Origin of the sequence: Mesorhizobium sp. C372A, assembly GCF_030323245.1 — a bacterium.
Taxonomy (GTDB): Bacteria; Pseudomonadota; Alphaproteobacteria; order Rhizobiales; family Rhizobiaceae; genus Mesorhizobium.
In genome coordinates, this window is sequence record NZ_CP100475.1 from 57,672 (window position 1) to 173,014 (window position 115,343).

Consider the following 115,343-nt stretch of genomic DNA (forward strand, 5'->3'; position numbering starts at 1 on the left):
GGCGCGAGGAAGCCGCCGCAGGCGGCGGGGAAAAAAGCTGCCGGCGAGGGTTTCGGGCGGGCCTGATCCGCCCATAGGTCGACAAGCCAGCCGCAGGGAATGGTCCCCGAGACACAATGGAGACAGGTGGCGCGATCGGTGACACAAGAAGCCGGCCGCAATGCAGAGCGCCGGCTGCGCGGGCTCTGTCGGCAACCGGATCGGACAATTGGCCCCATGGGCCTTTGGCGCCTCAGCAAGCAACCCGGCGAGGTGCGGGGCTGCCGAAATGGGGCGAACTGGCGTCGGAATTTCTCGCGCGCGGCACTGGCTCGACAAGACGCCCAATCGGCAGCCGGCGTGGCCCGTAGCGGCGCGCGCGACCTGAGCGGCGGTAATCGAGAGAACCGCCGCTCGGGCCCTGATCGACTATTCGCGCACGAACAGCGGCTGCACTTGTGTCCACTGATCGGGGTGCGGAGCCGCTGCGGCTGGTGTAGCTTTCGGCCGGGAATTTCATCCAGCGCGGCAGCCAGGTCTCGACCCAGGGGCGGCCATTCTCGCCCGCCAGGAAGTCGCGGATGATGTTCTTTTGCGTCTTGACCTTCTCGGCGACATTGCCGTCCGCGACCAGCTTGCCGCCGACGTCGGCCAGCATCGAATTGGCGATTTCCTTGTCGCGCAAGAGGTCGAAGAAGGCATCGTCCGGTTGCCACCATATGCCCATGTCGACGTTCAGGTGGTTGCCGAGCGCCTCGACGACGGCGCTGCCGGCTGCAAGCGTCTCGGCCACGACAAGGGTGAGAACGCGCATGACATCGTCGTCGCAGAGCGCCAAGAGGCGCGCGAACACGCCGGCGATAGCAACGGCGTCGCCATTGCCGCCGGCGACCAAGCTATCCTCATCCGGTGATCCGAGCAGGGCCAATACCTCGCGCCGCTTTTTGCCGAATGCGGCTTCAGCCTTGCAGCCGGCAAGGCTGGCAGTCACCGTCTCGTTGGCTGCGCGCTGCGGCTCAGGCCGCACCTGCCACAGGCCCGAACCGGTGATGGCGTGCGCCACCACGAGGCGCAGCGCCACGGCGGGATGGTCGAGCATGGCTGCGCGCACGGCGGCATGGCGATGCAGATCGATATAGTTGTGCATCGGGCCGGTGACTTCGGGGCGCGGCAGCTTGGCGGCTGTTTCTTCTTGCTCGCCGCCCTCGCGGGCGCGGCGGGCTTCCTTGCGTGACAGCCAGCCCTCGTGACACTCGACCTCGCCGCGATGCGAGACAGTGATGACGATCTTGCCGCCCTTCTTCTTCGGGGTCTTCTCGTGGTCCATGCGTGGAAATACTGGCCCGGTTCCAGCGCACAACCTCGCTCCAGCCCTCGTTGAGATAGGTGTCGCGTTTGGTGGCAATCGCTTCGTTCTGCTTTTGCCAGAACAGGTCGGCATCGGCGAAATAGCTGTCGTCGCCGAACAGGTCCGAGGTGATCAGGCCGGGATACTCCTCGATAGCAAACAGTGCCACCTTGGTGGAAATCGACTGGCCGCCGAACAGCCATTGCTTCAATTGATAGCCACGCGGCGCGTATTGATCGGGATCGGCACAGAGTGCCAGCCAGTCCTTCTGCTGCGCCTTGGAAGACATGGTGAGATGGCGCACCGGCTCGGTGTCGATCTCCTCGCGCCGATAGGCTTCGCGGATTTTGGGCAAGAGGTTGCCAAGCGCCAGAATGCGTTTGACCTTGAGATCAGTGATGCCGAAGGTCACAGCGATGTCGAGAACGGTGCGGCCTTGCCTGACAAGCCGCGAAACGTCTCCCATTGCCATACTTCGTCAGGATCGAGGCGGGCGAGGTTTTCGATCAGGAAGCTTCGAGCGCATCGGCGTCGTCACCGTCCTCCATGATGGCGCAGGGCAAGGGATCGCCTTCACCGCGCTCGTCGGCAAGCGATTTCGCGGCGAAATAGCACCGCCTGCCGGGTTGTCCCCGCCGCGGAGGCCGAAGGCCGACGCGGCGGGACGGTTTTTGCGCCTATCGGCGCTGCTGTTCCGCCGTGTCGGGCGGAAGCTCGGAATGGGGCTTTGATAGGGCGTCTGCTGCCTGCCGCAGCAGTCGCTCGGCCTCGGTGACGTGGCTGCAAAATGCGGGCGGCTTCGGCATGGACGGAGATCGGAAAGCGCGCCTGGAAATGCAGGTCGCGCTCTATGCCGAGGCCAAGCGGCCCTTTTACGGATGCAAGCTCGGCCAGACTGACGCTGCCAAGTTCGGGGAAGCCGAAGCCGAGATCGCAAAGACCGAACAGCGTGTCGCCATCGGCGTCGAGTTCGCTCAGAAGCGAGGTCGCGGCACCTGTCGGATCCAACAGTTTCACAACGGGAAAATGGTCGATGTCGGCGCCGGCGGCGCCATGGGCGAGCAGTCGTGCGCGCAGTGGATTGGTGATCAGTATCATGGAAAGACTCCTTGTCAGAACGGGTCGCGTTGACTTCTTGCGTCCGGCGGGAGAAAGGTTCACCGGACCTTCCTCTGATCCGCCTCCCCATTAGAGACCGACCTCGAGCAGCTTTGCGCCGCGCGCGGACACATCGGCGCGTCCATCAGGAGGGTTTGCCCGCGTGGTGATCGGCTGGACGCCGGGAATGAGCGTCTGCTCCTTTGCGGCGTCGGCTCGGTCGCGGTCAGTTGAGGTCGCGCATCGTCATGCCGCAATGCCTTCTTGCGCCTCGCCTTCCGCATCGGCCGGAAGGCCAAACAGGAAATCAGCGGCCTTCGAAGCTAGGCTGGCGGCACGGAATATAGCGCGGTTGTCCTCGCGCAGCACCTTCAGCCATGAGCCGATGTAATCGGCGTGACGCACGGTCGGCTCGATGCCGAGATTGCTGCAGACGAAGGCGGCAGTGATTTCGGCGACCAATTCTTCACGCGCGTAGGCCTTGGAGCCGAACGAGCCGGAGAGGTCGCGAGCAAGCCGCGTCGGGTGGCCGGTCCAGTGGCCTAGCTCGTGAAAGCAGGTCCGGTAATAGTCGATCTGCTGATGGAACGCTGGCTGCGGCGGCACCTGAATGTGGTCGCTGCACGGCATGTAGAAAGCGCGATCGCCGCCGACCCTGAAATCCGCACCGCTGGCGAGAATGAGCGTCTCGGCCTGCGGCACGATCTCGCACTGTGGCAGCGGCTCGGCAGGGGCATGGAGGTGTTCCGGAAGATTGTCGCATTGCGCGACATTGAAGACGGTAAAGCGCTTCAGAAAAGGCACGGCCTGTGGTGCATCGCCCTCGTGGCGTGCGCGCTCCTTCTCGTTCTTTGGGACAAAGCGGTCGGCATGCACGATCGTCGTGCCGCGCTCGCCCTTCCTGACATTGCCGCCCAGGGCAAGCGCCTGCCGGAAGGTCAGCCATTTCTGGCTGGGATAGCTGCGCTCGATGACGGCGCCCCACAGGATGAGGATATTGATGCCGGAATAGGTGCGCCCCGTGGACGCATTCCTCGGCAGGCCGAGGCCTGCTTTTGCGCTGCCCCATGGTTTGACCCATGGCACGGTGCCGCGCTCCAGCTCGGCAATGATGCGGTCGGTGATCTCCTGATAGAGGCTTGCGCCTGGGCGCCTGCCCTTGCCTGCGCCAGCCTCTCCGCTGGTGGTACGCTTGCTGTTTGCACGCATGTGTTATCCTCCGCTCGCCAATCGCCGCGCCTTTCCCCGGAAGCGGGGTGGGCGGCGAGTCGCGACCGGAAAGGCCCGCCGTGGTAGGCGGACCGCATCCGAAGGACCGGAACGAAGAGGAGGACCCTGAGCGGCACGCGAAGGGTTGCGGGCTGCCGCGGCGGGTCTAGAAGGGAGTGCCGCCCGCCCCGCGCCACCGGGAAAGGCCAACAGACAAACCGCGCCGCCCGCAAGGGCGGCGGCCGTCACAGCCCGAAGGGCTGCCCACGCCAAGGGGCGAAGCCGAATGGCCGAGACCGCCTGAGCTTGCCGAAGAAAAGCGGGCTCGGTTCACGAGCACCTGGTGCGCGTCGTCAGGCGCGCGGGCGCCCGCCAAGTTTTTTCGCACATGGTCAGGCGCCGCAGTTACGTCGAGAACCAAAAGGCATCGGCGCCGTGCGCGCGGCTTCCTCCGAAAACCAGCGCTCGCCTTTCAACAAATTGAGGCGTTGTCCCACTCAATATTCCTGTCCGTGATCATGATAGATGCGGCGCGCCCGCTAGGACCGGAGGCTGGAGAGAATCTCGCACGGATCAGCGTCAAGGGCCGCAGTTATGTCGAGAAACTCGATGACATCGAGACGCCGCTCTGCGCCCTCGTACTTGGCCACGAAGGATTGGGGACGACCAAGCTTGTCAGCCAGCTGCTTCTGGGTCAGGCCTTTGGCCTTGCGCAGCAAAACCAGCCGGGCCAGGAACCGCTGGTGGCGGGGCGATCGAAGGGATTTGGGCATGGAGGCGAACCGGTCGGGTAAAGACCGGATCAGCGACTAATCCCGGTTTCGGATTATCCCATTTTGGGATATACTGCCTGCGCTCACAGGCGAGGTTCGCAGGCATGAATGGACCAATGGGAACAGATGAGACTCGAAGCTCAAGTTTGAGCGATGAAGTCCCCTGGTCGGAGAACCTCACGAGCTACGACAGGGAGCATTTCACGATCTACCTGCGGATCCTGGATGCCTGCGCCGAGAATGCCAGCGAAAAGGAGATGGCCGAGCGCATCCTCGGCATCGACCCGTCCATTGACCCGGTCCGCGCCCGCAAAGCTCTTCGCAGCCATATCGACCGTGCGAACTGGATGGTGACGACCGGCTACAAGGAACTGTTCGCCGGCTGATGCACAACGCCCAATGCCACGTGTTTCGATCAGGCAAGTCTCTGTAGCCAAATTCGGCAGCGCACGGCCGCGACAGCGGGCGCTGCGGGAGCGGTCACAACTGGTTCGCGTACTGTTTGACTGCCATTTCCAGTGCTTGCATCAAAGGCACAGCCTTGGAGAAGAGGAAGCCTTGGGCGGTTCGGCAACCAAGCTTGTGCAGGGTTTGCCGATCCGCCTCTGTTTCGACGCCCTCGGCCATGACCTCGATCCCGAGCATGTCACCGAGTTCGATGACGGATTTGACAAGCAGTCGGTCCTCTCGGGACTTGGCCAAGCCGCGAATGAAGCCTTGGTCTATTTTCACCTTGCGTATCCGACGGTTCTTGAGAGATGCCAAGGTAGAAAAGCCGGTGCCGAAGTCGTCGAGCGCGATGGAAATACCGGCATGCGAAAGCCGTCCGAGCTTTTCATCCACTCTGTCCGGATCCACCGGCGATTCTTCGGTAATCTCGATTTCGAACATCGTCGCAGGCAGGCCTCTTGCGGCCAGACCATCCAGAACCATGTCGTCGATATCGCCGGCTTCCAGTTCGCGCGGGGAAACATTCATCGCCACACGAATGTTACGACAGTCAGCTTTCACCAAGCCGTCGATAAAAGCACAACAGTCGGCGAATACGGTTTGCGTCAGCAGCTGAAGCATTCCGGTTTCGCGTGCGGCTGTGATGATTTCGGGTGGAGAGATGGCACCATGTGTCGGATGGGACCATCTCAGCAAGGCTTCAAAACCGACCACGGCCTCGGTGTCGAGTTTCACGATCGGCTGGAACCAAGGTTGCAATCTTCCCGTCTTTATCGCCGAATGAAGGTCCCGTTCGATGGACTGGCGGCGTTGGAGTTCCCGGTCGAGTTCGGCATCGAACAGGCAAAATTCGTTCCTGCCATGGCGCTTGGCCGTATAAAGGGCGATATCGGCCCGCAACAGCATTTCAGTCAGGCTCGACGTCTGCGCCAAGTATATCCCTATCGATGCCCCGACGCGCACGGACGCGACCCCGACATAGGGGCGAGCAATTTTGGCTATGATATTGGAGGCGAGATCACTGGCAGAAAGCGAAGCTCTCGTTGAGGGAAAAACCAGCACGAATTCATCGCCGCCGATACGAGCTAGCGTTGAGCCTTCCGGTGCTTCCTGCTCTATGCGGCGGGCGATCATGACAAGCAGTTCATCACCGGTCCTGTGACCGTAGGTGTCGTTGACAGATTTAAAGCCGTCCAGATCAATCAGCATTGCCACGAAGGGGCCATCCGCGGTCTTGAACCGACCGATGGCGTGTTCAAGGCCCCGCCTGTTGAGAAGGGCGGTCAAATGGTCCTCCCTGGAGTTGCGCTCCATTTCCGACGCAAGTCGCTCTGCCTCATGTCTCAGGCGGCTTGCTTCGCGGAAGCGCGCCTGCCCAACAAACGAAGCTCGGACCAAGCCGCCCATGAAGAGCAGAACGGTGAAAGCCAGAATGTAGCGTTCAAAATTGCCTTTCGCCAAAAGGCACGCCACCGTGATGAGGAGTGGAGGTGTGATGAAGCTGGTCGCCGCCGCGGCATACGAACTGCCATATGTAACCGCACCAGCTGAAATGCCCGCCAGTATGACCAGATGCATCGGTGCTTGAGGTGTTGTGTATCCAACAGTCAGCACGGCCGGGAAGGACCAGGCAAACCCTGCCAGAAGGGCAAGGACGCCAAACATGCGAAGGCGCGGCAAAACGCCAAGCAAATCCTGATGGCGCCCCGTTTCCTTTAGCTGAAAACGGGCGAGTGCAAGCCGGGCGGCATTTAGCGCATTGACGACCAGGAACCAGCTTGCAGCGGCAAAGCCGCCGCCAGAAAGGGCCTGCACCCCGCAAATCAGGCCTGACAGGATCGCGCTTATCGGCATCGACACGAAGAGCCCGGCCCTCAGGTCAGCAAGCTGATCCTGACGGATTTTGGCCTCCAGCGATTCTTCTTTCTTTAGGGGTGCCATGAATGGACCAGCTTGCTTCCGTCATTGTTCGCGAGGACCAAACCTATGCAAGCCCACTGAAGGACGGGTTAACTACCCAGCGAGGGTAACCAGTGCGCTCACCATGCTTCGGGTCACACCTTTGGCTTAGCATTGCCGAATCATCAAGGTTTCGCCCGCGCGCGTGCCTTGATCCGAATCATGCCATGATCGGCAACGTCACCAGGAAGCAGCCTTGCCCGCGACGCTGCGAGCCAGCAAGACAAAGAAGCCGCGCCGAGACAGCGCTCCAGAGCGGTAGCGCTCTGTGCGATTCACCGCCTGAGCATGGCCGAAATGCCATGGCGGACAAAGGGAAGATGTTGGGCAAAGCGGAGCCCAGCATGTCTTGCAAGCCGTGCCGCCGGGTGCTCGCTTGAGTAAAGACCGACAAGCATGTTGGTGGCATGATAGAGCGGCGCCGCCGACAGCCGCAGCCGGCTTTCGTATCTGCCGAGCATGTCGGGATCGGCAATGTCGCGGCGGGCGCGACATGCTGTCAGTATTTTATGAGCGAGTTGCTTCTGGCCGCTGAGGCCGATGTTGAAGCCATGCGCGGTCACCGGGTGCATGCCGATGGCAGCGTCTCCTATAAGTGCCGCACTCGGTGCCGAGAACTTGTGCGCCCAGGTCGTGACCAGCGGATAGGCATGGCGGGTGCTTGCCAGGGTCATCTGCCCGAGGCGTCCTCGACACCGGTTCATCAATTCCATGAGGAACAATTCGTCATCGAGAACAGACAGTCTATCGGCCTCGATTGAGCGCAAAGTCAGAAGCAGCGACGACACGCCTTCCATGAGCGGCAACATCGCTATGGTCTGATGGTGGTCGAACCATTCGACCGCGATCTGGTGATGGAAGCGCTCGTGCCTCACTCGGCAAATCAGCATGGAGTGGCCAAGCGGATGGATGTTGGCGCCAATGCCGAGCAGGTCGCGCATCGCGGACAAACGCGAATCCGCTGCTACGAGCAGCCGAGCGGCCAATTGCCTGCCATCAGAAAGCGTTATGACCGCCTCGTCGTCGCTGGTTGTTGCATTCACGACCGAGTTGCCGCACAGCAGCCGGGCATGATCCTGGAAGTAGACAATTTTGAACAGGGCATCGCGGATCCGACAATTTGGGACCAGAAATCCGAGTGGTTCCCCAGATCCGCTGCGAGTATCGAAGCACAGGGCGAAAGGGCTCGATCCGTTGAGCACGCGCGCGCCATGAAGCGGTGATTTGTCAGATGCGGGCATGGCGTCCCAGGCGCCGAGCTCGCGAAGGATTCTCACCGATGCGTGCGTCAGCGCGATCTCGCGACCGTCGAAAGCCGGATTCGCCAGGCTGTCGATCGACTGCCGTTCAACCACTGCCACCTTGAGTCGGCTCAGGGCGAGCGATGCTGCGAAGGCAAGTCCGACCGGCCCAGCTCCGACGACAATGATGTCGAATGTGTCGACAGAGCCGGCCATCAGCGTGCCGCCATAGCGGCTATCTGCGATACGAAGCGCTCTTGAAGCATCGCAATCACCCACGGTTTGCCGCTCATCTCCCCATCGTCGATAGACATGCGTTCTCCGTTGGAAGCCTGGTCAATGAAACCACGCCGACGAAGAGATAACGCTGATCTGGATCAACCAGGCTCGATAACCCGGCAACGGCGGGTTCACGGTCGAGTGGTCGATTGCCGTGAAAACGTTTGCATGTCTAGGCATTCTGAATGGTCGGCTTCCCAATCGCGGGCCCCTACTGGCCAAAGGTTCGGCAACGTATTGTGGCTGATCCGTTCTTCGCACGCGCGCCGATATCATCATGACGAGGCAATCCAGCAAAGACTCGGTCGACTGACGACCAGCATCCGCACGGTCGTTGGGCGCCGCCAACCGGTTCAGCCTCGCGGCTCTTCCCGATCGATAAGGATCCGCTGGGCGGAGCCGTCGAGATCTTCGTATTGGCCGCTCTTCATATCCACAGGAAGCGCCGGTCCAAGCCCCACCAAAACAGGCAGCGGCCATCGCATTCCGTCAGGACGGGCATCTTGCTGCCGATAGCGTGCTCTCCGCCCATGACGGGCGCTAGACGCCGAAGGAACTCGCCGACAGCCTCATGTCCAAGTGATGTGGGAAGGGAGCAGAACCAAAGGGACTCTGCTCCGCGTCCCCGCCTTTTCCGCAGCTATGAAACCTTCACCGAACGGATCCGTACTGAGGAGGAGGCCGTCCTTGACTTGCCCGACGCCGGCAACCTTCTCAGCCGCAACGATCGCTGCCTTCCGCTGACGCTCGTCGACAATCGCCCCCTTCAGTTCGACAAGGCCGTCGCTGACCCTCACATCGATCAAGTCACCACCGCTCCAGGTTTGTGACTGCAGTTCGGCAAGGATAGCCTTGCGGATCAGGTCGTCATCGGGTGGCGTGGTTCCCTGTTTCGGCATGGCGCGGATCAGGACAAGCAGCAAATCAGTTCGCGTGATGATGCCGATGACCCTGTCCCGATCGACAATTGGAAGATTGTTGATGCGATGTTGCATCATCAGGTCGACAATATCTGCAATCGAGGCGCTAGGAGGCGCCGAGATGACGGGTGTGGTCATCACCTGATGGATGATCCGTCCGTTCGAGCGCGCATAGTCATTGGCGACTGTGCCCGGGCCAAGATCAAACTCCAGCCAGCGCGGACGCACACGCTGGGTCCCAAGTTCTTCTCGGCGCAAGAAGTCGCTTTTGCTTACAATACCAATCAGGGTGCCGTCGCTGTCTGCTACCGGCAGGCAGCTGACCTTGTTTGAAAGCATGAGCTCGACCGCTTGCGCGATCGTCGCGTTCGCATCCGTCGTGATGACTGGCTTTGTCATTATGGATTCGGCTTGCATCCTCACCCTCCTGATCTTTCGTCGGACGACGATAGGACATCCCGACCCGCGGCGCGTTGATCTGAGTCACTTGGAACGAGGAGGATTCTCCGCGCCGTCGTCGCGGTCGATTAGAATGCGCTCCGCAGCGCCATCGAGATCATCGTACTGGCCGCTTCTCAACGCCCACAGGAAGCCGGACAGGCCGAGTGCGCCAAGGAACAACGCCACCGGAATGAGATAGGCGAGCGTCGTCATGAAGATCGGGCCAAGGCGCCGGCCCGCGCGGGCCTGCCCTGCCGCGCTGTTTCGGACGACACACCCGTTGCGAAGCCTTGCAGACGCATTGCGTTTCCAATCACAAGCAATGACGAGGCAGACATCGCGACCGCCGCGATGAGAGGCGTAACGTGGCCCAGAATGGCGATCGGCACGGCCACAGCATTGTAAACGATCGCAATTGTTATGTTCTGTCGGATCAGGCTTCCCGCCTTGCGCGACACGTCCAGCGCCAGCGGGATCGCCAAAAGGCTTTCGCGCAGAAAAACGAAGTCGGCTGCATTGCGGCCAATGTCGGCCGCCGTGGCGGGTGCGATCGAGACATGCGCGGCGCTCAGCGCCGGTGCGTCGTTGAGCCCGTCGCCAACCATCAGAACCTTGTGCCCGTCTCTCGCCAGACTCTCGATGCGTTCAACCTTGCCGGACGGGAGCAGGCAGGGAACGAAGTCATCGACACCGAGCACGTCCGCAATCTCGGCGCAGGCTTTCGCGGTATCGCCCGACAGCATTTCCACGCACATACCAGCGTTGCGCAGTTGATCGATCGCTGCCCTGGTGTCGAGGCGTAGCGCATCTTCGAAAACGAAGGATGCGACAATCATGCCGTTTTTCGTCAGCACTGTTCCGCCGTAGCCATGTTTGCCTTCGCCGCCGGTTCGCGCCTTCCAACCAGCCCATCCGCGTCGACCCAGCCGCCAGGTGATACCGGCGGCGGTGGCTTCGATCCCGAAACCCGGGTGCTCGGTCACCGCGTCGAATTTGTGCTGGCTGCTGCTGACGGCAAAGCCGGCAATGGCCTTTGAATATGGATGACGCGAATGCGCGGCCAGGTCGGCAGCGATTGCCAGCATGGCGGGATCGATCGACGACGTGTTGACGAGCCTGGGCTGGCCAAGCGTGAGCGTGCCGGTCTTGTCGAACACGGCTGTATCGATCGCTGCCAGGCGCTCCATGGCCGAGCCGTCCTTGACCATGATGCCATTCTCAAACAGGCGCCGCGCGGCGACCACCTGAACGATTGGGACGGCGAGGCCAAGCGCGCAGGGGCATGTGATGATGAGAACAGCGATGGCAATCGTCATCGCCCGATGCCAGTCGCCGGTCGCCGCCATCCAGCCCGTGAATGTTACCAATGCGGTGAGATGAACCACGGGCGCGTAGAGTGCCGACACGCGGTCGGCGATACGGCGATAGCGGGCGCGACCACCTTCGGCGGCCTCCATCAGCCGAACCATTTCCGCCAAGAACGAATCCTTCGCGGCGGCTGTGGCCTCTACCGTCAGCGGACCGGTAAGGTTGAGGACGCCGGCCTGCACGGTGTCTTCCGGCGCCACGCTACTGGGCGTGCTCTCGCCGGAGACCAGGGAGCAGTCGACGTCCGATGTCCCGCGCACAATTTTGCCATCGACAGGGATTCTTTCGCCGGCGGCGATCAACAACAGCATGCCCGGTTCGATCTCGGCCACCGGCAGATAGCCCCGAGCGCCATCGCCGCGCAGCACCATGGCGCCGCGCGCGGCCAATTGTGACAGGCTCTTCACAGCGGTGCGGGCGCGTTCCCGCATCACGTGATCGAGCGTGCGACCGATCAGGAGGAAGAACAGCAGCGATACCGACGCGTCGAAATAGGCGTGGTCGCCGTGGGTGATCGTCTCATAGAGGCTCATGGCGTAGGCCAGCGACACGCCGACGGCGATCGGCACGTCCATGTTCATGCGGCCGTGGCGCAACGCATTCCACGCCGACTTGAAGAAGATGCCGCCGGCGAAGGCCAGCGCAGGAATGGCGATCAGGGCCGAGACCCAGTGGAACAGGTCGCGGGTGGCGCCCTCGGCGCCGGACCAGACCGACACCGAGAGCAGCATGATGTTGCCCGCAGCAAAGCCGGCAACAGCGACGGCGCGGATAAGCTCCGAAAGCATCTTGTCCTTTGCATCAATCTCGGCTTCGAACAAATGCGCCTGATAGCCGAGCCGGCCGAGCACAGCGACCAATGGTGGAGCCTCGTCGCCGCGCCAGCGGACTGAGACCCGCTTTGTCGACAGGTTCACGCGAGCTGCCTCGACGTGATCGAGTTTTCCCAACGCCGTCTCGATCGTCTGGATGCAGGCGCCGCAATGAACGGTCGGCACCGAAAGGTCGGTCTGATGAAGGTCGTCGCCAAGCGATCGGCTCGCCAGCCTGATTTCCTGGCTGGAGGGCAGGACCGAGGTGCCGCTGACCAGATCCAGCGCTATTTCAGCACCGGGTGCACAACAGCTCATTGCAGCGCTCCATGGGAGATCATGATCCTGCGTACATCGCGATAAGGTCTGGCCAGGCCGGCTTCGGCGTCGATTTCGACAATCCACACACCATCCCTTGGCATGTGCTGCGCTGCAAATTCCTGGCCCGAGGCGGGGGCGAGCGTGACGGACTCATCCTCTTTCTCGTAAGCGGGATGGCGAAACAGCGCCTTCACGCCATGCAGGGAAACCGGTTTGCCCGCGGCGTCGATGATGCAATAGCGGACTTCGCCCCATGCGATGGTCAACTGGCCGGTCCAGCCAAGCGCTGCCTGCGCACGGCCTTCCTCGGCCTTCTTGTTGAATTGTTGGCTCGCCACATAGGTATTTTCGACGACAAGGCCGGTCCAGCTTGTGTTGGCAAGCGTCGCCATCGTCACATTGACCGCGATGACCACGCCGAAAAAGGCAAGGATCGTGGCCAACATGTGCCTGCCGGTGAACTCGCGGGGGTTTCGCGTGGTGGCGTTCATCTGGCGATCTCCGGCGAGTTGAAGGTGGCGGTGTATTCGTTGGACTCGAAGCTGACCTTGTCTTCGACCCGGAATGTGAAGGTCTGCGCCTGGCCATGAATCTGATCAGCAGGCAGGCGCACGAAAACCTTCAACATCTTCAGCCGGTCGGGTTCGACCTGGACTGCAAAGGAGCGATCGGCGGGGAGATCGACGCCAACGATGCTCATCTCTGCGCCTGGCAAACCCCCGAGGGTGACGATAATCGTTCTCGGTTCGGGGATCATGTTCAAGAGCTTGACGGTATAGCCATTGCGGATCGAGCCGTCCGAGAGCGTCACGAATTGCGGGTTGCGGTCGTGCAGGACATTGATTTCGAGCCGGTCGCGCGTCAGCAGCGAAAAGAGCAGGCCCAGCCCGATCAGCGACCACATGGCCATGTAGACATAGGTTCGTGGCCGAAAGATCTTGCGGATATGGAAATGCGCCACCCTGTCCGAAAACAGGCCGTCATCCGTCCTGACCAGTGATGGATCGACCGAGCTGGCGCCGCCGGCGGTGGCCAGGATCATGTTGGCGTTGTAGTCGGAGAGCGTCGCGTAGGAGATCAGTCCTCGCGCTTTGCCGAGCTTGTCCATGACGCCGTCACAGGCATCGATGCAGAGCGCGCAGGTGATGCATTCGAGTTGCTGACCGTCGCGTATGTCGATCCCCATCGGACAGACGGCGACACAGGCATTGCAGTCGACGCAATCGCCGACGGGATGCCCTGCGGCAAGAACCTTCTTGGCGTGACGCGTGCGCGGTTCGCCGCGCCAGTCATTGTAGGTGACGGTGAGCGTGCTCTCGTCGAGCATGGCTGCCTGGATGCGCGGCCATGGGCACATATAGGTGCAGACCTGTTCGCGCATCAGCCCGCCAAACGTGTAGGTCGTCGCCGTCAGGACCGCGACGGTGATGTAGGCGACAGGCGCTGCCGTGCCGGTGAAGAGTTCGCCGAGCAGCGTCGGCGCATCGGCGAAATAGAAGATCCATGCGCCACCAGTCGCTGCGGCTATGACCAGCCAGATGACGTGTTTCGATGCCCGCAGCACAAGCTTACGAGTGGTCCAAGGACCGGCATCGAGCTTGATGCGTGCGTTGCGGTCGCCCTCGATCGCGCGCTCGACGACCAGGAACAGATCGACCCATACGGTCTGTGGGCATGTGTAGCCACACCAGGCACGGCCAACAGTCGATGTGATCAGGAAAAGACCGACGCCGGCCATGACCAGAAGGCCGGCGACATAGTAGAATTCCTGGGGCCATATCTCGATGAAGAAGAAATAGAAGCGCCGGTTGGCGACATCGAGCAGCACGGCCTGGTCCGGGCTAAACGAGCCCCGATCCCAGCGCAGCCACGGCGTCAGATAGTAGATGCCGAGCGTGATCGCCATCACGATCCATTTGAATCGGCGAAAGCTGCCCGAGGCCCGCTTCGGGAAGATCTTCCTGCGCGCGGCATACATTGGCTGGCGCACCTTGGCGGAGTTGAACGTCGTGGGTTCGATCCGTTCTATTTGCGTGTTATCGAGCACGAGAAGCTCCAGTCACCAGCGACGATTTCGCCGGAAGCCGACTCATCGGTTCTGGATGATGCCGAGGCCCGGCTTGCGCCGGGCCTCGTCGCTTGGCGGGAGGGGGAGGACGAGAATAGGCTGCTTTCCTATTCTCCGCCGCCAAGCGAATGGATGTAGACCGCCAGTTCCTTGACCTTGATCTCGCCGAGGCGCGCGCCCCAGGCCGGCATCACGCCGTGTTTCGGTGCGGTTACCTGGGCGGCGATGGCCGCTTCGCCTGACCCGTAGAGCCAGATGGCGTCGGTCAGATCTGGAGCGCCGAGTTCCTTGTTGCCTTTTGCATTGTCGCCATGACAGGCCACGCAGTTTTCGGCAAAGACCTTTGCGCCCGGCGCGACCAATGCTTGATTGACGACGGCCCCCGACAGACTGGCGACGTAGGCGCTGACCTGTTTGATCTGGTCGGCGGTGATGATGTCGGCAAAGGCGGGCATTTCCGACAGGCGCGTATCCGGATCGGAGGCGAAGCGAATGCCATGGGTGATCGTCTGCTGAATCTGGTCCGCCTTGCCGCCCCACAGCCAGTCGTCGTCGTTAAGGTTGGGGAAGCCCTTGGAGCCCTGGGCGCCGGAACCATGGCACTGCACGCAATTGAGCTTGAACGCGGCACCGCCGGCGGCGACGGCGAATTCGCGCAGCGTGTCGTCCGCCGCGATCTCCGAAACACTTTTCGCTTCTATCGCGGCGACATATTTGCCCTTGGCTGCTTCAGCCTTGGATAACTCGTTCCCGACATCGTTGCGACTGGAATAGCCGAGCACACCCTTGGTTGTCGTGTGTAGCAGAGGCCATGCCGGATAGGCGATCGTGTACCCGATCGCCCAGACTATGGTGATGTAGAACGTCCAGACCCACCAGCGCGGAAGCGGGTTGTTGAGCTCCCGGATGCCGTCCCACTCATGACCGGTGGTTGAGATGCCGGAAACCTCGTCGATGTGATCGCTGCTCATGATCAGTCCTCCTTCAGAGGAATTTGAGCTGCTTCGCCGGCTTGCCTGCGGCTTCCGGGACGAACTGCAAAGGCAACAGATCCGATGAAGAAAAGAGCCATGGCAAGTAGGCCCCAGCTGTCGGCAATTTCCCGCATGAAATTGTACGTCATGGCCATTGTCCTCAGCGGTAGCCGGCGGTCTCATCGTAGTTCTTGAAATCGACCAGCGTGCCCAGCATCTGGAGATAAGAAACCAGCGCGTCCATTTCGGTGACTTGCTGCGGGTTGCCGTCGAAGTCGCCGATCTTGGCCTTGGGGTAGCGGGCCTCGAGGCCGGATGTGTCGGCGTTGGGATCAGCCTGCGCCATCAAATCGGCATTGGCGTTGGCGATCATGTCGTCGGAATAAGGGACGCCGACGCGCCTGTTGGCGACCAGATGCGTCGAGAAGTCCTTCACCGCGATCGGCTTGTCCTTCAGGAAGGCATAGCTCGGCATGATCGATTCCGGCACCACGGACCGTGGATCTGTCAGGTGATCCACGTGCCACAGGTTGGAATACCGGTCGCCAACGCGGGCGAGATCCGGTCCGGTGCGCTTCGATCCCCACTGGAAGGGGTGGTCGTATATCGACTCGGCCGCCAGGCTGTAGTGGCCGTAGCGCTCGACCTCGTCACGGAACGGCCTGATCATCTGGCTGTGGCAGAGGTAGCAGCCCTCGCGGACATAGATGTTTCGCCCGGCAAGTTCGAGCGGCGAGTAGGGGCGCATGCCTTCCACCTTCTCGATCGTATTATCGAGATAGAAGAGCGGCGCGATCTCGACGATGCCGCCGATTGTCACGACCAGCAGCGACCCGAGGAGGAGAAGTGTAGCGTTCTTCTCGATGACCGCGTGTCTGTTCATCAACCTCATTTTCCGTCTCATCATCGCGCAAGCTGGAGGGCGGGGGTGGAGCGCGGCATCGGATCCTGCTCGCGCCGGTAGCCGAGGATGGTCATGGCGATGTTCCAGGCCATGATCAGGGTGCCGGAGAGGTACATGGCCCCACCGATGGCGCGCATGATGTAATAAGGGTGCATAGCGGCCACGGTTTCGGCGAAGGAGTAGACCAGGAAGCCCTGCTCGTCGTATTCGCGCCACATCAGGCCCTGCATGATGCCGGACACCCACATCACCGCGGCGTAGACAACGATGCCGAGCGTCGCCAGCCAGAAATGCCAGGTGACGAGCCTGAGCGAATAGAGGCGTTCACGGTTCCAGAGCTTCGGCACCATGAAGTAGATCGCGCCGAACGAGATCATGCCGACCCAGCCGAGTGCGCCGGAATGGACGTGGCCAATGGTCCAGTCGGTATAATGCGACAGCGAGTTGACCGTCTTGATCGACATCATCGGGCCTTCGAAGGTCGACATGCCGTAGAAGGCGATGGCCATCACCATCATGCGGATGATGGGATCGGTGCGCAGCTTGTCCCAGGCGCCCGACAGCGTCATCAGGCCGTTGATCATGCCGCCCCATGACGGCATCCACAGCATGATCGAGAACACCATGCCAAGCGTCTGCGCCCAATCGGGCAGGGCGGTGTAGTGCAGGTGATGCGGCCCGGCCCAGATGTAGAGGAAGATGATTGCCCAGAAATGGACGATCGACAGGCGGTAGGAATAGACCGGCCGGTTGGCCTGCTTGGGCACGAAATAGTACATCATGCCGAGGAAGCCGGCGGTGAGGAAGAACCCGACGGCATTGTGGCCGTACCACCACTGCGTCAGGGCGTCCTGGACTCCGGAAAATGCGGAATAGCTCTTGGAGCCGAGAAAGGAGGCCGGCATCGACAGGTTGTTGATCACATGCAGCATCGCGATGGTCACGATGAAGGAAAGATAGAACCAGTTGGCGACGTAGATGTGCGGTTCCTTGCGCTTCAGGATGGTGCCCAGAAACAGGATCAGGTAGCCGACCCAGACGATGGTCAGCCAGATGTCGACATACCATTCGGGTTCCGCATATTCGCGGCTCTCGGTGATGCCGAGCAGATAACCTGTCGCGGCCATGACGATGAAGAGCTGGTAGCCCCAGAACACGAACCAGGCGAGATCGCCACCGAACAGCCGAGCGCGGCATGTGCGTTGGACGACATAGAGAGACGTGCAAAGCAACGCATTGCCGCCGAAGGCGAAGACGACGCCCGAGGTGTGCAGAGGCCGCAAGCGGCCGAAGTTGAACCAGGGCTGGATGTTGAGATCGGGATAGGCAAGCTGCAGCGCGATGACCACCCCGACCACCATGCCAACCACACCCCAGAACATGGTGGCGATGGCGCCGTAGCGGATTGGCCCGTCCATGTAAGCGGACGGGTCGATCGGAGCGGCAGGCTTGAACTCAGTGTTACGCAGTAGGATCGCAGTGAAGCCAGCCAAGGCGAAGAACAAGACCCACATATGCTGGCGAAAGGGTTCATCCACCCCAGCGCCAGCCGCCACCAAAGCCGCGAATGCGAACAGGCTTAGAAGCACGATTTCTTTGCCGAATTTCATCGCAAGCCCCGATTTCCAATTCCGGCGGATGCCAAACCGCGGTGCCTTATTGCGCAGCCGTCGCCTGCTCGCCCTGATCCATGTCAGAGCCGCACCATTTTGCTCGAGCAGCATCGAGTTCGGTGCGATCAGACTGCGACGATCGAATGTGGAAGCGCACCACCGGCCGCCCGTTTATGGAAGGGGCCTGGCGTCCCCGGTCGGGCCCCGGGTGCGGAGGCGACCGCGGGCGTGTGGGGGAGCGCACCTTCTGCGACGCTGGAAAGCAGGTCGACGCCTTACCGAACCCCGCGTTCAATGCCTTGGAACAGCCAGCGCCAGCGTTACGCTGCCGTCGTGACATTCATGGCTTGGGGAGACGGCGATTTTCCCCTGCGGATGAGGCGTATTGACTTCGCCAAGTGTGGATGCTTCGCCGACGAGCCGAAAGGCAACTGGCGCATACGATCGGATGGAGAACGGGCTGTCGCTACGCGACTTCTTCTGAGCCCAACGCGAGCATGCCCTGCCCCGAATGAAGTAAGTGACGGGGGCCATGCAGCTTCTGCGTCATTCAAACGGCTGTAGCGCCTCGGCCGCCGCAGCGCCGTTCCAGCCGGCTCATGCTGTCCACGGTGACGCGGCGGTTGTTCTCGATCCGAATCACGCCGTCCATTCTCAGGCTGGTCAGCTGACGGCTCACGGTCTCGTTTGTGATTCCAAGGAAATCAGAAATGTCGGCACGCGTCATCGGCAGCTCGAAGCACGTCGAGCTAGCCGTCGGGTCAACATTGGAGTCGATGTTCCGGGCAATCATGAGGAGAAAGCTCGCCACCTTCTCTGGTGCGGTCTTGCGCCCCAGAGTCACCATCCATTCGCGTGCCTCGTCAAGTTCGTTCAGCGCCTGCTTGAGCAGGCGATGCACAAATTCGGGTGACTGCTTCATCATCCGTTCGATGGCCGCTCTGGGAAACGAGCATAGCGAGACAGCTGTTGCCGCTTCCGCATTGATCGCACTTTTCATCTTGAAGGGCCGACCCAGAAAATCCGGGGCGAACTGCAGGCCGACAATCTGTTGGCGTCCATCTGACAGGCTCTTCGTGAGCTTCACCACGCCTGAAAGCACGTTCGAATAACAGTCGACCGCCTCGGCGTCGCCGATCAGTTCGACCCCCGGCTCGATATTGTGCCGCGACGACGTCTTGGCGAGCTGAGCCAAATGGTCTGGCTCTAGCGCGCCACAGACACCGCGGCGCCGTGCCTCGCAAGACAGGCAAAGAACGGGGATGCCGGAACTGTGAATATCCTGCCGTAATGTCATTCGATCGCTCTACCGGTCCGTGCGGGCAGGATAGCATCCACGGTAGAAAAATCCTTGCGGCAGTTTGTCCGTGCTGAAGGTTGATCGAAATCAGGGCTTAGGCTCATCCAAGCATCCACAGTTCGGGCGACGCAAACACGGTGGACCACGACATGCGACAAAAGCTAGTTGCCAGATTTGGCGAGAACGTCCCGCGCTACACGAGCTACCCGACCGCGCCGCATTTCAATGCAAGCGTTGACGCTACCGTTTGTCGTGGCTGGCTACAGGGGCTCGACGAGGGCGACGAAATCTCGCTCTATCTGCACATCCCATACTGCGACAAGCTTTGCTGGTTCTGTGCCTGCCATACCAAGCAGACACGCCATTACGAACCGGTGACCACATATCTGCGCTCACTGCATGCCGAGATCGCCACCGTCGCCAGTCTTGTTGGAGGCAAAGGTCGTGTGCGTGCCCTCCATTTCGGCGGTGGTTCGCCGACGATGCTCAAGCCCGAAGATATGGTGGCGCTGGGAACCGCCCTGCGCAACAGCTTCGGCTTTCTTCCCGGCGCCACGATCAGCGTTGAAATCGAACCCAACGATATGGACGATGCCCGCCTCGATGCGCTTGCCGAAATCGGCATGACCCGTGCGAGCCTCGGCGTCCAGGATTTCGATCCGAAGGTGCAAAAGGCAATCAACCGCGAGCAGAGCTTCCTGCAGACCAAGACGGTCGTCGACGGCGTTCGTTCGCGCGGCGTCGAATCCGTCAATCTGGACCTGCTCTACGGTCTGCCGCACCAGACCAGGGAAAGCGTCGCTTCTACGGTCACGCAGGCACTGACCCTGGAACCGGATCGGATCGCACTGTTTGGCTACGCGCATGTACCGTGGTTCAAGAAACATCAGACGATGATCGACGAGGCCTGGTTGCCGGGTCCCGCGGAGCGCTTTGCCCAGTCGCAACTGGCTGCACAGGCGATTGTAGACAATGGATACGAGGCAATCGGGCTCGACCATTTCGCCAAACCGGGCGATGCGCTGGTGATTGCGGCACACACCGGGACTTTGCACCGGAACTTTCAGGGCTACACGGACGATTGCTGCGAAATCTTGATCGGGCTCGGCCCGTCATCCATTAGCCAGTTTCGGCAAGGCTATGCGCAGAACATGCCTTCAACCAGCGAATATAGACGCACGGTTGATGACGGCGGGCTGGCCGCCGTTCGGGGTATCGCACTTTCCAACGACGACCGCGTTCGCGGCTGGATCATCGAACGTTTGATGTGCGACTTCGCCTTCTCGGCCATCGATCTGGTGGAACGCTTCGGCGAGGCCGGCCAGACGCTCCTCCTTCAGTCAAGTTCCATGGCCCTCCACGATCCGGTTCGATTGCTTGAACTTGATGGCGACAGATTCGTTGTGCCGGCTGAAAGTCGCCCTTTCGTCCGAAGCATCGCGGCCAGGTTCGACAAATATTTCGAAGCTGGAACGGCCAGGCACTCGGCGGCAGTCTGAGCACTCAGAGGAACGGTCATGCCTCTCAGTCGATCATGGACCGCGGTACGTTTGTTGATCGGCGACCGTCTATCGAGACAAGATTCTGAGCGGACCAGACGCGTCTTGGCGCAGCGACGATATCGTCCGCTCGAGCCCTGCCTGTCGGATCATGGTTGTCGGCGACAGCTCCCTTCGACCTGAACCACCCGTTCACCCGAATTCTGCCGGCGCAGTTCCAGTGGAAAGGGCCTGGGCTAGACGGCTCTCTTGTTACCCCAGAGCACAACGTGCAGCTGCGGCAGCACGCGGGCCTCGAACCATCTGTCGCGGGTCACGCTGTCAACCAGCCACTCCATGCGCTTCAATATTCCGTCAAGGTCGACAGGCGCGTCATCATTTGTGGGGTGTGGCGGCGTGTGATTGCCGGGCTGCAGATAGATCGGAAGTTGCGGAAATTGCGCAGCGGCGTCTTTCGCGTAAGTGTAGTCCCTTTCGTCGAAAACAATGAGCTTGAGCACGACTTGGGGCTTGCCTTGTGCCGCCTGGAGGCACGCCTCGACAGCGGCCCAATCTGTCGTCATTCGGCTTGACGGCGGCTTTGGGCTGAGGATCAGCACGTCAAGCTGCGCAAACCAGTCCCTGGCAAGCGACCCTTGGGTTTCCAGCGCAAAACGGTAACCGTCACCATGGCCCCGGTCGATGAGCGCGCCGAGCGGCTGGATGGCCGGATTGCCGCCTGATAGCGACACCATCAGCGGGCGGCCACCGGAAAGGGCAAGCACATTTTTCCACACCGCCCCAACGGACATCATCTCCCATTCATGGCGGAATTGATTGTCCACAGCATGGAGGCTGTCGCACCAGGAACAGCGATAGTCACACCCGCCGGTTCTGACGAAGATCGTCGGCAAACCTATGAGCACGCCCTCGCCCTGGATCGTCGGCCCGAAAATCTCGCTAACGCGGATTGCGGGATGAGTATTCGTCATGGCCGGTATTCCGCCCAGGTTTTCGGCGTTTCGCTCACCCGCACGGCCGCGGTTTCGCTCAGGCGTGCCTTGCACCAGTCGTAGAAATGTCTGGCCAGATATTCCGCCGTGACTTGCTCGTGTCCCAGCACGTCGTTGAGATGCCGGTGGTCGAAGCTCTCGTCGATGTAGCGTTTGAATGGCGCCAAGTCGTGGTAGTCGCGCACGAAGCCGTGATCGTCCAGTCCATCCGCTGAAAGCTCCACTTCGACGATGTAGTTATGTCCGTGCAGGCGCGCGCATTGGTGATCGGGTGGCAATGAGGTGAGCTGATGCGAGGCTGAGAAGTGGAATTCCTTGGTGATGCGGAACATTACGCGGTGGTCCTTCGCAGCGCTCCGAGCCAGAAGTCGGAGTCCTCATACTCGGTTGGGTCCGGGTGCCCAGCGATGTGAAACGCCTCACGCCGCTCGACGCAGGTCCCGCACCTCCCGCAATGACGCTCGGCGCCCTTGTAACAGGACCAGGTCTGCGCAAACGGCGTGCCGTATGTGGCTCCATCCGTAACAATGTCCGCCTTCGTCAGGTTCACATAGGGTGCATAAAGGCGAATCTGCGCGTAGCCGTCGAGCGCGTGGTCCTGCATCATCTGGAAAGCGTCGATGAAGGCCGGACGGCAATCGGGATAGACAACGTGATCCCCACCATGCACGGCCGTCGCCACTGCGTCAGCGTCTTGCGCTGCGGCGAGGCCGAAGGCAATGGCCAACATGATGGCGTTCCGGTTGGGCACCACCGTTATCTTCATCGTGTCTTCGGCATAGTGCCCGTCGGGCACGTCCACATTGTCGGTCAGCGCGGAGCCGGAAAGGTCGCCGCCGATCTCGTGGATATCGATGATTCGCTGCGGGACACTCAGGCGCTCCGCGCAAAGGGTGGCGAAGCCCAATTCCTTCCTATGCCGTTGGCCGTAATCGAACGATAGCAGGCCGGTCAGCTGGTGCTCCGCTGCCACCTTGTGGGCAAGAGTAACGGAATCCAATCCGCCGGAGCAGACGACGAGAGTCTTCATCGTTGGGTCCTTGTTTTAACCGGGTAGGCTGCGACCGGAGATTTCTCTGCGCTCCAGTACTTCAGGAAAACCATTTTGTGAAGTGAACGGAGACGAATTCGTGCGCTTGCGTGCGATGCGCAAAAAGCCTTCGCGGTGAGCTGCAAGGACACGGACTGACGAGACGTCACCCTTCAGCGGAATGCTCAAAGTCGAACGCTTCTCGGGGACAAAGTTCTCGACGAGCAGAGCCTGTCGGTCCCGAGCGCCGAGCGAGCCCATTGCAACGGTTTCGGAGTACAAAGCCGAGATGGGCTTGCCGCAAACAGCTCACTTACCAGGGATGTTCAGCGATGCCGAAATCCAGATATCGGGGTGGATTATGAGATCAATTGTCGCGACAGCTTTGGCTGGCCTGCTCGTCGCGCTTCGTAGATGCAGCGCATTCCACGTCAGGATCATTTTGATGAGCACGCCCTCAATGGATAACCGGCGAACCCTGAATAACCGGTCGTGAGCCGACATCTGTGAACAAGCGGTGTGGTCGATTGCAATCACCCATGTCTTGCGCACAGGTACCTTTATGGCAGTGGATGAACTGAACTTGATGGTTTTACAGATGGCAGTCGAAAGCGTCCGCTCGCTCTCGTTGAGCTTCGCTGAAAAAGCCGCCGAGATAGCCACCAGGAGCCGCGGCAGCCTGCTTTTCAACGTGCGGATCGACGGTGACCCGCAGGTCCAGCGGGTCGCAGCCATCCGATATCACGGCGGCCAATTCGGCGTGCTGGCGTTAGACGGACACGGCCTAGTTACCCACTATTGCATCGTTAACGGTATGTTCTCACATTACATTGCGGCCTTGGAGAGCTGGCACAGGATGCCCCTGTCGATGCAGGCCAAGATGGATGCCAACGGCAATGCCCGTCTCTTCGTAGCGGCGTTGCGGGATGCCGGACATATGCTGGGCACCTAGCATTTGGCCAGAGTGCATCTCTGAATTTGCAAGTGCATCACTGCGATGGCGCCGGCATGATCGTCATGCTCGAAAAGGGCTGCGGCGGCCGCGGCAAAGCGGTCGCCGCGATGATGGTGTCAACGGCGTTGCATCGATGCGAGCGTTTAGAACAGAGGTCTCCTCCTGGCATCGAGCGCATGCAAGGAGCTACGCAAGCGCAAATGTATCAAGTATTTTGAAGGGACGACCCCTCATGCATACTTAGCTGCGATGCTCGGGCGGCATAAGCCTCGTTGCCATCTAGCCGCCTTGATGCACGGCGATAAGCTTTTGACGGCCTGAAGCGACGCTGTGGTCGCCGTTGCGGTGCTTTTCCACGCGCCTCGTCAGGCGCCGGGATTGCTCCGGCGTGATGGCAGGCGGGGGACGAAGCGGATATCGCCACCGTGGGCGCCGACCTCGACCCGCGCGATGATGCGCTCGACGCGGCTCCAACTAGCGGCGCCGTCAACGAACTTCTTGAACCTGCGGACCTTGCCTCTCTTGGCCGACGCTTCGAAGCGTGCTGTCGTGCTGGCCTCCAGATCCGCCACATGCTTGCGCAGGGTCGTGGTGGGCGCGAGGCCAAAGATGAAGTCGACGCGCAGCACCAGTCGATGACCTGGGTTGCAATAATGGCTATCCCCGCGGAGCAGGATTCGAATGTTCGGCCAGTTGATCCGGATCGCCCGCACCAGACGGCGCAGGTGGGGGCGGATCTCAGCCCCACTCGGCCGCTTGGCCGGTCGCAGGATCGCGCTGACGAACCGTCCCGCACCATCGAACACGACGATCGGCTGGAAGCCGTACTCGTATGGTGGGCATTGAACAGGCGAAGCTGTTGGCCTCCGTGCACAGCGTCGAAGGTGTCGTCAATGTCGAGTACGATCCGCTTCGGCACTTGCCGGAACGAGGCGCAATAGAGATCGACCATCGCCCGTCCCATCGCGACCAGCTCCCGCACCTCGGGTAGGTTCTCCAGCCGGCACAGCGTCGATTGCGACGCCAGATCCCGACCCGACGGCAGCGCATCCTGGGCCATCTTGAAGACCGGATCGCGGCGCAGCCGGTTGGCGTCGTTGCCGTCCTCGTAGCCGGCGCCGATCATCTTCATGCGAAAGTCGATCATGTCCGCCAGGCTGTGGACGACCTGGTCCGGGCAGCGCGGACCGTCGATGCAACGCGCCAGACGCTCGGCCACCCGCAACCGCTTTTCCACCTCGGCCAAGGCCAGAACGCCGCTGTTGGACGACAGCATGCCGCCGTCGAAACGGGCGACGACGGACTAGCCGCCGACTGATGACAAACCGCTCAGCGGCAGCGCAAGATCGTTCATGGTGGGTGTGGTCTCCGGGAAATTTCGGATCGGCTTAAGCAACCAAATCCTACGTCATTTCAACGGGCTTGCGCCACATCCACCAACCCACATGAATTTGGTTAGGTTGATGCTGCGTGCCGCCGCCGTGAGGCCGCGCTCGCTAAGCAGCGCGTCGAGAACGACGAGAAGATTCAGATCGAGCCCTTTGAAACGCATGTCTTAGCTATCCATAGCGTGGATGAATTTGATTGAAACAAACGATTTTACCAATTTTCCGGAATGTCGCATGGACCTGGCAGGACCTCACGTGCGCCGATGACTGCCTCTATCGCGTGGCGAGTCCCTTGAGAAGAGCCCGAAAGAGGAAATCTGTCGCGTGCGGTGGAGATTGTACTGGGAATGAGAGGCAGCGCTCCAAATCATGTCGAACTCTCCGACGAATGGCGACCGGTACATAGTTGATCGCAACTGGTCCGGAGCTATGAAACATCTCGATTACATATGAGGTGCCGAGTGAATACGCTGACAGCACCCACCGTCGCAGCGTTTAGCTGACGTTTGACGACGGTTCCTATCCATTTACACGCAGATTCTTGATGTGCTGGCGCAAAAGCGGGAGGCCGGCGACTTTTCTTCGTCATCGGGCTGACGCCGCAGAAGCCGGAACTCGTCCGGTTGCTATGGGCATTGGGCTTGGTCGGCGCACAGGCTCTATGAGGGGCAATTTTGGCAACGCGACGCGACTCGGGTTTTGAACGACGCCGAAAACGCAAGCTGGAAAGGAACAAGATGGCAGATCAACTCGCCAACGAAATAATCGCAATGATCAAGAAGCGCGCCGCGTCGGAGGGCGGCATAGCGCCTGCCACGGGCGGCGAAATAACGGCTGCCACGGGACTGACTTCGCTCGGTATCGATTCACTGGGATTGGCGGACGTTCTCTGGGACCTGGAGCAGGCCTACGGCATCGAGATCGAGATGAATACGGCCGAGGCATGGTCGGATCTCCAGAATGTTGGGGGCATGGTGGAAGCCGTGCGCAGCTTGCTCCCTACGGGGGTGTGAATGGACAGGCGCGTCGTGATTACTGGGATTGGCGGGATTTGCGGGCTTGGAACCAACGCCGCCGCCATTTGGACAGAGATGCGAGAAGGCCGCTCCGCCATCGGCCCAATCGTCAACTCCGAGTTCCATGAGTTGAGGGTCAGGATCGGTGCCGAGATCAAGGCCCTGCCGGAGCATGACATCGACAGCAAGCAACTCATCTCCATGGACCGCTTCAGCCTGCTCGCTGTGCTTGCGGCGCGCGAAGCCATGCGTCAGGCCGGACTTTCCTCCAAAGAGGGAAATAGCTATCGCTTCGGTGCGGCGGTGGGCGTTGGCGGCTGCGGGTGGGATGCGATCGAGCAAACCTACCGCGCCATCCTTCTGGGCGGTAAGCGTGCCGCTCTCTTGACTGTACCCAAGGCGATGCCGGGTGCCGCTGCCGGCCAGGTCAGCATGAGTCTCGGCCTGCGCGGGCCGGTCTTCGGCGTCACGTCCGCCTGTTCCTCGGCAAACCATGCGATTGCCTGCGCGGTGGACCAGATCAGGCTCGGCCGGGCCGACGTGATGCTTGCCGGCGGCAGCGAAGCGCCGCTCATATGGGGTGTGCTGAAGGCATGGGAAGCGATCCGCGTGCTTTCGCCCGATACTTGCCGGCCATTCTCGGCCGATCGCCAGGGCCTGTCGCTTGGTGAAGGCGCCGGCATGGCGGTGCTGGAAAGCTACGAGCATGCCTTGGCTCGGGGCGCCACCATCCTTGCCGAAATTGCCGGTGTCGGCCTTTCCGCCGATGCGTCCGGCATCGTCGCGCCGACTGTCGAGGGGCCGGAGGCAGCAATGCGGGCCTGCCTTGCCGATGCCAGGCTGGACGCCGAGGATGTCGACTATCTCAACGCGCACGGCACCGGCACCAAGGCCAACGACCAGATCGAGACGGCGGCGATCAAGCGCGTCTTCGGTCAGCACGCCTTCTCAATGTCCATTTCTTCTACCAAGTCCATGCACGCGCATTGCCTCGGCGCGTCCGGCGCGCTCGAGTTGATCGCCTGCGTGATGGCTATCCGCGAGAGCGTCGTCCCGCCGACTGCCAATTATCGTGAGCTGGACCCCGATTGCGATCTCGACGTCACGCCCAATGTGGCACGCGAGCGCAAGGTGCGCGTGGCACTGAGCAACTCCTTCGCCTTTGGCGGCACGAACGCGGTTCTGGCGTTCAGGCAGGTGTAGAAGCCATGAAAGATGCTTCCGGCAACATTATCTCTCGCATCCAGATGCTTGCCGGGATAACCTTGTGAAGGGCGGGTCATTGACCGCCTCGGCGAATGCGGGAAGTGGCAGCGGAAGCTCGAGGATCCGGGGGTATCGTCTTTGCGAAATTCTTAACTGTTGAACCGGCTTGGACGTACCGCCGCCCCGTAAAAGGTAAGCGAGGCCATGCGGGCTCGGCTTGAGGGTCTGAAGCTGTACACGACAATGTCTGGAAGCCGCAGGGTCGGCTCTGCGCCCGTTATAGTCGCCTGAGTGCTGCCGGCCCGGCCGCGCCGCGGGCGCCGTCAATGAGCTCCTTGAACATGCGGACCTTGCCTCTCTTGGCCGACGCTTCCAGGCGTGCTGTCGTGCTGGCCTCCAGATCCGCCACATGCTTGCGCAGGGTCGTGGTGGGCGCGAGGCCAAAGATGAAGTCGACGCGCAGCACCAGTCGATGACCTGGGTTGCAATAATGGCTATCCCCGCGGAGCAGGATTCGAATGTTCGGCCAGTTGATCCGGATCGCCCGCACCAGACGGCGCAGGTGGGGGCGGATCTCAGCCCCACTCGGCCGCTTGGCCGGTCGCAGGATCGCGCTGACGAACCGTCCCGCACCATCGAACACGACGATCGGCTGGAAGCCGTACTCGTATGGTGGGCATTGAACAGGCGAAGCTGTTGGCCTCCGTGCACAGCGTCGAAGGTGTCGTCAATGTCGAGTACGATCCGCTTCGGCACTTGCCGGAACGAGGCGCAATAGAGATCGACCATCGCCCGTCCCATCGCGACCAGCTCCCGCACCTCGGGTAGGTTCTCCAGCCGGCACAGCGTCGATTGCGACGCCAGATCCCGACCCGACGGCAGCGCATCCTGGGCCATCTTGAAGACCGGATCGCGGCGCAGCCGGTTGGCGTCGTTGCCGTCCTCGTAGCCGGCGCCGATCATCTTCATGCGAAAGTCGATCATGTCCGCCAGGCTGTGGACGACCTGGTCCGGGCAGCGCGGATCGTCGATGCAACGCGCCAGACGCTCGGCCACCCGCAACCGCTTTTCCACCTCGGCCAAGGCCAGAACGCCGCTGTTGGACGACAGCATGCCGCCGTCGAAACGGGCGACGACGGACTAGCCGCCGACTGATGACAAACCGCTCAGCGGCAGCGCAAGATCGTTCATGGCGGGTGTGGTCTCCGGGAAATTTCGGATCGGCTTAAGCAACCAAATCCTACGTCATTTCAACGGGCTTGCGCCACATCCACCAACCCACATGAATTTTTCAGGCTGGCAGAGAGGGTGCTTGCGGTGCACTCACTGACACGAGATCGCAAATGGAGGCGCGTGACCACCAGAACTGGCGACACCCAAGGTGGTCCGCTGGACCCGCAGGAGGAACCACAAGGTGTCAGCGGGCAGAGCGCAAGCGAGTCCCTACTTCGATCTTTCTAGAAGCGCGCCGGCAGCCTGGGCGGGGGGCTTGGGGGTCAGACTGCCGGCGCACGCCACTCACGAAGAGCGGCCCCTTTTCCTGGTTCGAACGCCCATAGTCAACCCGGAAACGTCAGGATGCCCGCCATGTTACTTTCAGAGCGGCGCGACTTCGCCATGGTGGACGATTCAGCCTAGGAGTAGCCACTCTCGTAGGCCGAGTTGATGCTCAAGCCAGCATCGCCTTGCCGAACTAGGAAGAGTTCGCCGTTAGTCCTTCGTCGCGAGCCGATGCCGTCGTGCACGTTTCGTAGCACTCCGGGCGGCTATATCGCTTTGTTGTTCGGCGAGCTGCGCCAGAAGGCATCGCATCAATCGAATCAAGCGTCGACATCAGCCGCAAGCTTCACATCACAACAGCTAGTCCACCCATTGCAGATCATCCGACTGTTCAGGCGGCGTCCGAAATGTCCAACTCCGACTCAAGAATTCCCACAGGTATGGAAAGCGATTTCGCTATCCGATCCCGATAGCCCTTGCTGTACCTCAGACCTCGCTCGATGTTTTGGATTTCCTCAGCGGCCAGCCCGCACGCGACGGCCAGGTCGTCGATCGAATATCCAAGGTGCTCGCGATAAGCGCGGACGATGTGGGTTCCCTGGGACATAGCCGTCAAGACTGGTTCGGGAATGCGCGAATCCTTCATAAACATCTCCAAGAACTGGGAGCTCCCTCAGAGATTCCTCCCGAGGCGCACACCTAGCAAATAAAAAAAATGGTCGTCCATTCGGCCGAACCGGCCTCATGCATGGATGGGCCGCTGAATTGGCCGGGCCGGAATATGGCGGCTCACCTGCTTCTGATCAAGTATCAAGACTGCCCGTGCTGAGAGCCTGGTCGGCGTAGCGCATGCGACCTGCGATCCTTCGTGGACCATTCTCGCCGATGGCTTTCTTGAACAGCAACTCGAACTTTCGGCACGGACACTGCTTCCTTCGGCAATCTCCACCGGCGAGGCAGCGAAGGACCCGCTCGTAACCGCTACCGAGTTTCACAATTGCAGCAAACAATGGTCATCTGGTTTCATCCGGGCTTCGGATCCAGACAAGGGGTACCGCTTTCCTGGAGGCGCATCGCCACCTGTACAGGTTCACAATCATTCGACCGTGACCGATTTTGCGAGATTGCGCGGCTGGTCTACATCCGTCCCCATGAAGAGCGCCGTGTGGTAGGCTAGAAGCTGTATCGGGAGCGAGAAGATCATTGGCGCGATAATCTCGTCGACAACCGGCAGCACGAGCGTGTGCATGGTTTCGAGTTTCGATACGGCTGCCCCTTTTTCATCGGTGATGAGGATAATCCGCCCTCCACGGGCAGCCACTTCCTGCATGTTGGAAACGGTCTTGTCGAAAAGACGGTCATGGGGCGCGATGACGATCACTGGCATGTTCTCGTCTATCAAGGCGATCGGCCCGTGCTTCAATTCACCCGCTGCATAGCCCTCGGCATGGATGTAGGAAATCTCCTTGAGCTTCAGCGCACCTTCCATCGCTAGCGGGAAGCTGGTGCCACGGCCGAGATACAGGACGTCACGACACTTTGCCAGTTCGCGCGACAAGAACTCGATTTCCGGCTGGATGCACTCGAGTACGTGGCCCATCACGCGCGGCAATTCGGCGAGGCTCCTGACGAGCGCCTGCAGCTCGTCTTCGGGGACGGTCCCGCGGGCTCTGGCCGCGCCGATGGCGAGTGCTGCTAGAACGGCAAGCTGGCAGGTAAAAGCCTTGGTAGAGGCGACGCCGATCTCCGGTCCGGCAAGGATCGGGAAAACCGTATCGGCCTCCCGAGCGATGGTCGATTCGCAGGCATTGACGATAGCGCCAATTTTCAGCCCACGCTCCTTGCAGTACCTCAATGACGCAAGCGTATCGGCGGTTTCGCCGGACTGCGAGATGAAAAGAGCCGCCGACTGCGGCGGCAACGGGATCTCGCGGTAACGGAATTCGGACGCAACGTCGATTTCAACCGTCAGGCGCGCATAGCGCTCGAACCAGTATTTTCCGATCAGTCCGGCGAAATAGGCGGTCCCGCAGGCAGAGATCGCCAAGCTCGGGACCTTGGCGAAATCAATGCCAGGAACCATGTCGCGACTGTCTATGATGTTAATGTAATGACGGAGAGCATGGGCGATGACCTCGGGCTGCTCGTAAATCTCCTTCTCCATGAAGTGGCGATGGTTGCCCTTGTTGGCCAGATCGGCCGCGGCCGTGGAGATATGGCGCGGACGCTCGACGGGACGGCCGTCGACATCGAAGATATGGGCGCCCGAATTGCCGACAACGGCCCAGTCGCCGTCGATGAGATAGGTAATTTCATTGGTGAAGGGAGCAAGGGCGATCGCGTCGGAGCCCAGGAACATCTCGCCGTCGCCGTGACCGATCGCGAGCGGTGGTCCGTTGCGCGCCGCCGTGATGGTCGACGGTTCATCTTCGAAGAGGATGGCAAGCGCATAAGCGCCCTTGACGCGTTTCAGCATGGCACGCGTGGCCTCTTGCGGCCTCATGCCCTCTCGGCGGTATCTTGCCAAGAGATGCCCAACGACCTCGGTGTCGGTGTCGGTCTGGAACTCGGCGCCATCCGCCGCCAATTCGTCCTTCAGCTCGGTGAAATTCTCGATGATGCCGTTATGGACTACGGCGACACCGTCGCTAAAGTGCGGGTGCGCATTGCGTTCGGTCGAGGCCCCGTGGGTTGCCCAACGCGTGTGGCCGATGCCGACGTTGCCGCTCAGCGGCTCTTCCTTCAGTCGCGCCTGGAGATTGACGAGCTTGCCCTCGGCGCGCCGGCGGTGCAAGGCACCCTCGATGATCGTCGCAACGCCGGCGGAATCATAGCCGCGATATTCCAAACCCTTCAACGCGCCGATCAACCGATCCGACACCGGCTGTTGCCCAACGATGCCAACAATCCCGCACATGTTCGTCTCCGCATCTTTGCGGGCAGCACCAGCCCACGCGAGACGGATACCCGTCCGGCCGCTTTAAGTGGCGGCCTTGTAGTAGAATTCCATAATATTGGTAAAATTGATTGTTGTGATAACTACCATCCACCCGATGGATAGGTCGGCCGCTGTGGAGCCACGACCCAAACTTCTATTCGCGCCTGACGCTCTTATGAGGATCGCAAACTCACACCCGCGGCAGGATCACGGCCTCGGAAAGGCCAGGAGGCCTTAGACGGTGGACGGACGACGGGCCTGCGACCCCTTGTCAGGCAGTCGGCATCTAGGAGCATGGTGCCGCCGACTTGGGCATCGGCGATGGTCTGTCTTGGCGACAGCCTGAGTTCGCTTCAGGACCGTCGTCGTCTCGCGCGGCTGCCGGTGTCAGTTGACGATAACAAATGTCCGCCGGGGGCGAGCGCCTCGCGCACGGCACGTGCCAGCCGCGGTCGGTCCGGGACGCCGTCGAGGCGTTGGCCGTGAAGACTCGACGGGGCGTGACACCAGAGTAGCGAGTTCGTAGCGCGTAGCCGGCGACGAATTCGCAATTGGTCGCGCCGGCGCCGGTCAGCCGGCGCTGCGCGGCCTCCAGTTGGTCGGCGTAGTGCGACGACATGGCGGGCGATCGTGGCGATCGGCACAGCCGCCCCGCAACAGAGGTCGACCACCTCCATGCCCGGCTTCAGCCCGGTTGTCGCAAGCGCCATCTTCGCTGCGGTCGCGCTTGTCATGCTGCTCTTTCCTGGCCTTTGCAAGAACACGAACCTCGGCTTCGGTCGGAATGGCAATGTGGCGAAGGGCGACCCGATCTGCGTCAAGCTCATCGCCAAGGAAGAGGCGAATGATGGGCAGCCCCACTACCGCCTGATCACCACCGGCGGCCGCCGATGTTCCCAGCATTCGCGTTCCAAGGTCGGTATGTCGTGCTCCTCGCTGGCATAGCCGAGGCAGAAATAGCCGATCAGCGTCCATTCGGGCGGCGTGTCGAGAATTTCGGCCATCTCGGTCGCATCGAGGATCGACACCCAGCCCATGCCGATGCCCTCCGCCCGCGCCGCCACCCACAGTGTGTGCACTGCCATGACGGCCGAATAGTCGATGGTCGCCGCCATGGTCATGCGACCGAGCCCATGGCCTTGCCGGGTCGTGCGGTCGGCGAAGACCGCGAACTGACAGGGCGCCTCGTCGAGCCCGGCAAGCTTCAGCCGGGCATAGAGTGCGGCGCGCTCTCCCGAAAAGCGCGTGAGCGCCTCGGCATTGCAGCGCTCGAAGCAGTCTCTCACGGCAGTGCGCCGCTTGAGGCTGTCGACGACTACGAAGCGCCAGGGCTGGCTGAGGCCAACGGAGGGCGCAGTGCTGGCGAGCTCGAGCAGGCGTTCCAGCGTACCCTCCGGCAGAGCCGTCGGCTCGAAGCGCCGCACATCCCTGCGCCAGCGCAGCAGCGTGATCAGCCCGGAGCGAAAATCGTCGGTGAAATCTGGAGGTGACGGCATGGCGGTCTCGTTAGGTATGTATTGGACACTAGGGAGTACAGTGTGGACAGCCTACTGCCCATTGCCAAGCTGGCTTGTTGCGTCCGACAATCGCGTCATGCGGCCCCAACCGCAAACGATAGAAAAATGTTTCCTGGTGGGCGGCGCTATTACGATGCAATCGACCAAGCCCGTTTCGATCAGCTCGCACGGCGGTGAATCGCGTACCAGGCCGTTGATAGATGCGCCATTGACACTCAGGCGCACCCGTATCGCTCACCAGGCCTCGGAATGCGGAGAACGTCGGCCTGGAACGCGGAGACTGCGACAGGCGTCTCAGCTTGCATATACTCGTCCTGCCGCACCGCCTGCAACTCAGTTTGCTTCCGACCACGTCGGCCTCGACGTCCCCGAAGATTCCCCAGGTCATTCGGCCGATACCATCGTCTGACATCATAGCGCCGCAGCGGACAGCACCAGCTGCCCAGTTTCATTTGGGGCATCGCTGAGCTTCCAGTCGCCACCGCAATTTCGTCTTCCACCAGCGTCAGGCCTGACCCAAATTGCAGCTCATCCCTCTCACAGTCAATTCGCGCTTGAATTATCTGTTCTACTTTCGTTCACTGTTCGGACGACACATTAGAAAGAGCTGGAATGGAATCTATCATCAGCCCCTCGATAGCCGCCAAAGGTGGCCGCTGTTCAAGCCCGCCGAAAAGATTGGATGCCGTTCACAAGGAGAGAGCATCAGTGGGACCATGCCGGCACCATGGATGGGCTGGTGCCGTCATGAAGTTGGAGGGCGACTTGCCTCCTCTAGCCGTTTTCGCAACCTATTCCGTCGCCGTCTCGGTCAAGATCATAGATATCGGTGCCTACGACAGAGACCGGCCCGTGTACGTATGCGGGACCATTGCCCTTTCCGGAGGAACAGTCGACATCGCTGGCGATTGGAACACAGGCGCCTGTGTAGTTAGGGTCGCAGGATTCTTGGCCATGAGCGCTGCTGATGAAGGACGCCAGACCCAGAGCGACCGCGCCTAGACGATGAAACCGCATCAAACACCCGCCAGCTAACACCCAAGAAATCTTAGCGGGCGTTTTAGCTCCATGCAATATTAGCGCTGGCTTGGGCGCCTATATATCACCACCAAGCTCCAAAGAGATAAGTTATTGCCCCACTGCAATGATCAAGATCGCGTTGAGGGCGCACGATGGCGGGCTACTTGATTTCGGTTTGGCAGATGCGTGGCCAAAGACCGACGCGTGCTGCCAGGCATATGCATCTTCGGCGGGGTTTGACTTTTGATATTGCTAGGCAGGAAGGTCGCTAGCCGTACAGACCAGCTTATTACCGAGGTCGAGAATCCTAGTACCGATCGCTGGTAGTGCATCCACAGCAGTCTGATTTGACAGCCGTCGTCGAGCCGGAGTTCGCATCGCCCTCTGCGGTGAGGCCTCCGTAAGCGTCTGCGACGACCGACAGAGTCGACAAGCACGCGCTTCGTTCAGCGCCCCGAGGTGATCATGGCTGAAAGCGGCCCTACAAGGGCGGCCGATAGTAGCCTTCAAGGCCTACAAGAGGCAAACGCTGTGGAATCGTGTGCAGGGCGAGGTCGGCGGCCCGGTCCCGAAGGAGCATAAGAAGAACAAGGCCGAATGGCTGAAGCCGGGACTGGTCCGCCGGTCACGAGGTCGGAGGGCGAAGAGAAGCTGCGCCTCGCGAGGCTACGGATTTCTGGGAGGATAACCAAAGAGCGCGGCCAGTCTTAGGTATATTGTACGATTGTTACCCAAGCGGCGGCCGCATGGACTCTCATCATCTTGGAACTACATTGCCAGAATGGCACAGCTCTTTGAATCCGCCCCAATGAGCGCTTCATTTCAGATGATCGTGGACCACTATGAGACAGCGGTTTCACTCCAGGAGCGCATTGTAACTCGCGCTCGACAAGTCGGCTTGGCGACCAAAAGCGATGACGAATTTCTGGAGCATCTGAATGCCGCGTTAGAGCGGGTGCGCCAAAGCTTGGCTCGGGCCGATTAACGTAATTGATTAAAAAATGGGACAACCGCGGTCGGCAGGCATACAGTGTGCCATCGACGGCAACTCTAAGGGCGTCCGTCGGCTGTGAGCGATCAACATGCTTCCGCCCCAATAGGGAGAGGGAGCTATGACAGACTCCAGTTCACGAACTCACACTGCCGCGCAATGCGACACCCGCCAAAATTCCATCTATCGCAATTCGCTGCTGCTTCGAATGTGCTCGGCAGATTTGGCCTTGCTGCAACCTCATTTGGAAAGCGTCTCCCTTGGACTGAAGACGCATCTCGAAGTGGCGGGGTCTCCAATCAGAACCGTGTACTTCTTCGAGAGCGGTCTCGGGTCAGTGGTGGGCGAACTGCGGCCTGGTATTGAAGCTGAGATCGGAATCATAGGTTGTGAGGGTATGACCGGCTCAGCGCTTATCATGGGCGATGACCGGTCAACGCACGATTGTTACGTCCAATTAGAGGCCCGAGCCTTTGTTATCGATGCGGGCCTCTTCACCAAGGCGCTTTTGACAAGCCCAACCCTGCGAAGTTTTCTGCTCCGCTACGTTCACTACTTTCACCTCCAGGCAAGCTTCACCGCGCTCAGCAATGCCCGGATGAACATAGTCGACAGGCTCTCAAGATGGCTGGTGATGTGTGATGATCGCGTCGACGGGAACAGCTTTGCGATTACGCACGAGTTCTTATCAGTTATGCTCGGTGTCAGGCGGCCCGGCGTCACCATAGCGCTGCAAACCTTGGAGGGCCAAGGTCTGATACGATCAATGCGAGGAGAGGTAGTCATTCTTGATCGCGCGCGTCTAATTGCGCTGGCAGATGGGTCATATGGCAGGGCTGAAGCCGAATACGCTCGGCTAGTCGGCAAACTGCATTGATCGCAGGCGCCGCGGCGTCCGTAGCGCCGCGACGGTGATCGCCAACGAATGTGCTCGAACAGGAGATGGTCGATCTCCTGCATTGGAGTCACGTAAGCCGCCTAGACAGAGCCTTCACCGCCGACGTTGCCGAGCATCGGGATCCACGACGAAGCTGTCATGCCGGCACCGCTGCATGCGCCGCGCGAGGAACAAACCGCCCCTCGCCTTCGTTCAGGATCCCGAAGCACGATACGGCTGTGCACCACCTTCCGGCCACTCAAAGGAGACCCGAGACGACTCGGTCCGTAAAGGAGGTTTTCGAAGAGCATCTGAGGCTTCGCGCGGCAGGCGATATCGAGGAGGATCTCTTGGGCGCACTGCCATCTAACCTCGATTAAACAGGCACTGATGCGCTGGCTGGAGCAATGGCGAGACTCATTGCACCAGCCAAGTTCAGGGCATATGCAGACAACCGCTTTTGGCCCGGAACAGATCGATTGGCGGCATAGCCTTATCTTCCCTCACAACGGGAAGGCTGTTTCGGGACTTTTCGAAATCAGCGGATCACAGGCTCGCCATGGAAGCGGCGGCGCGATGGAGGAGAAACGCCGAAGCCAACTTCCATCATCAGCCGTGGCCTGTGCGACGGCACGGTGCCCATATGGAACCCGAACGGATCCTCGACGAAACCGAAACCGGCCTTGCCGGTCAGCGTGACCGGACTCTGCTTGCCGTAGACGTCCAGAATCTCTTGCGCTGGATGGCCGACGACAAGCGTAAATTGGTGCTTGAGGGCGCGGCGATCATGGCTGCCGCGAACATAGATATGCGGGCCGGTCCCCTCGTCGACGGGCACCAGATAGAAAAAGAACTTCAGCATCCGCCAGTCGTCCAGGTCGAAGTGGTATTTGCCGAGCGAAGCCAGGTTCTTGTCCGCGTCCGACGCCTGGCCGGTCGGGAAGCTCCACCAGACGCGCGTCGTGATCAGCGTCGCCTGGCCGCCGAGATAGTGCGCCGCGATATCCATGAGCAGCGGATCATTTTGGATGGCAACGGCCGACTTACAGCCCAGAATGCGCTCGAAATAATGGCCGCTGAGCAACGGACGGCCAAATCGCGCCTCAGCCTCCGCATGCTCCGCCGGCATGAACTCGAGTCGGCGATCGAAATTGCCGAAACAAGGTGTGCACCTGGCGAATGCGGCTACATCTTCAGCCACCATTGCAGGCAGGACAAGGCCGGGAAAAAGCCCATCCATCCGCAGCGCGTCGACAACGTCGTGGCAATTGACACCGGCAAACATCGTGTCCTGGGCTCTTTGCGGCCTTCGGACCGGCTTTGCACCACGCCAGTGCATTCTCCGTGCCGGCATGGTGCGCGCCAACATGAACATGGGCAGCCACGCCGGGTTCTCGCGAATATCCGACAGGTAGGTCGGAATGCGTACGGCTATGCGACGCAGCATGCTGCCGTTTCGCGCGATTGTCTCAAGGCTTGCAGCGCCGGCTTTGTCGGAGTTCATAACGGTCATCGGGGTCCTCAGGTCATGAATGCACTTATCGACGAAGTTGGGTCCCGGTGTTTCGCCGAAACCCGATTCGCCGCGGAAGAACTAGGCGCTTGCCACGTTTTGTGCAACGCACCATTGCAGTGAGAAAATGGAGGTTGCGCGTTCGTATAAGACAATCGCAACCACTCCAATTACCTCAGGAACTGTCTGTAGCCGCCGCCCATCAGGTAGCGGCCGCGTTGGATGGCGCGACGTACCTGATCGCGAAGATGGCCGCCTGGATGACGCCAATCTTCTTCGACACGGCGTCTCCCGAACAAGGCAATGGCGACCTCCTGATGAGATGCTCCCGCCAGCGAGCCATCCAAAGCCTGCAGTACAATACGCAGACGCGCTCCGCGGTGTTCCGGCGGAAAGCAAGCAGCTGACACGCGGCGGCAATCATTGATGTCGTTCAGGAACTGAAGGGCAGCGACATGGAACTTGAGGTGCTGCGGCTGAAGGATCGCGTCGACATATAGCCGCAACGGGCGGAGTACGGACGCACCGGAAACGGCGATCTGCAGACTCCGGCAGTTCTCCCTCAGCAGCACGTGCTGCATGCCCGCAGCTGTCAGCAGGATGTCCTTGCAGCATGAGAGCGAAGAAAGGTGAAGCGGTTCAAAATCGTGGTCGAGCCCCAGCGGCTCCGCGGCCGCTCGTAGAATACAGGCGCAATCGCGCGGATCCCAAAAGACCCTCGCCGATGTAGCGTCCGACTGTGGCGCGTCCGCGAAAAAGGAGGCTCCATTGTCTTAGGAAAGCTGATTCTGTCGTCAACTCGATTATCTTCATGTCGGCCTGGGTTCCGACAAAGCAGGCGGACGGTGCCATTTTGGCGTGGTCGCGCTGGAATTGTGGATTGCGCCGAAGAAACTCCCAGGCCCAGCCAGTGCGTGGCAATCGTCTGGCGTAGTGGTAAGCGTCCTGGCGACGCCAGTCCGGCCAGCATACAAGGCCGACCGTCGCTTCCTTGGACAAACCAGCATCCTTCATGGCACAGGTGTCCACAATGGCGCTATGCTGACGGGCCTAGAACCGGTTGCCACAGTACCGGTCCGCTCAGACGTCCCCTGCTGCGGATGCGCAAAAGGCTCGCGTGGGAAATCTCGAGAAACCCAGCCACCGCCTCCGTTTTGCCGACGCACTTGGGTTCTCCGATGCGCGACAATGGCCACGTAGCAAGGCGGAGGATCCGCTCCATGCGCGTGTCCGTCACCGTTACGATCCGGGTCAGATCCTTGGCCAAGCCGAACTCGATCATGCCCGCGAAGAGCTCGTAGGTCGCCTGAGCCAGCCCGCCCGCTGCCTTGGGCGCCGACGGAGGAAGATCGAGCGCGAAACGACTGCTCTCCCATATGTCGGTGGTCGAGGGCACGACGTCAGCACCCAGCAGCACCGGGAAGGTGTCGCGCAACATTGTGGGTCCGGTGCTGGGCAAAAGACGCACGCAACCGCGAATTCGCCAGTCGGATCCTTTGAGGAGCAGATAGACAGGCTTGAGAGCATCAAACGGATCGGATTCCATCTGGTCTTCGGTATCAACTTCCCAATCGAGCCTTTCCTTGAACACCCGAAACCTGAGCCCGTGCATCTCTTTGAGCTCGCCTGCAAAATCACTGTAAAAGTCTGGTGCTATCAGTTGCATCATGGTCGCCTCCATGTGGGATGTGTTCCCGCCATCGAAGGGCAAAGCTGACAGCGATGCAGCCTGTAGAGGTTTACAGGTATCGTGGCTGAGAATCAGGATCTCGTCAGGCCGGAGGCAGCCATTCGTGCAACGGCTTGGTTGATCGTTCGAACGCCAAACTTTGCCTTGGCGTTTTCCAGATGAAAGGTCACGGTGCGCTTTGAGACGCCGAGAAGCTGGCTAGTATCCCAAGCCGACTTGCCGCGCGCCGCCCATTTCAGGCACTCGAACTCCCGCGGGGTGAGCGTTACACCATCCACCACGCGATGATCGGCGAGCCTTCGCCGGACATGGATATGAAAGTTGATGGCCACCAGCTGCAATGCTTTTTCGTAACGTGCCAGTGACCGCAACAGAGGCGGACGGGACTCGTCGGAAGCAAAGGTCAGGGCAGCAAACCGGCCGAGATGATCATGCATGGACATCGTCAGGCCGCCGCAGATGCCAAACTCAGCCGCACTCTCTAGAATTTGTTGCTGCGAATTCGGCAGACCGTGCCGAGCGCGATCCACACCCCAATCGAATGTATCCCAGCCTTGCAGCCCGCGCAGGATGACCGGATCGAGACTGTGGTACCGCTGTTGCAGATAACGTGACGTCCAGGATGAAGGATAGTTTGAAATCAATTGGGGGGCGTCGCCGGAGGCTGACGGGTAGGTGAAATAGGCGAATAGCGGGAAGTCGAAGCCGGCTGCAGCGGAGGCCATTGCCTCACCGAGATCGGCAGCATCAACACTTGCAGACAGTTGCTCGACGAAGTTCTCAAACACGCGATGCATGTGTCCTGTGCGTAACCTCCGTAACGCTCAATGCCAGGCAGAGACCTTGTTTTAGATGATCCCGGACGAATACGGCGCGTGCCGAGAACGTGGCTAATCTGTTGAACCAATCCGAAATAGTCTGACGTTGTCTATGAGCCGTGTGCCGCCGAGCCAGGCGGCGGCAAGCAACCGTGCCGGTCGATCGAGGCTTGTTATCGGGTGCAGATCTGCCTCATCGCGAAGTTCCAGGTATTCGACCTCGCGATAGCCTGCAGCCAGAATTGCTGCGCGAGATTCTGCAAGCGTTGGCAGGATGGGTGAGCCGCGCTCAAGCCGCTCAGCCGTCTTGAGCAGGACCGATGATAGCTTGGGAGCAACAGCGCGTTCCGCTGGCGAGAGCCGCACATTGCGCGATGATAGCGCAAGACCGTCGGCTTCACGGACTGTCGGACAGGCAACAATGGTGATTGGAATATCCAGATCCCGGGCCATGCGCCTGACCAGGTGAATTTGCTGAAAGTCCTTTTCGCCAAAGAAGCCGAAGTCAGCGCTGGTCTGCAGGAAGAGCTTGGCGACGACGGTCGCCACGCCGTCGAAATGCCCCGGCCGGAATGTACCGCACAGGCCTTCGCTGACACCGCAAACCGAAACGGTGGTGGCGAAGCCCGCCGGATACATCTCCTCTGCATCTGGCGCATAAAGCAGGTGCGCGCCAACCGGTGCCAGTTTGGCGGCATCCTCGTCCTCGGTGCGGGGATACGCGGCAAGATCGGCCTGGCTGTTGAATTGCTTCGGGTTGACGAAGAGCGTCACTATCACACGGTCTGCCTTCTCGAGTGCAGCGCGCACCAGGCTGAGATGGCCCTCATGCAGGACGCCCATCGTTGGCACCAGGGCTATCCTCACACCTTCGCAGCGCCATGCGGCGACGCTTTCGCGAAGCTGGTCAACGCTCCTGACGATCGGCACGCTCACGCTGCTTCTCCGCTCTTGGTGGCGTCCGTGTCGGCGGGCTTGGGCGCATCGGCAAACACGTGCTCTGCGGCGGGAAACTGGCGCTCCTTCACCTCGCGCGCATAGGAAGCGATCGCAGCCGCAGCCGCCTCCCGGAGTTCAGCATAGCGCTTGACGAACTTGGGCCGGAAGTCGCCGAAGAGGCCCAGCATGTCGTCGACGACGGGAATCTGGCCGTCACAGGCTGCCGAGGCACCGATGCCAATGGTCGGGGTCGCCACCTCCTTGGTGATCCGGCGGGCGAGCGCCTCAGGAACCTTCTCCAGGACGACCGCAAAGGCGCCCGCTTCGCCCACCGCAATTGCGTCGCGCCTGATGCGCTCGGCATCCCCGCCCCTGCCCTGTACGCGGTAGCCACCGATGGTGTTGATGGCCTGCGGCGTCAATCCGACATGGGCCATGACGGGCACGCCGCGTGCGGCGAGGAAGCCGATCGTCTCTGCCATCGCTTCGCCGCCTTCGAGCTTGACGGCCGTGCAGCCGGTCTCGGCCATGACGCGCGCGGCATTGCGGAAAGCCTGCTCTGGGCTTTCCTCGTAGGAACCGAACGGCAGGTCGACCACCATCAGCGCCTGCTTGATGCCACGGCGCACCGCCTGGCCGTGCGTGATCATCATCTCCAGCGTGACGCCGAGCGTCGAGGGCAGGCCGTGGAGAACCATGCCGACGCTGTCGCCGACGAGCACCACATCACAATGGGGATCGACAAGCCGGGCGACTGGGGTGGTGTAGGCGGTAAGGCAGACGAGCGGCGTCCCACCTTTGCGCGAACGAATATCCGGCGGTGTGATCGCCCTGGTGTCACCATAAGCGCTCATGGGACCCTCCTTCCCCTACGTTACCAGCTGCGGCTGTCGCCTTTGGCACATTTTTGTGCAGGTGCGAAGAGCAAAAAAATGGCCATGCAGCTGCGGGGTGTTGACGTGCCAATTGGCACGCTTACACTAAATCGATTAAGGTGCCCCCGAGTTGGCCAAATAATGGACGATCAGGCAATAGGACTCAGGAAAGACAGAGCCGCCGGCAAGGCCGACAACGTCAAAGTGGACTTGATCGCCTTTGTGGTCGCCGTAAACGGCAGTCAACCCTGTGTCCTCACCATCGGCCAGGCGGACACCTTGCCCTCCGGTCCCTTTGCGCTTGAGCACCGATCGCTGCAATCCGGCTTGAGGGGGTGGGTCGAGCAGCAAACCGGCCATCGGCTGGGGTACATTGAGCAACTCTACACGTTCGCGGATCGGGATCGCATCGGCGCCGAGCGCCAGCAGCGCGTCATCTCCATCAGCTATCTCGCATTGACGCGCAAGGAACAGGCAGCGGGCTCGCCCAAGTGCGGATGGCAGAGTTGGTATGAATATTTTCCATGGGAGGACCACCGCTCCGGCACGCCTGCGGTCGTGCTGGACGTTCTGCGGCCGCGCCTGATCGAATGGGCAAACGGGGTTGGCGATTCGGCCACGCGACGTGAACGCTGGCAGCGGGCGACGATAGCCTTTGGCTTCGACGACCGCCTTTGGAACGAGGAACTCACGCTTCAACGCTATGAGTTAGTCTACGAAGCAGGCCTGGTCCAAGAGGCCGTAAGAGGGCGGGACGCAGGACCCCCGCCGCTGGTGCCCAGCAAGTCCATGGTCGCCGATCATCGCCGCATCGTGGCGACCGGCATTGCGCGGCTGCGCTCCAAGATCAAATACCGCCCAGTCGTCTTTGAGCTGATGCCGCCGGTCTTCACGCTTTTGCAGCTGCAGCGAACCGTGGAGGCGCTCGCCGGCAGGCTCATCCACAAGCCGAACTTTCGCCGACTGATCGAACAGCAGGAGCTGGTCGAGGAGACCGGAGAGGCCACCACTGAGACCGGCGGCCGGCCAGCGAAGCTTTTCCGTTTCCGCCACGCCGTTCTGGACGATAGACTCATCGCCGGGACAAAATTGCCGCTGGCGCGGGGTTGACATCCCTTATACTCACAGCAAGTATATGCTGGTTATTTTCAGTTAGAGTATAAGCGGGAGGGGGTCGATGGGCGCCATGCTGCCTACGGCCGCGTTGCTCTACGAGCGCGTCCGACGAGTGATCCCGCCGATTGAATGGCCGGCTTTCGCCGAGGATATCGAGGCGATCCTTGCGCTGAAGCGCGAGCGCAACGCGATCATCCTGGCGCACAATTATCAGACGCCCGAGATCTTCCACTGCGTGGCCGACATCGTCGGCGACAGCTTGGCACTAGCCCGCACGGCTGCGACGGTCGAGGCGCAAGTCATCGTGCTGGCCGGCGTCCATTTCATGGCCGAAACGGCCAAGCTCCTCAATCCGGGCAAGACCGTGCTCATTCCGGATCTCAGCGCCGGTTGCTCGTTGGCGGACTCAATCACGGCAGAAGACGTGCGCTTGATGCGCCAGCGTTATCCCGGCGTTCCGATCATCACTTATGTAAATACGTCCGCCGAAGTGAAGGCCGAGTCGGATATCTGCTGTACATCCGGCAACGCCAAGGCGGTCGTCGAATCCCTTGGGGTTCTCCGGGTGATCATGTTGCCGGACGAATATCTGGCCCAGAATATCGCCGCTCAGACAGATGTGCAGATCATCGCCTGGAAAGGGCGTTGCGAGGTGCATGAGCGCTTTACACCGGCCGACATCCGCGAGTTGCGCGAAAGCCATCCCGGCGTGGTCGTGCTCGCCCATCCCGAATGCCCGCCCGACGTCGTGGCTGAAGCCGATTTTTCCGGCTCGACGGCTGCCATGTCCGACTATGTCGAAAGGCAAAGGCCGCCACGTGTCGTGCTGATGACGGAATGCTCAATGAGCGACAACGTCGCGTTAGCCCACCCAGAGGTCGAGTTCATCCGGCCCTGCAATTTGTGCCCGCATATGAAGCGGATCACGCTTGCCAACATCCGCACGGCGCTCGAGCAGAACCACCATGTCGTAACCGTCGAACCCGGGATCGCCGGGCGCGCGCGGCTAGCGGTCGAACGGATGCTGGCAGTTTGAGCGCCGACCCCCGCAGCTTCTTCGGGCGGCCCATCATCATCGGCGGCGGCATCGCCGGACTGATGACCGCGCTTCAACTGTCGCCGGAGCCGGTGCTTCTTCTGTCAAGGTCGCTGCTGGGAGCTGACAACTCGAGCACCTGGGCCCAGGGGGGCCTGGCTGCAAGTTTCGGCGAAGACGACGATCCGGCAATGCACCTGGCCGATACGGTTGCCGCCGGGGATGGTCTCTGCGACAGAGACGTGGCGAGCCGCATCCTCCAAGCCGCGCCTAAGGCCATAGAGGGGCTTGCGGGCTTTGGGGTTCGCTTTGACCGCACGCCGGAAGGATCACTGTGCCTCGGATTGGAGGCCGCACACAGCCGACGTCGCATCGTTCATGCGCATGGGGACGGCACCGGGCGTGAGATCATGCGTGCGCTGATCGCGGCTGTGCGTTCCACTCCGTCGATAGTTGTCGTGGAGGGCGTGGAAGCGCGCCGGCTCGCCGTGCGAGAGAATGCGATCCGAGGCGTCTGGGCGAGCTGTTCGATCGCACCTTTCTTCTTCGGCTCACGGCGGGTCGTCCTCGCCACCGGTGGCATCGGGGGACTGTTTCTCGACACCACGAACCCTTGGGGCAGTTGCGGACAAGGCCTTGCGCTTGCGGCCCGCGCTGGAGCTGTCCTAGCCGACCTCGAATTCATTCAGTTCCACCCGACCGCGCTTGACGGCCCAGAACGCCCTATGGCGCTGGTCAGCGAGGCTGTGCGAGGCGAAGGTGCTGCCCTGATCGATGAAACCGGCCAGGCTTTTCTCCAGAGCGTGCCCGGGGCGGAACTTGCGCCTCGCGATGTCTTGGCCCGCGCCGTGTGGAACCACCTTGCGGACGGCCACCATGTTTTTCTCGATGCCCGACAACGGCCAGGCCCGGCATTCGCTCGACATTTCCCGACAATCGCATCAGCCTGCCTTGGAGCGGGCATCAATCCCGCGCGCGATCTCATCCCCATTCGTCCGGCCCAACACTACCACATGGGTGGCGTTGCCGTGGACAGCTCGGGCAGGACCTCCGTCAAGGGGCTGTGGGCCTGCGGCGAAGTCGCTTCGACAGGACTGCATGGCGCCAACAGGCTCGCCAGCAATTCCTTGACCGAGGCAATCGTGTGCGCCCGCTGGGTCGCTGAAAGCGTCGCCGGAACGCCTGCGCGCAGAACAAGGCCTGCGTTTGCGAACGTTTACCCACCGCCCGCTCCGATAGCCGTGCGCGTTTTTCTGTCGCGCGCACTCGGCATCGTCCGGGATGGTCAAGCGTTGAAAGCAGCCGCGCGTGCCTTATTGCCGCTCGCCGAAAGCAAGGATGCGGTCTCGGATCCGGCGGCTGTCGGGCTAATGATTGCTGTTGCCGCCTTGTTGCGCGAAGAAAGCCGCGGCGCTCATTACCGGACAGATTTTCCTCATCATGCGACTGCCGCCCGACGGTCCGAAATCACGCTCGAAGCCGCCTTGGCGGCTGCGCGGGAACTCGGACACTCGCCAAGCTCCGAAGGTGCAAAGGGATGATGCTCTCACCGCTCCCCACGGTCCTGCTTGAGCCGCTTGTACGGGCATCTCTTCTTGAAGACCTTGGCAGAGCCGGCGACTTGACCACGGACGCCATCGTCCCGAAGGAATACCAAGCGGGAACCGTGTTGGTGGCGCGACAGTCCGGAGTTGTCGCCGGCATCGATCTGGCGATGCTCGCTTTCGGCTTGATTGATCCTGGTGTCGAAATCTCCGTGGAGCGGGCAGACGGCTGCAATGTCGTGGATGGAGAGGTCATTGCATCAGTGGTTGGCCCGGCCCGGGCCATTCTCACAGCCGAAAGGACGGCACTCAATTTTTTGTGCCATCTGAGCGGCATCGCCACAGCAACGGCATCGATCGTCGCTGCGGTTCGTGGATATGGCGCGAAGATCGTCTGCACCCGCAAGACGACGCCCGGATTGCGGGCAGTCGAAAAGTATGCCGTGCGCGCAGGTGGCGGGTCCAATCACCGCTTCGGCCTGGACGATGCAATTTTGATCAAGGACAACCACATCGCCATCGCAGGCGGCGTCCGGCCAGCGCTCGAGCGAGCACGAAGAGCGGCCGGTCATCTCGTCAAGATCGAAGTCGAGGTCGATACTCTGGCCCAGTTGGAGGAGGTACTTGGCTTCGCTCCCGATGCGGTTCTGCTCGACAACATGTCCCTCCCCGATCTTCGCCGCGCCGTCGCAATGGTCGGTGGCCGCGCTATCACCGAGGCTTCTGGCGGGATCACGTCGCATACAGCGCGAGCGTTTGCCGCGACCGGCGTTGATCTGATTTCGGTCGGCCGACTCATCCACAGCGCGCCGATCCTGGATATCGGCCTCGACCATCGGGGCTCATGATTGTCTGAGTAACGAACAGGATTGGGTCAACTGTCCTTTCCGATCACTAGTCAGATAGCAAAGACCCGCAAGTCATACCGGAGGAACAGCATGGAGATGCAAACGGCAAGTTCAACGCAGACATCGCCACAGGCTCAATCCCCTGACCCCCCTGACCTTGGGGCGTGGACCTTGGAGAAGGCTCAGGCGCTTTACCATGCCCCCTTCAACAATCTCCTCTTCCTGGCGCAAACGGTGCACCGCCAGAATTTCGATCCAAACAAGGTCCAGCTCAGCCGGCTGCTCAGCATCAAGACCGGAGGATGCCCGGAGGATTGTGGCTATTGCAGCCAGTCGGCGCGTCACGAAACCGGGTTGGAGGCGTCCAAGCTGATGGATGTCAGGCGCGTCATCGCCGAAGCGACCAAGGCGCGTCATGCCGGCGCCACCCGTTATTGCATGGGCGCGGCCTGGCGAAACCCCAAGGCGCGCGACATGGATGCGGTGGTGGCGATGGTCGAAGGCGTCAAGGCGCTGGGCCTGGAGACCTGCATGACACTCGGCATGCTCGATCTTGAGCAAGCCGCTCGACTGAAGCAGGCGGGCCTCGACTACTACAACCACAACATCGATACGTCAGAACGCTACTATAGCGAGATCATCGGTACGCGGAGCTTTGCCGAGCGGCTCGAGACGCTTGACCACGTTCGCAAATCCGGCATCAAGGTCTGCTGTGGAGGCATTGTCGGCATGGGCGAGGAGCCGGTGGACCGGATCGACATGCTGGTGACGCTGGCCAATCTGCCGGAACATCCGCAAAGCGTTCCGATCAACATGCTGATCCCGATCGCCGGTACGCCGCTTGCAGACGCCAAGCCCATTGAGCCGATCGAATTCGTGCGCGTGATCGCGCTGGCGCGCATCATGATGCCGAAATCGCATGTCCGTCTGTCCGCCGGCCGCACCGCGATGACTGACGAGATGCAGGCGCTGTGCTTTTTTGCCGGCGCCAACTCGATCTTCTTCGGCGACACGCTGCTGACGGCGGACAATCCCGGTGAGGACAAGGATACCCTGCTGTTCCGGCGCCTTGGCATCGATCCGATGGAACTCGAGGCGCAATGAACGGGGCGCCGCTTGCCCGTTATGATGCGACCTTGCAGGGGCTAGCGCGCAAGGACCGGCTGCGGACGCTTTCGCCCCGCGCCGGGCTGGACTTCTCGTCGAACGACTATCTCGGGCTGGCCGCGTCCAGAAGACTTGGCGATGCGGTTGTGGCGGCGATTGCGCGGGGCACGCCGGTTGGCGCCACCGGGTCGCGGCTGTTGCGCGGCAATGCACCGGAACACGAGCAGCTCGAGGCAGACGCGGCGGCATTCTTTGGAGCCGACCGCGCGCTGTTCTTCGGCAGCGGCTACATCGCCAACTTCGCTCTGCTGAGCGCCCTGCCGCAGAAGGGCGATCTTTTGGTTGTCGATGAGCTCGCCCATGCCAGCATGCATGAGGGTGCGCAGGCCGGGCGCGCACAGTTCGTGCTGGCCGCGCACAACGACGCCACCGCTGTCGAGGATGCGATTACACGTTGGCGCGTCGCAGGCGGCATGGGATGCGTCTGGATCGCGGTGGAAAGCCTTTACAGCATGGATGGCGACTGCGCGCCTTTGGAGAGCCTGGTCGCACTTGCCGATCGGCACGGCGCATTCATCGTCATTGATGAGGCGCATGCCACCGGCGTCTGGGGACCGGATGGCCGGGGGCTTGCCGCCGCTTTCGAGGGCCGCGACAACATCATAGCGCTCCACACCTGCGGCAAGGCGCTCGGCGCATCTGGTGGGCTCGTCACCGGGCCGAGGGCACTGTGCGAATATCTGATCAACCGTTGCCGGCCATTCATCTACGCAACCGCGCCATCGCCACTGATGGCGGTCGTGGCGCGCGAGGCACTCGCAATGCTCACCGACGAGCCTATGCGGCGTGTTCAGCTGCATGAACGCGTCGCCAGCGCCGGCCGGTTGGTCAATCGCTGGGGTGTGACACCAAGTGGCTCTCAGATCCAGCCCTTAGTAATCGGCGATGTCAGGCGCACCATGGCAGTGGCGGCGCGCCTGCAGGCCCGCGGCTTCGACATACGCGGCGTTCGTCCTCCGACCGTGCCCGAGGGCACGTCGCGGCTGCGCATCTCACTGACGCTCAATATTGGCGAAGCCGACATTTCCGCCATGGTAGAGGCGCTGGTCGAGGTGTTGGCCCAAACATCACCGGAGGCGATATGACCCAACGCATCGTCATCACCGGAACGGATACCGGAGTTGGCAAGACCGTGTTTGCGGCTGGGCTCGCCGGTTTGCTGGACGGCTTTTACTGGAAACCGGTGCAATCGGGCCTCGACGGCGAGACCGACAGCGAGGTTGTCGCGCGGCTTGCCGGCTTGCCCTCAGAGCGCGTGCTGCCGGAAGCCTACCGCTTGCGGAGCCCGCTGTCGCCGCATCGTTCGGCCGAGATCGACGGCGTGGCGATCAAGGCTGCCGATCTTGCTTTTCCCGTCCTACCGACGCCGCTCGTCATCGAAGGCTCCGGCGGCCTAATGGTGCCGCTCAACCGGCGCACAAGGTTAATCGACATCTTCGCTGAATGGCGGCTGCCCGTTATTCTGTGCGCCCGCACCACACTCGGCACCATCAACCACACCTTGCTATCGGTCGAGGCGCTCCGCGCCCGCTCCATCCCGTTGGCGGGCATCGCTTTCATCGGCGATGAGATGGCCGATACGCAACGGACCATCGTGGAATTCAGCGGTGCCCCGCAGCTCGGCAGGCTGCCGCACCTCGATGTGCTGACGGGCAAAACACTGAGGGACGCAATGGTTGCCGGCTTCGCCTTCGCCTCGATTAATGGAGGTGACTGATGTCGCAGTCTCATGTGTGGCATCCCTTCACCCAGCACGCACTCGAGCCTGCGATCCCAGAAATCGTCCTGACTGAGGGCGCCTATCTCCACAGGGCCGACGGCGCCCGCATCCTGGACGCCATCTCCTCCTGGTGGGTCGTCACACATGGCCACCGCCATCCCCGCATCATGAAGGCAATCGAGACAACCGCGTCGAGCCTCGACCAGATTATCTTTGCGGGCTTCACGCACGAGCCGGCAGAGCGCTTGGCCAAGGCGCTTGTCGGCCTCGCTCCCGCTGGACTCGACTGGGTGTTCTATTCCGACAGTGGCTCGACCTCAGTCGAAGTCGCGCTGAAGATGGCGCTCGGTTATTTCCGCAACATCGGCGCGCCGCGCTCGCGCATCGTCGTCATGGAGCACAGCTATCATGGTGACACGATTGGAACGATGAGCGTCGGTGCGCGTGGCGTGTTCAACGCCGCCTATGAACCCTTGCTGTTCGAGGTCGACATCATCCCCTTTCCGGCCGCGGGGCACGAGCAGGAGACGCTGGATCGTTTCGAGGCTGTGACCCGCGATCGACGAGCCGCAGCCTTGATCGTCGAGCCGCTGGTGCTGGGCGCCGGCGGCATGCTGATGTATCCAGCATCGGTTCTGGCCGAATTGAAGAAGATCACTGAGGCCTCCGGCTCGCTGCTGATCGCCGACGAGGTGATGACCGGCTGGGGACGCACCGGAACCATGTTCGCCTGCGAGCAGGCATCGATTTCTCCAGATATCCTGTGCACCTCCAAAGGCTTGACCGGCGGCACCATCCCGCTGGCCGTAACGCTTGTCACCGATGCCATCTTCCGGGCGCACTATTCCGAGGACCGGAAGAAGACGTTTTTCCATTCGAGCTCTTACACCGCCAATCCGATTGCCTGTGCGGCAGCACTCGCCAATGTCGAGATCTGGCGCGACGAGCCAGTGGCCGGGCGGATCACGGCCTTGAGCGTGATGCAGGCCGTCGGGCTGCAACGCTTTCGGGACAATCCATATTTTGCCGACTGTCGAGCCACGGGAACGATCGCGGCGCTCGACCTGCGAACCGGTTCAGCAGGTTATCTCGCCGAGATTGGTCCGAAGCTGCGCGCTTTCTTCCTCGAGCGCGGCCTACTTGTGCGCCCGCTCGGCAATGTCCTCTACCTTCTGCCACCCTATTGCATCGCAGGCGACGAGCTCGAACGACTCTATGACGCCATCGAGGAGGCCGGGGAACGCTTCGGGTCAAGGCCATGAGCAAGTCGTCGCGCATTCTCGGACTTGGCCATCACGTGCCTGGGCGCAAGGTGGCCAATGCCGAGATCGAGAGCAATCTCGGCCTCGAGCCGGGCTGGATCGAAAGGCGTACCGGAATCCGTTCGCGCTTCTGGGCAACGGACGAAGACACGCTGTCGGGTCTTGCCACCCGGGCTGGCGACATGGCGCTGGTGAACGCCGGTATTGCGCGCCACGACATCGGTCTGCTGTTGCTTGCCACCTCGACGCCCGACCATCTTCTGCCGCCAAGCGCGCCGCTGGTCGCACACAAGCTTGGCCTTGGCCGCGCAGGCGCGGTCGATCTGACCGGCGCCTGCGCCGGCTTCATCTATGCGCTCATGTTTGCGGACGGGTTCACCCGCCTGCATGGCAAACCAGCGCTGGTCATCGCCGCCAACATCCTCAGCCGCCGCATCAATCCAGCCGAGCGCGCGAGCTCAGTCTTGTTCGCCGATGCCGCCGGCGCCCTGGTGATCGGTCAGTGCGATGATGCTGATCGGGGCATTCTCGGTGCCTCGGTGGCTTCGGACGGCTCGCGCTACGGGCTGATCCAGATTCCCGCAGGAGGAAGCAACACGCCGTTCCATGGCGACCTCGACCTCGGGCAGACCCGGATGACGATGACCGACGGGCCCGAAGTGTTCGCAAAGGCCGTCGAGATGATGACCGATTGCTCGACAGCCGCGCTAGCCACTGCGGGAGTGCGGCCACACAATGTCGGCCGGTTTGTGCCGCATCAGGCCAATACTCGGATTTTCGGCGCGGTCGGAAGAAACCTCGGCATTGCGGACCAAGCAATTGTCAAGACGATTGCCGAATACGGCAACTCTTCGGCCGCGACGGTCCCGCTGTCGCTCTCGCTCGCCAACCAGATGAAGCCATTCCAGCCAGGAGAGAAAATCCTTCTGGCGGCGGCGGGTGCGGGTCTCAGCGGCGGCGCTCTCGTGGTTGGAATCTAGCCGGCCGGCTCACGCGCGCAGGATTGGTCATGAATGGCAATAGGAGCAACAGAACCAATGCCAAAAAATGGCCTTCTGAAGCTCGACATGACCAAGCTGACGCAGCACGACCCGTGCGAGCCTCTGGATGAGTTCAAATGCAACACCCGTTGCACCAATCGTACCATCTGAATAAAGCTCAATTACAAAGGGTGAGCCGCCCCATATATGTCGGATACCCGACATTGTTCACATAAAAGGCTCGATGCTTACACGCTCTTTGCTGGCTGCTCTTTGCTGTCTTCTCTTTTCTCTTTGCTCTTTGCTCTTCCGTCTTGACTACCAGGAGCCTGCGGCTTATCTATTGCCGCGTTAGCACTCGCTTCGGCTGAGTGCTAGGCATGCTCCGGCAACGGAGCACCGTTCAACATCCGCACCAAGGAAATCCAAAAATGGCAAAGTCGAATTTCCGGCCGCTGCATGACCGCGTGGTCGTACGCCGGGTCGAATCCGAATCCAAGACCGCCGGCGGGATCATCATCCCGGATACGGCGAAGGAAAAGCCGCAGGAAGGCGAGATCATCGCCGTCGGCTCCGGCGCTCGCGACGAAGCCGGCAAGCTGGTCCCGCTGGACGTCAAGGCCGGCGACCGCATCCTGTTCGGCAAGTGGTCGGGCACCGAAGTCAAGCTCAATGGCGAAGACCTTCTGATCATGAAGGAATCCGACATTATGGGCATCATCGGCTGATTATCGGCCTCACCGTCAACTGAATTTCGGGCTTGATCGCAAGCCCCTGCCAGGAGCTAAAAAATGGCTGCCAAAGACGTTAAATTCTCCCGCGACGCCCGCGAGCGCATGCTTCACGGCATCAACATCCTCGCCGACGCGGTGAAGGTGACCCTCGGTCCCAAGGGCCGCAACGTCGTCATCGACAAGTCGTTCGGCGCACCGCGCATCACCAAGGACGGCGTCACCGTCGCCAAGGAAATCGAACTTTCCGACAAGTTCGAAAACATGGGCGCGCAGATGATCCGCGAAGTTGCTTCGAAGACCAACGACATCGCCGGTGATGGCACCACGACCGCGACCGTCCTGGCGCAGTCGATCGTCCAGGAAGGTAACAAGGCCGTTGCCGCCGGCATGAACCCGATGGACCTGAAGCGCGGCATCGACCTGGCCGTGACCGAAGTGGTCGCGGCTCTCGGCAACGCTGCCAAGAAGATCAAGACCTCCGAGGAAGTTGCCCAGGTCGGCACGATCGCCGGCAATGGCGACGAGTCGGTCGGCAAGATGATCGCCGAAGCGATGCAGAAGGTCGGCAATGAAGGCGTCATCACGGTTGAAGAAGCCAAGACCGCCGAGACCGAGCTGGAAGTCGTCGAAGGCATGCAGTTCGACCGCGGCTATCTCTCGCCCTACTTCGTCACCAACGCCGACAAGATGGTTGCCGAGCTCGAGGACGTCTACATCCTCCTGCACGAGAAGAAGCTGTCCAACCTCCAGGCCATGCTGCCGGTTCTCGAAGCCGTCGTGCAGACCTCCAAGCCGCTGCTCATCATCTCGGAAGACGTCGAAGGCGAGGCTCTGGCCACGCTGGTCGTCAACAAGCTGCGCGGTGGCCTGAAGATCGCCGCCGTCAAGGCGCCGGGCTTCGGTGATCGCCGCAAGGCCATGCTGGAAGACATCGCCATCCTCACCGGTGGCCAGGTCATTTCGGAAGACCTCGGCATCAAGCTCGAGAATGTCGGCCTCAACATGCTCGGCCGCGCCAAGAAGGTGTCGATCTCCAAGGAGAACACCACCATCGTCGACGGCGCCGGCAAGAAGGACGAGATTCAGGGCCGCGTTGCCCAGATCAAGCAGCAGATCGAAGAGACCACGTCGGATTACGACAAGGAGAAGCTGCAGGAACGTCTGGCGAAGCTCGCGGGCGGCGTCGCGGTGATCCGCGTCGGCGGCGCGACGGAAGTCGAAGTCAAGGAAAAGAAGGACCGCGTCGACGACGCCCTCAACGCGACCCGCGCGGCCGTGGAAGAAGGCATCGTTGCAGGCGGCGGCGTCGCACTGCTGCGCGCTTCGGCCAACATCAAGGTCACCGGCGTCAATGCCGACCAGGCTGCCGGAATCAACATCGTTCGCCGTGCACTGCAGGCTCCGGCCCGTCAGATCGCTTCGAACGCAGGTGCTGAAGCTTCGATCGTTGCCGGCAAGATCCTCGACAACAAGGGCGCGACCTACGGCTACAACGCCCAGACCGGCGAGTATGGCGACATGATCGCCATGGGCATCGTCGACCCGGTCAAGGTCGTTCGCACCGCTCTCCAGGACGCGGCCTCGGTCGCCGGCCTGCTCGTCACCACCGAAGCCATGATCGCGGAGGCTCCCAAGAAGGAGTCGGCCGGCGGCGGCATGCCTGGCGGCATGGGCGGCGGCGGCATGGGCGGCATGGGCGGCATGGGCGGCATGGATTTTTAATCCAGCCCCTATCAACTTACAGCGGACAGGGCGGCAGCAATGCCGCCCTTTCCTTGTGTGCCGAACATGATCGAAACCTTGGAGTGCGTCCCGAGGATCTCGTTCGAGCCTCACCGCATGGTCGAGAATTAGGATCTTGTCCGATCGAGCAATTCGCGGGCTCAACCTGGTCAAACCGGCGCCCCCTACGAACTGCCCGATCCTTGAGGATTCCGCTGCGCGACAATCACGATGATTCATTCAGTTGGTAGCTATAGGCGGTGAATCATGAGGGGCATTGAGGAGCGTGGCAAGGCGCCCATCTCGGCATTTAACTCCATCGAGCGTGATATCAGGGACAATTCTCTCATCGGAACCGGCGGCTGGCGTTGAAGGACCCGGTGAATCATCCTGATCTATAGTGGAGCAGACGCGCTCTGAGCCTCAAGAGCGTTTCCTCCTCTGAGTATCCTTGATCTGCCGCTGGACATTCTCGTTGATATTGCTGAGCGGCTCAGCCCGATGGATCTGCTGAGGATTTCGCACACAAATCAAGAGCTGCGTGTCGCCGTGATGATAGTCGCAACGCCTCAAGAAAGGCGGATTCAGGTTCAGGCCATCTGTGGCAGCCCTTGCACCGGGCGCCAGCAACGTCTCGTCGTCGTGGCCGAGGGGCCTCGTGACCCCGACGACTGCGCTACGGCCTTGTGGGGCCTCGGAGCGGGCGTGGCAGCGCTTGCACCCGAGCTCCAGCGGCGTCTCATCCTCCTCGCCGAAGGGCTTGAGCCCAGGTCTCAGACCATTGCCCTGGAGGGCCTCGGAGCAGGCGTGGGTGGCGGACATAGCAGCCTGTCCCATACCTATGAATACGTTTGGCTGAAGCAGACCGATGGCTACGCGTCGAAGCCGAAGCCGTCGAGTTCGCGGACAAACGGGAACTGCGCGATCTTGCTCGACATGAGCGTGTCGAGCTGGTCGCGGATCGCGTCAACTTCAGCCGATCCAGGATTGCGATCAGCAGGTCATGATCTAGGGTCGTCATCACCAGCTCCCTCCGGCCACCGCTCCGTACTCGGCGAGTGGCCGCAGCAAGGTGGCCGGGGGTGATCTTGATCCGCTCGGCGCGCACCGGCCCTTCGAAGCCGGCAACGCCGACAAAAGGCTCTGTCGCAAACCTGGAAATGGGGTTGTGAACGGCCATTTCGGCCTGTCCGTCAGGCAGCGAGGAGATCGAAACAGCGATCGACAGACTTGTAGGCATACCTCGCCTGTCGCTTGCCCATCATGTGGATCATCTCGATGCCGGAGAGGATAACCACGTCGTTCGCATGCGACTTGAAGCCGAGCATGGATCGAATGCGGCTTGATACGCCGGTGATCCTGTTCGATCCGATTGTTGAGATGCCGGCTATTGCGGAGCGGATCGGCTTCAGCGGTCGCCGCGATCGCTGCCGCAGCCGGCTTTCAGCGTCGCAGGAAAGGATTGCTTCGTAATTGGTCTGGCTGCCGTCGATGACGATGCGCTCCGGCCGGCCATGGCGCGTCAGCGCCTTGCGGAGGAAGCGTTGGGCCGCCACCTGGTTACGGTTTTCGCTAAAGAAGAACTCGACCGTATCGCGGAGGATGTCGATAGCGCGGTAGAGATACCGCCCGCGGACCTTGATGTACGTCTCGTTTGCTGCCGACCACACGCTTGCGCCGGTTGAAGCGCTCCAGCAGCTGCGGCGAGAAGTGGGCGACCCAGCGATGCACAGTGGAGTGGTCGACCTCCAACGCGTTCGGCCATCATCTCTTCCAGATCGCGCAGGCTCAGAGTGTAGGCCAGGTACCAGCGCACGCACAGCAGGATCACCGACTGGTCGAAATGGCGGCCCTTGAACATCACGTGCTCCTCCACAGCTGAGGCGTTTTTCTTGCCATGCTCGCTTACAAAAAGGTTTGCGACAGAGCCGTTCGAACCGCATGCCGACACCATCGTCAAGGGCGGCCGCGGTGTCCATTATGGCCACAAGCTCAACCTGACGACGGCAGGCAGTCTGTTCTTTCAATTTAGACCAACTATGCGGATGCCGCCTCAGTCAATTCAAGAATGTAACCAATGCCGCGCATGGTCGTGATACGTGGCGTTGCACCTGACCTACTCAGGTGTCCACGTAAGCGATAGATTCCGACTTCAAGCGCGTTGGCAGATACCTCGTCGTTGAACGAATAGAGGTGATCTTCCAACTGCGCACGAGGCACGATGCGGCCTGCACGGATAAGCAGATGCTCTAAAATACATAGTTCGCGGCGTGCGATCTTCAGAGGATGACCCGAGACGGAAACCTGTCGGCCGATCGGATCGAAATTGAGATTGCCAAATACAACGATGGGGTCGGTCACCTGTGTCGACCGGCGCAGAATGGCTCTCATTCTGGCGATGAGCTCATCGAAAGAGACGGGCTTGAGCAGAAAGTCGTCCGCGCCACCGTTGAAAATTGCAATCCGCTTCTCGAGATCGTTGATGCTACTCATAATGAGGGTTGGAACTGAATGCCCGTTGCTCCTTAGCTGTCTCAGCCAGCCCAAGCCATCGCCATCTGGCAGAGCCAACTCCAGCAGGAGAATTTCATAGGTTGCGCAACAAAATGCCCTCGACGCCTGTTCCAGGTTGCCAACTACATCAACGGCAAAACCGCTATCCCCGAGCGCAACTCGCACAGCGCGCGTAAGATCCACATGATGATCAATGAGCAGCGTTCGCATTTCACGTCCTATCAAGGTCGGACAGGTCACCGTCCGCTGTAAGACCGGGGCGACAGCGGAAGTCGCGCAACTCTTCGTAGTGTTCGTAACGCTCTTTCCCATGGGTGATCGCGGGAGCATGCAAGCCGCACGCCTGCAATAGTCGGGGATGGAACACGTGAAGACCTGTTGACGGGCTGAAACCGTCGGTCGGCCAGCCCACAATGCCACCGACTCTGCCTGCGATTTCTCTGCGCATCGATCCTCCTATGGGTTGCGTCGCAAACTCCAGCTGAGGTCGCAAGGGCAGGTTGCGGCTTTGTTCATTGAGAGGACCCCCTGGAGGCAATACCAGGAAGATTCCCTATATGGCACTTCCCGATTTACCACCGGTCATTCCGAACCACGTTCGGCGGCTTTGAAGACATTCATTGAGCGCGGCTAGGTAAATCAAGGGTACGACCTGCCGGGTGTCGATGCCGCTTTTGAAGCAGGCATCGGCACCAGCTCGGTGAGCGTCGCCCGCGCAATTCAGCGGACGCGCTCGATACACCCAGTCGAATCGTGCCGCGACTTGCCGCGCCGACAGGGCGCCCGAAGACTTCAGACTTGTGACCGAAGGTCTACGCCCAGTCCTCCTCCCATTATCCACCTCCCTCAAATCAAAATGGACGTTCAATCTGAACAAATTACGCCATCGTATCACAAACGACTTACCGTTCCCCGACGTGCTCTAGCCTTAGTGCTTGTTAAGAAGGTCGGCTACTGTCTCTCCGCGTCGCCGGGCATCGGCGGCGAGCCACACCTCCCCCACCTCATACACGTCGCCGTGGGTACTGAACGGCACAATGACGTCAATGGCAGCCGACAGCAGGTCAAGAAGCGTGTGGTCTTCCACAGCAGCTCCTTGCGGGCTGCTCTTGACGAGTGAAAAGAGCTTTTTAAAGCCTTGGACCGGATCCGCCCCATGAATCGTTGATATTGATCCCGCATGGCCGGAGACGACTTCGCTAAGGTAGGCCCAAGCAGCATCATCGCGCATCTCGCCAAGCAATATTCGATCAGGGCGCATGCGCAAGCTGGCTTGCAACAGTTGCTCGGCTGTCACCGCACCTACGCTTGCTCGGTCCTTCGGATAGAGTAATCGGACATGGTTCTCGTGCGGGATTGCAAGTTCGAGCGTGTCCTCGATACTTATCAGCCTCTCTTGCGGGGGTATAGCGTTGATCAAAGTCTTGCTCATTGTCGTTTTGCCGCTTCCAGTAGGCCCGCAAAGCAGCATCGTGAGCCGCCCGCAAACGCATGCTCGCAAAAATTGCTCCAAGTCACCATGGTCGTAGTGCTGAAGAATCGTTTCGTCCTGCCGCTCTTGGCGCTCCTTTCGTGACCGCCATTGATTCCAACGCGAGTATTCGTAGCGAGAAGAAACTTCCTTGAGTTCGGTCACACGACTTGAGGGACGCCGTATCGTCAGGCTTATTGTTCCTGAGGGAACAGCGGGCGGCAAACAGATCTGCAGCCGCTCTCCGTTCGGCAGCTCAGTCGCACAGAGGGGGCTTTGCGGTCCGACATCTTGCTTGCGCAGCGCTCCAGCGAGGATCGCGATGTCCTCCAGATCGTCATAAGATAGCGGTAGCGGATGTTTCGTGAAAACGCCGGCCTGTCGGACAAAGGCTTCCCCAGGCCGGTTGATAGCGACCTCTTCGGTCCTTGGCTCCTCAAGCCATTTCAAAACAGGGTTGAGAAGCAAACGCAATTGAGGGTCAGCCTCCGGTCGCATTGTTGTCTCTCCGGCGTTGGCGATGTTGGGGGCTGGCGCCACGGCGATCGGTCTAAGATCGTATACATCTGAGAAATCGAGGTCCCGAGCCACAAAGATCGATACAGCATCTCCCTGGTTTTTCTTCAGAGTTGGCGGAACGTTGATCGTTGCTCTAAGGGTCGTGTCAACGGCTTGTCCGGCGTTGCTCTGGAAGCTGTTGATGCCGCTTCCTCCACCTGAGCTGCCAGCGTATTGACCGGCGGCCTGAAACGCGCCTTGAATGACGCTCATGAGCATTGCTCCGCCAAAGCGCTGCCAGAAGTGATTATCCACCGTGCCAGGCATTCCGGAGCGGCCGAGCTCGTCAGCGCCCGGCGACGCTAGCGAAACGAGGGCATGGTCAGGCGTTTCGATGCGCGTCCACAGCACGAAGACACGCGCATCCCCCTGTTGGAGACCACGCTGGATCTCGCCAATCACGGTCGTCCCGCGATCCAAAAGCACCACGTTGTTGGTGGCGCCGCGGACGTCTTTAGGTAAGACGCACTTCACATAACCCGGTAAATTTGTGTCGACTGCCGTTTGCAAAATGCAGGGTATTATCGTTCCTTGGGTAATCACGAGATCAGGGTGCGGCAAAAGTGTGGCCCGGCTTGGCTCCTGTATATCTGGCTTCAATCGCCTCGTCAGATCGCCAGCCTCTGAAATCTCATGCGAGGTCGCGGGAGCATCCCTATGGTTGTCTTCGCTCCGCTGACCGTCGTTGGGCATTTGACCGCTGCCACTGTAGGCGAAAATTGGTGTTTCCTCCGGCGGCGGATCAGCTGGCGCCGGAGGCGGCATGGATGGCGCAGGATCTCCTGCCTGCGCCGCCTGTACGGGTGCTGGAGCTTCGGGAGCAATCTCAATCGGCACGGGGCGGAATGGCTCGGCGTCGGCGACAATTGCAGGTTTTGGCTGAGTTGGCTCGTCTTGTGTGCTGGGACGACCGCCGAGCCAGATGAGCGATAGAGATGAGATGAGAACAAGTGCAGCGATGGCCAACTTCTGCAATCCCGAAACATGCCGGCGGGCCGGCTCCGAGACCATCGATCCTGAGGCATGGACATCATGTCCCGACTGTGGGCCGGTTTCATTCATCGGCCGGGCCTTTCAAAACGCGCCACACGTCGGGTGTCACTGTACCGGTCCCTGGCGCTCGTCCCACAGGGTCATAAGCCCTGTTGAAAATGGACAAGACCGTATTGCCATCTCTCAGACGCCATTCCCGGGCGACTGCGGATACTTCAACATAGTCTCCTTTGACCGTGTAATTGGCAGCGGCTTCCTTGCCGTCGGGATTGATAATGTAGAGGGAGGGTATGCGGGAATTGCTTGCGAAGCCAAATACGGTGGTAAAGCCATTATCGAAAACTTCCAGCGGCGCCAGCGATCGATCGCCCTTTGCGACGTAGTGAAAATTGCTTTCGTCCGGACTGGTAGTTGCGGCGGGCCGATTCAACAAATCCTGAACTCTCTCGTCGCGCAGCACTTTCGCCCGGGCCTGACCAAGAATCGAGCGCCTTTCTGCGTCCTTTCTCTGAGCAGCAGCGTCATCAGCAGGATAGGTGAACTGCACACTGTAGTATAGGTCGGGTTGCTTCTCATCGAGTTTTGGCATCGCTCTCGTTGAAATACTGAAGACGTATCTCCGTGTACCGGACTCACTCTCGGCCAGCACAATGACGGGCTGCGGCGGGAGCATCCGGCTAGCCTTAAAAAAGAGATAGTTGGCGCGCGGGAGCGCAGCCAAGTCTTTGCTATTGGAAACGGCCACGGCTGCGACTGTCTCGTTGGCCGCGAATGTGACAACCAGCGTTGCCCCCACTGCGGTAGACAGGCGCACCACTTCGTCAGGACGGTAAGCCAGGTAGCGCATGCGCGCATCATGCTTGCCGGCAAGTGGTGTGTCTTCCGCGGACGCTTCCATCGTTAAGAAGAGTGAACAGACCAGCGCGAGAAACGCTCTTTTTGTCATGGCTGCACATAGCCCAGGTTCGATACGCTATCTTCCGAGCTTTGATAGGAAGCGACGAGTAGACCTCCCGGATTGGTGAGCCTCGATTGCCCAGGCAGACCCGTCAAGCGCTCGTAGCGGATGGTAGCTGTCCAGGTGGTCACTATCGGCATCTGCCCATCGACAACAAGCGTACGTTTGTAACGGATCTGTTGAACGTCCGGACTGATGTCGTTTGAAGAAATATGCCCGACCTCGAGCTTGCCGCGTTTGCCGACCGTGACTTGCGGCGAGGTGGGATTCGGATAGTTGAAGAAATCTTGATATTGCTGTCGCACAGCCGGCGCGCTGAAACTGGATACGAGGTCATAGGCGTATTGGGCTGTATCTGCTGTGTACCCCTCGCGCAGGCGTACATATTCCCACAGCGAAGCATTTATGACGGCTCGGTCTTGGGTTGCCGGCAGTCGAGAGACTGACACTTCGCTGTCGACGGTCCCATCCGGCCGGACCCAGAGGAACACAGGTACGAGCTTGGCCAACGGGACCATGGCAGCAATGGTAAATGCCTGTGCAACATTTCCTAGGACCGCCGCTGCGGCAAAGGCTATCAGGGCCTTTGACAGGCGCCGCGCAGACTTCGCTCGTGAAGTTTGAAACGCTTCCACCTTCTTATAGTGGGCGGCTAGCGTTTCTCTCTCCACCAGAAGGGCATGTTCAGGAACTTTCACTTTGGCTCTTCCGCGCATTCGACCCGAAGATCCTCAGGGGTGGTTTCCCATTGTCCCACGTTCAGTTGGAATGGGGCACCCGCGCATGTCGCAAGCCCATGGCTCGTCTTGCAGGCGGCCAAAGCGAGGATTGACAGAAGTAGGCAATATTTCATGTTTTTGGCACCGAGCTTGTCGATTGATTAAGCACCCGCCGTTTTGGCAAAGTGGCGATTGAGGCTGTTAAGAGGTCGGTTCGCACCTCCCCAAGAGCCGCCGGCGATGCTGCTGGCGATCGTCGGAAGCGCGACGATCAGAGCGTCACCAGCTAGGAAAAGCATGTCGAGCTCGTAAAGCCCGATGATCTTGGCTGCTGTCGTGCCCGAGAATTTGATCATCAAAAGCATGGCTGCCAGCGAGACTGCTTCGGCAGCGATTACTATCGTTGCAACGATGTTGAGGAGGAGAAGCAGCAGCCCGTACGAGAGCAGTTGGCCGATCCATCTGGTGGCTATGTCTCGAGTGTGATCAAAAAGGTAGCCTACAAGGACCAGGGGGCCGATCGTCAAGAGCACCTTCGTCAGAATTCCAACGGCATCGTAGATCTCGAACGCTGTCCACAGCGCGCCGTAGAAAATCCATTGCGCTCCCTCGAAAGCAAGTATGTCCTGGCCGTTCATAGGCCCAATTTCGGAAGCAATCAGCTGAAAGACATACTGGCTTGAAGCAAACATGAGATCGAGCTTCTGGGGGATTCCGATGAAGGGCAAGTCGCTGCCACTGATGTCGTGAGCCAACCTCGGAATCGTGTCGTCGAAGAGCGCTTCAATGTACTGCTGATAGTTGGCCTGCCCTAAGATAAGGGCGACGACAATCGACACCATGATTACGCGCGAGATACCCCCGCGCGCATCGACTTGACCACGCATGACCAGACAGCCTTGGATTATTATCCAGAGCGTGACACACGCAACCAGAGGCGCACTGACCGCCGCTTGGACGTTTTCAAGCACTTTGTGCAGCCCGGACGTGAAGGCCCCATGAAAGATCGTGTGTATAGTCGTGAATGGCGCGGGAATTTTGAAATTCATGGCGTGAGCCTGATGTGTCCCTGATCAGCGCAGCTGAGCCTGATGAACTCTGTGTGGTTTACGGGAGGATGCTAAACATATTAGCGGTGTCCTGATGTTCGCGACGCTGCGTGGCGGCCTCCTCCACGGCGTGAAGGCTCCCTTGTGCAGTGGCCATTGTCAGCAGACTCGTGGCCTGGACATTTTGGATCATCGCATCGTGAATCTGCTTGAGGACCAGACCGTTGGTCACGGTGGCCTGCATAATATTTCCCGAGCGGGAAAGCTGACCAAGCGTGCCGGCGTTATCCTTAAGGCGCTTGTCCATCATGCCCAAAGTGTCGGCTGCAATAGCTGCGGCATTGGCGGCCCCGGCGATTTGTCCCTGTAACAGTTTCGCTTCTGAATCGGTGCCGTTGACTATCCGATTTGGGTCCTTCGCAATGTTACGGGCCATAATCGAAGCTGGCGCCCGAGCATCAAACATCTGCTCCTCCAGCTTATTGCTCGACGGGTAGTGATTTCCTTGGTTAAGTGAGCTTAGCAGTCCCGTGACAGCGAATGACGACGTTAGAATTGTCACCATTTCAATCGTGGTAGCGAGCGTCTCGATTGACCTCTCAAGGATCGCCGCATTGGAAAGCGCTGTTAAGGTCGCTTGTGTTTCTGTTACAGGGTCGCTGACGATAAATTGCGAACGGGCCTGTCCGTGAAGCAGAAGGGAAGCAGCAAGGGTCGTTACTGCAAGTTTGGCAAATTTCATGAATATTCCTCCGTCAGTCTTGAACTTCGTGGTACCGGGCCATGAACTTGTCGAGCCACCCACTTGGGGCGTCTCCGTGCTGGTTACGAAGCTGGTCGGCAAAGCGCACTGTGTTGGCCCGCCCCGAGAGTACGGCTACGTACTCGCGCATCTGCCCAAGATCGAATTCGCAAACAATACTCCCGCTATCGCGCTTGAGCAAAAACTTGCGGCTGCCGATTGCCATTCCCTGGCGGATTGCCTCGAACTCCTGCGCAGTGCACTTCAAGCCATCGAGATACGCAGAGCGGTCCGCCGTCGGTGATGGGTAGAAAATTTTCGTCATACATTGCGCAACGAGACTAGCTCCGAGAGGCGATTCCAGAACGTGTTCAGGCTGCTGCGTTGCGAGTATCAACATGCCGTTGTTTTTGCGGACCGTGAGCAAGAACTTGTCGATAACGGCCGAGAATTGGGGGTTGAGTAGATAGAATCGAAATTCGTCGCAGCTCATGACGAACCGACGACCATCGACGATAGCGCCCACTCGATGCAGAAGGTATGCGGCGGCCGGTGCACAGACCTCCTCATATTCCAGGAGCTGCGTCATGTCGAAGCCCGTAATGGAGGCATCCAGCCTTACTTCGTCCACGTCGCCGTCAAAGGCCCATCCAAGCGCCCCCCCTCTACACCACCGCTGCAGCCGTGCTCCTGCGCCCTCGGAGGGGCTGTGCAATAGGAACTCGCGCAGGCCCGCAAGTGAGCGCATAGGAGGTTCGAACGAAAGCTGACGAACAATGCCGCGTTCCAGCCGACGGCTTTCCTCCGGCGAGATCGGACCACGGCCGTCACTCTCGATCAGGGCCATCAACCACTCGCGCAGAAAGTCCCGGGAGGCGGAGGTGTTGTCCAGTCCACGCAGAGGGGCCAAGCCGCTCGGAGCGCCTCTGCGCAACGCAAGATATGTCCCTCCCGTGGCTCGCACCAGCAGTTCACCACCCCGATCCTTGTCGAAGAAGACGATCGCACCATTGCGATCGACCAAGCTTTGCTCAAGCATCGCGAGGACAAAGGTCATCAGCGTCGTCTTGCCTTTGCCAACGGGCCCGAATATTGCCGTCATGCCGACGTCATTCTCATGGGGGATGTAGTCGAAAGAAGTTCCACCGTTTGTGCGAAAGCGCGCAACAGCATTGCCCCAGTGGCCGGAACTGGAACCGCTTGGGAAGTTCTCAAATGAGACGAGCCCGGCAAAATTGTGTGAGGTGATCGCCCCCGGGCGCGTGCGCCACCTGTTGTTCCCCGGAAGTTGGGACCAATATGCGGCCTCCATGCCGATGCCCTCTTGGACGATAACGGCGCCCGCGTCGGCCAGCCGTGCGCGGGCACTTGCTGCGCGATCTGCAAGGCTATTGAGGCTGTCGGCATAGACGCACAGGCTCAGATGATGCGAACCCATCACGAATTCGTTGCTTGCCAGTGCGTCCTCTGCCTCGGCAAGTTCATTGATCTGGGTGAGAGCCTTGTCGCCGGCACTCGTCATCTGGCTGGACTTAAGGCTTAGTTTGGCATGAGCTTGTGGGCGAGTGAGGAAGGAAAAGCTCTGGCTCAGGACAAGCGGGAAGTTGGCGGACAGCAAGGAATTTAGCATGCCCGGCCGCGTCGTCGCCGGATATTCACGGAACGAAAACAATGATCCGACGGAGCTATCCCCGGGCCTTCGAATCTCAAGCGCCCGCTTCCCGCAGATGACCTGGTCAGTGTAGATCGAGGCGCCAAGTGAGCCGGTAACCATCGGAACCGGAAGAAACCGGCAAGTCATCATGAGCCGAAGCGCCTCGCCGATTTCCGTGAAGAGCACGTTGCCTTTCTCACGAATGCCCAACCGGCGCAGACCGTAACCGCCGAGTGCGCCAGCAGTGATGTGCCACAGGTCTTCCAGGCTCCGCATTTGGGTGGCTAGATCGTGCTCATTCCGTCTGCGGGACTTGGCAATCCGCAAGCCGATCTTGCCGATTGCGGTGCGGGGGGACACGATCAAAGTGAGGAAGTGATCGTTGCGAAAGAGCTTTCCCGACAGCACACGACGCTCGTAGGCCTCGCTCAGACTGCCAGCGAATGCACTTTGAAACTGGCGCGGCGCCGGCGCCGGCACATCGTTGTGTCTCACAAGATGAGCGTATATCGAGACATTGTCATCGGCGATGTTGCGCAAGAGAGTGTTGAACGCGCGGCAGCGCGAGTTGCGCATCTCAGCGTCTTCCAAATCAAAGGGCACACCGTTCACATGTGCCATGGCCATGATCGATCCGTCTTCCAGAAGGACAACCTGATCGCTTACGTGACCAACATACGGAAGGTAGATCTCGCCAGACCTCTCGGTCCGGCCGCTGGCGCCGAACATTACACCATTCCTCTTCCGCGTTTCGGCACTCTGATCGGATTGGCGCTGACGCTTGCGCCTCCCCAGACCGGCCCGTCCACGCTTCTGCCGGCCGTCTGCAAATAGAGCAGCACGACGCTTGCCGCGTTATAGTCACGCTCAACAACCAGCCGTGCTCCGAACCAGAGTGGCACGAGAACGATTTCGTAGAGCGGGTTCTGAAGGATAATGATAACAAGCCCAGCCAACATCATGAGCAATCCGGCCAGCGTCAGCGGCACCCCCAGAAACAGTGCGGGGCGCGTCGCCGCCACATAGAGGGTGCTCACTTCCAACCGGTCGCTCATCAGCCGCCGCCTATGAGCGCCTTGCCCAGGAAGCTGGCCCCGAACATGATGACGATCCCTCCAACGACACCCGCAACCAGGCCAAGTGAAGCACGACCGAACATCCAAGAGATACCGATGGCTACGAGCCCGAGCACGGCCAGTGATTGTCCAAAGGGGCCAAGTATGAACGTGCAGATATTCTGGACCATCTTGGCAGGATCCGTCCCTCCGGTCACCTGAGCCGCGGCTGGCCCGCTGTAGAAGACCGTCCACGCCGCGCCTGCAGCAGCGGCCGGTACATATTCAGCCGCCATGCGCAGCATGGAAAAAGGCGAAGGAACACGCGTTTTAAGCGCACGAAGTATCTTGAGTGGCGTCATCATTGCATCTCCATGTTTCAATCGAATACGAGTTTGTTCGGGTTCGAGGGTTCCCGTGCTTTCGCAGCCTGGCTGCCTGTCGGATCGGAGGGATCGGCCCCGGATCGGTCTGGCTGATACGAGCCCCAGATGTCCCAAGAATCTTGGTTGGGCTGCTTCTTTCTATTGGCCTGTTGGCTCTGCTGGAGCAGAGGCGGCACGGCTTTCCGACCGGGTGCCTCAAGGTGCGGCACATCTCGAGCAGTCGGCTCCAGCGTTCTCTCAAGGAGACTTGAGATGTCCTTTGCGGCCGACTCGACCTTGCGTACATAACCGTTGGCGAAGCCATGCGTGACGTCGCCCGTGTTATAGGCCGAGATGGCACGGCGAAGCGCCAGTTGCTGTGCCACAGCAGTGGTGCCGCCGGCATACCGGCTTTCAAGCAGGTGGGCGGCAGCCGAAAGCGAGGCGCAGGGCTCGAAAGCCCTTTCCGGCGTGAGATTGAGCATGGCAAAGTTCTTGCTGTTTATCTGCATCAATCCAACATCGACAGAATGTTGTGCTTCGAGGCGTTCCTTGATGCCCCGCGTGGCTTCCAGGTGGTCTATCCAGCGAAGCTGCTCACCTGTGGTGTTGTCATGAGCCACCAGCGTTTCAAAGCCACTTTCAATCTTGGCAATCGCGGCCAGGGTGGACGGCGCAACCCAGGGGGCGCATTTGCGCGACAGGCTGCGGAACTCACGCGGAGAAAGTGGCGCGGGCTCGGCTGGGAGTGACATGGATGTCATCAGGACGATGGCCAGCGGCCAAGCTGCAATAAACATTCCCTATCACCTACCTTTCTAAGCCGCCGGACGGGTTCTGGCCCTGTCCGGCACGCGCTTATCGGGGAGGTTTGTTACTGTGTGATGTTCAAGTTCAGCTTTTCGGTTTCAATTGAAGCAAAGACCGTGTTCGTATCAGCGTGGGTGAGCATCTTGCGCATGCGTGGGTGGCGCGGGCCCGATCAGCCAGCGACATCCGGAGCATCTTGGTACAATGACTCCTTTACAGGATTGCTCGTCCCGGCCGTCCGTTGCTCCTGGAGTGTGGGCCGCGACTTTGGCGTCATGGACGGTACTTCTGTCAGCGCCAAGCCAAGGACAAAATGGGGAGCTTGGCGGGCTTGTTCAGGCTCGGGATCACCGTGGGGAATCGACTAAGGCGATAAAGCGGCCCAACTTTGCCGGTATGCTGCCGGTCCTTAAAGAGCAGCCATGCGCGGCCCTGCATACTCAGATCATTGCTTGAGACGCGAGCTCGTCCGCGAAGCTGGCTCGAAGGCGCAAATCCGCGGCGGCGAGGGTCAACTGGGAAGACGTGGCGGCGCAGCCCATCCTGGTGCGAGCCTCGTTCAGCTGTTCGGCCGCCGCCAAAGGGTGGATCATGCACAGTCCCATCGGCAGATAACCGCACGTCATTGACGCAGTCCGACGGCGCAATGGACAAGCATAGTGACACGCTCAAGATGGAGGAGTTGCAGTAACTGAGAAATGTTAGCCCGGACGTTCACCGCAACCGGCGACCTGCCGGTCGCCGAACAGCATTTGAGGCCGCCGGCCACCTTGGACGAAGCCGGCTTGGCAGGAGACACACTATTTTGCACAAGGCCGCTGCAGCGAATCACGGTCTTCTTCCGCCGACCGCCTCTCCGATCAAGCCAAACGCCGCGCTGCTCAACCATGTCCGAGCTGGATCCACGAGCCGGATGATATCGAGATGATCCAGGTCCGCAAACTCCAGGATGACCAGGATGCAAGGGCATAGCAGGAAACTTGGCATCCATGAGGTCGAACTTGAGTGATATTGGCAGGCCTGCACCAACGGGGGAGCTCGAAGCGAAAAAGCGAAGGACCACACGGCAGGGTCATGTCGGCGCTGGGACCTGTCTGGTGGCCACGGGCTGCCTTGGTGCGGTCAATTCGCTGGGGATGAAAAGAACAGGACGAGCACGGCCTCACATTGGCCGCACGCAACGGCGAGTGGTATCAAGGAGCAGCTGTTCTGGGTCGGTGCCCCAGGGTTGCTCGGCAACAGGTTTAGACAAGGGGATTCAAGATTGAAGGTGTGCCGTTGAAACATGTTCTTGTCATTGACGATGATGCCGCAATGCGGCGCCTCATCGCCGAGTATCTCACGATGCATGCCCTGAAGGTGACCGCAGTCCACGATAGCAAGCAGTTTGACTATGTTCTTTCACGTGAGCCAGTCGATCTCGTGGTTGTTGACCTTAACCTAGGCCGGGAGGATGGACTTGCGATCGTCCGCAATCTGGCGACAAAATCGGATGTTCCTATCATAGTGATCAGCGGCGACCGGCTTGATGAGGCGGAAAAAGTGGTTGCACTGGAGCTCGGCGCAACCGATTTCATTCCCAAGCCTTTCGGGATGCGCGAATTCTTGGCCCGCATTCGAGTAGCGCTACGCCAGCGCATTTCTAGTCCGCGAACCAGAGAGCAGCGCTCATTTCGCTTTGGGGCCTGGAAGCTCAGCGTGAAGCAGCGGCGACTGATCTGTGCGGAGCGTGGCGAGGTCAAGCTTACCGCATGTGAGTTCAATCTCTTGATCGCATTTCTGGAGAACCCCCGCAACGTGCTATCCAGAGAACGGCTTTTGCTCGCGAGCCGTGTGCGTGGAGAAGAGGTGTACGATCGAAGTATCGATGTCCTAATCATGCGCTTGCGCCGAAAGCTGGAGGCTGATGCGGCCAACCCTCGCCTGGTCAAAACATCCCGTGGCGCAGGGTACTTCTTCAACGCTGACGTAGATGTTAGCTACGGAGGCACGTTGGCCGCGTGACAGTGAGCTATGCTGGAGATTGGGGTGACGAGGCTGATCAAGCCTTCCAACAGTACCAGCCTGATCAATTACGGCGAGAGCTACCGGTCTGGAGATCGCATCAGCCCCTCTCTGCATATGCACGCGGCCGCCTGAATTGCCGATTTCGCTCAGCTGCTGCTGAATGGCGACGGCTTGCGGCGCATTCAGGGCCCTCTGCGTCTGCGCTGGCCACAACAGCGCTGGTGAATGTTCATTGTTGGCACGACTCACTCGGGTGGCAGGTGGTTGCCCTGGCCAAGCTCATCCGGCGAAGGGCGGATCTGCTGTTGGCTGGCAGCCAAGACTGGGGGCGGCGGCCCGAACTCCGGCGTCCCAGAGCTTGCGAAAGCCTCCGACACGCTTCTGTTGAGGTCATCCCGTCCATCGGGCATCCCTGGGTTGCTGAAAAAAGACGAAGCGGCTTGATGATCCTGCCCTCGCTGAAGCACCTCGCGAAACCCCCTGTTCCAGTCGCAGAAGCTCCTCTGGATTGGTTGGCGGCTCGTCAGCTCGACCATCGAACAGCGGCCGGAGCGCCTCGGACACGTGCTGCTCAAAGCCCACTTGCCGGGCTTGGCCCGCTTGCCCCTCTTCCAAGCCGGCGTCCTGCACCTGCGACAAAGCTGTTACACGGGATGGATTTTTTCGCGGGTCCACACCAGCCTCACATCAAACTGTATCGTCAAAGTCCTGCGCCAATTCACACAGCGGGTCATCGAGTTGAGATTCGGCGGGGAGCGCCTCCTCTGCTCCCGTCAAGGGCGCCGGCTCCGGGAGGGCGCCTGTCTGGCGTTCAAAGATGCGTTTCAGAATGCGATCCGAGAAATAACGCACCTTCCTCAATTTTAATGGTGGCAGACCTTTGATGAGAACAATCTCGTAGTCGTCATCGAGCAGCCGAACCTGTTCGGGACGCAATAGCGGTGCACCTTGATGTGAATTCTGAATGGTCCAGTCGAACGTTCGCGCCTGGCTGTGGGAAATCGATTTGGCTTCAAACGTGTATTCACCGATGGCCTTGGAAATGTAGTTCGGAGTCTCGTCATCAGCCGTGGCCATGAACACTTGCAGTCCGGTATTGCTGAGAAAATTCTGCTTGCCAGCCTCTCCATAAGCCCCCGTCAGTGCCGAAAGGCTTTGGATGATGAGCATGAAACGCCCCTTGTAGCCCGCGATAGTCGTGATTGCGGTCTCGATCGCCTCCAGCTTACCCAAGTGCTTGAACTCGTCGAGCAGGAAGAGAACCTCGTGCTTTTCATCCCGGCGGGCCAGCGACCGCTGCAGAATCGAAACGATTTGCTGAAAAAACAAGCGTATCAAAGGCGCGATCACCTCAAGGTCGTTCGGACCAACGCAAAGATAGATGCACGTTCTGCGACGGCGAAGATCATAGACCGAAAAGTCCGAGCGACTTGTGGCCGCCTTTACAGCGGGATCCGCCCACAGGTTGAGCCCGCCATCGCCGAGCACGGAAGTGTAGGAGGTTAGGATTTTCGTATCGTTCCCCGCCATGTCGTCGAAGATGCGTTGTGCCTCTTTGTTCTGAGTCTCCATGGCGAGTCGCGCGAAGAGCTTAAACTTCTCCCCCGGCTGGGCGAAGAGGTCGTAGACGGCGCCGATTGTTGGCGTGCCCCGCTCGATGCAGGCAAGGATTCCCGCGACAAAGATATCTCGCGCGCCGCTGACGAAACCTTCCGCGCCCTCCCCCTTGGCCGTAATCAGGTTTGCGGCCAAGCGGCGGGCCTCGGTGAATTGCTGCTGTGGAGGCAGCGCTATAAGATCCAACAGCGGATTATAGCAGTTTGTGCGCCGCTCCGAATCCAGCGGCGCGAATTTAAACACGTCGTCACCTGCGGCTTTGCGCGCCCTCGAGGTGAGCTCAAAGAGCTCCCCCTTGACGTCCAGAGCTATCACCGAGCCTTTGAATGTAAGTAGCGTTGGAATGACTATGCCGACGCCCTTGCCAGCGCGGGTCGGTGCAACGATGAGGCTGTGAGGCTGCTCGCCATTGGTCAGGTAGTAGCCAGGCCAGAAAGGGCCACTTGTCTTCCCAAACACCGGCCCTGTCACGCCACGGTATCGTCGCAGATATCCCGTGCGTCGCATTTCATCCACTCGAGCCCAACGAGCCGTCCCGTGGTGTTCGAGCTTGCGGCGCAATACGATCTGCTGAATCAGCAAGACGACCGCGGACGTCGAGAGCACGATAGCCGCGCCCCGATAGAAAACGGGGGTTGCGAAACCCAAATAGAAGGGCGTCTCAAACCAAAAGGCACGGACATCAAACGCCATCAGAGCCTCGCCGCTGCCGCCGTGGCGGAAGGTTGCGTAAAGACTTGCCGCACAGAAGCCCACGGCGAGTGAGCACGCGATGCTAATGGCTATGTTGGGGGGCGTCGTTTTTGTTGAAAGCATTGTTCCATTGCCGGATTAGCCGTAGCTAATGCTGCGCGTGCTTCAGAGACCGAACCGGCGTCGCGCGATGTCGCCGCTCGCGATGCCGCAGTGGGTGGTGCGATGCTTGCAGCGCATCACCCGGCAGACGTGGTTTTTGAAAGTTACACTAAGCAGGTACGTCAACGGCCAGCGAATTGGAAACGGCAAGGCCGTAGACGGAATTCGGGAGAGAAAGCGTCACTGTACCATGGCCGAGACATCAACGGCCGGAGCGATCTCTGCTTCTGGTGGCCTCCATTAGGTCCTCTCGGGCGTGATTGTAGGCTTGGCTTATGGACCGCCCGACTTGAGCACCCCGCTGCAGCTGTTCATAGGAGGTTTGCGGGCCTACTGTATCACGGACTGCAGCCTCAATACCTGCTATGTGGCCGTCCAGATTCGCACTCCGTTCCTCTGCTGCATGCTGCGGCGGCGGCATGTGCGGCAAGATGTCTTGCATGCCGGGAAAAACTGAGTGAGCTTGGGCCTGTTGATTTGCGTCGAACTGGTGATACATGTTGAGAATAGCATTGGATGCCATGTTTCTGACATTGCCATCCGGATCAGAAGAAGCCAATCCAATGGCCTGATCAAGAATGCGAGATTTGTTTTCCTCAGTAAACTTACTGAAGTGTGGCGCAACGTAATAAGTTCCGAGAGCTTGCGACGGCGGATCCATGTTGCCAATGCGATTAACAATAGCATCTTGCAGCCCTGGCGTTAGGTAATCGCCTAGATTACTGGCCGCTCCGACTTTCTGCAATGCTATGTCATCCGTGCTGTACCCCAATTCGGCTGTTAATGTCGCGGCCAGATTGATGGCTGATCGTCCAAGCCGATTGGTCCGCCTTTCAAATCTCGCGAGGTCAGTTTCTGGCCCGGGTTGAGTGCCCCGAACGGCTGTTCGCTCGTGCGTCCCGAGGCCTTTGAAGCCCCCAAGATTTCGCGCTGTATCGCGCGGGTTAGCGGTTACGAGCCGTTCTGCAACATCGCTCAATGGCCCCTCTGGAACGTCACGGAGGCTACTGCTCCCCACGCCTTGAGATGATCTTGCAGCTGCGCGTGCCCGTTTGTTATCGCGATCCATTGCTCGCCTCCAAAGTAGTTATTCTACCCAATGAGGTTACCACCGAAGCTTGACCTGCTAAACCGATATGATGTTACAGTTGTAGTATGGCAAAGGGTTCCCAGCTCTGTGGGTCTGCCAAGTGCCCGTCCAAGCCGAAGAAAATGCGATGAAGCTGGCATCAAATGCGATGTGAACTGCCCCGGGCTTTCCGGAGGCCGTTTCGTTTGAGTTACGCGGCTATGGCTGGTTCATCCAACATGGCGTAGTAGCGTTCCTCGGCTTCGGCCGGCGGGATGTTGCCGCTGGGCTCCAGCAGCCGGCGATTGTTGAAGCAGTCCACCCATTCGAGCGTGGCGAACTCGACGGCCTCGAATGAGCGCCAGGGTCCGCGGTGATGGATCACCTCGGCCTTGTAAAGACCGTTGATCGTTTCGGCGAGAGCATTATCGAAAGAGTCGCCGCACTGCCCACCGAGGGTTCGACGCCGGCCTCCGCCAAGCGCTCGGTGTATCGAATGCTGACGTATTGGGCGGATTCAACCGGTCGTCGCGACACCAAGGGATTGGAGGTGGCAATGACGGATCACCAACGCGCTTCAGATCGGTGCACTCGAAAGAAGCTAGATTCGCCCGGGCGTCCGCCTGCCTGGCAGCGTGAGAATCGCTTCCGGTTCTGGCAAGCTATTGCCTTGGGACGTTCGAGCGAGGAGGCCGCACTGGATGCCTGTATATCAACGCCTCTTGGTCCGCGCTGGTTCGGAGTGCAGGAGGGATGCCGCCAACGCATTTGGCGCCGTGGGCGAAGCCGCCTTCGGGGCGATATCTTTCTTTCGGGAGCGCGAGGATATTGCGCTTGAGCTTGACTACATCGTCAGCCGCAATGACGCCGAGGCCGAGAAGGACAAGGCCGACCGCCAGGCGATCATCGCCGGCCTCGGGGCACAGCTCAAGAAGGGCGACAAGGCACTGGTCGGCAACTCGGCCTACCGCCGTTACCTCAAGGCCAGCGGCAAGAACTTCAAGATCGATGTCGGCAAGCTTGCCGAGGAAGCCCGCTACGACGGTATCACCGTGGTGCGGACCAACGCGAAGGTGACCCCGCTCCAGGCCGTCCTGCGGTATCGCGATTTGCTCGAGGTCGAGAGCCTGCGTGCCGCGCACTACGGATTCCCGGCACAGCTGGCGGGTGCCGTCTTCCAGCCGAGCGCTTTTCGAGGTCTCGCGTTGAGCGTCGCTGCGACGGCAGCGATCGTTGCGGCGCTATGCGCGCTCAGGTCCGTGCCTTTCGGAAAATACTGGCGCAGCAGCCCATTGGTGTTCTCGTTGGTGCCGCGCTGCCAAGGACTCTGGGGATCGCAGAAGTAGACCTGGATCCCTGAGTCGATTTTGAGGGCAGCGTGTTGGGCCATCTCGGCGCCCTGATCCCATGTCAACGAGCGACGAAGTTCCGTGGGCAGGGTTGCGATGGTGCGCGTGATGGCGTCACGGACAGCCTCCGCACCATGCCCGGCGAGGGCCGGTCCATTCCTGGAGCGTGGTGCTTCGCCGTGGCCGTCCAGTCGCGGTAGGTGCAGCAGCATCGTGAACCGTGTCGTGCGCTCCACGAGCGTACCGATCGCCGAACTGCCAAGCCCGAGGATAAGATCGCCTTCCCAATGTCCGGGGACTGCACGGTCATCCGCTTCAGCCGGGCGCTGACTGATCATGATCTCGGATGACACGAAGCCCTTGCCACGCAGGCCGACGCGCGCCCGTGGCGTCCGCAGGGCTCGCCCAGTCCGCAGGCATGCCGTCAACTCTCGCCGCAGCGCTCCTCGACCTTGGACGAAGAGGGCTTGATAGATGGCTTCGTGGCTGATCCGCATCGTCTCGTCATCCGGGAAATCTATCGCCAGACGCTGGGCGATCTGCTCTGGGCTCCATGCCTTGCCCCATCTTCTATCCTTTCGTTGCCCATGCCGGCGTCCGATCCAGGGGACCGTAGGACCAGGAGCGACTATTCCGTCAGGTGCCGCGACTGTTCCGGCAAGCCTTTCCTCGACATAGAGGCGCAGGGCCTGGTTCAGCGCAAGCTTGGCAATCTTCGGGCGCCGGCCTGATCGCGCGGCGTGCCATTGGGCAGTCGACGCACGATACTCCAGGCCACCGCTGCGCGTGGCAGCATTGCGGCGCAACTCGCGGGAAATCGTTGAGGCGGATCGACCAAGGCGGCGACCGATGTTGCGCATCGAAAGGCCCTGGACGCGAAGAATTGCGATCTCTTCACGTTCCGCGAAAGAGAGATACCGGCCGCAGGGCAGCTTGGCCGAAGATCTGAACATCGATGGGGGCATACCGCCTGCCTTTCGGAACAATCTTGCTCCGACAGGCTGCGATATGCCGGCCTCCAACGCAGCATTCTCGCTGGGCATCCCTCGGGCAATCCCCAACCAAAATCGCCGAAGTTCGGATCGCCCCGCTTCTGGCGGCCGTCCAGGTGATGGCAACGGCGCTCGTCCAGATTGGTGTGATCGCCGCTTTTGAATAGTCATCGCAACCTCCAATGTCAGAGTGTTGCGACGACCGTTTGAATCCGCCCAATACGCTTGCACCAGCTATTCTGATGTCCTCCATGGGCATGGGATCCAGCCGAGCATGAGCCGGGTGGGAACCCTTATGATAACGCACGCGCGGAAAGCTTCATGAAAACCTTGAGCAGGAAGAAGTCGCAGGATTGGCCTATCGCGATGCACCAGATGCGCGGCGACGTATCGCGAGCTTCATTGAAGATGTCTACAATCGGCAACGGCTGCATTCAGCACTCGACTATCTCACCCCGGAAGAATACGCAAAGACGTTATCGACACCATCGGACAATGCCGCATTTGAACTCACGAGCATGAAATTGTCTCGCAATTTCTCTGTCTCACAATAGGGGTGCACTCCATCACTGTCCGGTTTCATTGGAATACGCACTTCTCATTCGAAAAGCTCAAAGGAACTAAACAGATGGAGATTATCACAATTGATCAACGGAACATCCTCGTCGGCATCCGTCCAATAGAACCGGGCGACGACTCCACCTTATACGCTTCCGAAGTTACCTCGTTGGGACGCGCTGTTACCAAAGTTCGCCGCCAAAGCGGTGCTGCAAGAGTAGTCGCCAGAACACTCCTTGGGCAACTGGGATTCCCACAACTGCCGATCCTAAAGACGCGCTCTGGTGTTCCGATCTGGCCACCCGGCGTCGTCGGATCTTTGGCGCACCACGATACCGTAGCAGCCGCCGCCATTGCAGGGACGAAAAGGATTGCGGCTCTCGGCATCGACATTGAGCCTAATGAACCTCTGCCGGAGAAACTGATCGAATTGATTGCTACCCCTAACGAGCAACGCATGTACGATCTACGCCTGCTTCAACGGCGGTACCTCTTCGTTTTGAAGGAGGCTGTATATAAAGCCTATTTTCCACTGTACAATGATTTTCTTGAATTCGAGGACGTGGAAATTGATCTCCCTGCGCGATTAGGATACGTCCCAAAGAACGATTGCACATTTTCGCTCGAGTTACTTGTTTCCAACAATGTAATTGGGTTGGCGTATTCATGGCCGACATGCGGTGACCTTGCCCCGCTGATCTAATCCGGTTGACGTTCGTTCTGGCCCATCGAGAGGACCAGGACATGAAACGTAGCCGCTTTTCTGAAGAGCAGATCATCGGAATTTTGAAGGAACATGAGGCCGGGATAGCGGTTGCCGATCTGTGCTGTCAGGCGAAGTGAGAGACCTCTCTGATTGGGGTGGTTGAGGTCAAGGTGCTCCTGTACTTTTTTCCTGGCCGTTCCGCAGGTCACTCGCTTCTCTTCGCGGTCGGCGCCTTGGCCGCCGCATGATGGGGTCAGGAGAGCGAGGTGTCTCAATCTGTTTCACGACCTTGCCGGGTTTAGCGGCAGGTTCGGGTCTCTCAACGAGATCGCCTCGCCCATCGTCCCCACGGAACGATCTGGACATCGCCCGTTCGGGCGAAAGCTCCTTTCCTAACTCCTTCGATGTTTGCGGCGGGTTCACGCCGCCGGGGTAGCAATTTCCTTTCCAACGCGGAATTCGGTGGCGTCGGCCCACATCCGGTGCAGGATGACCGCCAACTTACGGGCCACCGCCACACGCGCCCGCGCCATGCCACGGCGCTTGGCGACATTCATGCCCCATGCCCTCAGGCTCGACCATTTCTTCGAGCGTACGAGCAGCGAATGCGCTGCCTCGTAGAGGGCCGTGCGGGCGAGTTCGTCGCCGCAGCGACTGATCCTGCCCTGGATGTCGGTCTCACCCGATTGGTAGCGCGCGGGCGTCAGCCCCAGATGCGCCCCAACCGCTTGGCTGGAGCCGAACCGCTCCGGCCGGTCGATGGTGGCGCGGAAGGTGAGCGACGTGATCGGGCCGACGCCGGGCGCCGACATCAGCCGCCGGCAGACCTCCTCCTTGCGCACGATGTCGAGAACCTGCCTGGTCAGCCGGGCGAACTCCTTGAGCATGGCGCCGAGGATCGCAAGCAGCGGCTCGACCATCGCCATCACTTCGGCGTCGGCGCCGACCAGCTCGCGCACCCGCCCGGCAAAGGCGGACCGCGACGGCAGGCCCAGCTTGACGCCGGCTTCGCGCAGCATGGCACGCACCACGTTCTCGATCGTGCGCATTTCGTTGAGAACCGTCCGGCGGGCGACCAGCAACGAGCGCCACAGCCGGCATTGTCTGCTCTTCACATGCACCTGCCGGTACCAGCCGGTGCGCATGATCTGCGCCAGCGCGCGGGCATCGTTCCTGTCGGTCTTGTTCGGCATCGTCTTCATGGCCGCATTGGCAGCCCGCGTCTCGATGCAGATCGCCGGCAGCCCTTCGGCGCGCAATCCGTCGTGAAGCCATGCCGTCAGTGAACAGGCTTCCAGCCCGACCCGCTCCAGCACCAGGTCGACTTTACGCAATGCCTCGGCCAAAGCCTGCGGCTCGCTCGCCGCTCGCGCCTCCTTCATGATGCGACCGCTCTCATCGACGCGCAGATCGCGGTCTCTTCCAAAGACACGTCCAGTCCGGCAAAGTACTTCATGGCTGCTCCTTCCCGATGTTTGTGGCGATTCCACATCGACCACGTTCTCACATCACGACAGGAGCAGCCGCCCTCTTCCGGCGTCGGCCGAGACCCCAATCACCCCATCTGACCCCCTAACGAAACGAAGAACTGACCCCTCATTTTTGAGAGGATCAGTGGATGCAAGAAGAATTTCCATCGAAGCTCGCCTTGTCGACAACAATGCGGGTTGAGGAGATGCGGTCGGGGGAAGAAGTTTCAGCGATGGTTCGGCTGCATGAGGTCGGCTGGGGTGCGAAGCGCATTGCGCAAGAGTTCGGTTGCGCGCGCAATACGGTTTGCCGCTATCTGCGTGAAGGTGGTGTCGTGGCGTATCGCCAGCCTGCTCGTCGAACTGCATTCGACGGTCTGCACGATTGGCTTAGAGAGCGTTTCTTTCGTCATGATGGAAACGCGGATGTCATTCGCCAGGAATTGACGAGCGAACATGGTATCGTGATCGGGCTTCGCTCGGTGGAGCTGAGAGTGAAGCGCTGGCGGCGGGAATTGAAGGCGCAGAAGCGCGCGACGGTTCGCTTTGAGACGGCGCCAGGTCATCAGATGCAGATCGACTTTGGCGATACGCGCGCGTGGATCGGCGGCGAGCGGTTGCGCGTTCACCTGTTCGTGGGGACGCTGGGCTATTCGCGACGGGTGCATATCCGCCCCTCTTTACGGGAGCGCCAGGCGGACTGGTTTGATGGGATGGAAGGAGCCTTCCTGCGCTTCAGCGGGGTTCCAGCGGAGGTTCTGCTGGATAATGCGAAGGCTCTGGTCGAGCACCATGACGCGGTGACGCGCGAGGTGAGGTTCAATGCCCGACTGCATGCCTTTGCCCGCTACTGGGGCTTTACGCCACGAGCTTGCGCGCCATATCGGGCCCGCACGAAGGGCAAGGACGAGCGTGGGGTAGCCTACGTCAAGAAGAACGCGATCGCCGGCCGCCGTTTCGAGAGCTGGGCGGCGTTCGAGGCGCATCTGGATCGGTGGACGCGCGAGATTGCCGACCAGCGTGAGCATGGCACGACCGGCGTCGCGCCTGCGGAACGTTTTGCCGCTGAGGCCGATGCGCTTCGACCGCTTGCAGGCCGGGCGCCGTTCGGACGACTACGTGATCTGGTGCGCAAGGTTCAGGCGGACTGCGCGATCGACCTCGATACGAACAGCTACTCAGTGCCCTGGCGCCTGATCGGAGAGAGCGTTCAGGTAGTGGTTCTGGCCGGTCGCGTCATCATCCGTCATGCGGGCCGGGTGGTGGCTGATCATTCCCAATGCCAAGGCCGCCGACAACGGATCGTGGACCGGGCGCATTTACGCCGCTTCCTCAACGATGCGCTGATCTTTCACCAGGCTGGTCTGCTGGGCGCGACGGTCCTGACCGGCAATGTTCGGGATTTCGATTACCTCAACCAGCTTGTTCCGTCGGTGCCTGTGATCTTCTACCGGCCGGTGACAGACTTGCGCCCGCAGGGTTGAAAGGCGTCTGTGGCAGACATGCCCGTGCACCGTGATCGTCCAACCTTCCTTTAATGACCAGCAGTCTTCAAAAAGGTCGCTGACACTCTCCTGCGACCGACAAGGCAAGATTATCGTTCGTTTTGTTGCTCCGACAGGCTGTGCGTTTTGGCGCGAAACCGATGGCGTAAAGCGCACGGCCGCTTTACCCCCCAAATCATGATTCGCCTTGATACCTCGACCGCCAGCTCTTCTGCGCCGCCCTCCGTTCCGGCCTGGGCGATCATAAGCGCCGGCGCGCCGAGCGACGGCGCCGCCGCCTTCCGGGCCGGCGCCGCCCTGGGCGCGCTCGACAAGCTTGCCCGCGGACAGCCTGCCTGGGCCGGGGCCTGGCGCCAGCGGCTGGCGCTTCGCTGCGCCGCCGCCAGCATGCTTCTCGCCGGCCGCTCAGAGGACGAATTCGCCCTGCGCGACGCCTGGTACCTGCGCCCGGCCGGCGTTGATCCCGGCCCCGCCGGCGCCATCCTTGGCGCCTGGCGACAACTGGCCCAGCAGCCGTCCGCCAACAGCGCCGCCGGGCTCGAAAAGATACTCAACCAGCTGGGCCTCCATCGGGATGTCGAGGCGCTGGCCGCGCTTTGTGAACACATCGACGACCTGGCGCGCTCGGAGCAGCCGGCGCATTCGCCGCGGCGGCGATCGCCGCCCGCGTCGTCGCCATGCGTCCCAATGCGGAACTGTTGGCCTGGTGGCTCGCCGACCTGGTGCTGGCGCAAAGCCTGCCCTGGCCGCTGCCGCTGCTGATGGCGGAAGCCTAACGATCAGCCGGCGCTGTTCGACACCGAGCTCGATCATCTGCCGCCGGAACTGCGCTGGCGCGAATGGATGGGCCGGGTCGAAGCGGTGATCTTTGCCGCCAGCGAACCGGTGACACGTAGTGTCCTCGCGCGGGTGGTGGGGAAAAATTGCAATATCGAGCTGATCATCGACGACATTCGCGCCGAGCTAGCCGGCCGGCCCTATGAGCTGGTCGCGGTCGCCGGCGGCTGGCAGCACCGGACCAAAAAGGTTTTTTGGGACGCCATCCATGCCGCCTTCGGCACGGCAGCGGGCGAGGGGGCAAAAGAACTGTCGCAGGCGGAGGCGCTGGTTTTGATGTGCATTGCCTACTTCCAGCCGATCACCCGTGGCGAGCTGTCGAGCTTTTTCGGCAAGGAGGTATCGCGCGATTTGATCGGCGTGCTGCGCGCGCAGGAGCTGATCGCCTCGGGGCCGCGCAGCCCGCAGCCGGGGGCGCCCTATACCAAAAATTTTCTGTCGCAGTTCGGGCTCGAAACGCTGCGCCAGCTGCCGGATTTCGACGCGCTCGAGGATGCCGGGCTGCTGTCGAAGGAGAAGCTGCTGGCCGGTAACATCATCCCAGGGTTTGCAAATATCGACGATGATGGCGCCAGCGGTTGGAGACGCAGGATACATAGTGCCGCATGTTGTCCACCGTCTCGACCCAGGAACTGGTAAGAAAGTTGAAGTTGCCTACATGGTGAGGCTGCGGGGCATCACCATCCTTGCAATCCTTTGCCTGAGTAGCCGGAGCCGGAAAAATACCCGAAGTCAAGACCAAAGCCAGTATAGAAAGCCGCGAGCAGTACATTTGTCTTCCCCCCTACCTGGCGGATCAATGTGCCAGAACGTGCGAAAACTGCAATCTTGCTTGACCTTCATCGACAAGCGGACGCGTGCCGCCACCTCCCTTCCGTCCGCGAAGGACCCAGACGGCGAGACCAGACGGCGTGCGTGGCGCAATCTTCTATCTGACGAGCGGCGAGATCGCGTGGATTGTCCCGCCGTGATCGGGATCATCTATTCGTCGAGCGCGGCGATCCGAACCTGGTCCACCTCACATGCGGTCGCCGCTCGCAACGGCTGCACCAATATCCCGCTTACGGCGGGTGCGACGGAAGAGGCCAAGACACCGCGGATGAGCGACGACCTGAATCCCAGGCCGATCAACGGCTGTATCGAGTACGGCCACAGCGGCGAGCGCACGCCTGCGCAGTTCATGGGGACAGCGCGCGACGATGAGCGCAACGACGAAGGCGATTTCTGCAGGCATGGCGCAACGGCCAAGCAGGTAAGCTCTTCGGATGGCGAGCTCCCCCCAAAAGGCTGGACGACGAAGTGCGCATTTTCTTTCCCAGTGATCCTGACAATTCCTCACATGGGGAACTTTGTGTCAAATTGAATCCTAGACCTCTATTTCGTCCGGTATCCAGGGTCTGAGCCCGATTGCGTGACGCGGTCCGCCGCGGGGCTCAGATGAACGAAACCATTCTCATGCACGGTAGTTGGAAGCCATGGAATTGTTCGGTTCGTTCACCTGGATTCGTCGGGCTGATTAGGCCCCAGGGATAGGAAATCACGTTCGATGCCGTCAGGCTGACTTCATGGCCGCTCCTTCTATGACGATGCCTGCGGTCGCGTATTTCCAGAGCGCGCGAGCAGCTTGCGGGCGAGCGCCACGATTGCGGACTTCTTGAGACGGCCGCCATTGCGTGTCACCCGTTCCCGAAACCAGCGGGCCGGCGCTGAGTCCGGCTGATGGCGCAGCCACAGCCAGGCGAGTTGGACCATCGTCACCCGTAATCGTGAATTACCCGCCTTCGAGACGCCCTGCTCGCGGTCGATCGATCCGCTCTGCCATGGCGATGGCGCGAGCCCGGCATAGGAGGCAACCTGCCTGCGGTTGTCGAAGTGCCGGAACAGCCCTTCGGAATGGAGGACCTCCGCGAACTCTGGTCCTATGCCCTTGAGTTTGAGCAGCATGGCGCCCGACATAGACGTATCTGCAATCTGCGCACTCAAAAGCGCGTCCCGCTCGGCCTCCACGGCCTTGATCTGTGCAAGCAGGAGTTCAAGACGATCTAGTTCTCGGTTGATCTGGGCCTTGATGCGGACAGGCAGCGCCCCAGTGCGAAGCTCATCCAGACGCTTGCGCCGATCGCGGCGTAGTGGTTAATAATCCCTAATTCCCTGGCTGAAGAGCAGGCCCTTGATCCGGTTGGAGTGCTCGATCCGCTCGGCGATCAACGTCTTGCGCTCCCGGTTGATCCGGCGACGGTCCTCGTCCTCGGGCGTTGGTACCCGCACCATCGAGCAGACACGCGGCTCTCCGCGCCTGTAGGCCATCAGTGTGCGGACCAGCGTCTCGCCGTCGATCCGGTCGGTCTTCGCACGGCGACGCCGACGCGACACGGCAATCGAAGCGGCATCGACATGGCTTTCGATCCAGTCTTCCTGGCGCAGCACCCGATCGATCCAGAACCCGTCGAGACCAGCTTCCTGAATCACCACGAGCGGATAGCACTTGCCCGTGCGCGCCTGCGCCTTCTTGCGCAGGTCATCAAAGCGCGCAAACAGTCCGGTGATATCGCCGCCGGTAACGGCGTGTCTCGACATTTTCTCTCCACCGCCCGGCGAGAGAGATGTGATTAGCCAAGTCGATTTCCCGAGTTCCATCGAAACAAAAATCGCGCCAAGATTGACGCGGATTGCGACAGACGCCTCTGGATGATCAGCTGCAGAATGCATGGTTCTCCTCCAGTGAGTTTTTGAGCAACCTCACTTTGCCACAACGTAGGTCGCTATCCACTCCCCATAGGATCTCATGCTCCCCTTAAGGACGCTAAGGCAATCTTGTCAGATCGTTTGCGAACGGGGTCGAAAAGGATATCGACGCCGTTCGCAATGCAATCACATCCCCATCGGCGAACGGCCAGACCAAGGGTCAGATCACCAAATTCAAACTCAACAAGCGGCAGATGTAGGGCCGCCCCAAGATCGATCTGCTCCAGGCGCGCGTTGTCGGTGCAACTTAGGATGAGATCGCAGTGGGAGTGCGTCAGACCCCCTTTTCGCACCGATCCCGGGAGCCCCCCATTTCGAGCCGATTGACAAGGAGACTTGGCCAATGAGCCCAAATTCCGTATCGGATTCCTTCACTGTTCTTACGCATTTTCCGCCGTCTCAGATCGTGAGGCTCACGTTGTAATCAGCCAGGAAATCCTGGAGGGTCAAGATATGCTCCACCTCCCTGAGGTGGTCGTTCGCATTGAGCAACGCGCGGGAACCGCTGACGGAAAGCAACGGTGCTACTGCCGCATTGTGGTCATTCAGCAGTGCGGTGAACCGGGCGCGCAGCATTCTGTCGTAGGTCGGATCCTGGATAGCCGGATACGCGCTCTTGACTCGCTGCACCACTGACTGCGGGAGCAGGTCCGCGGTGGCGGCACGAAGCAGACTCTTCTCGCGCCCGTCGAAAGTCTTGTGGGCCCATGGGGTGCCGAATACGTACTCAACGAGGCGGTGATCGCAATAGGGGACCCGCACTTCGAGACCCAGAGCCATGCTCAGCCGGTCCTTGCGGTCGAGCAGCGGCGGCAGGTAACGGGTGAGGAAGAGATAGCAGATCTCGCGCATGCGACGCTCGTGCGGATCGGCCGAGGCCGGTCCGGTCAGGGCGGGGACTTCCGCAAGTGCCCTGCGGTACTGCTCGTCGAGGTACCCGGGAAGGTCGAGCTTCTCAACGAGTCCGGGGTCTAGAGACTGTAGCGCAATGCCGTCGATGGCTTCGAACCAGGGAAACCTGTCGGCCTGAACGCGCGCGGGATCGCTGAAAAACCGGTAGCCGCCGAAAAGCTCGTCGGCCGCCTCCCCGGACAAGGCCACTATCGAGTGTTGCCGGATTGCCCGAAACAGCAGATAAAGCGAGCTGTCAAGATCGCCCATAGTCAACGGCAGATCGCGGGCGTGGAGGGTGGCGGCCCGCACGTTCGGGTCCATGAGTTTGTCCGCAGACAACGTGATGTCGGTGTGGTCGGTATCCACGAACTTCGCGACATCGTGCACGTACGGTCCGTCGGGTGTGGCGCGCGCCGGGTCGGGGGTAAAGTTGTCGGTGTAGCCGACGAAGTCGAGGGCGAAGGAGCGGATCCGTTCGTCGCTGACGCGCGCGGCTAGTGCGGTCATGGCCGAGGAATCAAGCCCACCCGACAAGAGCGTGCATAGCGGCACATCGGCGATGAGCTGCCGCTGGATCGTGTCCTCAAGCAACTCACGGACCTGCCGGACGGTGGTAGGCACGTCATCGGTGTGCCCATTGTCGGTAAGCTGCCAGTAGCTCATCTGCTGGATGCCTTCGCGTGTCACGCGGACGATGTGGCCGGGCCGTACCTCACGCATGCCGCGGAAGACGGTGCTGTACGGGTCGGCGAAGTAGCATAGTGTGCGCCGAAGCCCGTCGGCGTCCATGGCCGGTTCCGCGAGACTATTGGCGAGGATCGCCTTTGGCTCGGAGCCGAACAAAACTCCATGCTTAGTGGGATAGTAGTAAAGCGGCTTGATGCCGAGCCGGTCGCGTACGAGAAGTAGTTCGCGCTTGGCTGTGTCCCACAGTGCGTAGGCGAACATCCCGTTTAGTTCGTTCACCGCGGTGCAGGGATCCCGTCGGCCCCACTCGCGGTGGGCGTGCAGCACCACCTCGGTGTCACTACTCGTGTCGAACCGATGGCCGAGGGCGACGAGCCGTTGACGCAGCTCGCGGTAGTTGTATGTCTCGCCGCCGTAGACGAGCACCAAGGCGGGTTGGCCGTCCTCGTCGAGCGTCATCGGCTGGCGGCCGCCCTCGAGGTCGATGACCGCCAGACGGCGGTGGCCTAGCGCTGCGGGCCCGCCGATCCAAGTCCCCGCGTCGTCCGGACCGCGGTAGGCCATGGTGGCCGTCATGTCGGCAAGCTCCCTACGCGCGTCGGGACCTCCTAGGTCGCGATCGAAATCAATCCATCCACAGATGCCGCACATATTTTCGCTCCTTTGCCTTCGGTATTGTCGCGCAACTTTCGGGGGGATCAGGGGCATCGATGCCCGGGAACAGGTGATGAATCTTCAGTCCGCCTCATCGACTCAACGTGAGGTAAACTCGATGAGTCGCGACGATACATTCCCAAATGCTGACGCCCTAGCATATCACTACACAACGCGCACCGACCTGTTCTGGTAGTATGTCCAGTGCACCCAACGTGGATTGTGTCTGGCCAGGATCACGAGCGGGCTTCATTGAACCTCGCGCTCAAAGATGCGGAACGTCTCTGTGAGAAGCTCCATGAAGAGATCGATTTCCGGCTCACTGATGATGAGCGGCGGAGCGGCCATGAACCATTCCCCGAACTTTCCGCTCGCCGCGCGGCGGGAATAGATATGGAGGCCAAGATCGCGGGCGATCTCGGAGACGCGGTAAGATGCCTGTCTGGAGGCGGCGAAAATTGCCTTGGTGGCTTTGTCCTCGACGATCTCTACCGCGTTCAAAAGCCCCATGCCGCGCACATCGCCAATAGTTGTGCTTCGGTCCTTCAATGCGTTTAGCTTTTGCCGAAGGATGACGCCCATGCGCTGGGCATTTTCCATCAGATTCTGGTTCACCAACTCACTGAGAACCGCAACTCCGATCGCCGATGAAAGGGGATTGCCGGAATAGGTGTGGCCATGCAAAAAGCCACCAGATTCGACAACCTTGTCGACGATCCAGTTAGGGGCAATCATGGCGCCGAGTGGCGTGTATCCGGCGCTCAAGCCCTTCGCGCAGGCGACGAGATCGGGCAGGGCGTCCGGCCAGTGATGGGCGGCCAGGAAGGTTCCAGTTCTGCCGGCACCACACATCACCTCGTCGAAGATCAGCAGAACACCGTAGCGGTCGCAAATCTTCCGGACTTTGGAATAGTAACTGTTCGGCGCGACCAATGCGCCGGTGGCGACGCCGCCGACCGGTTCCATGATGAAAGCGAGTACCGTGTCGTCACCTTCCGCGAGAACCTGTCTTTCGAGCTCGTCCGCGCAGTGGTCGGCATAGGAGTGGACGTCGTAGCCCTCGGGGATACGATAGTCCAATGGTGCCGGGACCTTCGGCATTATCCGCATAATCGGGCCGAACATCTGGTCCCGATCCGGATCGCCGGTGATCGCAGCGGCCCCGAGGGTCGAGCCGTGATAGCCCGGCATGCGCGCAAGGATCTTCGAGCGTTTCGGTTGACCCGTGACCACGGCGTATTGACGTGCAAGTTTGAGGGTGGCTTCGATGGCCTCCGAACCGCCGGAGACAAGAAAAGTCTGGTCAAATCCCGAGCCCGCAAGCTCCGCGATCATCCTGGATAGCGTTTCGGTCGCCTCACTGGTGAACGCCGTACGGACGACATAGCTAAAGCGCTTCGCTTGGTCGATCATGGCGTCGCGTACGCGCTCGTTGCCATGGCCGATGTTGGCGGCGACCGCGCCGGACGACCCGTCGAGGTAGCGCTTGCCGTCGGTATCCCAGAAGAAGATGCCTTTGGCATGCGAAATCGTTGGCGTTTTGGTGACACCGCGCCCGGCGTAGAACGCCCCTCCGGAAGATTCCTTTTGAACGGGTTTGGGTTGCGTGCTCTGTGTGGACATCTTGCTGCCTTGTTTGCTAATTGGTTTCGGAAGGGAGGCCAGACTATTTACCGGCGCCGCACCTATGCGCGACGCTCACGCCACGACGCATGATTCAAGTGCCTCGCGGACGGAAAGAGCCTCCAACTTGAGAAGAGCTTCCTTCAGACGTACGGCATTCGCCTCGCCGATAATGGGGGTTACGAGAGTTAGGAACTTGGCTTCCACCTCCGCCGGCCCAAAAGCGGGGCCGCCGGGGGCGCCAGTCGGAATCTCAGCCTGCTCGGAAAGAGTTTCGCCATTCCGGAGGGTCACGTTGACGCGGGCAGGCAGGAGCTTTTTCGCATAGAACTTCTCATCGGCGCCTGCGAGTGTCGAAAGACTTATTCGGGACGCGGTTTCTTGGAGGTTTTTGTCGGCCAAGTCGTCTTCGCGCAGGCCCGTCGCGGAGGACTTGTCGTGCAGTTCGAGGGCGAGCGCATAAGGAATATGGAACGCGGCCTCCACGGTTGATTGCGGCCAAGGACCGTTGAAGTCGCGGACAAACTCGCTAACCGTTTCAACGTGAATGCCCTTCACGTCGGCACGGCCGAAACGGTGGCGGGTCAGCAACGCGCGCAAGCAGTCAACCGCCGTGTGGATCCAGCGGCAGACGCCAAACGGCTTGAAGCCGGTCTCGAGGATGAAATAGCGCTCGCCCCACCGATCGAGCATGTCTGAGGGTTCAAAGCGGTCGGATCCCCCCATCGCCCAGAACCCGTCGTCGCCGTCAAAGATGGTGCGATTGCCCTGGAAACCGGCGCGTACAAGGTCGATTGCCGTGATGGCTCCTTTGTTCGCCCATCCGTAGTTGTTCTTCAACAGGCTCATCGGCCGCGAATGGAATTTGCGCAGAAAGGGGAGTGGAGCATGCATTGGGGTCAGCCCGTAGGCATCCGCGGTCTGCACGGCGCTGAATCGGTGCAGCAGGCTTGCTGCGGTGCAGGCCCCGAAAATCTGCCAGGTGGCGTAGCCCTTGACTTGGCGGTCGCGGTCCTCGCTAGGACGCATGCCGGTGCCAAGGCGCAGGGACATTTCGTAGCCGCCGACAACCGCTGCAATCAGCTCCTTGCCGGAGCTGCCGACGTCTTCGGCGACAGCCAGGGCGGCCGGTATAATTGAAGCGCCTGGATGGCCGAAGAGGATGTAGGAATCGTCGAGGCTCAACATGCTGGCGCTATGCGCGTTAGCATGGGCCGCATTGGCCGGATGGAAGCGCAGCGACGTGCCAAACACAGTGCTGGCCCCGTCGGAATCGATGCGCCCCAAGCAAGGCGTCATCTGCTTGGCCCCGCGCGAAATGCTTCCCGCGATCATGCAGCCGACGTGATCGAGGACGAGAAGCTTGGCCTTGTCGCGTACGTGTGCCGGCAACTCGTCATATGTGAGACTGGAGACCGTATTGGCGACATCTTGCGTAAGCGACATGTTTTGAATCTCAATTAGGTACGCGGAGCCCACTCAAGGGAGGCTGACTGCTTTAGGCCGCTATTCGATCCGGCGAGTCCACTCAGTTGGAGGTCGCCTAGTTCTTGATCCAAGGTGTTCCAGCAGGCGATCTTCGGCTCGGATCCTGATCTGCTCGCCTCCCAGGACCGCGCTCATGTACTGAAGCGCATCGCTGCTGGGGCGTGCAGGCCTGGGCCTCACAAATTTTCCCGTGATGTCCGGCGAGCCCAGGTAGAACTTCAGCAACTCAAGCGCTTCTGCCTGGTGGCGCGCGCCCTTCGCAACGGCTAAGCGGTCGCCTACCAGAAGCGCGGTGTCAGAGGACTTGGCGATGGGCTGCCCTTCATTTTTGAGCGCCGGGGCGCGCGTCAGCCACATGAAGCCGGCATCATGTTCACAGTTGCCGAAGTCTTGGGTCGTCTGGTCGCCAGTTATCCACCGCAGCCCCATATTCGCGATGTTCGCCGCGTGTTCGGCGTGCGACGGCGCCTCGGTGTTCATCTCGCGTTCAATGAAGACGTCCCGATGGACATTGCCGGAGGGGTTCGAGGCTTTACCTGGACGCGCCGTTCGTCGGTACCGCCGGCCGGGTGCATGAATAAGCGTTGTGTTTTGGAGCATGATGCCGTCGTACACTTTCTTGTTGGCAGCCGACTAGCACTGCGCCGAGCGGGCGTTTGCTCTTGGTCCGTGAGCTCTTGCGGACAGCAGTGCATATGTCGTGCCAAGCAGAAAGTTGTTACTAAATAGGATAATAGCTTTTATACTGCCCTGTCGTATGTCCGACATCGTCCAAACATCGCCCGGTGCGGTAACGCGATTGAACGACCCGCTTCGTGTTCTTCCCAGATCGCCCACGTTGATGGTTATGCAGTCTCGTTCGGCAGTACCTCCTATTTATCCCTGCCGACCAGGATACAGGCTCGGGCTTACCGTCCGTCGCTCGACGGAACCCGCCGATTGCATCCCGGCCTTGATTCCCTCTACCGGTCCGATCGCAATGATGCGCGTGGCATCACTCAGATGATGGGGCTCAATCTATATCGACCGGTACATGTGAAGACGCTGACCGCCAGAAAGCGCACCGTCGAAAGTTATTACAGGACAGGCCATCGGCATTGACAGTGACATTCGCGGAATGCTGCGCAATTTCGGATTGAAAGAGTGATGGTCGGCACAATCAATACTAGGAAGGCTTTCGCAAATTCGTCGACGGCATTCCGGACCTGCTGGAGGTCATAGAGCCACTGCTTGACGCGCAGGGTCCTCGGTGAACACCTTGTTACTCTCCGTCGCAAGCTTCTGACGAACGTGCGCGAGGCGGGCACTGCGACGCCGGGCCGACGTTGAACCCGTCATCGGCAATCCAACCGCCGCAACGCCACACTCCCTCCCGGAAGCTCAACCGGCATAGCCACCTAACCGTGCTCACATTCGACGCCAATGCCGGAATTGGCTTTCTTCACGGGCGACTAACAAAGTGAGTTAGTTGCTTCTCAGTTCACCGTCAACATAGCTTTAAGGACGCCCCCGGCGATCGTTCCACTTGTTTCCTCTGAACCCATCATGGAGGAGTCAATATGCCGATTCCGAAGAGAAGATCTGGCCCGTCGGGATATCTAAAAGTTGTTCGAAATAGTTGCCAGCCTTTGCCATTCGAACATAGATGAACCAAGAGCCGCGAATGATATTGAGGTCCCCGGTGAGCTGGAAAGCTCGAAAACCCTTGATTTCAGAGCCTTCTCTGATTTGGGGTGGTTGAGGTCAAGGTGCTCCTGTACTTTTTTCCTGGCCGTTCCGCAGGTCACTCGCTTCTCTTCGCGGTCGGCGCCTTGGCCGCCGCATGATGGGGTCAGGAGAGCGAGGTGTCTCAATCTGTTTCACGACCTTGCCGGGTTTAGCGGCAGGTTCGGGTCTCTCAACGAGATCGCCTCGCCCATCGTCCCCACGGAACGATCTGGACATCGCCCGTTCGGGCGAAAGCTCCTTTCCTAACTCCTTCGATGTTTGCGGCGGGTTCACGCCGCCGGGGTAGCAATTTCCTTTCCAACGCGGAATTCGGTGGCGTCGGCCCACATCCGGTGCAGGATGACCGCCAACTTACGGGCCACCGCCACACGCGCCCGCGCCATGCCACGGCGCTTGGCGACATTCATGCCCCATGCCCTCAGGCTCGACCATTTCTTCGAGCGTACGAGCAGCGAATGCGCTGCCTCGTAGAGGGCCGTGCGGGCGAGTTCGTCGCCGCAGCGACTGATCCTGCCCTGGATGTCGGTCTCACCCGATTGGTAGCGCGCGGGCGTCAGCCCCAGATGCGCCCCAACCGCTTGGCTGGAGCCGAACCGCTCCGGCCGGTCGATGGTGGCGCGGAAGGTGAGCGACGTGATCGGGCCGACGCCGGGCGCCGACATCAGCCGCCGGCAGACCTCCTCCTTGCGCACGATGTCGAGAACCTGCCTGGTCAGCCGGGCGAACTCCTTGAGCATGGCGCCGAGGATCGCAAGCAGCGGCTCGACCATCGCCATCACTTCGGCGTCGGCGCCGACCAGCTCGCGCACCCGCCCGGCAAAGGCGGACCGCGACGGCAGGCCCAGCTTGACGCCGGCTTCGCGCAGCATGGCACGCACCACGTTCTCGATCGTGCGCATTTCGTTGAGAACCGTCCGGCGGGCGACCAGCAACGAGCGCCACAGCCGGCATTGTCTGCTCTTCACATGCACCTGCCGGTACCAGCCGGTGCGCATGATCTGCGCCAGCGCGCGGGCATCGTTCCTGTCGGTCTTGTTCGGCATCGTCTTCATGGCCGCATTGGCAGCCCGCGTCTCGATGCAGATCGCCGGCAGCCCTTCGGCGCGCAATCCGTCGTGAAGCCATGCCGTCAGTGAACAGGCTTCCAGCCCGACCCGCTCCAGCACCAGGTCGACTTTACGCAATGCCTCGGCCAAAGCCTGCGGCTCGCTCGCCGCTCGCGCCTCCTTCATGATGCGACCGCTCTCATCGACGCGCAGATCGCGGTCTCTTCCAAAGACACGTCCAGTCCGGCAAAGTACTTCATGGCTGCTCCTTCCCGATGTTTGTGGCGATTCCACATCGACCACGTTCTCACATCACGACAGGAGCAGCCGCCCTCTTCCGGCGTCGGCCGAGACCCCAATCACCCCATCTGTTTTGAAAATCGGCTTGCTATGGGTTCCGTCTGAGGCTGGGTTATGATTCAAGCTGTGGATGTGGACAGAGCAGAGCCGTGGCCGGATGGCCCAGATTGCCAAGAAGACCAAGCGCTACCCGTCTGATTTGACGGACGAGGAGTGGGAGCAGTTCGCACCGCTGATGCCCAAGCCTGGGCGTCGCGGGCGTCCGCGCGAGGTTGATTTCCGGGAGGTGGTCAACGCGGTGCGCTACCTGGTCCGCTCCGGTTGCGGTTGGCGGATGCTGCCGATCCATTTCGGGCCCTGGCAGACGGTCTACGGCTGGTTCCGCGAATTGGCGCGGCGCTTTCTGTTTCAGACCATCCACGACGTGGCGCGGATGCTGGATCGCGAGCGAGCTGGGCGCGAGGCCAGTCCCACGGCTGGCGTGATCGACAGATGGGGTATTCGGCTTGAGCCTCATCGTTTGGCGGTGACGCCATCAAGGTGCTGCGCTTCGAGCTGATGATAAACCGTGGTCGGTTCCCTGGAACAGCCACAAGCCATCAGGAAGGAGAAGCGTAGCATGAAACACTGTGCAGGATTGGACGTCTCGGTGAAGGAGACCGCAATTTGCATCGTCGACGAAATGGGCACAGTGTGCCGCGAGGTGAAGGTGCTGACCCATCCCGAGGATATTGCGCGGGTGCTCAAGGATCCCGCCTGGCGGTTGGAACGCGTCGGGCTTGAAGCCGGACCTTTGTCGCAATGGCTGTTCGAAGGCCTTGCCAAAGCCGGCCTGCCGATGATCTGCATTGAGACACGTCACACCAAGGCATTCTTGAAGGCGCAGGTGAACAAGACCGACCGCAATGATGCGCGCGGGATCGCGCAGATGATGCGGGTCAATCTGTTCCGCCCGGTGCATGTTAAGACCCTGACGAGCCAGAAGCGCCGGGCGCTGCTGACGGCGCGCAAGCTCTTAAAGGACAAGGCGATTGCCATCGAGAACGACATCCGCGGGCTGTTGCGCAACTTCGGTCTCAAGGTTGGCAAGGTCGGTGCGGTCAAGTTTGAGGAGCGGATCCGCGAGCTCACCGAAGGCATGCCCGATCTGGTCGAGATCGTCGAACCGTTGCTCGACGCGCGCCGCAAGCTGCGCCAGAATTACGCCGCCCTGCACCGCAAGCTTCTGGCGATCGTCCGGGATGATGAGGTTTGCCGCCAGCTGATGTCGATCCCCGGTGTCGGCCCCGTCGTGTCGCTGGCCTACACCGCGACGATCGATATCCCCGCCCGCTTCCGCAACTCCAAGGCGGTCGGTCCGATTTTGGGCCTGACGCCGGCGCTCCATGAATCGGGCGAAAGCCGCCGGGTGGGCGGGATCTCGTTATGCGGCGACGGCATGATGCGAACGTTGCTCTACGAGGCCGCGCAGACCCTGCTGACGCGGGTGACGAAATGGTCCTGGCTGAAGGCCTGGGCGATGGACGTCGCCAAGCGGCGCGGCCAGCAGAAAGCCATCGTTGCGCTCGCCCGCCGGCTGGCGGTGATCATGCATCGCATCTGGAGCGACGGCACACAGTTCCGCTGGACCAGGACGGAAATCAAGCCGGTCGCCGGCTGAACAATTAAACATCGCCCCCGATAGACGGGGACGACACGAGTTCCACCCATCGGTGGAAAGCTGTCCTTCGCGGGACGAGGATGAGGTGAGTTCGTCGACTGGCTTGGCTCGATTGCCCATCATCGGCAATCAAGGCGCTCGACAGATTGTTCCACCCATTCTTCTGAACCCCCATAGAGGGCAGGGCCAGAGCGCCGATCCCGGAGAGAAGCAAGGCCCCGCGAAAGACGTCCAAATGCCGGCAAAGCGAAAAAGAGCTAGGAGGTGCTTGACGTTAAACCGCCGAATAGGGAAGCCAGTCGATCAAGGCTCCGCAAGCTGAAACAAGGGGTTACGACGCCGGCAAGAAGATTGTCGGCCGCAAGCGACACATTGCCGTCGATACGGATGGACGGCTTTTGATGGTCAATCTCACCACCGCCGATATCTCCGACAGTGCCGGCGCTCAGGCAATCCTGGATGGTATCCGCAAGCGCTGGCCCTGGGTCAAGCCATCTGTTCGCCGACGGCGCCTATGACCGGCTGAAGCTCATGGACAAAGCCACCTATCTCGACTTCGTGGTCGAGATCATCCGTCGATCCGACGACCAGAAGGGCTTTGAGGTGCTGCCCCGCCGCTGGGTCGTCGAGCGGACCTTCGGCTGGATGACCCGATGGCGCCGCCTAGTGCGCGACTACGAGCAGCGCATCGACGTCTCTCACGCAATGATCCTCGTCGCAGTGGGCGGCAATCTGATCCGCCGAAACGCTCATCCGTGATTTTCAAAACAGATGGGGTGATTGGGGTCTCGGCCGACGCCGGAAGAGGGCGGCTGCTCCTGTCGTGATGTGAGAACGTGGTCGATGTGGAATCGCCACAAACATCGGGAAGGAGCAGCCATGAAGTACTTTGCCGGACTGGACGTGTCTTTGGAAGAGACCGCGATCTGCGTCGTCGATGAGAGCGGTCGCATCATGAAGGAGGCGCGAGCGGCGAGCGAGCCGCAGGCTTTGGCCGAGGCATTGCGTAAAGTCGACCTGGTGCTGGAGCGGGTCGGGCTGGAAGCCTGTTCACTGACGGCATGGCTTCACGACGGATTGCGCGCCGAAGGGCTGCCGGCGATCTGCATCGAGACGCGGGCTGCCAATGCGGCCATGAAGACGATGCCGAACAAGACCGACAGGAACGATGCCCGCGCGCTGGCGCAGATCATGCGCACCGGCTGGTACCGGCAGGTGCATGTGAAGAGCAGACAATGCCGGCTGTGGCGCTCGTTGCTGGTCGCCCGCCGGACGGTTCTCAACGAAATGCGCACGATCGAGAACGTGGTGCGTGCCATGCTGCGCGAAGCCGGCGTCAAGCTGGGCCTGCCGTCGCGGTCCGCCTTTGCCGGGCGGGTGCGCGAGCTGGTCGGCGCCGACGCCGAAGTGATGGCGATGGTCGAGCCGCTGCTTGCGATCCTCGGCGCCATGCTCAAGGAGTTCGCCCGGCTGACCAGGCAGGTTCTCGACATCGTGCGCAAGGAGGAGGTCTGCCGGCGGCTGATGTCGGCGCCCGGCGTCGGCCCGATCACGTCGCTCACCTTCCGCGCCACCATCGACCGGCCGGAGCGGTTCGGCTCCAGCCAAGCGGTTGGGGCGCATCTGGGGCTGACGCCCGCGCGCTACCAATCGGGTGAGACCGACATCCAGGGCAGGATCAGTCGCTGCGGCGACGAACTCGCCCGCACGGCCCTCTACGAGGCAGCGCATTCGCTGCTCGTACGCTCGAAGAAATGGTCGAGCCTGAGGGCATGGGGCATGAATGTCGCCAAGCGCCGTGGCATGGCGCGGGCGCGTGTGGCGGTGGCCCGTAAGTTGGCGGTCATCCTGCACCGGATGTGGGCCGACGCCACCGAATTCCGCGTTGGAAAGGAAATTGCTACCCCGGCGGCGTGAACCCGCCGCAAACATCGAAGGAGTTAGGAAAGGAGCTTTCGCCCGAACGGGCGATGTCCAGATCGTTCCGTGGGGACGATGGGCGAGGCGATCTCGTTGAGAGACCCGAACCTGCCGCTAAACCCGGCAAGGTCGTGAAACAGATTGAGACACCTCGCTCTCCTGACCCCATCATGCGGCGGCCAAGGCGCCGACCGCGAAGAGAAGCGAGTGACCTGCGGAACGGCCAGGAAAAAAGTACAGGAGCACCTTGACCTCAACCTAAGTTGCGGCAAAGGCGGCATCCCAATGTCGCGGCTGTCGCGCTCGCCAATAAGAATGCGAGGGTCGTGTGGGCCATGCTCTCGGGCGGCACAGTCTACGAGCACGCACCATCGGTGAAAGCAGCTTGAGGCGAAGCGGCAAACGAAGGAATAACAGAAGGAGGTCTCACCCCAGCAATTGCAGCAAAATGTAGGAGATGGTGAAACGGTCATTCCGTCGCTTCCCGAACCTGGTGTGTGGACCGGCTTGGCCAGTCGGCCAATGTCTAGGGGCCGATGAGGTGGAAGCGCGCGAAAATCCATCGGGGCTTGCGGCGACGACGTTGTCCAGCCGCATCAGGAAGCCGGATATACGTCAGCAGTTGTGACCGACAATCTTGATCTAGCCGACCTGTTGCAATCGGGCGGGGTCCATATACGTCCATACATGCCGCTGAGTTTTTCCTCCATCTGAGATTAGAGTCCGGCGCTTGATTGAAGGACGGAGAAAGCGGTTCACGGAAGAGATGGGGTATTCGGTTCAGCTCCCTGAACGTCTGGCCCCTTTTCGGATGATGACGTTTGTCTGATGCTCAGAGCCGACCTGGCAAGAGGAGATTGGTATGAGCGTTTATCCAGGACTGGATACTTCACTCGACGCGGTAGCTAATGCGTTATCGCCGAGACCGGCGAGATGCTGTGGCAGGGGAAGGTGCTCGCCGTCACGGCTGCACTTCAGCGATGGCGGAACGATCTAGTTCGCGTTGGCTTGGAAGCCGGTGCGACATCGGAGTGGATCGGCGGACACCTGGTCGACGAGGGCTTCCCTGTCGTGTGTCTCGAGAGTCGATATGTCAAAGCGGCTCTGGGCGCGATGACGGTGAAGACGGGCCGGAATGACGCACAGGGAATTGCACAGATTGTGCGCACAGGTTGCCGATTGCGCCGGCCGGCGCGCACTCTCGCAGCGATGGTGGCGGAGCATGTTGAATTGGCGTTGTTTGAACAGTCGCTCGGCAATATCGAGGGGCTCAATCGACCATTCTATGATCGCGAAGCTGACGCCGCGGAAAAAACGCAGGGTCGCTTCTGTTCGATGTTCGCGTCGACGGCGATACCTGGGTTCAGCGAATGGCCGCGATTGGATATGGCGTAACCGGCACGGCCATCATCGTGTGGAGAAGAACGGACATCTCAGAGCTGAATCGATAAACGGAGACACCGCTGTTTTTGCTGACAGAACTGGCCTGGAATGCGTCTCCGCTGAGTGGGCAAGCAACAGTCGACCACTGCAGAACGGTCAGCATCGTGCTGGCCAGCGGTGGCTGGAAACGGCGCCTGCGGTGGGTGCTGCTCCGGGATTGAAGCTGCCCTAGTCGATCTGTCCATGACAGGCTTGCTGTGCTTCCAAATAAGGCTTGAACCGTGGCTGTTTGGGTTGCCCCCATCAGTCCTGCCGGATTTCGGCGCGAGAATGAAGTCGAAAACGGGCTCAGGGTGGCCAGGCGTCGGCTCTCGCACAATAGCCGGGAAAGCTGCGGCCCGCTTCGGCGGCTACCGCGCGCGGCAGGTGTCATTCCGAGTGCGGCCTCAAAGGGCCGGCTGGGCAGAGAAAAAGTGCTGCAGGCCTTGCCGCGTGGCGCGCGGCAGCGACCCGCTCTCCGTCGCGCATATTCATCCCGGCCACTGCCAACAGAGTCAGTCCCTTGAAGAACAGCCGATGCTGAGTGCTTTGTTTTGCACCATGCCATAGATGGTCCCAAGCCTCATGATGAATGCAGGGCGTCGCCCCAGATTCCATGTGACGTGAATGGCATCAACGTGCGTTAGTTTTGCAGGGTATCCTGCGGGCACGCACAGGAGATCGATCAGGCGCTTGCGGTTGCAATCACTGCGGATCGTCGACTATGTCGGACATGAGACACAACGCCATGCGAGGCATCTCGTTGTTATAAAATGATCTTCTCATTTGGCACGATACGTGCTCCGCTATCCGCAGACACCCTGCGGCACGGATAGAGGAGAAATCATCCCATGATCACGCTACAACCGGTCGCCCCCGCGAAATTTGAGCTTTCCCGACCCAAGGGAGAACCTGGCGCTTGTTTTCCAGCCGACATCATTCTTCAGGTTGTCCGGACATGACCGCACTCGATTTGCGCCAAACGCTGAATACCCCCGACGATGGTCCCTATCCTTGGCTTGGAGATGTAGAGGGCGAAGGAGCGCGTGCCTGGGCGGCTAGCCAGTCGGCCAGAACCCTGGAGCACTTCGATAGAACCTTCGAGCGCGACCAAGACGCTCTGACAGCGATTTTTGACCGTCCCGATAACATTCACCTGATCACCCGCTGCGGACGACACGTCTACAATTTCTGCCGAGATGCCCGAAACCCGCGCGGACTGTGGCGCCGAACCACCCTTGCCGCCTATATGACGGCCGATCCCCAGTGGGAGCCTCTGGTTGATCTCGACGTCCTCGCCGCCAGCGACGGAGAGGACTGGATCTGGGGCGGCGCTTCGCTTGAGCCGGAGAGACGGGAAAGAGCCGTTCTACGGCTATCCCGTGGCGGCAGCGACGCGGTCGTGCATCGCGAATTCGATCTGGGAACTCTGAGCTTCGTCGCCGACGGCTTCAATCTGGCGGAGGCCAAGGGTGGCATTAATTGGCTCGACCCTGACACGGTTCTGCTTTCCAGTGCGCTGGGTGACGGCATGGCGACCCGCTGCGGCCATGCGCGCACCGTTCGGCTGTGGGAGCGTGGCGCGGATCCACTCACCGCGCCGGTAATCTTCGAATCCGGTTCCGAATCCCTCGGCGTATCTGGTCATCTGGACCGCGCCGCCGAGAGCGAGCGCCTTTGGTTTATCGAGCAGCCGGCCTTCTTTGAGGAGATCGGCCGAATTGGCGACAGGAGCGGGCCGAAGATGCAGATCGACCTTCCTCGGGACGCCTGGTGGGATGGCTTTGGCGACTGGCTGGCGGTAAAGCCGCGCAAGCCCTGGACAGTGGGAGGGACAACCCATGCCGCCGACACCCTGATCGGCATCTCGCTCTCTTCCTTCATCGCCGGAAAGCGCGATTTTAGCACGCTCTTTGAACTAGGCGACAGGCGCTCCTTGCAGTCATTTTTCTGGAGTGACGGGAAGCTCATCATCTCCTATCTCGCCGACCTCGTGCCGCGTTTCGAGATGTTCACCCCCGGCCGCCAGGAATGGAAGCGCCAAGCCCTCGAGACCATGCCGGCCGGAGGGACTGTTCACCTCTGGCCACTCGATGCGGAACGGCACGAGTCCAACGGAGAGGTCCTCGTTTCGGCTCAGGACCCCATCACGCCGCTGCAGCTTCTCCTATTCGACATCAATGGCGCGCCGCCTCTCGGCGCTCCAGTGATCCTGAAGCGCAACCCGGAGAATTTCGACGCATCCGGGCTGGTGGTCACGCGCCACGAGGCAGTCTCGACCGATGGTGAGATGATCCCCTATACGCAGATCGGCCCGGTGAACGGGAACGGGGATGCTCCGGTTCACCTCACCGCCTATAACGGGTTCGGTATATCGCGCCTGCCCTCCTACAACTCCGCGCTCGGCAAACTGTGGCTCGAACGCGGCGGCACGAGCGTGGTGGCGAACATCCGAAGGGGCGGCGAGTTCAGCACCCGTTGGCACGAGGCGGGTCGTAGGGAGGGCAAGCGCCTTGCCCATGACGATTTCGCCGCGGTTGCCGCCGACCTCGTACGACGGGGCATTACGCGACCAAGGCGGATTGCCGCCGACGGCGGCTCGAATGGCGGCCTCCTGATTGCCAATATGCTGACCCGCTATCCCGAGCGTTTCGGCGCGCTGTTCTGCACAATTCCGCTTATCGACATGAGCCGCTACACCAAGCTTTTGGAGGGCGCGAACTGGATTGACGAATATAGCGATCCCGACAAGCCGGAGGATTGTACTTTCCTCAAGGAAATCTCCGCCTATCACGTCGCGACGCCGGGGCAGCCCTATCCGCCGATCCTGCTTGCCACCTCGCAGCGGGACGACCGCGTCCACCCCGGCCACGCGCGCAAGATGGCCGCAAAGCTCCAGGCTCTTGGATATCCCGCTTATTTTTACGAGCTCCGCGCGGGCGGGCACGGTTACGGCAAGGACAATCAGGAGCGGGTCGCATTCATTGCCCTGGGTAACAATTTCCTTCGCAGGGCGATCGGCTGGCAAGCTGATCGGGTTCGATAGGTGGCCGGGACCAATAAGGGCAACCGTTCAACAAAAGTCATGGGTCTCTCCTTGAATGACGGATGTGCGGGCTGACGTTCCCGGCAGGGAGCCCGGAAAGCCGGCGGTTCGCCGCTCTGATGCGGCAGGCGTGATCACTGCGTCCGCCACAAAAGCGATATGACGATCGGGGCTGGGGGAAACTCGGTTCAATTCGAAGGCCCAGGTTTGCTTGACCGCCGCCTCAGGCGGAGCCCGATCGGCTCGCGGACGGGCCGGCGCGAAAGGTTCGGCGGGCTTTGGGGCTTTCGAAATGGGTTGTCAAAATTTGCGGTTGACATTTGCTTTCGCCGAATTGTTCGGTAGGGGATCAACACGCAGCGACTACTCTAGATGTGAGCTTTGGGGGGTTGTCCATTCGGACCGGACCGAGGAGACTGGAGTTACCAGGCTTCAGCACTCACCGGAGAGTCCGAATGAACATCCACAAGAATGCCCGTCTCACGCCGCCGCATCGAGAGGAGATGGTGCTGTCGGTGATAGAAGGTGCTTTTTCCCAAGCCCATGCGGCGCGCGTCTACGGCATGTCGGCCAAGATCGTGGCGCGCTGGGTCGAGTGTGTCTTCGACAGTTCCTGCACGTCGATGATGCCGGCGCGTAGCGGATCGCCTCGAAGGCGACAGCATGAGAAAGCAAAAAACACCGCCGCTCTTGACCGACGCCGAAAACGGCGAAATCGATCGCAAATGAGCTCAACCAGGCAACCGAGGACCGACCCTATCCTGCTGTCCGCGACTTAGTGAAACTGCTGTCCGCGATTTAGCGGAACGACTGTCCCGTTTTGCGAAATGCGCACCTATCGGTGGAGACGTGGCCTGGGACGCGGGTGAACAAGCTCTGATGCGCGGGTTGGTTACCGCATGTCCATGTATTCGTCCGGGGCTGGTCCTCTCTTACAACGGGCGTCGGCATTGCCGGCCACAAAGCGGTGCCGGGAATTCCCCATTCAATGCCACGTCCCCGCCGATGGGCGCGATGATTATGTTATATGTCGTCGCGACCGAGGATCAGGTTCCTGCCTGCTGCTCATCCGCTCGGGCGATGGCCCACATGAAAGCAGCGAGTTCCCGAGCTATTGCGGTCACAGCCACGGTGCTGCGCTTGCCATGCGCGATCAGGGCCCTGTAGCGCTTGGTCAAGCGCGCCTGTGCGTTCGGCGCTATGTCTCGCACGACTTCAGGCAGGTGGCGGCTTTCGAAGTATTTTCTTTTCCCCAATTTGGCCGGATAGCGGTAAGTCCAGGCGCTTTCAGCCAACACGCGGCGCACTCGGGCATTGCCAGCCTTGGTGATCCCGCCCCGTCGCACGGCGTCTCCGGTCGAGCGCTCCGAGGGGACAAGTCCGAGATAAGCCATCAGCTGTCGCGGGTTGGCAAAGCGGCGTACATCGCCGATTTCGACCATGAAGGTAGCCGCACAAATGAGCTGGACCCCACGCAAAGCCTGCAAGCGTTCGACTACCGGCGCGAGTGGCCAGTCGAGCAGGCCGTCTTCGATTGCCTTTTCCAGGCGTGCTACTCTTTCCCGGCACTGCGACTCTGCGAGGATCAACTCCTGCAGGACAGCGTCCTGACTGCGGTATGAGAAACTCAGTCCATGCAGCCATTTGAGATACTTTGTTCCCCAGGCCTTCAGGCCCGAATAAATCTTGCCATGTCGCAACAGGAAGGATCGAATCTCCTGCCGCTTGCGGGTTCGATCCTTCACCGCAGCCTCGCGGGCGCGGATCAGGTCACGCATAGCCTCATGAGCAGCGTCCGGTGTCCAGATCTCCGTCAGCTCACCGGCACGGAACAGCCGGGCAAGTTTCTCGGCATCGCGGCGGTTCGTCTTGACCCGATCACCAGGCTTGCGCGGGATCAGAGACGGAGCAATCACGGCGCACTCGTAGCCAAGCGCTTCGATCTCCCGCTTCAGACCGTATCCGGTGGGTCCAGCCTCATAGCAAAATCTCAATCGTACACCCGGGCGTCCGATCTTGCGGACGAGGCGGCGCACTGACGCACTATGGGAGGATATCTCTCCGACATATCGAACCTCGCCGTTACGCCCGCTCTCGGCGAGAGCAACAGCATGCCGATCCTTCGAAACATCCAATCCTACAAAAACTTCGCTATATTCTTCCATGGTTCGTCCTCCCGGCATGAGGATAGGCTCGATGAGCAACCCTCGTTTCAACCACTGCCAGTGTAGGGCGAACCACCTCACAGCCGGCAACCGGAAAGGACATAAGGTCTTACGCATCACAGGCGGCAACCACAGAAGAAATGAAGAAATTACCGGTCTCGCAAGAGACGAGGGAGGTGGCATCTGCCCTCGCAAGCACGTCATCGCCGTTCGAGGATCTTTGGGTAAATGCCGTCCATGGGGAGGAACTCATCGATCAGTCGCTTCGGGGAGCATCTGTCGGTGGGGTATCGCCAATCGATATCGCCCGATTACTGCTCATCAGACGACGCCCAAAGCCCTCCCGTCATCAGGCATCGATACGCCACTCCACCGGCCACGACCGTGCCGACGCCGGTAGAGCCAGCTCACACCATCTTACATGTGTTCATAGACGTTTATGGAGAGGTATTGGATCGGCTGCTCTAGGAACTCTTCCGGCCCGTGCCTGGCGGCGGCGTCTAAAAACAATGCGTCTGTAGGCTCTAGCACGTACGTTCGATCGGCATGCCGATAAACCATTTTGCCCGACAGCATGTAAATAAACCTCACCCCGGCATACCGGAACCCTGTGTAAGGGACGGCGTCGTCTCGGAGGGTCACTAGGTATGGATCGAGATGGATTTCGCCTGCAAGCGAGTGGCCAAGCAACTGATAAATGTGCCCAATCTTTGCACCTCGCCTTGAAATTTGGACTCCTGTCCCACCTTTCACGAATGAGCAGTCACGATTTTCTTCACTCTCGACAAACAGCTGAGCAATCGGCACATTCAATGCTTTAGCCAGATCACTTATTTTGGTGAGCGATGCGACCGTTGCGCCGTTTTCAATTTTAGACAGAGTACCGGCCGAAATGCCTGCCGCCGCGCTAAGTTCGCTAACTGTCAGCTCGCGCAATCTCCGAAGTCGCCGTACCTCGGCACCAAGTTTCGACTCCACTGACCGAGGAGTCGCTGCTTCTGGCTCGGATGGAGCGATTCCAAGCTCAAATTCAAACGGCGATCGCAGTGGACTCAATTTTTTCGATTGTTGCATTGTGCATATCACACTCTTTGGAGGGATTGGATAGGTGTACAACACTAGTTTAGTGGTCGGCAAGAAAGCTAAAAACCCTGATCCCCTTGAATGGCTGCCTAGCCCCGTAAAGCTGAAATCACCTCCACGATCGCGGCTAAACGTTGAGGTTTCATATGCCCAAGTCGACCACCTTTCGTAGGACAAAGCTCCTTCATGGCACGCGAGCGAACGGGCCCAGACGCCATTCGGGATCAGTCTCCTGCCAGGACGATCGGCCGCCGATGGATCCACGGCTTAGCTTCTTCGAGATCGCGAGCCATTCGTACAAGCGTAGCTTCGTCGCCGAAGCGTCCGACGATCTGAATACCAATAGGCATGCCCGTTCGTAAAGTTTGAGGGTTACCGGCTCTAAGGTATGCGCGTTGATCGTGCGGCCCATGGCGCGCCCCGACGCTTCAAGCGAACTCGCGCCGAGATCTGAAAACGAGAGCATTATTCTAATGAACTCTTCGAAGGCAAAAGGCGGCTCGATCTCCGTTACCTGATGACCCATTTCCTCTAGAAGTGCGGCGGTCGAGTCGACCACTTACAGGACTTCTGAGTCGATACCAAGGTTCCCCCACGTAGTCCTCGCGACCCCGACCCGCAGAGTGCCGGTGGGCTGCGAAAGCTCTTGGCAATAGGGACGGTCTGGCTGCACAATGACAAACGGGTCACCGGGATGGGGACCAGAAAACACGTCCAGGGCAGCAGCAGCCATATCCCGTACGGTACGACAAAGAACAAACTCTCGGTTAACGCCGAACGCGGAATCCTGGTCAGGCCCGCTAGAAACACGACCTCTGGATGGGTTCAGTCCCACAACAGGCCAAAAGGCTGCAGGCCCACGTATCGATCCACCACTGTCGTTGCCATGTGCAATTGGAGTTATTCCTGCGGCCACCGCCCGGCGGCTCCTCCAGAAGAGCCTCCCCGTGGTGCGTTCCAGGTTCCAAGGGTTCCTTGCTATGCCGTTGGGAATGGTCTCGGTGGCGCCGGACAATGCAAGCTCCGGTGTCATTGTTCTTCCCACAGTTCTAAGTCCTGCCGCTCTGGCGCGGCGGAAGAAAAAGCTGTCGGTATTTGATCGATTGCCTTTGAACAACCCACTCCCTTTTTCCTGAAGGCGGCCAGACAGCTCCAATATCCTTGCGAAGAAATGGGACGCCATTGAAAGAACCGGAATCAGCACCGGCAAAGGTCTCAGCATCGTCGTAGAACTCGACGACCGCGTTGATGCGAGGGTTAACCGCGTCATAAACTTCCCGAGCCAGGCGCGTTATCTCTACGGCAGTTACCTCACCCGAATTCGCAAGACGGCTCAGGCCGGTGGCATCGTATTGTACGTATTCATCGATATCCATTTTACTGGTCCACCATTTACTCTTCTAGCCTAGTCCCATTGCTGCAATCACCACACAAATTCCGCAAAAGGTACAGCAGCATCTTGGACGTAACCGGTGCCTACCCTGACTCACTTGTCCAAAGACCTTGGACGCTGTGCCGACACGCAATGGCGTCTTCCTCGGTCGGCCTCCCGCTATCACCGCCGGCTTGCTTTGAAGAATATTCCCTGCCCGCGCGGAAGAGAGACTCAATACGATCGTCTCGAGGCAATTTCTGCTACCGCCTCGATTTCCACAGCCATGCCTGAAGGGAGCGCGTGTGTGCCTGATGCAATACGAGCGTGCTTGCCTGCGTCACCTAAGACATCACAAATCAGGTTGGATGCTGCGTTCAGTACCCGGGTCTGATCTTCAAAACTCTCTGTGCAGCGGACAAAGCCGGCTATCCGGACCATCTGTCTGATCTTACTAAGATCTCCATCACATGCATGGAGGAGCTGGCTCAATATGTTGATTGCGCAAATCCTAGCGGCGTTCTCGCCGTCTTCAACCCCCAGGGTTCCTCCCACGACTCCCTTATATACGAGTTGGCCATCCCTCCTTGGACCTTGTCCGGCCACGAATATCAACGACCCTGTACGAACGTAAGACAGGTAATTGCCTTGCGGTGGATTAACCGAAGGAATTGTAATGCCGAGGACCGCTAAGCGCCTACCAATCGTGGTCATGTGACTTCTATCTCTGACATCTAAACAAGTGTGCGGATATGTGACGACATACTAGCCCTGGATGCACGTTCGGAAAAACAAGTCGCTTACTCGACAAGAAACCAGCCTATTGATAAGGGTGCGACCTTTCGTGGGACCTAAATTCTTCTTGGAATCATCGTCGACCCGACCGCTCGCTCGACTTCTCGGAAAAGGTCTAAGGCCGAAATAATTCTCCTCGAATTGGCAGAAATCGTAACACCGCTCAGAAGATTGACATGTTACGATGGCGTTCGCCTGCATTGCCAAATCTCCGCTCAAGATAATGTAGGGCAATAACTGAGGGCACACTGACTGCGAGGAAGAAAACCCCCACCATCGTCATCGGCTCGACATAGCGGTAATTTATGTTGGCAACTATCCGGGCTCGGCTCATCAGCTCCACAACGGTGATCGTGGCGAGCAAAGGCGTTTCCTTAAACATACCTACTACATAGTTCCCAAGGGCGGGAAGCATCGGGGGAACCGCTGTCGGGATTATTATGTATCTCCACGTTTGAAGACGATTTAGGTTTAGTGCCTTGGCGGCCTCCCACAACCCCTTATCAACGCCCTCGATACCGGCGCGGTATACCTGCGATGTATAACTCGAGTAGTGAATGCCGAGTGCAAGAACGCCTGCCTGCAAGGGGGTTAGATAGATGCCGATATCTGGAAACACATAGAAGACGAAATAGAGCTGCACAAGCAGCGGCGTACCGCGTACGAAGTCGACACCGAGTCTCAGCGCTGAAGAAATAGTCGGCCCGGCCGATCTAAATCCTACCGCGATCGCAAGTCCAAGCAGCAGTGCAATTGCGGATCCTAGCACACTTGCTAGGATCGTAATCTTCACTCCCTCAACGAGCTCTGGGAGTATTTGGAACGCAAATGACCAATCCCAAGTCATTGGACTTCTTCCTTACCCCGGGAAGGTCGCCAGCCGCCGCGCTCAAACCATCGCATCAGTGCCCAAAAAAACATCGCTAATCCGAAGTAGATGACCATTATGGTAAGGAAGGGTACCGCAGCATCGCCGGTTTGCGTTCGCACAGTTTGGGCGCGAAAGGTCATATCCGACAACGAAATAAGCGAGACAAGGGAGGTGCCCTTAAGTATCTCTACGATGTTGTTTGAGAAAGGGGGCATCATGAGCTTTAGCGCTTGAGGGAGCAGTACATAGCGAAGCCGCTGCCTCTTTTTGAGGTTTAATGCGATGCAAGCTTCAAACTGTTCGCGGGGCAGTGCGAGCATTGCACCTCTCACGACCTCAGACATGTAAGCGCCGCCATTAAGACCAAGAACAAGAATGGCAGCCTGAAACGGCGTCAATGAAATGCCTAAGAAAGGCAGGACGAAGTAGGCCCAGAATAGTTGTACCAACATCGAGGTGCCCCGGAATAACTCCATGAAAATACGTGCAGGAACTCGCACCCATGCGGTATTTGCCAGGCGTGCAAAGCCGACCGCGAAAGCTACTACGGCTGCCAGCATGCTGCCTAACAACGTAAGTTCCACAGTGAGAACCGCACCTGACAGGATTAGCGGAAGGTACGCAACCGAAGATGGCATCACAAGCTCACTCCGGCAGCTACGATCTTGCGAAGAAAAAGCTTCGTCCGATCTTGTTGCGGATTACGGAAGATTTGTTCCGGCGGACCCTCCTCCACAATGCGTCCTCCATCCAGGAATAGAACACGGTCGGCGAAATCACGAGCGAAGCTCATTTCATGAGTAACAAGGAGCATCGTCATGTCCGTCTCGTTCGCAAGCTTTCTAAGGACGTTCAAAACCTCTTCCACCAGTTCAGGGTCAAGTGCGGACGTGACCTCATCGAAAAGCATAATGTTGGGCTTGAGGGCGAGTGCGCGCGCAATCGCAACGCGTTGCTTCTGCCCTCCTGACAGTTCAGCCGGCAGGGCGTTAGCCTTATGCTCCATCCCAACCATTTCCAGGAGGCGCATGGCTAGCTCCCTCGCCTCAGCTTCGGCCACGCCTTGGGTCAGAACGGGGGCAAGTGTGACGTTGCGCAAGACAGACATATGAGGAAACAGATTGAAGTGCTGGAACACCATACCAATGTCCCGACGCATCTTGTGAAGGTGCTCCTCCCTCCGACGGGAACTGAGGGCGTCAATCGTGGGGCCCAAAAACGGTCGACCGTTTATGGCGATCTCTCCTTCCTCGATCGTCTCAAGGGTCATTAGAATACGTAGAATGGTGGTTTTTCCGGACCCGGATGCTCCAATCAGCGCCAACTTTTCACCGGGAGATACCTTGAGTGAAAGATCAGACAAAACGCGGTGAGCACCATAAAATTTACTCACGCTGTCGAATTGAACCATAGGCGGTGTCATTAGTTCCTCGAAGGTGGTCACAGGGCTGGTCGAACGCAAAGGTTTCCCGACGGGGCCAAGCTCGGACACGAGCTTGGCCCCCGAAGATCTTATTCTACTTGCTGCAAAGCTGCGCTGTACTAACTTTATCTGACCCGATTGCCGCCCCTTCCATTTTAAATCGCCTCAAAATGGACAGGTATTCTCCGCTTGCTCGAATTTTAACAATACCCGCGTTATAGGCATCTCGTAACTCGGTATCGTTTTTGTTGAAAGCGGCTCCTTGACAGCCAGGTGTAGTATCGATGGCGTCTACGTACTTGAACTTGGTCTTATCTACGAGCCGGCCATAAAGATCGGTGGTGCCGATTGTGCCATAGAGAAACACATCGATCCTGCCATCCGCTAGAAGCTTTACGCCGCTGGTAGCATCAGGGAAGATTACAATCTTGTCCTCGGGAACGCCTGCCGCCAAAGCCTTTTTCTGTGCGGTGCAACCTCCGCATACGCCCACTCTCACACCTGCTGCAGCTAGATCTTTTATCCCTTGCACCTTACCAGCCAGTGAGTTGGCAACGATGAGTGCATCCCCGTCACATATCAGGGGCTCTGAAAAGTTCACAGCGCTGCACCGTTCCGGCGTAATCAACAGACTCCCAGTTGATGCGAATGAAGCGCGTTTAGATTGCACTGCGGGGATCATCGCCCCATATTCCATCACAGCCCCAGCAAACTTGGTAATGCCGGCTTCGCGCAAAATTGCCTTGTCCAGTTCCGGACCTGCTCCGGTGGGTGAACCATCTTCTCCCATAAGGGCGTAGGGCGGTTCGTTCGCAATGGCGATCGTAACACCGTCGGATTTCGCTACTTTCACCGTCTGCGCAAATGCATAGCATGGCGCCGTGACACCGACAAAGAGAACCAGCAGCACGCGGCTAAAGCGTGACAGCTGACGTTGAGACCTTCTAAGCATGGCAGTTCCCCATTCTATTTTGATGCTGAACAACATGAACGAGCTTCAACGATCGCCACCAGCAATACAGACGATAGCCGCCAGATCGATTTTCCTACGCCGACAACTGGTTTCGTCTGACGAAACTCGCTCGGAGTTTTTGATCCAGACAATGCTAATGTCAATACCCCTGCGAATTTTTGTTGGGCTGCCGACATTGTCCATGTTCGCCACGGTCAGTCCCTGGACACCATCCTCGCGCTATTGCATCAGTCTGGGCCGATACCTCGTCTCAGCAGGCGCAATCGCTTCGATGGCGAATGGCAATGCGGTGCCGATGAAAGGGACATCGCGAGGCGTCCTTTGGGTTGCCGGCTCCGACAAGAATGCGATGGGACCCGCGCCAAGGGGTTCTCCGCCCCCGCATCGGCTTTATGAGAGCCGGACGATCTGGCCGAGCGGAGCGTCCCTCGTGGCGGTATAGGCCACGCGTTTTTCCATCGAGGCCACACGACGAAGAGAAATCCCGACTAGCGTCTGAGGGAAAAAGTTTCCTGTGTCTATTGACATCGCCGGTATCAGCGAGGAAAAGATATGCGTGTTTCGTCTAACGAAAATTTTTTTCGTTAGACGCGAATAAGAGACATATCCGCCTGCGGACCAGTCAGCGCTTTTTGGCGGCTGCACTGCTGGCTAAGTCATGCGTATAGACGGGAATGGCGTTTATGGGTCGATCACACATACTTTTCTCCAGTTAGGCATGGAGGCGGAGATGAGCAAATCTAGCAACGCTCTCTCGCGAAGCCCCAATCATTTCGCAATCGCTAGCCTTTAGCGGTCCTGTGGGGCCGAAGGGATTTAGCCATGAAATTTCCTATCTGACGCACGACAAGGACAGGTACCATGATACTTAGCGAATTTTCGCAGGGTGAATATGAAAATAGGTGCGAACGCGCATGGAAGTTTATGCGCGAACAAGGCATGGATGCGCTTCTACTCACTGGAGACGTAAACCGTCGTTATTTTACCGGCCATCGGACGCAGTTTGGGGTGAGTTATTCCCGCCCTATGTTTTCCGTATTGCCATACGGAAAACATCCGTTCGCTCTCGTTTCCGAGAGCGAAGGCTATACTGCCAAGGATGTCTGTTGGATAAAAGATATTCGTACCTGGTTCGGGTTTGCGGACGATGCTCTTCCGGTTCTCGCTGATATTTTAAAAGAACTGAAGCTTGATCGCAGTCGGGTCGGAGTCGACTACGGAAGCGAGATGCGGCTGGGCATGCCGGTACCTTCCTTTAAAACGCTGCAAACGCTCGTGCCAAACGTCGAATTCGTCGATGGTTCTGAGGTGATTTGGGCCACCAGAATGCTAAAGTCCAAGGCCGAGATTGAATATATTCGACGGGCATGCACTGCGAATGAGAATGGTTTCCGCCAGGGATGGAGAGTTGCTCAGCCTGGAATGACAGAGCGGGAGCTTCACTGCCATCTGTCTATCGCTATGCTGGAAGGCGGAGCAGATCGCGTATTGTTCCTGCCTATCAATTCTGGCGAGGGAAACTACTTCAAAGTTGCAATGGAACCCACGGAGCGTAAGCTTTTAGAAGGCGACACAATTTGGTGCGATGCAGGCGTGACTGTTCGTGGATACTGGTCTGACTACAATCGTGTAGCAGCCGTCGGCCGCGCGAGCGAAGATCAGAAATCAGCCTACCGGAACGTTTGGAATATCACCCGTGCCTGCATAGAAGCGGTCAAGCCTGGTATCCCACTGTCTGCGATCTCCGACATCGCGAAAAATGCATTCAAGGGTCCTGGTCGCATCGGCCATGGATCTGGCCTCGACATAACTGAGCCACCATCCATCAGATCCGAGGACGAGACGATAATCGAGCCGGGAATGATCCTTCATGTCGAGCCACGGGTCGTCCTGCCGTTCGGGTGCTTCCAGGTTGAGGAGGTTATAGCTGTTACTGAGAACGGCTACGAGTTCTTGAGTACTCCTGCGCCCCAGGAAATCCCAGTCACCGGTGAAATCTAAACAGGTCAGGGGGATCTTCCATGTCCAATGTTTCCGATTTGCTCGCCCAACTGGTTGGAATTGAGAGTATCAATCCGAATCTGTCCACCACGGGAAGCGGCGAGGCAGCAATGGCTGCCTACGTCGCTAAGTTCTGTGAAAGTAACGGAATAGAATTCGAGATTCAGCCGGTAAGCGAAGGACGCAATAACGTTCTGGCTTGGGTGCGCGGAACCGATCCGGATAAGCGCGTTCTATTCGAATCACACCTGGATACTGTTCCAGTTAAAGGGTGGCAGCGAAATCCATTTGCTGCTGAAATAAAGGGCCGCCGGATGTATGGGCGGGGGACGTGCGACACGAAGTCATCGCTCGCAGCGATGTTGCATGCCTTGGTCACAATCAAGAAGGATAAGCCCCGAGCGACCATATTTGTCGCTGGGACAGTCGACGAGGAGTATCAAAAGAGTGGTGCTCGAGCACTCGTCCAATCAGGCTTAAAGTTTGAAGCAGCAGTTGCGGGCGAACCCACCAACCTGGAGGTGGTGGTTGCCCACAAGGGATCGGTGCGCTGGTGGATTGAAACGATGGGCCGGGCAGCGCATAGCTCCAAGCCCGAACTTGGGTTGAATGCAATCGCAGGTATTGCACAAGTTATACCCGAGCTTGTACGCCTCGGCGATGAGTTGCGTGCGAGACACCCCCATCCATTGGTGGGGGCGCCGTCACTGACAATCAGTCTAATCCAAGGTGGGAGTGATATTTGTACGGTGCCCGCAAGCTGCCAGATTTTTCTCGACCGGAGGCTGGTTCCAAAAGAAACCCCAGCCGGTGCAATTGACGAAGTTGAAAAACTTCTCGCTGACTTGCGCGAGAGGCATCGGGACCTAGAGGTTCGGTCGGTTGTTCCTGCGGTTGAAGATCCGCCGCTAGAGGACGCCACTGGATCGCGCATCGCGGAAGTGGCCGCGGAGGCATGTCGCAGCATAGCAGGTACAGGGGCGACGCTGCATGGCGCCCCTTGGGGCACCGATGCAAGTCAGCTTCAGCTCACTGGAGCCAAATGCGTGGTTTTAGGGCCAGGTGACATTGCCCAAGCCCATACGATCGATGAATACGTTGATTTGGATGAGGTTGAGAAGGCGACGGAAATCTATTTTCGCATGATGCAAACCTACTAAGCGAACGAAAGCCATATAATCTCGAGAAAGTTGCTCAGCGTAGCGCACCAAGGAGACATCGATGGTTGGACGCTTACTCGTTTGCCGATCCTGCGGCGCGCAATATCCGTTTTCTCCTCGCTTTACGCCGTGCGATGCATGTCAAGGGCCGCTGGATGTGGACATAGACATCCGGGAAGCCTTTAAGCGCGTGCCGCCAGGCGCCTTTGAACAATCAGGCGGCAACATTGCGAGATTCGCGCCATTCTTCGCGATTTCGAATGGCAACGACTTCGTGACACTCGGTGAGGGGGGGACGCCGCTCTTTCTTCATGCGAGGTTAAATGCGCTGATCGGAATGCCAAACCTCTTCATCAAGAACGAAGCAGCCAATCCGACTTGGTCCTTCAAAGATCGGTTGAATGCGGTGAATGCAAGCCTTGCACGCGAGTTTGGATTTTCTAATCTCGCTGCAGTATCAACCGGCAACCATGGGGCCTCCGCGTCGGCCTATGCGTCGGCTGCCGGCTTGCGCAACATCATCTTTCTGTCACACGGAGCGCCCGAAATTTACGGCCAGATGATACAGGCCTACGGTGGCACTTCAGTACTCACCGACTGGCACCGGTCCGCCAGCCTTCTAGCTCACCTCGTTAATGAGAAGGGCTGGTATCCGTCGAAAAGCTCACTGCCGACACCGATCAGCAATCCGTTTGGTTTGCAAGGCTATAAGTCGATCGGGTTCGAAATAGTGATCGCCTTGCGGCCGCGCGTGCCAGACTACATGCTAGTGCCTGTCGGCAGCGGCGACGATCTTTATGGAACGTACAAAGGCTTTCTAGAGTTGCGAGAGCTTGGTATTATTGACCGTATCCCTGCCTTCGTAGGCTGTGAGTCCGCAACTGCGAATCCATTGGCGCGCGCGCTTGCGGCCAATTCTAACCATGTCGGGAAGGTCGAAGATCCGCAGACGATGGCAGTTTCGCTAGGCGCGGGCATTTGCAGCGATCACGCGCTGCGCGCGGTACGCGGGTCGGATGGTTTTGCATGTTCCCCGACTGATTCAGAGATCCAAGACGCGATGCAACTGTTCGCTTCCGTGGGTCTCGTAGCGGAATCATCATCGTGTGTCTCGCTTGCGGCGGTACGACGCCTCCTTGCGGAGGGCCGTATAGCTGCAGATGCTACCACGGTCGTTACTTTGACCTCAGCTGGGATCAAATGGCCGCACGAGGTTGCCTCACTTGGTAAGCCCCCAGCATTGATCGAAGGTCGAACGGACGCACTCGATGCGTTGGTGGACGGTCTGGATGGCTTGTCGCGAGCAGGAAGTTATCTCGCGTCCCCACCCGCATAGCGGCGGAAGAGCCCCGGAGCTACCTGGCTCATGCGTTCGAACGGGTTTAAGATGGAAAATTCGTTGATAGAGGATGTCGAGATGAAAACGAGTTCGGCAAGTGACGCAAAAAGAGTCGGGGTCATTGTTCCAATCCTAAGTGATAACGACATTGCATATGAAATAATCGACGATAGTTCGATATGCAGATTTCTTGTTGAGCACGATATGCCCGGCGCTGAGTATATCTCACTGAACATTCCATACGATCCCGATGTATCGGAGGGATATTTTACATATTACGAGCGTATGTCGAACGAGAACACGCTATCGGCTGCTGCGTACGAAATAAGCAAGAAAAAATGTAATTCAATTGCTTACGCCTGCACCTCTGGTAGTTTCTTTAGAGGATTAGAGTACGCACAGCACCAAGTAGATGTGCTTTCGAAAAGCGCCGCAGTCCCCGCTACGAATACATCGATGGCATTTTTAGCTGCGCTTGACGTACTCGGTGCTAAGAAGGTTGACGTAGTGTTGCCCTACGCACCAGAAATCGGGAGATGGTTTGCCTCGTTTCTGTCAGAGGTCGGAGTCAGTGTTGGAACCTTGTGGCATATGAAGCCTACCGAGAGCGGAAGCTTTTTTGAAATGGATTGTGAAGCCGAGCTGGCGGAATTCGTGGCCTCTAGGCCGTCTTCCAACGATCCGATTCTAATCCCCTGTACTGAACTAAGTTCGTTGAGACGAATGGAACTTTTTGAGAGAGTTTCGGGGAGGCCGGTCCTTGCCGCAAACCAAGTGACTGTTTGGCATGCACTTACCCTTGCCGGTGTGACACCAAACATCTCAGATTCAGGTTCATTTTTTAGGTCATATGCTCAGGCCGCCGATGAAACGTCCACATTGCCTTTGCGAAGCACGGTGAGAGACTGACTTTGGTTTTCACCACTAATGGTTGCCCCCTGTTGTTGTGGGAAAAGCCTGGTTCAAGCGTCAATCCGCCGTCTGCAGAAGCCAAGAAGTGAATTAAACGAGTGAGGTTGTGGTTCCTCTCGGGAGCGGTTCCGAAGCTCGGCCCGCCATATCGGCGCTGTTGGGCCGCGATCCTCTTGCCTTTTAAAAAGATCTCGATCGTACGGGTTCCCTCTGAAATCCGCAAGACGGCCCCGAGCCCACTGGATCGTATACCGAGCAGTCATAGGCGAAGATTTGACGCTTGAGGATGGCGAGAACGCCGCCAGGATTTGCGCAATCTGGCCTGCTGCCGGTTTCGTGGACACCGAGATAAGGTGTTTAACGGAACTGGAGAGTTGGAATGCAGAGAAGGAAATTCAGCCGCGAGTTCAAGCTTGAAGCGGTGAGATTGATCAAGGATCGGGGCGTTGCGGTGGCCCAGGCTGCCCGCGACCTCGATCTGCACGAGAATGTGCTGCGCAGATGGGTGCGCGAGTTGTCGACCGATCCGCAGCATGCGTTTCCCGGTCATGGGCAGATGAAGCCGGAGCAGCAGGAGATCGACCGGCTGCGCAAGGAAGTGTCCAAGCTGAAGGCGGAGCGCGACATCCTAAAAAGGCCGCAGCCTACTTCGGGAGGGAAGTGACATGAGGTTCGCTTTCATCGCGAGGCACCGGAATATCTGGCCGGTGGCATGGCTGTGTAATGCCCTGGATGTGTCCCGCTCAGGCTTCCATGCCTGGCTCAACCGCATCCCCAGCGACCGATCCCGGCATGACGAGATCCTTGTTTCCTCGGTCGACCGGAGCTTCAAGAGCAGCGACCGCACCTACGGTGCCCGCCGCGTCTGGCATGACGTGCTGGCCGAGGGCCTCTCCTGCGGCCTGCATCGCATCGAGCGATTGATGCGGGAGAACGGTTTGCGGGCCCGGCCTCGGCGTCGCGGATTGCCGAAGGATACAGGCGAACGAGCCGCCGTGTCGGACAACCTTCTCGACCGCGCCTTCAAGGCACCGGCACCGAACCAGAAATGGATCGCCGACTTCACGTACATCTGGACCGCGGAAGGTTGGCTTTACGTTGCGGCCGTCGTCGACCTGTTCTCCCGGCGGGTTGTCGGCTGGGCGATGAAGGCCGAGATGACGGCCCAGCTTGTCGCCGATGCCCTCATCATGGCGATCTGGCGCCGAGGCAAGCCCGACAGCCTGCTGCATCATTCCGACCAGGGATCGCAAGGCGGATTCAAACGGTCGTCGCAACACTCTGACATTGGAGGTTGCGATGACTATTCAAAAGCGGCGATCACACCAATCTGGACGAGCGCCGTTGCCATCACCTGGACGGCCGCCAGAAGCGGGGCGATCCGAACTTCGGCGATTTTGGTTGGGGATTGCCCGAGGGATGCCCAGCGAGAATGCTGCGTTGGAGGCCGGCATATCGCAGCCTGTCGGAGCAAGATTGTTCCGAAAGGCAGGCGGTATGCCCCCATCGATGTTCAGATCTTCGGCCAAGCTGCCCTGCGGCCGGTATCTCTCTTTCGCGGAACGTGAAGAGATCGCAATTCTTCGCGTCCAGGGCCTTTCGATGCGCAACATCGGTCGCCGCCTTGGTCGATCCGCCTCAACGATTTCCCGCGAGTTGCGCCGCAATGCTGCCACGCGCAGCGGTGGCCTGGAGTATCGTGCGTCGACTGCCCAATGGCACGCCGCGCGATCAGGCCGGCGCCCGAAGATTGCCAAGCTTGCGCTGAACCAGGCCCTGCGCCTCTATGTCGAGGAAAGGCTTGCCGGAACAGTCGCGGCACCTGACGGAATAGTCGCTCCTGGTCCTACGGTCCCCTGGATCGGACGCCGGCATGGGCAACGAAAGGATAGAAGATGGGGCAAGGCATGGAGCCCAGAGCAGATCGCCCAGCGTCTGGCGATAGATTTCCCGGATGACGAGACGATGCGGATCAGCCACGAAGCCATCTATCAAGCCCTCTTCGTCCAAGGTCGAGGAGCGCTGCGGCGAGAGTTGACGGCATGCCTGCGGACTGGGCGAGCCCTGCGGACGCCACGGGCGCGCGTCGGCCTGCGTGGCAAGGGCTTCGTGTCATCCGAGATCATGATCAGTCAGCGCCCGGCTGAAGCGGATGACCGTGCAGTCCCCGGACATTGGGAAGGCGATCTTATCCTCGGGCTTGGCAGTTCGGCGATCGGTACGCTCGTGGAGCG

Annotated in this window: 89 protein-coding genes and 21 pseudogenes (1 of these 110 only partly in view); 42 read left to right on the top strand and 68 right to left on the bottom strand. The window is 59.8% G+C overall.

Annotated features, from left to right (window positions below; genetic code table 11):
* Positions 1–232: 232 nt before the first annotated feature.
* The 4 genes and pseudogenes from NLY42_RS00225 to NLY42_RS00240 form a co-directional block, all read right to left on the bottom strand.
* Positions 233–1,126, bottom strand: a complete 894-nt coding sequence (locus NLY42_RS00225; protein WP_023740427.1) for a hypothetical protein — start codon at positions 1,124–1,126, stop codon at positions 233–235.
* An 878-nt stretch (positions 1,127–2,004) separates the two neighbouring features.
* Positions 2,005–2,425: pseudogene (locus tag NLY42_RS00230) on the bottom strand (DUF2958 domain-containing protein).
* A gap of 246 nt (positions 2,426–2,671) precedes the next feature.
* Positions 2,672–3,634, bottom strand: a complete 963-nt coding sequence (locus tag NLY42_RS00235; RefSeq protein WP_023753774.1) for an ArdC family protein — start codon at positions 3,632–3,634, stop codon at positions 2,672–2,674.
* A 539-nt stretch (positions 3,635–4,173) separates the two neighbouring features.
* Positions 4,174–4,407 carry a helix-turn-helix domain-containing protein gene (locus NLY42_RS00240; protein ID WP_023708050.1) on the bottom strand — a complete coding sequence of 78 codons (234 nt, stop codon included), beginning with the start codon at positions 4,405–4,407 and terminating at the stop codon, positions 4,174–4,176.
* A 104-nt stretch (positions 4,408–4,511) separates the two neighbouring features.
* On the opposite strand from NLY42_RS00240, the gene NLY42_RS00245 reads away from it, so the two are divergent.
* Positions 4,512–4,793 carry a DNA -binding domain-containing protein gene (locus NLY42_RS00245; protein ID WP_081731646.1) on the top strand — a complete coding sequence of 94 codons (282 nt, stop codon included), beginning with the start codon at positions 4,512–4,514 and terminating at the stop codon, positions 4,791–4,793.
* A gap of 94 nt (positions 4,794–4,887) precedes the next feature.
* Here NLY42_RS00245 and NLY42_RS00250 read toward each other — a convergent pair whose 3' ends face one another.
* From NLY42_RS00250 to NLY42_RS00305, 13 genes are all read right to left on the bottom strand, one after another.
* A complete protein-coding gene (locus NLY42_RS00250) occupies positions 4,888–6,798 on the bottom strand; it encodes a putative bifunctional diguanylate cyclase/phosphodiesterase (RefSeq protein ID WP_023753772.1) in 1,911 nt (636 codons plus the stop codon).
* Positions 6,799–7,091: 293 nt separating this feature from the next.
* On the bottom strand, positions 7,092–8,273 hold the full coding sequence (ubiM, locus tag NLY42_RS00255) for a 5-demethoxyubiquinol-8 5-hydroxylase UbiM (RefSeq protein ID WP_023746201.1): 1,182 nt from the start codon (positions 8,271–8,273) through the stop codon (positions 7,092–7,094).
* Positions 8,274–8,689: 416 nt separating this feature from the next.
* The gene (gene ccoS, locus NLY42_RS31665; protein WP_081732297.1) at positions 8,690–8,821 is read right to left on the bottom strand and encodes a cbb3-type cytochrome oxidase assembly protein CcoS; all 132 of its coding nucleotides are present in this window, start codon (positions 8,819–8,821) and stop codon (positions 8,690–8,692) included.
* Positions 8,822–8,905: 84 nt separating this feature from the next.
* Complete coding sequence (locus NLY42_RS00260; protein ID WP_023707010.1) at positions 8,906–9,673, bottom strand: CBS domain-containing protein; 768 nt, start codon at positions 9,671–9,673, stop codon at positions 8,906–8,908.
* Between the two features lie 66 nt (positions 9,674–9,739).
* Positions 9,740–9,910: a cbb3-type cytochrome oxidase assembly protein CcoS gene (ccoS, locus tag NLY42_RS00265; RefSeq protein ID WP_023697810.1), complete on the bottom strand. Its 171-nt coding sequence runs from the start codon at positions 9,908–9,910 to the stop codon at positions 9,740–9,742.
* A complete protein-coding gene (locus NLY42_RS00270) occupies positions 9,907–12,195 on the bottom strand; it encodes a cation-translocating P-type ATPase (protein WP_023753771.1) in 2,289 nt (762 codons plus the stop codon). Before NLY42_RS00270 ends, ccoS (NLY42_RS00265) begins: the two co-directional genes overlap by 4 nt.
* Positions 12,192–12,689 (bottom strand): FixH family protein, encoded by a 498-nt coding sequence (locus NLY42_RS00275; protein ID WP_023753770.1) that lies wholly within the window; start codon positions 12,687–12,689, stop codon positions 12,192–12,194. Before NLY42_RS00275 ends, NLY42_RS00270 begins: the two co-directional genes overlap by 4 nt.
* Positions 12,686–14,245 carry a cytochrome c oxidase accessory protein CcoG gene (gene ccoG / locus NLY42_RS00280; RefSeq protein ID WP_023753769.1) on the bottom strand — a complete coding sequence of 520 codons (1,560 nt, stop codon included), beginning with the start codon at positions 14,243–14,245 and terminating at the stop codon, positions 12,686–12,688. Before ccoG ends, NLY42_RS00275 begins: the two co-directional genes overlap by 4 nt.
* 128 nt (positions 14,246–14,373) lie before the next feature.
* A complete protein-coding gene (gene ccoP / locus NLY42_RS00285; protein ID WP_023707014.1) occupies positions 14,374–15,237 on the bottom strand; it encodes a cytochrome-c oxidase, cbb3-type subunit III in 864 nt (287 codons plus the stop codon).
* 2 nt (positions 15,238–15,239) lie between these two features.
* Positions 15,240–15,389 carry a CcoQ/FixQ family Cbb3-type cytochrome c oxidase assembly chaperone gene (locus tag NLY42_RS00290; RefSeq protein WP_023707015.1) on the bottom strand — a complete coding sequence of 50 codons (150 nt, stop codon included), beginning with the start codon at positions 15,387–15,389 and terminating at the stop codon, positions 15,240–15,242.
* 11 nt (positions 15,390–15,400) lie between these two features.
* Positions 15,401–16,132: a cytochrome-c oxidase, cbb3-type subunit II gene (gene ccoO / locus NLY42_RS00295; protein WP_023716338.1), complete on the bottom strand. Its 732-nt coding sequence runs from the start codon at positions 16,130–16,132 to the stop codon at positions 15,401–15,403.
* Between the two features lie 11 nt (positions 16,133–16,143).
* Entirely contained in the window at positions 16,144–17,754 is a 1,611-nt protein-coding gene (gene ccoN, locus NLY42_RS00300) for a cytochrome-c oxidase, cbb3-type subunit I (protein ID WP_023750566.1), read from the bottom strand.
* 553 nt (positions 17,755–18,307) lie between these two features.
* Positions 18,308–19,054 (bottom strand): Crp/Fnr family transcriptional regulator, encoded by a 747-nt coding sequence (locus tag NLY42_RS00305; RefSeq protein ID WP_023708062.1) that lies wholly within the window; start codon positions 19,052–19,054, stop codon positions 18,308–18,310.
* Between the two features lie 152 nt (positions 19,055–19,206).
* On the opposite strand from NLY42_RS00305, the gene hemN reads away from it, so the two are divergent.
* Entirely contained in the window at positions 19,207–20,556 is a 1,350-nt protein-coding gene (gene hemN, locus NLY42_RS00310; protein WP_023753768.1) for an oxygen-independent coproporphyrinogen III oxidase, read from the top strand.
* 236 nt (positions 20,557–20,792) lie between these two features.
* Here hemN and queE read toward each other — a convergent pair whose 3' ends face one another.
* The 3 genes from queE to queC are packed head-to-tail and all read right to left on the bottom strand — an operon-like array spanning position 20,793 to position 22,578.
* A complete protein-coding gene (queE, locus tag NLY42_RS00315) occupies positions 20,793–21,527 on the bottom strand; it encodes a 7-carboxy-7-deazaguanine synthase QueE (protein WP_023707020.1) in 735 nt (244 codons plus the stop codon).
* Positions 21,524–21,880, bottom strand: coding sequence for a 6-carboxytetrahydropterin synthase QueD (queD, locus tag NLY42_RS00320; protein WP_023673552.1), 357 nt, complete (start codon positions 21,878–21,880; stop codon positions 21,524–21,526). The genes queE and queD overlap by 4 nt, the downstream gene beginning before the upstream one ends.
* A complete protein-coding gene (gene queC / locus NLY42_RS00325) occupies positions 21,880–22,578 on the bottom strand; it encodes a 7-cyano-7-deazaguanine synthase QueC (protein ID WP_023697800.1) in 699 nt (232 codons plus the stop codon). The genes queD and queC overlap by 1 nt, the downstream gene beginning before the upstream one ends.
* Before the next feature lie 562 nt (positions 22,579–23,140).
* Between queC and NLY42_RS00330 the strand changes: the two genes are divergently transcribed.
* The gene (locus NLY42_RS00330) at positions 23,141–23,530 is read left to right on the top strand and encodes a hypothetical protein (protein ID WP_023690679.1); all 390 of its coding nucleotides are present in this window, start codon (positions 23,141–23,143) and stop codon (positions 23,528–23,530) included.
* A 56-nt stretch (positions 23,531–23,586) separates the two neighbouring features.
* A complete protein-coding gene (locus tag NLY42_RS00335) occupies positions 23,587–23,751 on the top strand; it encodes a hypothetical protein (protein WP_023685557.1) in 165 nt (54 codons plus the stop codon).
* A 186-nt stretch (positions 23,752–23,937) separates the two neighbouring features.
* On the opposite strand, the pseudogene NLY42_RS00340 reads toward NLY42_RS00335, so the two are convergent.
* Positions 23,938–24,887: pseudogene (locus NLY42_RS00340) on the bottom strand (IS1380 family transposase); the annotation flags it as partial.
* A gap of 96 nt (positions 24,888–24,983) precedes the next feature.
* Positions 24,984–25,085, bottom strand: a pseudogene (locus NLY42_RS00345) (LysR family transcriptional regulator); the annotation flags it as partial.
* A 573-nt stretch (positions 25,086–25,658) separates the two neighbouring features.
* Here NLY42_RS00345 and NLY42_RS00350 point away from each other — a divergent pair.
* Together NLY42_RS00350 and NLY42_RS00355 are read left to right on the top strand one after the other, a co-directional pair.
* Positions 25,659–25,934, top strand: coding sequence for an acyl carrier protein (locus tag NLY42_RS00350; RefSeq protein ID WP_023673543.1), 276 nt, complete (start codon positions 25,659–25,661; stop codon positions 25,932–25,934).
* Positions 25,935–27,140: a beta-ketoacyl-[acyl-carrier-protein] synthase family protein gene (locus tag NLY42_RS00355; protein ID WP_031196279.1), complete on the top strand. Its 1,206-nt coding sequence runs from the start codon at positions 25,935–25,937 to the stop codon at positions 27,138–27,140.
* Here NLY42_RS00355 and NLY42_RS31905 read toward each other — a convergent pair.
* The 5 genes and pseudogenes from NLY42_RS31905 to bluB all read right to left on the bottom strand — a co-directional run.
* Positions 27,127–27,291, bottom strand: a pseudogene (locus NLY42_RS31905) (LysR family transcriptional regulator); the annotation flags it as partial. The gene NLY42_RS00355 and the pseudogene NLY42_RS31905 sit on opposite strands and share 14 nt — an antisense overlap.
* 168 nt (positions 27,292–27,459) lie before the next feature.
* Positions 27,460–28,334: pseudogene (locus NLY42_RS00360) on the bottom strand (IS1380 family transposase); the annotation flags it as partial.
* Between the two features lie 700 nt (positions 28,335–29,034).
* Positions 29,035–29,289 carry a helix-turn-helix domain-containing protein gene (locus tag NLY42_RS00365; RefSeq protein WP_031197535.1) on the bottom strand — a complete coding sequence of 85 codons (255 nt, stop codon included), beginning with the start codon at positions 29,287–29,289 and terminating at the stop codon, positions 29,035–29,037.
* A gap of 450 nt (positions 29,290–29,739) precedes the next feature.
* Positions 29,740–31,560, bottom strand: a complete 1,821-nt coding sequence (gene glmS / locus NLY42_RS00370) for a glutamine--fructose-6-phosphate transaminase (isomerizing) (RefSeq protein ID WP_031245016.1) — start codon at positions 31,558–31,560, stop codon at positions 29,740–29,742.
* Positions 31,561–32,441: 881 nt separating this feature from the next.
* Complete coding sequence (gene bluB / locus NLY42_RS00375) at positions 32,442–33,077, bottom strand: 5,6-dimethylbenzimidazole synthase (RefSeq protein ID WP_023690605.1); 636 nt, start codon at positions 33,075–33,077, stop codon at positions 32,442–32,444.
* A 2,153-nt stretch (positions 33,078–35,230) separates the two neighbouring features.
* On the opposite strand from bluB, the gene NLY42_RS00380 reads away from it, so the two are divergent.
* Entirely contained in the window at positions 35,231–35,986 is a 756-nt protein-coding gene (locus NLY42_RS00380) for a Crp/Fnr family transcriptional regulator (protein ID WP_023706251.1), read from the top strand.
* 538 nt (positions 35,987–36,524) lie between these two features.
* Here the strand turns inward: NLY42_RS00380 and NLY42_RS00385 are convergent.
* The 7 genes from NLY42_RS00385 to panB all read right to left on the bottom strand — a co-directional run bounded on the left by NLY42_RS00385 (position 36,525) and on the right by panB (position 41,800).
* Positions 36,525–37,499, bottom strand: coding sequence for a hypothetical protein (locus NLY42_RS00385; protein ID WP_023708080.1), 975 nt, complete (start codon positions 37,497–37,499; stop codon positions 36,525–36,527).
* 170 nt (positions 37,500–37,669) lie between these two features.
* Complete coding sequence (locus NLY42_RS00390; RefSeq protein WP_023673629.1) at positions 37,670–38,080, bottom strand: DUF2285 domain-containing protein; 411 nt, start codon at positions 38,078–38,080, stop codon at positions 37,670–37,672.
* A gap of 58 nt (positions 38,081–38,138) precedes the next feature.
* Positions 38,139–38,513 carry a transcriptional regulator domain-containing protein gene (locus NLY42_RS31670; RefSeq protein WP_352498917.1) on the bottom strand — a complete coding sequence of 125 codons (375 nt, stop codon included), beginning with the start codon at positions 38,511–38,513 and terminating at the stop codon, positions 38,139–38,141.
* A 22-nt stretch (positions 38,514–38,535) separates the two neighbouring features.
* Positions 38,536–39,168, bottom strand: a complete 633-nt coding sequence (locus tag NLY42_RS00395; RefSeq protein ID WP_023707030.1) for an acyl-homoserine-lactone synthase — start codon at positions 39,166–39,168, stop codon at positions 38,536–38,538.
* Positions 39,169–39,260: 92 nt separating this feature from the next.
* The gene (locus NLY42_RS00400) at positions 39,261–39,986 is read right to left on the bottom strand and encodes a LuxR family transcriptional regulator (RefSeq protein ID WP_023708081.1); all 726 of its coding nucleotides are present in this window, start codon (positions 39,984–39,986) and stop codon (positions 39,261–39,263) included.
* A gap of 93 nt (positions 39,987–40,079) precedes the next feature.
* Positions 40,080–40,943 (bottom strand): pantoate--beta-alanine ligase, encoded by an 864-nt coding sequence (gene panC, locus NLY42_RS00405; RefSeq protein WP_023740408.1) that lies wholly within the window; start codon positions 40,941–40,943, stop codon positions 40,080–40,082.
* Positions 40,940–41,800 (bottom strand): 3-methyl-2-oxobutanoate hydroxymethyltransferase, encoded by an 861-nt coding sequence (panB, locus tag NLY42_RS00410; protein WP_031245015.1) that lies wholly within the window; start codon positions 41,798–41,800, stop codon positions 40,940–40,942. Before panB ends, panC begins: the two co-directional genes overlap by 4 nt.
* Before the next feature lie 162 nt (positions 41,801–41,962).
* On the opposite strand from panB, the gene NLY42_RS00415 reads away from it, so the two are divergent.
* From NLY42_RS00415 to groL, 11 genes are all read left to right on the top strand, one after another.
* Positions 41,963–42,931 carry an NUDIX hydrolase gene (locus NLY42_RS00415; RefSeq protein ID WP_023673634.1) on the top strand — a complete coding sequence of 323 codons (969 nt, stop codon included), beginning with the start codon at positions 41,963–41,965 and terminating at the stop codon, positions 42,929–42,931.
* A 67-nt stretch (positions 42,932–42,998) separates the two neighbouring features.
* Positions 42,999–43,973, top strand: coding sequence for a quinolinate synthase NadA (gene nadA / locus NLY42_RS00420; RefSeq protein ID WP_023673635.1), 975 nt, complete (start codon positions 42,999–43,001; stop codon positions 43,971–43,973).
* Positions 43,970–45,514 (top strand): L-aspartate oxidase, encoded by a 1,545-nt coding sequence (locus NLY42_RS00425; protein WP_023756099.1) that lies wholly within the window; start codon positions 43,970–43,972, stop codon positions 45,512–45,514. Before nadA ends, NLY42_RS00425 begins: the two co-directional genes overlap by 4 nt.
* On the top strand, positions 45,511–46,365 hold the full coding sequence (gene nadC, locus NLY42_RS00430) for a carboxylating nicotinate-nucleotide diphosphorylase (protein ID WP_023756098.1): 855 nt from the start codon (positions 45,511–45,513) through the stop codon (positions 46,363–46,365). Before NLY42_RS00425 ends, nadC begins: the two co-directional genes overlap by 4 nt.
* A 90-nt stretch (positions 46,366–46,455) precedes the next feature.
* Positions 46,456–47,469 (top strand): biotin synthase BioB, encoded by a 1,014-nt coding sequence (gene bioB / locus NLY42_RS00435; RefSeq protein WP_031196184.1) that lies wholly within the window; start codon positions 46,456–46,458, stop codon positions 47,467–47,469.
* Positions 47,466–48,617: an 8-amino-7-oxononanoate synthase gene (locus tag NLY42_RS00440; RefSeq protein ID WP_023756097.1), complete on the top strand. Its 1,152-nt coding sequence runs from the start codon at positions 47,466–47,468 to the stop codon at positions 48,615–48,617. Before bioB ends, NLY42_RS00440 begins: the two co-directional genes overlap by 4 nt.
* On the top strand, positions 48,614–49,249 hold the full coding sequence (bioD, locus tag NLY42_RS00445; protein WP_023756096.1) for a dethiobiotin synthase: 636 nt from the start codon (positions 48,614–48,616) through the stop codon (positions 49,247–49,249). The genes NLY42_RS00440 and bioD overlap by 4 nt, the downstream gene beginning before the upstream one ends.
* On the top strand, positions 49,249–50,514 hold the full coding sequence (locus NLY42_RS00450) for an adenosylmethionine--8-amino-7-oxononanoate transaminase (RefSeq protein ID WP_023673641.1): 1,266 nt from the start codon (positions 49,249–49,251) through the stop codon (positions 50,512–50,514). Before bioD ends, NLY42_RS00450 begins: the two co-directional genes overlap by 1 nt.
* A complete protein-coding gene (gene bioZ / locus NLY42_RS00455) occupies positions 50,511–51,494 on the top strand; it encodes a 3-oxopimeloyl-[acyl-carrier-protein] synthase BioZ (protein WP_023685574.1) in 984 nt (327 codons plus the stop codon). Before NLY42_RS00450 ends, bioZ begins: the two co-directional genes overlap by 4 nt.
* A 431-nt stretch (positions 51,495–51,925) precedes the next feature.
* Positions 51,926–52,222, top strand: coding sequence for a co-chaperone GroES (groES, locus tag NLY42_RS00460; protein ID WP_019863563.1), 297 nt, complete (start codon positions 51,926–51,928; stop codon positions 52,220–52,222).
* A gap of 63 nt (positions 52,223–52,285) precedes the next feature.
* Positions 52,286–53,950: a chaperonin GroEL gene (groL, locus tag NLY42_RS00465; RefSeq protein ID WP_286460910.1), complete on the top strand. Its 1,665-nt coding sequence runs from the start codon at positions 52,286–52,288 to the stop codon at positions 53,948–53,950.
* A 1,193-nt stretch (positions 53,951–55,143) separates the two neighbouring features.
* Here groL and NLY42_RS00470 read toward each other — a convergent pair.
* The 13 genes and pseudogenes from NLY42_RS00470 to NLY42_RS00530 all read right to left on the bottom strand — a co-directional run bounded on the left by NLY42_RS00470 (position 55,144) and on the right by NLY42_RS00530 (position 66,828).
* Positions 55,144–55,620 (bottom strand): DDE-type integrase/transposase/recombinase, encoded by a 477-nt coding sequence (locus tag NLY42_RS00470; protein ID WP_023756197.1) that lies wholly within the window; start codon positions 55,618–55,620, stop codon positions 55,144–55,146.
* 367 nt (positions 55,621–55,987) lie between these two features.
* Positions 55,988–56,674: a response regulator gene (locus NLY42_RS00475; RefSeq protein ID WP_023679590.1), complete on the bottom strand. Its 687-nt coding sequence runs from the start codon at positions 56,672–56,674 to the stop codon at positions 55,988–55,990.
* Between the two features lie 718 nt (positions 56,675–57,392).
* A complete protein-coding gene (virB11, locus tag NLY42_RS00480) occupies positions 57,393–58,433 on the bottom strand; it encodes a P-type DNA transfer ATPase VirB11 (RefSeq protein ID WP_023673699.1) in 1,041 nt (346 codons plus the stop codon).
* A pseudogene (virB10, locus tag NLY42_RS00485) lies at positions 58,417–59,555 on the bottom strand (type IV secretion system protein VirB10). The gene virB11 and the pseudogene virB10 overlap by 17 nt, the downstream one beginning before the upstream one ends.
* Complete coding sequence (locus NLY42_RS00490; protein ID WP_023690639.1) at positions 59,548–60,432, bottom strand: TrbG/VirB9 family P-type conjugative transfer protein; 885 nt, start codon at positions 60,430–60,432, stop codon at positions 59,548–59,550. The pseudogene virB10 and the gene NLY42_RS00490 overlap by 8 nt, the downstream one beginning before the upstream one ends.
* A complete protein-coding gene (locus tag NLY42_RS00495) occupies positions 60,429–61,142 on the bottom strand; it encodes a type IV secretion system protein VirB8 (RefSeq protein ID WP_023707035.1) in 714 nt (237 codons plus the stop codon). Before NLY42_RS00495 ends, NLY42_RS00490 begins: the two co-directional genes overlap by 4 nt.
* Positions 61,139–61,297 carry a type IV secretion system lipoprotein VirB7 gene (locus NLY42_RS00500; protein WP_081726271.1) on the bottom strand — a complete coding sequence of 53 codons (159 nt, stop codon included), beginning with the start codon at positions 61,295–61,297 and terminating at the stop codon, positions 61,139–61,141. The genes NLY42_RS00495 and NLY42_RS00500 overlap by 4 nt, the downstream gene beginning before the upstream one ends.
* 27 nt (positions 61,298–61,324) lie before the next feature.
* A complete protein-coding gene (locus NLY42_RS00505; RefSeq protein ID WP_023673703.1) occupies positions 61,325–62,212 on the bottom strand; it encodes a type IV secretion system protein in 888 nt (295 codons plus the stop codon).
* 58 nt (positions 62,213–62,270) lie between these two features.
* The gene (locus NLY42_RS00510) at positions 62,271–62,954 is read right to left on the bottom strand and encodes a TrbJ/VirB5 family protein (protein ID WP_023673704.1); all 684 of its coding nucleotides are present in this window, start codon (positions 62,952–62,954) and stop codon (positions 62,271–62,273) included.
* 13 nt (positions 62,955–62,967) lie between these two features.
* The gene (gene virB4, locus NLY42_RS00515) at positions 62,968–65,337 is read right to left on the bottom strand and encodes a type IV secretion/conjugal transfer ATPase VirB4 (protein WP_023756201.1); all 2,370 of its coding nucleotides are present in this window, start codon (positions 65,335–65,337) and stop codon (positions 62,968–62,970) included.
* Positions 65,337–65,663 (bottom strand): type IV secretion system protein VirB3, encoded by a 327-nt coding sequence (locus NLY42_RS00520; RefSeq protein ID WP_023673706.1) that lies wholly within the window; start codon positions 65,661–65,663, stop codon positions 65,337–65,339. Before NLY42_RS00520 ends, virB4 begins: the two co-directional genes overlap by 1 nt.
* Complete coding sequence (virB2, locus tag NLY42_RS00525) at positions 65,663–65,968, bottom strand: pilin major subunit VirB2 (RefSeq protein WP_023673707.1); 306 nt, start codon at positions 65,966–65,968, stop codon at positions 65,663–65,665. The genes NLY42_RS00520 and virB2 overlap by 1 nt, the downstream gene beginning before the upstream one ends.
* A gap of 74 nt (positions 65,969–66,042) precedes the next feature.
* A complete protein-coding gene (locus tag NLY42_RS00530) occupies positions 66,043–66,828 on the bottom strand; it encodes a type IV secretion system lytic transglycosylase VirB1 (RefSeq protein ID WP_023673708.1) in 786 nt (261 codons plus the stop codon).
* Between the two features lie 1,288 nt (positions 66,829–68,116).
* On the opposite strand from NLY42_RS00530, the gene virG reads away from it, so the two are divergent.
* On the top strand, positions 68,117–68,842 hold the full coding sequence (gene virG / locus NLY42_RS00535; RefSeq protein ID WP_023685159.1) for a two-component system response regulator VirG: 726 nt from the start codon (positions 68,117–68,119) through the stop codon (positions 68,840–68,842).
* 690 nt (positions 68,843–69,532) lie between these two features.
* Here the strand turns inward: virG and virD4 are convergent.
* The 3 genes and pseudogenes from virD4 to NLY42_RS00550 form a co-directional block, all read right to left on the bottom strand.
* Complete coding sequence (gene virD4, locus NLY42_RS00540; protein ID WP_286488985.1) at positions 69,533–71,278, bottom strand: type IV secretion system ATPase VirD4; 1,746 nt, start codon at positions 71,276–71,278, stop codon at positions 69,533–69,535.
* Positions 71,279–71,519: 241 nt separating this feature from the next.
* Positions 71,520–72,062: a hypothetical protein gene (locus tag NLY42_RS00545; protein WP_245263612.1), complete on the bottom strand. Its 543-nt coding sequence runs from the start codon at positions 72,060–72,062 to the stop codon at positions 71,520–71,522.
* Positions 72,063–72,597: 535 nt separating this feature from the next.
* Positions 72,598–72,899, bottom strand: a pseudogene (locus tag NLY42_RS00550) (integrase core domain-containing protein); the annotation flags it as partial.
* 332 nt (positions 72,900–73,231) lie between these two features.
* Here NLY42_RS00550 and NLY42_RS31910 point away from each other — a divergent pair.
* Positions 73,232–73,537 (top strand): annotated as a pseudogene (locus NLY42_RS31910) (IS1634 family transposase); the annotation flags it as partial.
* Here the strand turns inward: NLY42_RS31910 and NLY42_RS00560 are convergent.
* A complete protein-coding gene (locus tag NLY42_RS00560) occupies positions 73,528–74,898 on the bottom strand; it encodes an IS30 family transposase (RefSeq protein WP_198022241.1) in 1,371 nt (456 codons plus the stop codon). The pseudogene NLY42_RS31910 and the gene NLY42_RS00560 overlap by 10 nt on opposite strands.
* A 182-nt stretch (positions 74,899–75,080) precedes the next feature.
* Between NLY42_RS00560 and NLY42_RS00565 the strand changes: the two genes are divergently transcribed.
* The 3 genes and pseudogenes from NLY42_RS00565 to NLY42_RS00575 all read left to right on the top strand — a co-directional run.
* A complete protein-coding gene (locus tag NLY42_RS00565; RefSeq protein ID WP_084779951.1) occupies positions 75,081–75,281 on the top strand; it encodes an integrase core domain-containing protein in 201 nt (66 codons plus the stop codon).
* Between the two features lie 74 nt (positions 75,282–75,355).
* Positions 75,356–75,988: a 4'-phosphopantetheinyl transferase family protein gene (locus tag NLY42_RS00570; protein WP_031245101.1), complete on the top strand. Its 633-nt coding sequence runs from the start codon at positions 75,356–75,358 to the stop codon at positions 75,986–75,988.
* Between the two features lie 41 nt (positions 75,989–76,029).
* A pseudogene (locus NLY42_RS00575) lies at positions 76,030–76,113 on the top strand (transposase); the annotation flags it as partial.
* Positions 76,114–76,410: 297 nt separating this feature from the next.
* On the opposite strand, the pseudogene NLY42_RS00580 reads toward NLY42_RS00575, so the two are convergent.
* Positions 76,411–77,447 (bottom strand): annotated as a pseudogene (locus tag NLY42_RS00580) (IS110 family RNA-guided transposase).
* Between the two features lie 162 nt (positions 77,448–77,609).
* Here NLY42_RS00580 and istA point away from each other — a divergent pair.
* The 5 genes and pseudogenes from istA to NLY42_RS00605 form a co-directional block, all read left to right on the top strand.
* Positions 77,610–78,779, top strand: a pseudogene (gene istA / locus NLY42_RS00585) (IS21 family transposase); the annotation flags it as partial.
* Positions 78,780–79,142: 363 nt separating this feature from the next.
* Positions 79,143–79,541 (top strand): annotated as a pseudogene (locus NLY42_RS00590) (DUF1403 family protein); the annotation flags it as partial.
* Positions 79,542–79,642: 101 nt separating this feature from the next.
* Positions 79,643–79,741: a DUF1403 family protein gene (locus tag NLY42_RS00595; protein ID WP_023756265.1), complete on the top strand. Its 99-nt coding sequence runs from the start codon at positions 79,643–79,645 to the stop codon at positions 79,739–79,741.
* Between the two features lie 67 nt (positions 79,742–79,808).
* On the top strand, positions 79,809–80,441 hold the full coding sequence (scpB, locus tag NLY42_RS00600; protein WP_023756264.1) for an SMC-Scp complex subunit ScpB: 633 nt from the start codon (positions 79,809–79,811) through the stop codon (positions 80,439–80,441).
* Positions 80,442–80,634: 193 nt separating this feature from the next.
* Complete coding sequence (locus NLY42_RS00605) at positions 80,635–81,165, top strand: hypothetical protein (RefSeq protein ID WP_156934611.1); 531 nt, start codon at positions 80,635–80,637, stop codon at positions 81,163–81,165.
* A gap of 189 nt (positions 81,166–81,354) precedes the next feature.
* On the opposite strand, the pseudogene NLY42_RS00610 reads toward NLY42_RS00605, so the two are convergent.
* From NLY42_RS00610 to NLY42_RS00635, 6 genes and pseudogenes are all read right to left on the bottom strand, one after another.
* Positions 81,355–82,511, bottom strand: a pseudogene (locus NLY42_RS00610) (IS110 family RNA-guided transposase).
* Between the two features lie 435 nt (positions 82,512–82,946).
* Positions 82,947–84,836 (bottom strand): asparagine synthase (glutamine-hydrolyzing), encoded by a 1,890-nt coding sequence (asnB, locus tag NLY42_RS00615; RefSeq protein WP_023756624.1) that lies wholly within the window; start codon positions 84,834–84,836, stop codon positions 82,947–82,949.
* A gap of 195 nt (positions 84,837–85,031) precedes the next feature.
* Positions 85,032–86,405: an aminotransferase family protein gene (locus NLY42_RS00620; RefSeq protein ID WP_023756110.1), complete on the bottom strand. Its 1,374-nt coding sequence runs from the start codon at positions 86,403–86,405 to the stop codon at positions 85,032–85,034.
* Positions 86,406–86,480: 75 nt separating this feature from the next.
* Positions 86,481–87,851, bottom strand: coding sequence for an MmgE/PrpD family protein (locus NLY42_RS00625; RefSeq protein ID WP_023756623.1), 1,371 nt, complete (start codon positions 87,849–87,851; stop codon positions 86,481–86,483).
* 60 nt (positions 87,852–87,911) lie between these two features.
* The gene (locus tag NLY42_RS00630; protein ID WP_286488988.1) at positions 87,912–88,508 is read right to left on the bottom strand and encodes an extracellular solute-binding protein; all 597 of its coding nucleotides are present in this window, start codon (positions 88,506–88,508) and stop codon (positions 87,912–87,914) included.
* Between the two features lie 1,382 nt (positions 88,509–89,890).
* Positions 89,891–90,927: pseudogene (locus tag NLY42_RS00635) on the bottom strand (IS110 family RNA-guided transposase).
* Positions 90,928–91,097: 170 nt separating this feature from the next.
* On the opposite strand from NLY42_RS00635, the pseudogene NLY42_RS00640 reads away from it, so the two are divergent.
* From NLY42_RS00640 to NLY42_RS31920, 8 genes and pseudogenes are all read left to right on the top strand, one after another.
* Positions 91,098–91,484 (top strand): annotated as a pseudogene (locus NLY42_RS00640) (transposase); the annotation flags it as partial.
* 102 nt (positions 91,485–91,586) lie between these two features.
* Positions 91,587–92,627 carry an IS110 family RNA-guided transposase gene (locus NLY42_RS00645; RefSeq protein WP_023756615.1) on the top strand — a complete coding sequence of 347 codons (1,041 nt, stop codon included), beginning with the start codon at positions 91,587–91,589 and terminating at the stop codon, positions 92,625–92,627.
* Positions 92,628–92,920: 293 nt separating this feature from the next.
* Positions 92,921–93,386: pseudogene (locus NLY42_RS00650) on the top strand (IS5 family transposase); the annotation flags it as partial.
* Positions 93,387–93,506: 120 nt separating this feature from the next.
* On the top strand, positions 93,507–94,544 hold the full coding sequence (locus tag NLY42_RS00655; protein ID WP_023756614.1) for an IS110 family RNA-guided transposase: 1,038 nt from the start codon (positions 93,507–93,509) through the stop codon (positions 94,542–94,544).
* A gap of 263 nt (positions 94,545–94,807) precedes the next feature.
* Positions 94,808–94,936 (top strand): annotated as a pseudogene (locus NLY42_RS00660) (IS110 family transposase); the annotation flags it as partial.
* Between the two features lie 820 nt (positions 94,937–95,756).
* Positions 95,757–96,151: pseudogene (locus NLY42_RS31915) on the top strand (hypothetical protein).
* 776 nt (positions 96,152–96,927) lie between these two features.
* Entirely contained in the window at positions 96,928–99,015 is a 2,088-nt protein-coding gene (locus NLY42_RS00675; protein WP_031245077.1) for a prolyl oligopeptidase family serine peptidase, read from the top strand.
* Between the two features lie 455 nt (positions 99,016–99,470).
* Positions 99,471–99,611: pseudogene (locus NLY42_RS31920) on the top strand (IS481 family transposase); the annotation flags it as partial.
* A gap of 450 nt (positions 99,612–100,061) precedes the next feature.
* Here the strand turns inward: NLY42_RS31920 and NLY42_RS00685 are convergent.
* From NLY42_RS00685 to NLY42_RS00730, 10 genes are all read right to left on the bottom strand, one after another.
* Positions 100,062–101,180: an IS110 family RNA-guided transposase gene (locus NLY42_RS00685; protein ID WP_286488989.1), complete on the bottom strand. Its 1,119-nt coding sequence runs from the start codon at positions 101,178–101,180 to the stop codon at positions 100,062–100,064.
* Positions 101,181–101,597: 417 nt separating this feature from the next.
* Positions 101,598–102,254, bottom strand: a complete 657-nt coding sequence (locus NLY42_RS00690) for a helix-turn-helix domain-containing protein (RefSeq protein ID WP_031245019.1) — start codon at positions 102,252–102,254, stop codon at positions 101,598–101,600.
* Between the two features lie 193 nt (positions 102,255–102,447).
* The gene (locus NLY42_RS00695) at positions 102,448–102,822 is read right to left on the bottom strand and encodes a hypothetical protein (protein WP_023756129.1); all 375 of its coding nucleotides are present in this window, start codon (positions 102,820–102,822) and stop codon (positions 102,448–102,450) included.
* Positions 102,823–103,419: an amidase family protein gene (locus NLY42_RS00700; protein ID WP_245263605.1), complete on the bottom strand. Its 597-nt coding sequence runs from the start codon at positions 103,417–103,419 to the stop codon at positions 102,823–102,825. It lies immediately after the preceding gene.
* Positions 103,313–103,639 (bottom strand): hypothetical protein, encoded by a 327-nt coding sequence (locus NLY42_RS00705; protein WP_023756130.1) that lies wholly within the window; start codon positions 103,637–103,639, stop codon positions 103,313–103,315. The genes NLY42_RS00700 and NLY42_RS00705 overlap by 107 nt, the downstream gene beginning before the upstream one ends.
* Before the next feature lie 230 nt (positions 103,640–103,869).
* Positions 103,870–104,349 carry a RidA family protein gene (locus tag NLY42_RS00710; protein ID WP_084779918.1) on the bottom strand — a complete coding sequence of 160 codons (480 nt, stop codon included), beginning with the start codon at positions 104,347–104,349 and terminating at the stop codon, positions 103,870–103,872.
* Positions 104,350–104,593: 244 nt separating this feature from the next.
* Positions 104,594–105,277, bottom strand: a complete 684-nt coding sequence (gene ehuD, locus NLY42_RS00715) for an ectoine/hydroxyectoine ABC transporter permease subunit EhuD (protein WP_023756131.1) — start codon at positions 105,275–105,277, stop codon at positions 104,594–104,596.
* Positions 105,274–105,939 carry an ectoine/hydroxyectoine ABC transporter permease subunit EhuC gene (gene ehuC / locus NLY42_RS00720; RefSeq protein ID WP_023756598.1) on the bottom strand — a complete coding sequence of 222 codons (666 nt, stop codon included), beginning with the start codon at positions 105,937–105,939 and terminating at the stop codon, positions 105,274–105,276. The genes ehuD and ehuC overlap by 4 nt, the downstream gene beginning before the upstream one ends.
* A complete protein-coding gene (ehuA, locus tag NLY42_RS00725; protein ID WP_031245021.1) occupies positions 105,939–106,724 on the bottom strand; it encodes an ectoine/hydroxyectoine ABC transporter ATP-binding protein EhuA in 786 nt (261 codons plus the stop codon). Before ehuA ends, ehuC begins: the two co-directional genes overlap by 1 nt.
* A 94-nt stretch (positions 106,725–106,818) precedes the next feature.
* Entirely contained in the window at positions 106,819–107,712 is an 894-nt protein-coding gene (locus NLY42_RS00730; protein WP_023756134.1) for a transporter substrate-binding domain-containing protein, read from the bottom strand.
* Between the two features lie 846 nt (positions 107,713–108,558).
* On the opposite strand from NLY42_RS00730, the gene NLY42_RS00735 reads away from it, so the two are divergent.
* The 6 genes and pseudogenes from NLY42_RS00735 to NLY42_RS00760 all read left to right on the top strand — a co-directional run.
* Positions 108,559–109,698 carry a M24 family metallopeptidase gene (locus NLY42_RS00735; protein WP_023756135.1) on the top strand — a complete coding sequence of 380 codons (1,140 nt, stop codon included), beginning with the start codon at positions 108,559–108,561 and terminating at the stop codon, positions 109,696–109,698.
* Between the two features lie 20 nt (positions 109,699–109,718).
* Positions 109,719–110,858 carry a M20 family metallopeptidase gene (locus tag NLY42_RS00740; RefSeq protein ID WP_023756599.1) on the top strand — a complete coding sequence of 380 codons (1,140 nt, stop codon included), beginning with the start codon at positions 109,719–109,721 and terminating at the stop codon, positions 110,856–110,858.
* Positions 110,859–110,919: 61 nt separating this feature from the next.
* On the top strand, positions 110,920–112,194 hold the full coding sequence (locus NLY42_RS00745) for a pyridoxal-phosphate dependent enzyme (RefSeq protein ID WP_084779920.1): 1,275 nt from the start codon (positions 110,920–110,922) through the stop codon (positions 112,192–112,194).
* A 63-nt stretch (positions 112,195–112,257) separates the two neighbouring features.
* Positions 112,258–113,106 carry a maleate cis-trans isomerase family protein gene (locus NLY42_RS00750; protein WP_198022240.1) on the top strand — a complete coding sequence of 283 codons (849 nt, stop codon included), beginning with the start codon at positions 112,258–112,260 and terminating at the stop codon, positions 113,104–113,106.
* A 382-nt stretch (positions 113,107–113,488) separates the two neighbouring features.
* Positions 113,489–114,362 (top strand): annotated as a pseudogene (locus NLY42_RS00755) (IS3 family transposase); the annotation flags it as partial.
* 256 nt (positions 114,363–114,618) lie between these two features.
* Positions 114,619–115,343, top strand: a pseudogene (locus NLY42_RS00760) (IS30 family transposase); its annotated part runs 328 nt beyond the window's last position; the annotation flags it as partial.

Bases quoted from the DNA above. Each gene is read 5' to 3' on its own strand.
- NLY42_RS00270 (WP_023753771.1), bottom strand. From the start codon at position 12,195: ATGAGCTGTTGTGCACCCGGTGCTGAAATAGCGCTGGATCTGGTCAGC.
- NLY42_RS00365 (WP_031197535.1), bottom strand. From the start codon at position 29,289: ATGAAGGATTCGCGCATTCCCGAACCAGTCTTGACGGCTATGTCCCAG.
- NLY42_RS00240 (WP_023708050.1), bottom strand. From the start codon at position 4,407: ATGCCCAAATCCCTTCGATCGCCCCGCCACCAGCGGTTCCTGGCCCGG.
- NLY42_RS00305 (WP_023708062.1), bottom strand. From the start codon at position 19,054: ATGACATTACGGCAGGATATTCACAGTTCCGGCATCCCCGTTCTTTGC.
- NLY42_RS00390 (WP_023673629.1), bottom strand. From the start codon at position 38,080: ATGCAGCACGTGCTGCTGAGGGAGAACTGCCGGAGTCTGCAGATCGCC.
- groL (WP_286460910.1), top strand. From the start codon at position 52,286: ATGGCTGCCAAAGACGTTAAATTCTCCCGCGACGCCCGCGAGCGCATG.
- NLY42_RS00710 (WP_084779918.1), bottom strand. From the start codon at position 104,349: ATGACCACGATTGGTAGGCGCTTAGCGGTCCTCGGCATTACAATTCCT.
- NLY42_RS00740 (WP_023756599.1), top strand. From the start codon at position 109,719: ATGTCCAATGTTTCCGATTTGCTCGCCCAACTGGTTGGAATTGAGAGT.
- queE (WP_023707020.1), bottom strand. From the start codon at position 21,527: ATGACGAATACTCATCCCGCAATCCGCGTTAGCGAGATTTTCGGGCCG.
- ehuD (WP_023756131.1), bottom strand. From the start codon at position 105,277: ATGACTTGGGATTGGTCATTTGCGTTCCAAATACTCCCAGAGCTCGTT.
- ubiM (WP_023746201.1), bottom strand. From the start codon at position 8,273: ATGGCCGGCTCTGTCGACACATTCGACATCATTGTCGTCGGAGCTGGG.
- ehuA (WP_031245021.1), bottom strand. From the start codon at position 106,724: ATGACACCGCCTATGGTTCAATTCGACAGCGTGAGTAAATTTTATGGT.
- ehuC (WP_023756598.1), bottom strand. From the start codon at position 105,939: ATGCCATCTTCGGTTGCGTACCTTCCGCTAATCCTGTCAGGTGCGGTT.
- NLY42_RS00595 (WP_023756265.1), top strand. From the start codon at position 79,643: ATGCGTCCCAATGCGGAACTGTTGGCCTGGTGGCTCGCCGACCTGGTG.
- NLY42_RS00745 (WP_084779920.1), top strand. From the start codon at position 110,920: ATGGTTGGACGCTTACTCGTTTGCCGATCCTGCGGCGCGCAATATCCG.
- NLY42_RS00505 (WP_023673703.1), bottom strand. From the start codon at position 62,212: ATGAATTTCAAAATTCCCGCGCCATTCACGACTATACACACGATCTTT.
- NLY42_RS00450 (WP_023673641.1), top strand. From the start codon at position 49,249: ATGTCGCAGTCTCATGTGTGGCATCCCTTCACCCAGCACGCACTCGAG.
- NLY42_RS00380 (WP_023706251.1), top strand. From the start codon at position 35,231: ATGACAGACTCCAGTTCACGAACTCACACTGCCGCGCAATGCGACACC.
- NLY42_RS00510 (WP_023673704.1), bottom strand. From the start codon at position 62,954: ATGAAATTTGCCAAACTTGCAGTAACGACCCTTGCTGCTTCCCTTCTG.
- NLY42_RS00350 (WP_023673543.1), top strand. From the start codon at position 25,659: ATGGCAGATCAACTCGCCAACGAAATAATCGCAATGATCAAGAAGCGC.
- NLY42_RS00440 (WP_023756097.1), top strand. From the start codon at position 47,466: ATGAACGGGGCGCCGCTTGCCCGTTATGATGCGACCTTGCAGGGGCTA.
- ccoS (WP_023697810.1), bottom strand. From the start codon at position 9,910: ATGACGACGCTCGCCTATCTCATTCCGGTGGCGTTGTTCCTTGGCGCA.
- ccoN (WP_023750566.1), bottom strand. From the start codon at position 17,754: ATGAAATTCGGCAAAGAAATCGTGCTTCTAAGCCTGTTCGCATTCGCG.
- NLY42_RS00500 (WP_081726271.1), bottom strand. From the start codon at position 61,297: ATGAAATATTGCCTACTTCTGTCAATCCTCGCTTTGGCCGCCTGCAAG.
- ccoO (WP_023716338.1), bottom strand. From the start codon at position 16,132: ATGAGGTTGATGAACAGACACGCGGTCATCGAGAAGAACGCTACACTT.
- groES (WP_019863563.1), top strand. From the start codon at position 51,926: ATGGCAAAGTCGAATTTCCGGCCGCTGCATGACCGCGTGGTCGTACGC.
- NLY42_RS00625 (WP_023756623.1), bottom strand. From the start codon at position 87,851: ATGTCGCTTACGCAAGATGTCGCCAATACGGTCTCCAGTCTCACATAT.
- panB (WP_031245015.1), bottom strand. From the start codon at position 41,800: ATGAGCGCTTATGGTGACACCAGGGCGATCACACCGCCGGATATTCGT.
- bluB (WP_023690605.1), bottom strand. From the start codon at position 33,077: ATGCCGTCACCTCCAGATTTCACCGACGATTTTCGCTCCGGGCTGATC.
- NLY42_RS00530 (WP_023673708.1), bottom strand. From the start codon at position 66,828: ATGTTTATTGCAGCTTGGCCGCTGGCCATCGTCCTGATGACATCCATG.
- virB11 (WP_023673699.1), bottom strand. From the start codon at position 58,433: ATGCGACCGGAGGCTGACCCTCAATTGCGTTTGCTTCTCAACCCTGTT.
- NLY42_RS00520 (WP_023673706.1), bottom strand. From the start codon at position 65,663: ATGAGCGACCGGTTGGAAGTGAGCACCCTCTATGTGGCGGCGACGCGC.
- scpB (WP_023756264.1), top strand. From the start codon at position 79,809: ATGGGCCGGGTCGAAGCGGTGATCTTTGCCGCCAGCGAACCGGTGACA.
- NLY42_RS00250 (WP_023753772.1), bottom strand. From the start codon at position 6,798: ATGGCACCCCTAAAGAAAGAAGAATCGCTGGAGGCCAAAATCCGTCAG.
- NLY42_RS00415 (WP_023673634.1), top strand. From the start codon at position 41,963: ATGGACGATCAGGCAATAGGACTCAGGAAAGACAGAGCCGCCGGCAAG.
- NLY42_RS00355 (WP_031196279.1), top strand. From the start codon at position 25,935: ATGGACAGGCGCGTCGTGATTACTGGGATTGGCGGGATTTGCGGGCTT.
- NLY42_RS00260 (WP_023707010.1), bottom strand. From the start codon at position 9,673: ATGCAAGCCGAATCCATAATGACAAAGCCAGTCATCACGACGGATGCG.
- NLY42_RS00730 (WP_023756134.1), bottom strand. From the start codon at position 107,712: ATGTTGTTCAGCATCAAAATAGAATGGGGAACTGCCATGCTTAGAAGG.
- NLY42_RS00245 (WP_081731646.1), top strand. From the start codon at position 4,512: ATGAATGGACCAATGGGAACAGATGAGACTCGAAGCTCAAGTTTGAGC.
- NLY42_RS00705 (WP_023756130.1), bottom strand. From the start codon at position 103,639: ATGGATATCGATGAATACGTACAATACGATGCCACCGGCCTGAGCCGT.
- NLY42_RS00620 (WP_023756110.1), bottom strand. From the start codon at position 86,405: ATGTCCACACAGAGCACGCAACCCAAACCCGTTCAAAAGGAATCTTCC.
- ccoS (WP_081732297.1), bottom strand. From the start codon at position 8,821: ATGCGATGGCCGCTGCCTGTTTTGGTGGGGCTTGGACCGGCGCTTCCT.
- virD4 (WP_286488985.1), bottom strand. From the start codon at position 71,278: ATGCTTTCAACAAAAACGACGCCCCCCAACATAGCCATTAGCATCGCG.
- queC (WP_023697800.1), bottom strand. From the start codon at position 22,578: ATGAAGACTCTCGTCGTCTGCTCCGGCGGATTGGATTCCGTTACTCTT.
- NLY42_RS00645 (WP_023756615.1), top strand. From the start codon at position 91,587: ATGAAACACTGTGCAGGATTGGACGTCTCGGTGAAGGAGACCGCAATT.
- NLY42_RS00275 (WP_023753770.1), bottom strand. From the start codon at position 12,689: ATGAACGCCACCACGCGAAACCCCCGCGAGTTCACCGGCAGGCACATG.
- NLY42_RS00675 (WP_031245077.1), top strand. From the start codon at position 96,928: ATGACCGCACTCGATTTGCGCCAAACGCTGAATACCCCCGACGATGGT.
- hemN (WP_023753768.1), top strand. From the start codon at position 19,207: ATGCGACAAAAGCTAGTTGCCAGATTTGGCGAGAACGTCCCGCGCTAC.
- virB4 (WP_023756201.1), bottom strand. From the start codon at position 65,337: ATGTTCGGCGCCAGCGGCCGGACCGAGAGGTCTGGCGAGATCTACCTT.
- NLY42_RS00655 (WP_023756614.1), top strand. From the start codon at position 93,507: ATGAAGTACTTTGCCGGACTGGACGTGTCTTTGGAAGAGACCGCGATC.
- NLY42_RS00570 (WP_031245101.1), top strand. From the start codon at position 75,356: ATGGAGATTATCACAATTGATCAACGGAACATCCTCGTCGGCATCCGT.
- nadC (WP_023756098.1), top strand. From the start codon at position 45,511: ATGATGCTCTCACCGCTCCCCACGGTCCTGCTTGAGCCGCTTGTACGG.
- ccoP (WP_023707014.1), bottom strand. From the start codon at position 15,237: ATGAGCAGCGATCACATCGACGAGGTTTCCGGCATCTCAACCACCGGT.
- NLY42_RS00735 (WP_023756135.1), top strand. From the start codon at position 108,559: ATGATACTTAGCGAATTTTCGCAGGGTGAATATGAAAATAGGTGCGAA.
- NLY42_RS31670 (WP_352498917.1), bottom strand. From the start codon at position 38,513: ATGAAGGATGCTGGTTTGTCCAAGGAAGCGACGGTCGGCCTTGTATGC.
- bioB (WP_031196184.1), top strand. From the start codon at position 46,456: ATGGAGATGCAAACGGCAAGTTCAACGCAGACATCGCCACAGGCTCAA.
- bioD (WP_023756096.1), top strand. From the start codon at position 48,614: ATGACCCAACGCATCGTCATCACCGGAACGGATACCGGAGTTGGCAAG.
- NLY42_RS00330 (WP_023690679.1), top strand. From the start codon at position 23,141: ATGGCAGTGGATGAACTGAACTTGATGGTTTTACAGATGGCAGTCGAA.
- nadA (WP_023673635.1), top strand. From the start codon at position 42,999: ATGGGCGCCATGCTGCCTACGGCCGCGTTGCTCTACGAGCGCGTCCGA.
- NLY42_RS00690 (WP_031245019.1), bottom strand. From the start codon at position 102,254: ATGCAACAATCGAAAAAATTGAGTCCACTGCGATCGCCGTTTGAATTT.
- bioZ (WP_023685574.1), top strand. From the start codon at position 50,511: ATGAGCAAGTCGTCGCGCATTCTCGGACTTGGCCATCACGTGCCTGGG.
- asnB (WP_023756624.1), bottom strand. From the start codon at position 84,836: ATGCCCCTGATCCCCCCGAAAGTTGCGCGACAATACCGAAGGCAAAGG.
- glmS (WP_031245016.1), bottom strand. From the start codon at position 31,560: ATGTGCGGGATTGTTGGCATCGTTGGGCAACAGCCGGTGTCGGATCGG.
- queD (WP_023673552.1), bottom strand. From the start codon at position 21,880: ATGTTCCGCATCACCAAGGAATTCCACTTCTCAGCCTCGCATCAGCTC.
- NLY42_RS00385 (WP_023708080.1), bottom strand. From the start codon at position 37,499: ATGACCGTTATGAACTCCGACAAAGCCGGCGCTGCAAGCCTTGAGACA.
- NLY42_RS00235 (WP_023753774.1), bottom strand. From the start codon at position 3,634: ATGCGTGCAAACAGCAAGCGTACCACCAGCGGAGAGGCTGGCGCAGGC.
- NLY42_RS00290 (WP_023707015.1), bottom strand. From the start codon at position 15,389: ATGACGTACAATTTCATGCGGGAAATTGCCGACAGCTGGGGCCTACTT.
- NLY42_RS00335 (WP_023685557.1), top strand. From the start codon at position 23,587: ATGATCGTCATGCTCGAAAAGGGCTGCGGCGGCCGCGGCAAAGCGGTC.
- NLY42_RS00225 (WP_023740427.1), bottom strand. From the start codon at position 1,126: ATGCACAACTATATCGATCTGCATCGCCATGCCGCCGTGCGCGCAGCC.
- NLY42_RS00560 (WP_198022241.1), bottom strand. From the start codon at position 74,898: ATGACTATTCAAAAGCGGCGATCACACCAATCTGGACGAGCGCCGTTG.
- virB2 (WP_023673707.1), bottom strand. From the start codon at position 65,968: ATGCTGCGCATGGCGGCTGAATATGTACCGGCCGCTGCTGCAGGCGCG.
- NLY42_RS00490 (WP_023690639.1), bottom strand. From the start codon at position 60,432: ATGACAAAAAGAGCGTTTCTCGCGCTGGTCTGTTCACTCTTCTTAACG.
- NLY42_RS00475 (WP_023679590.1), bottom strand. From the start codon at position 56,674: ATGCGAACGCTGCTCATTGATCATCATGTGGATCTTACGCGCGCTGTG.
- NLY42_RS00400 (WP_023708081.1), bottom strand. From the start codon at position 39,986: ATGCATCGCGTGTTTGAGAACTTCGTCGAGCAACTGTCTGCAAGTGTT.
- NLY42_RS00395 (WP_023707030.1), bottom strand. From the start codon at position 39,168: ATGATGCAACTGATAGCACCAGACTTTTACAGTGATTTTGCAGGCGAG.
- NLY42_RS00685 (WP_286488989.1), bottom strand. From the start codon at position 101,180: ATGGAAGAATATAGCGAAGTTTTTGTAGGATTGGATGTTTCGAAGGAT.